Source organism: Photobacterium jeanii, from assembly GCF_001650345.1.
Taxonomy (GTDB): domain Bacteria; phylum Pseudomonadota; class Gammaproteobacteria; order Enterobacterales; family Vibrionaceae; genus Photobacterium; species Photobacterium jeanii.
Window position 1 is genome coordinate 57672 of record NZ_LVHF01000011.1, and the last position, 82883, is coordinate 140554.

General features: G+C 46.8%; 69 protein-coding genes and 2 tRNA genes (1 of these 71 only partly in view). 41 read left to right on the forward strand and 30 right to left on the reverse strand.

Annotation, left to right across the window (positions count from 1 at the left end; all coding sequences use genetic code 11):
* The 5 genes from A3K86_RS01175 to ilvN form a co-directional block, all read left to right on the forward strand.
* A protein-coding gene (locus A3K86_RS01175) for an efflux RND transporter permease subunit (RefSeq protein WP_068326454.1) crosses the window boundary here: on the forward strand, positions 1-947 show its 3' end. 2167 nt of this gene lie to the left of the window's left edge; only the last 947 of its 3114 coding nucleotides appear in the window; its start codon lies beyond the left edge, outside the window; its stop codon occupies positions 945-947.
* A 946-nt stretch (positions 948-1893) separates the two neighbouring features.
* The gene (leuO, locus tag A3K86_RS01180) at positions 1894-2847 is read left to right on the forward strand and encodes a transcriptional regulator LeuO (protein WP_068326457.1); all 954 of its coding nucleotides are present in this window, start codon (positions 1894-1896) and stop codon (positions 2845-2847) included.
* A gap of 289 nt (positions 2848-3136) precedes the next feature.
* Positions 3137-4948 (forward strand): AMP-dependent synthetase/ligase, encoded by a 1812-nt coding sequence (locus A3K86_RS01185; RefSeq protein WP_068326461.1) that lies wholly within the window; start codon positions 3137-3139, stop codon positions 4946-4948.
* Positions 4949-5517: 569 nt separating this feature from the next.
* Positions 5518-7236, forward strand: coding sequence for an acetolactate synthase 3 large subunit (locus A3K86_RS01190; RefSeq protein ID WP_068326464.1), 1719 nt, complete (start codon positions 5518-5520; stop codon positions 7234-7236).
* Positions 7236-7733: an acetolactate synthase small subunit gene (gene ilvN / locus A3K86_RS01195; RefSeq protein WP_068326467.1), complete on the forward strand. Its 498-nt coding sequence runs from the start codon at positions 7236-7238 to the stop codon at positions 7731-7733. Before A3K86_RS01190 ends, ilvN begins: the two co-directional genes overlap by 1 nt.
* A 579-nt stretch (positions 7734-8312) precedes the next feature.
* On the opposite strand, the gene A3K86_RS01200 is transcribed toward ilvN, so the two are convergent.
* Both A3K86_RS01200 and pykF read right to left on the reverse strand, forming a co-directional pair.
* Positions 8313-8978: an FCD domain-containing protein gene (locus A3K86_RS01200; RefSeq protein ID WP_198160394.1), complete on the reverse strand. Its 666-nt coding sequence runs from the start codon at positions 8976-8978 to the stop codon at positions 8313-8315.
* Between the two features lie 277 nt (positions 8979-9255).
* The gene (pykF, locus tag A3K86_RS01205) at positions 9256-10668 is read right to left on the reverse strand and encodes a pyruvate kinase PykF (RefSeq protein WP_068326470.1); all 1413 of its coding nucleotides are present in this window, start codon (positions 10666-10668) and stop codon (positions 9256-9258) included.
* A 631-nt stretch (positions 10669-11299) separates the two neighbouring features.
* On the opposite strand from pykF, the gene A3K86_RS01210 reads away from it, so the two are divergent.
* Complete coding sequence (locus A3K86_RS01210; protein WP_068326473.1) at positions 11300-12325, forward strand: hypothetical protein; 1026 nt, start codon at positions 11300-11302, stop codon at positions 12323-12325.
* Between the two features lie 64 nt (positions 12326-12389).
* On the opposite strand, the gene A3K86_RS01215 is transcribed toward A3K86_RS01210, so the two are convergent.
* The 5 genes from A3K86_RS01215 to rpsU form a co-directional block, all read right to left on the reverse strand.
* Positions 12390-12465 (reverse strand) — tRNA-Ile (locus A3K86_RS01215).
* A gap of 172 nt (positions 12466-12637) precedes the next feature.
* Positions 12638-14479 (reverse strand): RNA polymerase sigma factor RpoD, encoded by a 1842-nt coding sequence (gene rpoD / locus A3K86_RS01220; protein WP_068326476.1) that lies wholly within the window; start codon positions 14477-14479, stop codon positions 12638-12640.
* Positions 14480-14571: 92 nt separating this feature from the next.
* Positions 14572-16320 (reverse strand): DNA primase, encoded by a 1749-nt coding sequence (gene dnaG, locus A3K86_RS01225; RefSeq protein WP_068326479.1) that lies wholly within the window; start codon positions 16318-16320, stop codon positions 14572-14574.
* Between the two features lie 154 nt (positions 16321-16474).
* On the reverse strand, positions 16475-16918 hold the full coding sequence (locus tag A3K86_RS01230; RefSeq protein WP_068326482.1) for a GatB/YqeY domain-containing protein: 444 nt from the start codon (positions 16916-16918) through the stop codon (positions 16475-16477).
* 27 nt (positions 16919-16945) lie between these two features.
* On the reverse strand, positions 16946-17161 hold the full coding sequence (gene rpsU / locus A3K86_RS01235; RefSeq protein ID WP_005301411.1) for a 30S ribosomal protein S21: 216 nt from the start codon (positions 17159-17161) through the stop codon (positions 16946-16948).
* A gap of 194 nt (positions 17162-17355) precedes the next feature.
* On the opposite strand from rpsU, the gene tsaD reads away from it, so the two are divergent.
* Positions 17356-18384, forward strand: a complete 1029-nt coding sequence (gene tsaD / locus A3K86_RS01240; RefSeq protein WP_068326485.1) for a tRNA (adenosine(37)-N6)-threonylcarbamoyltransferase complex transferase subunit TsaD — start codon at positions 17356-17358, stop codon at positions 18382-18384.
* 130 nt (positions 18385-18514) lie between these two features.
* Here tsaD and plsY read toward each other — a convergent pair whose 3' ends face one another.
* Positions 18515-19195, reverse strand: a complete 681-nt coding sequence (gene plsY, locus A3K86_RS01245; protein ID WP_084406460.1) for a glycerol-3-phosphate 1-O-acyltransferase PlsY — start codon at positions 19193-19195, stop codon at positions 18515-18517.
* A gap of 252 nt (positions 19196-19447) precedes the next feature.
* Between plsY and folB the strand changes: the two genes are divergently transcribed.
* From folB to A3K86_RS01260, 3 genes are read left to right on the forward strand one after another with little or no spacing between them, the layout of a single operon-like run.
* A complete protein-coding gene (gene folB, locus A3K86_RS01250) occupies positions 19448-19801 on the forward strand; it encodes a dihydroneopterin aldolase (protein ID WP_068326488.1) in 354 nt (117 codons plus the stop codon).
* Positions 19798-20301 (forward strand): 2-amino-4-hydroxy-6-hydroxymethyldihydropteridine diphosphokinase, encoded by a 504-nt coding sequence (folK, locus tag A3K86_RS01255; protein WP_068326491.1) that lies wholly within the window; start codon positions 19798-19800, stop codon positions 20299-20301. The genes folB and folK overlap by 4 nt, the downstream gene beginning before the upstream one ends.
* Positions 20288-21091, forward strand: coding sequence for an undecaprenyl-diphosphate phosphatase (locus A3K86_RS01260; protein ID WP_068326494.1), 804 nt, complete (start codon positions 20288-20290; stop codon positions 21089-21091). The genes folK and A3K86_RS01260 overlap by 14 nt, the downstream gene beginning before the upstream one ends.
* Before the next feature lie 54 nt (positions 21092-21145).
* Here A3K86_RS01260 and A3K86_RS01265 read toward each other — a convergent pair whose 3' ends face one another.
* Positions 21146-22384 (reverse strand): multifunctional CCA addition/repair protein, encoded by a 1239-nt coding sequence (locus tag A3K86_RS01265; RefSeq protein WP_068326497.1) that lies wholly within the window; start codon positions 22382-22384, stop codon positions 21146-21148.
* Between the two features lie 74 nt (positions 22385-22458).
* On the opposite strand from A3K86_RS01265, the gene A3K86_RS01270 reads away from it, so the two are divergent.
* Positions 22459-24120, forward strand: coding sequence for an ExeA family protein (locus A3K86_RS01270; protein WP_068326499.1), 1662 nt, complete (start codon positions 22459-22461; stop codon positions 24118-24120).
* Entirely contained in the window at positions 24120-25064 is a 945-nt protein-coding gene (locus A3K86_RS01275; RefSeq protein WP_068326502.1) for a general secretion pathway protein GspB, read from the forward strand. Before A3K86_RS01270 ends, A3K86_RS01275 begins: the two co-directional genes overlap by 1 nt.
* An 89-nt stretch (positions 25065-25153) precedes the next feature.
* Here A3K86_RS01275 and A3K86_RS01280 read toward each other — a convergent pair whose 3' ends face one another.
* From A3K86_RS01280 to A3K86_RS01290, 3 genes are all read right to left on the reverse strand, one after another.
* Complete coding sequence (locus A3K86_RS01280) at positions 25154-25771, reverse strand: TIGR04211 family SH3 domain-containing protein (RefSeq protein WP_068326505.1); 618 nt, start codon at positions 25769-25771, stop codon at positions 25154-25156.
* Between the two features lie 115 nt (positions 25772-25886).
* Positions 25887-27155 (reverse strand): inorganic phosphate transporter, encoded by a 1269-nt coding sequence (locus tag A3K86_RS01285; RefSeq protein WP_068326509.1) that lies wholly within the window; start codon positions 27153-27155, stop codon positions 25887-25889.
* A 32-nt stretch (positions 27156-27187) separates the two neighbouring features.
* Positions 27188-27868 (reverse strand): TIGR00153 family protein, encoded by a 681-nt coding sequence (locus A3K86_RS01290; RefSeq protein ID WP_068326512.1) that lies wholly within the window; start codon positions 27866-27868, stop codon positions 27188-27190.
* A gap of 188 nt (positions 27869-28056) precedes the next feature.
* Here A3K86_RS01290 and A3K86_RS01295 point away from each other — a divergent pair, with 188 nt between their 5' ends.
* Positions 28057-29571 carry a CYTH and CHAD domain-containing protein gene (locus A3K86_RS01295; RefSeq protein WP_068326515.1) on the forward strand — a complete coding sequence of 505 codons (1515 nt, stop codon included), beginning with the start codon at positions 28057-28059 and terminating at the stop codon, positions 29569-29571.
* Between the two features lie 61 nt (positions 29572-29632).
* Here A3K86_RS01295 and A3K86_RS01300 read toward each other — a convergent pair whose 3' ends face one another.
* Positions 29633-30481, reverse strand: coding sequence for an ion transporter (locus tag A3K86_RS01300; protein WP_068326518.1), 849 nt, complete (start codon positions 30479-30481; stop codon positions 29633-29635).
* Between the two features lie 271 nt (positions 30482-30752).
* Between A3K86_RS01300 and A3K86_RS01305 the strand changes: the two genes are divergently transcribed.
* The 3 genes from A3K86_RS01305 (at position 30753) to hldE (ending at position 37111) form a co-directional block, all read left to right on the forward strand.
* Positions 30753-32354, forward strand: coding sequence for a methyl-accepting chemotaxis protein (locus A3K86_RS01305; RefSeq protein WP_068326521.1), 1602 nt, complete (start codon positions 30753-30755; stop codon positions 32352-32354).
* 262 nt (positions 32355-32616) lie between these two features.
* Entirely contained in the window at positions 32617-35484 is a 2868-nt protein-coding gene (gene glnE, locus A3K86_RS01310) for a bifunctional [glutamate--ammonia ligase]-adenylyl-L-tyrosine phosphorylase/[glutamate--ammonia-ligase] adenylyltransferase (RefSeq protein ID WP_068326523.1), read from the forward strand.
* Positions 35485-35680: 196 nt separating this feature from the next.
* On the forward strand, positions 35681-37111 hold the full coding sequence (hldE, locus tag A3K86_RS01315) for a bifunctional D-glycero-beta-D-manno-heptose-7-phosphate kinase/D-glycero-beta-D-manno-heptose 1-phosphate adenylyltransferase HldE (protein WP_068326525.1): 1431 nt from the start codon (positions 35681-35683) through the stop codon (positions 37109-37111).
* Positions 37112-37218: 107 nt separating this feature from the next.
* Here hldE and tolC read toward each other — a convergent pair whose 3' ends face one another.
* On the reverse strand, positions 37219-38520 hold the full coding sequence (gene tolC, locus A3K86_RS01320) for an outer membrane channel protein TolC (protein ID WP_068326528.1): 1302 nt from the start codon (positions 38518-38520) through the stop codon (positions 37219-37221).
* 296 nt (positions 38521-38816) lie between these two features.
* Here tolC and nudF point away from each other — a divergent pair, with 296 nt between their 5' ends.
* From nudF to idi, 8 genes are all read left to right on the forward strand, one after another.
* On the forward strand, positions 38817-39461 hold the full coding sequence (gene nudF, locus A3K86_RS01325) for an ADP-ribose diphosphatase (RefSeq protein WP_068326530.1): 645 nt from the start codon (positions 38817-38819) through the stop codon (positions 39459-39461).
* Positions 39446-39892, forward strand: coding sequence for a DUF1249 family protein (locus tag A3K86_RS01330; RefSeq protein ID WP_084406461.1), 447 nt, complete (start codon positions 39446-39448; stop codon positions 39890-39892). The genes nudF and A3K86_RS01330 overlap by 16 nt, the downstream gene beginning before the upstream one ends.
* 133 nt (positions 39893-40025) lie before the next feature.
* Positions 40026-40850 carry a 3',5'-cyclic-AMP phosphodiesterase gene (cpdA, locus tag A3K86_RS01335; RefSeq protein WP_068326533.1) on the forward strand — a complete coding sequence of 275 codons (825 nt, stop codon included), beginning with the start codon at positions 40026-40028 and terminating at the stop codon, positions 40848-40850.
* Between the two features lie 2 nt (positions 40851-40852).
* Positions 40853-41446, forward strand: a complete 594-nt coding sequence (gene yqiA / locus A3K86_RS01340; RefSeq protein WP_068326536.1) for an esterase YqiA — start codon at positions 40853-40855, stop codon at positions 41444-41446.
* Between the two features lie 83 nt (positions 41447-41529).
* Entirely contained in the window at positions 41530-43413 is a 1884-nt protein-coding gene (parE, locus tag A3K86_RS01345) for a DNA topoisomerase IV subunit B (protein WP_068326540.1), read from the forward strand.
* Positions 43414-43497: 84 nt separating this feature from the next.
* Positions 43498-45765 (forward strand): DNA topoisomerase IV subunit A, encoded by a 2268-nt coding sequence (parC, locus tag A3K86_RS01350; RefSeq protein ID WP_068326544.1) that lies wholly within the window; start codon positions 43498-43500, stop codon positions 45763-45765.
* Between the two features lie 136 nt (positions 45766-45901).
* Positions 45902-46624, forward strand: coding sequence for a 1-acylglycerol-3-phosphate O-acyltransferase (locus tag A3K86_RS01355; RefSeq protein ID WP_068326547.1), 723 nt, complete (start codon positions 45902-45904; stop codon positions 46622-46624).
* A 184-nt stretch (positions 46625-46808) separates the two neighbouring features.
* Positions 46809-47348, forward strand: a complete 540-nt coding sequence (idi, locus tag A3K86_RS01360) for an isopentenyl-diphosphate Delta-isomerase (protein WP_068326550.1) — start codon at positions 46809-46811, stop codon at positions 47346-47348.
* Between the two features lie 66 nt (positions 47349-47414).
* Here idi and A3K86_RS01365 read toward each other — a convergent pair whose 3' ends face one another.
* The 10 genes from A3K86_RS01365 to A3K86_RS22580 all read right to left on the reverse strand — a co-directional run bounded on the left by A3K86_RS01365 (position 47415) and on the right by A3K86_RS22580 (position 58174).
* Positions 47415-47801: a Rid family detoxifying hydrolase gene (locus A3K86_RS01365; RefSeq protein WP_068326553.1), complete on the reverse strand. Its 387-nt coding sequence runs from the start codon at positions 47799-47801 to the stop codon at positions 47415-47417.
* 189 nt (positions 47802-47990) lie between these two features.
* On the reverse strand, positions 47991-48452 hold the full coding sequence (locus A3K86_RS01370; RefSeq protein ID WP_068326642.1) for an arginine repressor: 462 nt from the start codon (positions 48450-48452) through the stop codon (positions 47991-47993).
* A gap of 267 nt (positions 48453-48719) precedes the next feature.
* Positions 48720-49742, reverse strand: a complete 1023-nt coding sequence (locus A3K86_RS22910) for a serine protease (protein ID WP_232321887.1) — start codon at positions 49740-49742, stop codon at positions 48720-48722.
* Between the two features lie 196 nt (positions 49743-49938).
* Positions 49939-50403 carry an aspartate carbamoyltransferase regulatory subunit gene (gene pyrI / locus A3K86_RS01380; protein ID WP_068326556.1) on the reverse strand — a complete coding sequence of 155 codons (465 nt, stop codon included), beginning with the start codon at positions 50401-50403 and terminating at the stop codon, positions 49939-49941.
* Between the two features lie 16 nt (positions 50404-50419).
* Complete coding sequence (pyrB, locus tag A3K86_RS01385; protein ID WP_068326559.1) at positions 50420-51349, reverse strand: aspartate carbamoyltransferase; 930 nt, start codon at positions 51347-51349, stop codon at positions 50420-50422.
* A 464-nt stretch (positions 51350-51813) separates the two neighbouring features.
* Entirely contained in the window at positions 51814-52824 is a 1011-nt protein-coding gene (locus A3K86_RS01390; RefSeq protein ID WP_068326561.1) for an ornithine carbamoyltransferase, read from the reverse strand.
* A gap of 128 nt (positions 52825-52952) precedes the next feature.
* Complete coding sequence (gene arcC / locus A3K86_RS01395) at positions 52953-53864, reverse strand: carbamate kinase (RefSeq protein ID WP_068326563.1); 912 nt, start codon at positions 53862-53864, stop codon at positions 52953-52955.
* A gap of 85 nt (positions 53865-53949) precedes the next feature.
* Positions 53950-55170, reverse strand: coding sequence for an arginine deiminase (gene arcA / locus A3K86_RS01400; RefSeq protein ID WP_068326564.1), 1221 nt, complete (start codon positions 55168-55170; stop codon positions 53950-53952).
* Between the two features lie 1168 nt (positions 55171-56338).
* Positions 56339-57784, reverse strand: coding sequence for a YfcC family protein (locus tag A3K86_RS01405; RefSeq protein ID WP_068326566.1), 1446 nt, complete (start codon positions 57782-57784; stop codon positions 56339-56341).
* Between the two features lie 162 nt (positions 57785-57946).
* Positions 57947-58174: a hypothetical protein gene (locus tag A3K86_RS22580; RefSeq protein WP_146145612.1), complete on the reverse strand. Its 228-nt coding sequence runs from the start codon at positions 58172-58174 to the stop codon at positions 57947-57949.
* A 541-nt stretch (positions 58175-58715) separates the two neighbouring features.
* On the opposite strand from A3K86_RS22580, the gene rraB reads away from it, so the two are divergent.
* Positions 58716-59117 (forward strand): ribonuclease E inhibitor RraB, encoded by a 402-nt coding sequence (gene rraB / locus A3K86_RS01410; protein ID WP_068326568.1) that lies wholly within the window; start codon positions 58716-58718, stop codon positions 59115-59117.
* A 104-nt stretch (positions 59118-59221) separates the two neighbouring features.
* On the opposite strand, the gene A3K86_RS01415 is transcribed toward rraB, so the two are convergent.
* On the reverse strand, positions 59222-60127 hold the full coding sequence (locus A3K86_RS01415; RefSeq protein WP_068326570.1) for a bifunctional helix-turn-helix transcriptional regulator/GNAT family N-acetyltransferase: 906 nt from the start codon (positions 60125-60127) through the stop codon (positions 59222-59224).
* Positions 60128-60410: 283 nt separating this feature from the next.
* Between A3K86_RS01415 and A3K86_RS01420 the strand changes: the two genes are divergently transcribed.
* Together A3K86_RS01420 and A3K86_RS01425 are read left to right on the forward strand one after the other, a co-directional pair.
* The gene (locus A3K86_RS01420; RefSeq protein WP_068326573.1) at positions 60411-61565 is read left to right on the forward strand and encodes a YjgN family protein; all 1155 of its coding nucleotides are present in this window, start codon (positions 60411-60413) and stop codon (positions 61563-61565) included.
* A complete protein-coding gene (locus tag A3K86_RS01425; protein ID WP_232321888.1) occupies positions 61562-62671 on the forward strand; it encodes a M48 family metallopeptidase in 1110 nt (369 codons plus the stop codon). Before A3K86_RS01420 ends, A3K86_RS01425 begins: the two co-directional genes overlap by 4 nt.
* A 72-nt stretch (positions 62672-62743) precedes the next feature.
* On the opposite strand, the gene A3K86_RS01430 is transcribed toward A3K86_RS01425, so the two are convergent.
* The 4 genes from A3K86_RS01430 to pepA form a co-directional block, all read right to left on the reverse strand.
* Positions 62744-63145 (reverse strand): DUF2061 domain-containing protein, encoded by a 402-nt coding sequence (locus tag A3K86_RS01430; protein ID WP_068326576.1) that lies wholly within the window; start codon positions 63143-63145, stop codon positions 62744-62746.
* Between the two features lie 172 nt (positions 63146-63317).
* Positions 63318-66176: a valine--tRNA ligase gene (locus tag A3K86_RS01435; RefSeq protein WP_068326579.1), complete on the reverse strand. Its 2859-nt coding sequence runs from the start codon at positions 66174-66176 to the stop codon at positions 63318-63320.
* A 29-nt stretch (positions 66177-66205) separates the two neighbouring features.
* A complete protein-coding gene (locus A3K86_RS01440) occupies positions 66206-66658 on the reverse strand; it encodes a DNA polymerase III subunit chi (protein ID WP_068326582.1) in 453 nt (150 codons plus the stop codon).
* 68 nt (positions 66659-66726) lie between these two features.
* Entirely contained in the window at positions 66727-68235 is a 1509-nt protein-coding gene (gene pepA / locus A3K86_RS01445) for a leucyl aminopeptidase (RefSeq protein WP_068326585.1), read from the reverse strand.
* A gap of 196 nt (positions 68236-68431) precedes the next feature.
* Between pepA and lptF the strand changes: the two genes are divergently transcribed.
* Entirely contained in the window at positions 68432-69538 is a 1107-nt protein-coding gene (gene lptF, locus A3K86_RS01450; protein WP_068326589.1) for an LPS export ABC transporter permease LptF, read from the forward strand.
* On the forward strand, positions 69531-70601 hold the full coding sequence (gene lptG, locus A3K86_RS01455; RefSeq protein WP_068326592.1) for an LPS export ABC transporter permease LptG: 1071 nt from the start codon (positions 69531-69533) through the stop codon (positions 70599-70601). Before lptF ends, lptG begins: the two co-directional genes overlap by 8 nt.
* Positions 70602-70693: 92 nt before the next feature.
* Here lptG and A3K86_RS01460 read toward each other — a convergent pair whose 3' ends face one another.
* Positions 70694-71185, reverse strand: coding sequence for an RDD family protein (locus tag A3K86_RS01460; protein ID WP_068326594.1), 492 nt, complete (start codon positions 71183-71185; stop codon positions 70694-70696).
* Positions 71186-71577: 392 nt separating this feature from the next.
* Here A3K86_RS01460 and A3K86_RS01465 point away from each other — a divergent pair, with 392 nt between their 5' ends.
* The 12 genes from A3K86_RS01465 to A3K86_RS01520 all read left to right on the forward strand — a co-directional run bounded on the left by A3K86_RS01465 (position 71578) and on the right by A3K86_RS01520 (position 82591).
* The gene (locus A3K86_RS01465) at positions 71578-71892 is read left to right on the forward strand and encodes a PTS sugar transporter subunit IIB (protein WP_068326597.1); all 315 of its coding nucleotides are present in this window, start codon (positions 71578-71580) and stop codon (positions 71890-71892) included.
* Between the two features lie 111 nt (positions 71893-72003).
* Positions 72004-73341, forward strand: coding sequence for a PTS sugar transporter subunit IIC (locus A3K86_RS01470; RefSeq protein ID WP_068326600.1), 1338 nt, complete (start codon positions 72004-72006; stop codon positions 73339-73341).
* A gap of 77 nt (positions 73342-73418) precedes the next feature.
* Positions 73419-73748 carry a PTS lactose/cellobiose transporter subunit IIA gene (locus A3K86_RS01475; protein WP_068326603.1) on the forward strand — a complete coding sequence of 110 codons (330 nt, stop codon included), beginning with the start codon at positions 73419-73421 and terminating at the stop codon, positions 73746-73748.
* 2 nt (positions 73749-73750) lie between these two features.
* Positions 73751-75061: a 6-phospho-beta-glucosidase gene (locus A3K86_RS01480; RefSeq protein WP_068326606.1), complete on the forward strand. Its 1311-nt coding sequence runs from the start codon at positions 73751-73753 to the stop codon at positions 75059-75061.
* A 69-nt stretch (positions 75062-75130) separates the two neighbouring features.
* Positions 75131-75862 (forward strand): chitin disaccharide deacetylase, encoded by a 732-nt coding sequence (gene chbG / locus A3K86_RS01485; protein WP_068326609.1) that lies wholly within the window; start codon positions 75131-75133, stop codon positions 75860-75862.
* Between the two features lie 71 nt (positions 75863-75933).
* Positions 75934-76938 (forward strand): LacI family DNA-binding transcriptional regulator, encoded by a 1005-nt coding sequence (locus A3K86_RS01490; protein WP_068326612.1) that lies wholly within the window; start codon positions 75934-75936, stop codon positions 76936-76938.
* A 127-nt stretch (positions 76939-77065) separates the two neighbouring features.
* Positions 77066-77150, forward strand: a tRNA-Leu gene (locus A3K86_RS01495).
* Positions 77151-77434: 284 nt separating this feature from the next.
* The gene (locus A3K86_RS01500) at positions 77435-77680 is read left to right on the forward strand and encodes an acyl carrier protein (protein WP_068326615.1); all 246 of its coding nucleotides are present in this window, start codon (positions 77435-77437) and stop codon (positions 77678-77680) included.
* Positions 77661-79016, forward strand: coding sequence for an AMP-binding protein (locus A3K86_RS01505; protein WP_068326618.1), 1356 nt, complete (start codon positions 77661-77663; stop codon positions 79014-79016). Before A3K86_RS01500 ends, A3K86_RS01505 begins: the two co-directional genes overlap by 20 nt.
* A complete protein-coding gene (locus tag A3K86_RS01510; RefSeq protein WP_068326621.1) occupies positions 79016-79738 on the forward strand; it encodes an SDR family NAD(P)-dependent oxidoreductase in 723 nt (240 codons plus the stop codon). The genes A3K86_RS01505 and A3K86_RS01510 overlap by 1 nt, the downstream gene beginning before the upstream one ends.
* A complete protein-coding gene (locus A3K86_RS01515; protein ID WP_068326625.1) occupies positions 79739-80725 on the forward strand; it encodes a hypothetical protein in 987 nt (328 codons plus the stop codon).
* A gap of 225 nt (positions 80726-80950) precedes the next feature.
* Entirely contained in the window at positions 80951-82591 is a 1641-nt protein-coding gene (locus A3K86_RS01520; protein WP_068326628.1) for a methyl-accepting chemotaxis protein, read from the forward strand.
* Positions 82592-82883: the final 292 nt, after the last annotated feature.

The following is an 82883-nucleotide window of genomic DNA, read 5'->3' on the forward strand; positions in this document are numbered from 1 at the left end:
GTCCGGGGGCTGAAAGCTTTGGTGTGGACGGGCAAATGATCGCCTCGCAACTACGAGCGGCGTATTTTGGTCAGAAAGCCGATGATATCCAACTTGGCCCTGAAAATATCGAAGTGGAAGTGCGATTTGATAAAGCCGAAGCGGGTAGCCTGCAAACTTTGGCGAGTTTTCCTATTATCTTAAACGATGGCAGTCAGGTGCCACTGGCTTCGATCACCGAGCTGAGTTATCAACGTAACTATGTGCGGATCCAACGTATTAACGGTTTGCGTACTTTGAGTGTGTATGCCGATCTTGAGCACAGCAAAATCAGCTCTACAGAAATCTTAAACTTGTTCCGTCAGCAAGAAATCCCGAAATTGAAAGCGCAATTTCCGGGACTGAGATTTAACTTTGAAGGGGAAGCCAAAGACACCGCTGAAACTGGACAATCGATGGCGATTGGCTTTGCGCTCGGGATCTTCGGGGTCTTTGTGATTTTGAGCTTCCAGTTCCGCAGTTACCTTGAACCTTTTGTAGTGCTGCTGGCGATCCCACTGGCTTTGATTGGGGTCTTCTGGGGGCACTGGTTATTGGGACACGCCTTGAGCATGCCAAGTATCATGGGTTTTGTGTCGCTCGCTGGGGTGGTGGTGAACGATTCCATTTTGTTGGTGCAATACATTCGTCATCATGTCGATGATGGTGACAGTGTGCACGATGCGGTAGTAAAAGCCAGTCGTGAACGCTTTAGGGCGGTGTTCTTAACTTCGTTAACTACCGCCGCAGGGTTATTGCCCTTGTTGTTGGAAACTAGCTTGCAAGCGCAGGTTATCCAGCCATTGGTGATTTCCATCGTGTTCGGGATTTTCACCTCGACCTTGTTGGTGCTGTTTATGATCCCAGCGGCGTACGCGATTTTGGCAGACTTTGGGTTAGTGAAAAAACACGAACCGCTTCATGCTTAATCACTAGCGCGTGTATGTAACATCAATGACAAAGCAAGAGAGTCTTGCTTTGTCATTCTTTCTTTTGTTGTTCTGTCTTCTTTCTTCTTTCTTCTTTCTTCTTTCCTTCCTATTCCCCTTCCTCGTGCTTGTCATAGTTTCGCTTCAATACATCTTCTTTGCTCTTTTACTTTCCTATGGGTTTGCGTTTTGTCGTTAACGATCAGCAAGCACTGTTTGTTTTCATGTCGAGGTGATTGATGACTGGTTAGCACGATTGGAATATTTGGTTTATTGTTAAATTATATGTTTTTGTTGGCTGCTTTTTTTTACGGTTGCTTGGGAAGTTAACGTGCTTTTTATATCGCTTAAACCGCTTGTATTGAAATGTGGTTTTGCCGAAATGTTGAGTGGTAAATATAGCGCTTAGTGGTATGTTTTGCGTGTTGTTAGATAGGGATTAATGTTGGTGAAAGTCGGGGGTTAGCATCAGTTTGATGAATCATCACACTGGGCGGATGTAACGCTAAAACGCTTTGATGTGAGTCAGATTAGATGCTGGGAGTTCAGGCAAGAAAATGAGGTGTCATTCAATCTAGTTTGATAAATTCGAGCTATTTTATGTCGATGAAATTTTACAAGTACGGTGTTTTATTGGTGGAGGTATAGCCCAAAAATGGGCTTTAAAACGCTTATAATTCAGGCTTTATTTTAATTATCGATATTTTTGGTTTTTTTAGAATTGATTTAACTTTTTGATTTGGTTGTATTTATGTTCTGAATTTATTTTTTATGTGATTGCTTGCGTTTAATTGCGTTGGTGGGGTATTGGTTTCGTCAATCTATTTGGATGATACTTGCTGCATCCCAAACTGCTGGGCTCAAATATTTTTGAAGCGTGGTTATTTTTTAATACCTAAAACGACGCTGGTGTAGTGCCCATACTCATTTAAATTAGAGGCTAAAAATGACGCGTAGAAGTTCTGCTATTCACTCAATCGATGGTTATAAAGTTGAATCAAACTTACGAAGTGTAGACCTAAATTTGCTGACTGTGTTTGATGCTGTAATGCAAGAGCAGAACATCACTCGAGCAGCACACAATCTTGGTATGTCACAGCCGGCGGTAAGTAACGCAGTAGCACGTTTGAAAGTGATGTTTAATGACGAGCTATTTATCCGTCATGGACGTGGTATTCAACCAACACAGCGTGCTAAGCAACTGTTTGGTCCTATGCGTCAAGCGCTGCAATTGGTGAAAAATGAACTACCGTCTTCAATTTTCTCACCTGAGACTTCAACTCGTACTTTTAAGTTGGCGCTATGCAGCCCATCGGACATGCGCTTTGCACCGCACATTCTACGTTCAGTTAGCGAGCAAGCGCCTAACCTGCGTATGCAGCTTGAAGCTGAGTTTGATGCAGAGCTAACGCAAAAGATGCGCTACCAAGAAATCGATTTTGTGGTTGATTACGTGCGTTTCGATGAGCCGGGCTTCTGTAGCACTGAGCTATTTAAAGATGAGTTAGTGGTGATTGCAGCTGAAAACCATCCTCGTCTTGGTACAAACATTTCTGAGTCTCAGTTCGCATCAGAAAAACACGCGCTACTAAAAGCGGTGCAAGGTGTGAAAATGTTCTCTGATCATATCTACCACAAACACACCTCTTACCAAGAAGCGTACCAAGGCGCGAGCTTGAGCAACATCATGTACGTTGTTGGTCAGTCTGATTTGATTGCGGTTGCCCCACGTTGGTTGGCTGAATCTGTGGCTGATAATCTAAAATTAAAAGTGCTGGATTTGCCGTTTGAATCAGCTTCTATCAGTGGCTACCTAAGCTGGCACGAGTCTTCACAAAAAGACAAAGGTCATATCTGGATGCGTGATCAGCTGATGAGCATCTGTGGTAACAACGCCTAATCGCGTACGTTAACCTAAAACAGACAAAAGCCAGCTTTGCTGGCTTTTGTTTTATATAAAACAACCAACCTGAGCAGAGTGTGGGTCTCGGCTTTCAGTCTTACTTTCTTACATTTGTATCAAATGTATTAATTTCTCGTGTCAGCCCTGCATTGGTAAGACCTTGCAGTGAGATAAGACCAGCAAATCCGATAATTTTATAAAGGCGGCGGTTGCCTTTTTTGCGATCAAAGGTAAACTTCGCACCTTAGTTAAGCTTACAGGTGTAAGCTAAATAATCAGGGTTGTTATGGCTAATCGTGACTTTCATTTAGTAAATCGTATCCGTTCGCAGGTTGCTCGCTTGGGTGACCGCGTGGCTTTACGTCATCAGGTTGCCGATGAATGGCAAGATATTACTTGGGCTGAGTTTGGTGCTCAGATCCAGCAACTTGCAATTGCAATGCTTTCCAAGGGCCTGAATGTTCAAGATAAAGTTGGTATCTTTTCTAATAACATGCCGAGTTGGACGGTTGCTGATATGGCATCGCTGTACAACCGTGCTGTGACTGTACCTATTTACCCAACTAGCACCCCAGATCAAGCGGCTTACATCATCAACAATGCCGATATGCGTATTTTGTTCGTGGGTGAACAAGCGCAACACGATGCGGCAATACAAGTGGCTGAGCAATGCCCTCTACTTGAGCACATTGTGGTAATGAGTGATGACGTAGAATTAGCAGAGCATCCTCTGGTTACTCGTTTGAGTGACTTCATCACTCACCATTCGCCTGAAGCGGAAACTGAGCTTGAACAGCGCCTTGCAGATCTTGCAATGGACGATCTACTGACGCTGATCTACACCTCGGGTACGACAGGTACGCCGAAAGGGGTGATGTTAGATTACGGTAACATTGCGTCTCAAATTGAAAGCCACGACCAGCGCTTGGCGTTGGATGAGGGCGATAGCTCATTGTGTTTCCTTCCTTTGTCTCACGTGTTTGAGCGTGCATGGACTTTCTACGTATTGCATCGTGGCGGTGTGAACTGTTACCTAAGCGATACTAACAAAGTGCGTGAAGCGCTATCGGAAGTGAAACCTAACGTGATGGCCGCAGTGCCACGCGTATATGAAAAGATTTACTCTTCGGTTTACGAGAAAGTGGCGAAAGCGCCATTCCACCGTAAATTGATCTTCACTTGGGCGGTGAACATGGGTGCTCGTATGGCGGCTTGTCACCAAGAGTGTCGTGAACCATCTGCGATGCTTAAACGTGCCCATAAGCTAGCGGACAAAATGGTATTGTCGAAGCTACGCGACGTACTTGGCGGTCAAATTAAACTGATGCCATGTGGTGGTGCCAAGTTAGATCCAACCATTGGTCGCTTCTTCCACGCGATTGGTATCAATGTGAAGCTGGGTTACGGCATGACGGAAACGACAGCGACGGTATCGTGCTGGGATGATCGTTGTTTCAATCCTGATTCTATCGGCATGACCATGCCGGGCGCAGAAGTGAAGATCGGTGACAACAACGAGATCTTAGTTCGTGGTCCTATGGTGATGCGCGGCTACTACAAGATGCCAGAAGAAACCGCGAAGAACTTCACCGAAGATGGTTTCTTGAAAACCGGTGATGCGGGTGAGTTTGATGAACAAGGTAACCTGTTTATTACTGATCGTATCAAAGAGCTAATGAAAACTTCGGGTGGTAAATACATTGCTCCTCAAGTGATTGAAGGAAAAATCGGTAAAGACCATTTTATCGAGCAAATCGCGGTTATCGCCGATACGCGTAAGTTCGTTTCAGCTTTGATCGTGCCTTGCTTTGAAAGCTTGGAAGAACATGCGCGCGAACTAAATATTAAGTACAAAGACCGTATCGATTTGTTGAAAAACAATGAGATAACCGAGATGTTAGACAAGCGTATTGCTGAGCTACAAAAAGACTTAGCGCGTTTTGAGCAGGTGAAGAAGTTTACCTTACTGCCAAAAGCATTCTCGATGGATAAAGGCGAGCTGACGCCAACGCAGAAACTGCGTCGTAAAGTGATCCAAGATCGCTACCATCAAGAAATCGAGCGCATGTACGAAGAGAGCCATAAGAAAGCTAAGTAATCGCGATACTGATGGTTATCAATTCTGGTGCGCAAGCCTAGATGAATGAGAAAGGAGCCGAAAGGCTCCTTTTTTATTGGCTGCAGAATAGTGGCAAAGCAGGAATGGATAATCGCCGCATACTATGCACTGTAATTAATGGCTTATTTAGTTACTCCTGCTAAATCGCTGGCTATTAGCCGGAGGAATAAAAAGGATTTTAATTAATGCTAGAGCAATCCGGTATTGTGCCTTTTGCGCATAGACTTAAATGCTAATAAAACGTTAAAGTTGTTTTGGTTGTCCGCCATTCTGTTACCAAGATGGAGCGGGAACATAGCGAGATAGATTTCATTTAGGCTAAAAATAAGCCCTAACTATGTTGTAACAGCCCATATAGCTAATTGTTTATTTGGCACAGTGACGTTTTGTTCTGCAAGGATTGAGATTGAAACGTGATTGATAATGCACAGCCCAAGTGCGCCCCTGACTTTACCCTGTTGTAACGGTTTAAAGTACCAGAGAGGGACGCGACGAGGTTGGAAGAATTAGCTATATCGGCTGGTTACACTGACCTGGAGGCAAGAAATATGGAAATGTTGTCCGGTGCTGACATGATTGTTCGTTCGATGATCGATCAAGGCGTGAAGCACATATTTGGTTACCCTGGCGGCTCGGTGCTCGACATCTATGATGCCCTGCACGAGAAAAGCGATATTGAGCACGTCCTTGTGCGCCATGAGCAAGCGGCGGTGCACATGGCTGATGGCTATGCGCGTGCGACAGGGGAAGTCGGTGTCGTACTGGTGACATCTGGTCCGGGGGCGACCAATGCCATCACTGGTATTGCGACAGCTTATATGGACTCGATTCCAATGGTGGTGTTTTCAGGTCAGGTGATGAGTAACTTGATCGGTAATGATGCTTTTCAAGAGTGTGACATGGTAGGGATCTCTCGCCCTGTTGTTAAACACAGCTTCCTGGTCAAGAATCCTGAAGATATCCCTTCGATTATCAAAAAGGCCTTCTATATTGCAGCAAGCGGTCGTCCTGGCCCTGTTGTGATTGATATTCCCAAAGACATGCTCAATCCAGCAGAAACTTATCCGTACCACTACCCGAAGGACATTTCGCTGCGCTCATACAATCCAACCACGCAAGGCCACAAAGGACAAATCAAACGTGGCTTGAAAGCCTTACTAACAGCGAAAAAGCCGGTGCTGTACGTGGGTGGTGGCGCCATTATGTCATCTTGCAGTGAGCAGTTACTCACGCTAGCTGAAACGCTAAATCTGCCAGTGGTGAACACCTTGATGGGGCTAGGGGCGTTTCCGGGTAGCCACAAAAATTGCTTAGGCATGTTAGGCATGCACGGCACTTATGAAGCCAACATGGCGATGCATAATGCTGATTTGATTTTTGGGGTTGGGGTGCGATTTGATGATCGTACAACCAACAACGTTGAGAAGTACTGCCCTAACGCGACCATTATGCATATTGATATCGACCCATCGTCGATCTCGAAAACAATCGCTGTTGATATCCCCATTGTTGGCTCGGCAGATACCGTGCTTAATAGCATGCTGAAGTTACTTGGCGATCAACCTGCGGGGAATGACAGTGATGCGATTGCCAGTTGGTGGGCAGATATCGATGTTTGGCGGGGACGTCAGTGTTTGAACTACGACACCTCCGGCGAGCGTATTAAGCCGCAGCAAGTGATTGAAGTGTTGCACCGCTTAACCGATGGTGATGCGTATGTGACTTCGGATGTGGGGCAGCATCAGATGTTTGCCGCGCTGTATTACCAGTTTGATAAGCCGCGCCGTTGGATTAACTCTGGTGGCTTGGGCACCATGGGCTTTGGCCTGCCCGCAGCTATGGGGGTGAAGTTCGCGCTACCGGAGGCGGAAGTGGTCTGTGTGACTGGCGATGGTAGTATTCAGATGAATATTCAAGAGCTATCTACCGCGCTGCAGTACGATATTCCGGTGAAAATTATCAACCTTAATAACCGTTTCCTTGGAATGGTGAAGCAGTGGCAAGACATGATTTATCAAGGCCGTCACTCGCATTCTTACATGGACTCGGTACCTGATTTTGCTGCCATTGCTGAAGCGTATGGGCATGTTGGGGTGAGAATCTCTGACCCGAACGAGCTAGAAGGTGAACTGGAAAAAGCATTGGCGCTGAAAGACCGACTGGTGTTTATCGATATTACGGTTGATGAAACCGAGCACGTGTACCCAATGTTGATCCGCGGTGGTTCAATGAGCGAAATGTGGTTAAGTAAAACGGAGAGAACTTAATGCGTAGGATAGTATCAGTATTACTCGAAAATGAATCCGGTTCGCTATCGCGTGTGGTTGGCTTGTTTTCTCAGCGAGGCTATAACATTGAGTCGCTTACCGTTGCGCCTACTGATGATCATACTTTGTCGCGCTTGAATATCACCACCAATGTGGAAGACGATGCCGCGCTTGAGCAAATTGAAAAGCAGCTCCATAAACTGATCGATATTTTGAAGGTCAGCAATGTCACTGAAACCGAGCATGTCGAGCGTGAGTTGATGTTGGTGAAAGTTAAAGCCAGTGGCTTTGCGCGAGCTGAAGTTAAACGCACCGCGGACATTTTCCGAGGGCAGATCGTCGATGTCACATCGCAGATCTATACCATTCAATTGGCTGGCACTAGCGATAAACTCGATGCATTTATTTCAGCGGTAAGTGAAGCCACTGAAATTATTGAAGTCGCGCGCAGCGGTGTCGTTGGAGTTGCCCGTGGTGAGCGAGCATTGAAAGCTTAGCTTCGTCGCTATTGGTTACCTCTTTATCAAACCGCTCTCATTGTTGATGAGAGCGGTTTTGTTTATGCGGCACAGGGAAGACTCAAAGGAAGCAATGATAGGCTGAGCATGAGCTATGGTCTTAGACTAAAGTTGTAGAGTGGCCGTATTGGTATTCTTCTTAGAGAAGGTATAATCCCTCACTACTTGAATGGTACTTGTTATGCCAGCCTTCGACCAAAGTTGTATCGATGAGCGGGAAAGGCCAATTTTAGATGATGATGAATTGCAGGATACGTTGAAAAGTAAGGATGCTACCCACTGGAGTAGTAACTATGTTCAACCGGTTTGTGGTGCGCTTGACCGCACTGAGTGCGTTGTTATTGGGCTTTAATGTCAGCGCGTTATATTTCCTATTGGTCGTTTTGTTGTTAAACACCCATCACCGAGAGATCTTTGGTTGGTGAGTGTATCCCCGTTATTTTGATTCCTTGAGTTAAAACGTATGCTTGAACTGGCTTGTCTCTGATAAAAATAAAAAGCCCGAGCCAGGCTCGAGCTTTTGGTTTGAACTAATCTATACGGGATTCCCCTTCCCAGTTACAGATAAGTCTTGATCATATCGGTGGCACGCTCAAAGTGGTTGTTTAAGATGCTTACGGCTTTCTCTGTATTACGATCCAGTACCGCTTTCATAAGAGCTTCGTGTTCACCGTTATCGTGGTAGCGTTCTTGATATTGGCGAGATTGGCATACCCAAATATGGCGGTATCGCTCAATTTGTTCGTAAACTTCACGGTATAGCTCTAGCATGATTGGTGAGTTACTTCCCTCAAGTAACGCTAAGTGAAATTGACTATGGCGCTGTTCCCACTCAACAAAATCCACTTCAGACTCTGCTGGGTTTACACGGCTTAGTTTGTGGTAGCTCGTTAAAATATTGAGCTCCCATGCTTCATCACCGTTTTGAATGGCGCGTTCGATTAAGACTTTTGACAATACTAAATTGGTTTCGAATAAATCTTCCAATTCAGGTAAAGAGACCGGAGAAACCCAACAACCTTTTTGTGGAGCAAATTTTACATATTTTCTCCACGATAGTTGTACGAGCGCTTCGCGTATAGGAGATGCACCAACGTCGTAGCGTTGTTTTAAATCGGCAACAACAAGCTTTTGGCCAGGCGCAAGCTCGCCCAGTAAGATGTCTTGTCGAATCACCTCCATGACTTGATTGGTCAAGGTTGGGCTAGACACAGAATTCCTCATTGATTTTATTGTATTTCCACGACTGCAGACCAAAATCAAACAGTGGGAGAGTTAGTGTTTTTATACAGCAAGCAATGGTTGTAATAAGTAGATATACGCTACGGGTATTACTATTACAATCGAAAGTATATGTTTTATATGAAATCAGGGCGATAAGCAAATATTTGAAATGTGAGGCTTAGCAAGGCTTTGCGTAGATGGTGTGCGTTGTACCTTTATAAAAAAACGGGAATCCAAAGGATTCCCGTTTTTTATTCTGCTGTACAGAAAGCTAGGCTTATAGTACGTGAACAGATGCTGTGTTAGTTGTGCCTGATGGTACTAGAGCACCAGATACCATAACAACGATATCGCCTTTCGCGCCTAGGCTAGTTTCTAGCGCTAGTTCTTTACCGCGTGCGTAGAACGCATCAGTGTTGTCGATTGACTCAACAACAACAGGTGTAACACCTTTAGTCAGTGCTAGTTGAGCAGCTGTCTTAGCGTTAGTTGTTACAGCAAGGATGTTTGCTGTTGGGAAGTATTTACGTACAGAGCGTGCAGACTTACCAGCTTCAGTTGCAACAACGATTAGCGGTGCGCTTAGTTTTTCAGATGTATCTACTGCACCTTTACATACTGCTTCAGTGATGCGTAGGCGAGGGCTGTCTAGACGAGAACCTAGCTCAGCTTTTAGTGCTGAATCAGTACGCTCACAGATTTGCGCCATGATAGTTACAGCTTCGATAGGGTATTTACCCTTCGCAGACTCACCAGATAGCATTACTGCATCAGTACCGTCCATGATTGCGTTCGCAACGTCACCCGCTTCTGCGCGAGTTGGACGTGGGTTCTTGATCATTGAATCAAGCATTTGAGTTGCAGTGATAACCACTTTACGTGCGCGGTTACACTTCTCGATCATCATCTTCTGCGCGAAGATTACTTCTTCAACTGGGATTTCAACACCTAGGTCACCACGAGCAACCATGATGCCGTCAGACGCTTCTAGGATCTCGTCGAAGTTATCAACACCTTCTTGGTTCTCGATCTTAGAGATGATTTGGATCTTCTCGCCGCCGTTAGCGTTTAGAAGTTCACGGATTTCGTTTACGTCAGATGCTTTACGAATGAAAGAAGCAGCTACGAAATCAACGCCTTGCTCACAACCAAACTTAAGGTCAGCTTTATCTTTTTCAGATAGCGCAGGTAGGTTTACAGAAACGCCAGGAAGGTTAACACCTTTGTTTTCACCTAGGTCACCGTTGTTCAGTACTTTACACTTAACTTCAGTTTCAGTTGTTTCTAGTACTTCCATCTCGATTAGACCGTCGTCTACCAAGATAGTGTTGCCTTTCTGTAGGTCTTTCGCAAAACCAGGGTAAGTTACTGCTACGCGGTCTTGGTTACCAACAACTGAAGTATCAGTAGTGAAAGTGAATTCTTGACCAGCCACTAGAGAGAAGTCGTTGCCGTTCTCTAGTTTGATAGTACGAATCTCAGGACCTTTAGTATCAAGCAGAATTGCTAGTTGCTTACCAGTTGCAGCCATAACGTCACGAACGTTTTGGATACGCTGACCGTGTTCAGCGAAATCACCGTGTGAGAAGTTAAGACGCATTACGTTCATACCAGCGTTAGCTAGTTTAGTAAGCATTTCAACAGATTCAGTTTTTGGTCCAATCGTACATACGATTTTGGTCTTTTTCATTGAGGATACTCTCCGGAAGAACTTAAAAACCCAAGGAATTTTAAAAAAACTACAGTGTTATACATGAAAGTCAGTGATCAAAAATGTTGAAAAATGACTACAAAACGAGAGGGAGTTCAAAAAATTGCAACTTACTCACGTTTAAACCTGTAGTAATGCAAAACGATTACAAAAATATTGCGTTACCCAAGCATGTATTTTGCTTGGGTAACGTCACACTTTTATGAATCTAGCTGTGTAAATGATGGTGAAGATTGCAGCAGGTCAATCATAAAACCCTCACTCAAACAAGTGCTGAATTATAGCAGGGTTTCAATCTATTAACACCTTGTGACGTTAATCAAACATTTCACAACAAGGTGGCTGATTATGCCTAATCCTTACAAAAAAGTTTTGTTATTTATCAATTGTGGAGCTTTTTTTCACAGTTCGTTGTTATTGTTCCTGTTGTTTTATATCAATCAGTCAAGAGGGATGTGATTAACTGTCTGTTTGGAAAGGTAATTATCACACAAAACAACAGTGTTTTTTATTTCTCGATTCCTGTAGTAATATTTTGCTCGCACTACTCGAGGCACTGCCCCGTAGTGTTCAGAAGCAAGCAAAATAATAACGACAGAGAGATTACTTCATGGATTTTAGTCAAAAGACATTAGCACTACTGATTACGGCGACGTTAGCGGGATGCGGAGGTTCAGACAGTTCTGACAACAATAGCTCAACACCAGCCACGAAACCTTCTCCAGCTGGTACCCAAGTGAAAGTGTATAAAACGGTAGATAACTGCGCGGTAAAAGCAGATGTACCGAATTGTCACTTTGAAAAAGGGATTTACGTATTAAAAGTCGGTAAAAACACCACAGATGCGCAACAACAACGCGTGATCACTCAAGTAAATAATTTGATGGCATGGGCACATGAGGATGTGCGTAAACAATTTGCGAATAAGCGTATTGTCTTAGGTTTGATGGGCGTCGATGAGCTTGAAACGTCAAAAGGAGAGTTTGTGCTGGCGTTGAATGAACAAAAGCAAAAAGGACTGACGGTTGATGGTATTGAATTAGTTTATACCCCAAATGAAGATAAGAAAGACGAAACTACGCGCCTAACGACTTATCAAAAACTACTACAAGTTTACGATTACTATGTAGACGGCAATAACAACTCAGCACCGGGAGCTGAGTTAACAGCAGCTTATAGCCAATTTAAAACCGCACTGAAAGCTGTAAAAGTATCAGCGGATGCCAATAAATTGGAGTACCTGACATTTGATGAGTGCAATTATGGAAATCAGCAGCTGGGGGCCGATCGTGCTTTGGGGACGCCTAACCCGTGTACTGTGATTGATGAAGATACGAAAAAGCCAACTTCGACAGTGGATGGAAAAGACATTTCAAATGGTAAGCCGGATATGACGCATACCGTGAAGCTTAACTTAAATCCTGGAGCCTTGTTGGGTAGTGTCTACGAATACAAAATCGACCCAAGTAAAAACGAAGTACCGTTTTCGAAAGGGTTTGTTGATGAAGGAAAACTGGCATCGGGCAAGCCTGATGGCTTAACGGATCCGAAAAAGGTAATGAATAGTTGGGCTACGCCTGCATTAAAACCATTGGATGATTACTTAAACAAGTGGTTCTTTGTGAATAAGAAGTAGATCTGAAGCCGATTGAGCCTAAGAAACGAAAAAAGCAGCCATTAGGCTGCTTTTTTTGAATTCGTGGTGGCCCCTCCCAGACTTGAACTGGGGACCAAGCGATTATGAGTCGCCTGCTCTAACCACTGAGCTAAGGGGCCAGTGTGCGTGGAATTATATGGGAAGCGATGCTACTTGTCTATAGCTATGCCGGTCTAAATTGTCTGCTTTTTCAACAATTAAGAGGCAGTCGAGTTGGATTCGTTGCAAGACCGGATAATAAAAAAGCGAGCTAAAAAGCTCGCTTTTATCATTGAGTTAGCAGCTAGTCGATTACTCGTCTAGGAAGCTACGTAGCACGTCTGAACGGCTTGGGTGACGTAGCTTACGCAGTGCTTTCGCTTCGATCTGACGGATACGCTCACGAGTAACGTCGAACTGCTTACCTACCTCTTCAAGAGTGTGGTCAGTGTTCATGTCGATACCGAAACGCATACGAAGAACTTTTGCTTCACGTGGCGTTAGGCCAGCCAGCACTTCGTTGGTTGCACCACGAAGGTTGGTTGCTGTCGCAGCATCCATTGGAAGTTGAAGCGTAGTATCTTCGATAAAGTCACCTAGATGCGAATCTTCGTCATCACCGATAGGGGTTTCCATCGAGATTGGCTCTTTCGCGATCTTCAGTACTTTACGGATCTTGTCTTCCGGCATTTGCATGCGTTCAGCTAGCTCTTCCGGTAACGGCTCACGACCCATTTCCTGTAGCATCTGACGAGAGATACGGTTCAACTTGTTGATCGTTTCGATCATGTGAACTGGGATACGGATAGTACGCGCTTGGTCGGCGATTGAACGAGTGATTGCCTGACGGATCCACCATGTTGCGTAAGTCGAGAACTTGTAACCACGACGGTATTCAAACTTATCAACCGCTTTCATCAGACCGATGTTACCTTCCTGGATTAGATCCAAGAACTGTAGACCACGGTTGGTGTATTTCTTCGCGATTGAGATTACCAAACGTAAGTTCGCTTCAACCATCTCTTTCTTCGCACGGCGTGCTTTCGCTTCACCGATAGACATACGACGGCTGATGTCTTTGATACGCTCGATAGTTAGACCTGTTTCTTGCTCTAGTGCGCTAAGTTTAGCTACAGAGCGACGTAGGTCTTCTTCGTAAGTTTTTAGGCGCTCAGAGTAAGGCTTACCTGAGTTTAGTGCTTCATCGATCCAGTCTGCAGAAGACTCGTTGCCAGCAAATAGGCTAACGAAAGTTTTCTTCGGCATCTTCGAGTTATCAACACACATACGCATGATAAGACGCTCGTTAGTGCGTACTTTATCCATTGATTCGCGAAGTGAGCTAACTAGCTTGTCGAACTGTTTCGGGATCAGACGGAATTGCTTGAAGATCTCAGACAGTTCTTCAACCGCAACTTCGGTGTCTTTATGGTGACGACCGTTCGTCGTGATAGCCGTAGCCATTTTCTCGTAAGACGTACGAAGTTCCATGAACTTTTCACGAGCAAGTTCAGGGTCGATACCTGTATCTTCTTCCTCGTCGTCGCTGTCTTCGTCGTCTTCTAGATCTTTGTCTTCGTCTTCAAGATCACTTTCGCTCAGCTCTGAGCCAATGTGTGTTGCTGTCGGTGCCGTTGTTTCTTCTTCATTAGGATCAACGAAACCGGAAATGATGTCAGTGAGGCGAAGCTCGTCCGCTTCCACTTTGTCGAATTGCTCTAGCAGGTGAGCAATTGCTGAAGGGTATTCGGCAACAGAACATTGAACTTGGTTAATACCATCTTCAATGCGTTTAGCGATATCGATTTCACCTTCACGAGTCAGTAGCTCTACCGTACCCATTTCACGCATGTACATACGTACTGGGTCAGTAGTTCGGCCGATCTCGCTTTCTACGCTAGATAATGCTTGCGCAGCCGCTTCGATAGCGTCTTCATCGGCATTATCTTCAGTCATCATTAATTCATCGGCATCAGGGGCAGTTTCTACTACCTTAATACCCATGTCATTAATCATCTGAATAATGTCTTCAACCTGATCGGAATCGACGATGTCTTCCGGTAGGTGGTCATTTACTTCGGCGTAGGTCAGATAGCCTTGTTCTTTGCCTTTCGCGACAAGTAACTTTAGCTGAGACTGCGGATTTTGCTCCATAGACGATATCCAACTTCGGGTCTGGTTGAGAAATAGAATGCAGAAAATGCAAACCAATAATTATAACAAACTTCTAAACTGTTGACCAAATATTAGCCAGGACGATTGAGCAACAACAACTGCAATTCCTGCTTTTCTTCGACTGATAAGCCGATAGTATTCGATTTAGCCTGCAACTTTTCTATTTGTTGACGGACACACTGGTCAAACACTTTGTCCAATGCATCTAAAAATACATCATGCGTGCTGTCTTCGTTGTCAGACAGCGGTAACTCCCATGCAGCAAGGCGCGCCATCATGGCTTCATTTTTTGTGCCTCGCCAACTTTCAAGGAGTTGCCCCGTAGTTATATTGGGGCGTACTCGACATTTATCAACTATTGATAACAATAAATTTAGTCCCGCTACTTCGATCCCTTCAAATGTCTGGGCATCAAATGCGAGGCTGTTAACAAAATGCGGGTTTTGGATCAGCAAGGCAATGGCTTCACGCATCGGCGTGCGCTTGATGTCTTGCTGGGGTGCCTTCGGTTGTTCAACGGCACTTTGTTTTAACTCAATACGGATCTGATCGGGTGGTAAACCTAAGTTATAGCCTAGTGTATTGATCAGATATTCACGTAATGTTTCACCCGCCACTTTTTCAATCAGTGGGGCTGCGAGTGTCTTGAGCTTGGCTTTACCTTCACGGGTGCTGGTATCAACTTGCTGGATCAGCGAGTTAAACATGAAGTCAGACAAGGTCATCGCATCCGTCACGTTTTGCTCAAACGCTTCTTTACCAAATTGGCGGATGTAGGAGTCTGGGTCTTCACCGTCAGGCAAGAACATAAATTTTAATTGGCGACCATCAGTTAAGTATGGCAGAGCTTGCTCCATGGCACGCCATGCGGCGTCGCGTCCGGCGCGGTCACCATCGTAACAACATACTACAGTACCGGTTTGGCGGAACAAGGTTTGAACGTGATCACCGGTAGTTGAGGTGCCAAGCGATGCGACCGCGTAATCGACCCCAAACTGAGCCAATGCCACCACATCCATATAGCCTTCAACAACCAGTAGGCGCTCAGGTTCACGATAGGTCTGCATGACTTCGTATAAGCCATACAGCTCGCGCCCTTTATGGAAAATGGGGGTTTCTGGTGAGTTGAGGTACTTAGGTGTACCGTCACCCAGTACACGGCCACCGAAGCCAATAACGCGACCACGGCGATCGTGGATAGGGAACATTACGCGACCACGGAAGCGGTCATAGCGACGACCGTTGTCGTTTTCGATCAGCATCCCGGTGGTAACAAGCGCTTGTTGCGCCTCGTTATCACGGCCAAAGCGGCTACGCACTAAATCCCATTGGTCGGGAATGAAGCCGATACCGTACTTTTTAACGATTTCGCCTGATAAGCCACGGTCTTTGAGGTAATCAATCGCGACTTTGCCATCATTGGTGCGAAGCTGTGATTGATAGAACTGCGAGATCTGCCCCATCATGTCGTACAGGTTGCGTTTTTCAGCAGTCCGCGGGCCCGATGGAGCGCCACCATTTTCTCGAGGTACTTCAAGACCCAGTTGCGAGGCTAATTCTTCGATAGCATCAACAAAATCAAGACGGTCGAACTCCATAACAAAGTCGAGCACATTACCGTGCACACCACAGCCAAAACAGTGATAGAACTGTTTTTCTTGGCTTACAGAGAAAGACGGGGTTTTTTCGTTGTGGAAAGGGCAGCAGGCACCGAAGTTTTTGCCTTTTTTCTTGAGCTTCACTCGTGCGTCAATCACGTCGACGATGTCGTGACGTGCGATGAGATCATCAATGAACGAACGAGGGATTTTTCCTGCCATACAACGGGTAACACCTTGATATCGAGGGTTAAATACCACCAGAAAATGGTGATGGAATAGTTGGATTTGAGTAAAAAATGTCTGGAGTTAGAATACAAACAAGCCGCGCATTCCCCAAAAGGATAGCACGGCTTGTTGCAGAACTGGGGTAGTATTAGCCTAGTTTAGCTTTCACTAACTGACTAACTGTTCCCATATCGGCACGACCCTGAATTTGTGGTTTCAGTACGCCCATCACTTTACCCATGTCTTGCATGCCGGCAGCACCAGTCGCAGCAATTGCTTCATCTAGCAGAGCGGCAACTTCGTCGTCGCTAAGCGGTTGAGGCAAGAACTCGTCTAGAACTGCAATTTCAGCAAGCTCTACATCAGCAAGGTCTTGACGGCCAGCAGCTTCGTATTGAGTTACTGAGTCACGGCGTTGCTTTACCATCTTGGTTAGTACTGCAATCACGTCGTCATCAGAAAGCGTAATGCCTTCGTCAACTTCACGCTGTTTGATTGCAGCCATTACCAAGCGAATTGCGCCAAGACGAGGTTTATCCTTCGCCTTCATCGCAGCTTTTTGTTCGTCCTTTAGACGATCAATCAGAGTCATAACACGTTCCTTCTGTTAATCGCTAGATTAGTACAGACGAACGCGACGCGCGTTTTCGCGAGCCAATTTCTTCAGGTGACGCTTAACTGCCGCTGCTTTAGCGCGCTTACGTACTGTAGTTGGCTTCTCGAAGTGCTCACGACGACGTACTTCAGAAAGGATGCCTGCTTTTTCGCAAGAGCGCTTGAAACGACGTAGTGCTACGTCAAACGGTTCGTTTTCACGTACTTTGATTACTGGCATGTAATACTCACCTCAGAGTGATTCGGTTTAACACTGACAACTAGAAAGAGTCAGCTGATTAAAAATGGTGCGAAATTCTAATCTGATCTAGGGGCATTTGTAAAGCATTCTGCAACCATGAACTGGTTAATTTTTGTCAACAGCGGTAACATGCCCTCAATTCTCACCAGTTACTAACTAGTATAGAGGTTATTATGCGTATACTGGGCATCGAAACCTCCTGTGATGAAACAGGGATTGCGATTTTCGATGATGAAAAAGGTCTGTTGGCTCATGAGCTATACAGCCAAGTAAAATTGCACGCAGATTACGGCGGTGTTGTCCCTGAACTTGCATCGCGTGACCACGTGAAAAAGACCATCCCATTGATCAAAGAAGCCCTTGCTACTGCTGGTTTAACCCCGGCAGATCTTGACGGTGTTGCTTACACCGCAGGCCCTGGCTTGGTTGGTGCGCTGCTGGTTGGTGCCACTATTGGTCGTAGTTTGGCGTATGCATGGAATCTACCTGCGGTTGCGGTACACCACATGGAAGGTCACTTGCTGGCGCCTATGCTGGAAGAGCAGCCACCAGAGTTTCCTTTTGTTGCTCTGCTTGTTTCTGGCGGTCACACCATGATGGTGGACGTGAAGGGCATTGGCGAATACGAAATCCTAGGTGAATCAGTGGACGATGCCGCTGGTGAAGCGTTTGATAAAACGGCCAAGCTGATGGGCTTGGATTACCCTGGTGGTCCGCTGCTGTCTAAGCTAGCTGAAAAAGGCAATGCGGGTCGCTTTAAGTTCCCGCGTCCGATGACAGATCGTCCGGGGCTAGACTTTAGCTTCTCGGGTCTGAAAACCTTTACTGCGAATACCATTCGCGATAACGGTGATGACGAGCAAACGCGTGCCGATATCGCCTATGCGTTCCAAGAAGCGGTGGTTGATACGCTTGCGATTAAATGTAAGCGTGCGCTGAAGCAAACTGGTTACAAGCGTCTAGTGATTGCTGGCGGTGTGAGTGCGAATAAACACTTGCGTGCTCAGCTTGAAACCATGATGACTAACCTTAAAGGCGAAGTCTTCTATCCTCGTACTGAGTTTTGTACAGACAACGGTGCCATGATTGCTTATGCGGGCATGCAGCGTTTGAAAAATAACGAGACCATGGACTTGGGTGTAAAAGCACACCCTCGCTGGCCGATCGACCAGCTAAAGCCGATTGCTGACAAAGAAGCTTAATTACTCGGTGTTGTGCTCTATTTCGCGCAATGACGGATAAATGGTTGATTAAGTGATTGATAATAAAAAACGGGCGTAAAGCCCGTTTTTTGTATCTGTGATTTTGCTAACTGTGTTTGTTAGCGTCCGCTTATTTGCTTTCTTGCTCTGAATCGAGCTTTGCACTGTGGTTGGGTTCGCTATTGGCTTGATTCGCGGCGTTCGCATTGGCATTGCCTTGACGGAATTTTTGCCAGATCTTGGTTTCTTTGCCTTCAAGTAAACGACGAACATTGTCGTGATGGCGAAGGACAATTAAACACGACAGCATGGCTACCGGCATGGTGTATTCCGGTTTTACCCACCATGTGAACAGCGGCGCGGCTAGCGCAGTGAACAATGAACCAAGTGAAGAGTAACCAGTGACAAACACGGTCAGCAGCCAGCAGCTGATCAGCATCCCACTTAAATCCCAGCCAATTGGTGCCAAGCCACCCAACGCAGTTGCTACGCCTTTACCGCCACGGAAGTGGAAGAACACAGGATAGATGTGACCTAAACAAGCTGCGATACCAATCACGCCCAGTAAGAATGGGTTTACATCAAGGAAGTAGCTAAGCCAGACCGGGATCATGCCTTTAAGAATGTCGCACACCAGCACAAGGGCGGCGGCTTTACGACCGCCAAGGCGATAGACATTAGTCGCCCCAGGGTTACCTGAGCCTGATTCACGTGGATCCGGTAGACCAAATAGCCGACAAATTAAGACCGCACTGGAAATTGATCCCAGTAAATAGGCTCCGATAATGATCAAAAGTATTAGCGGCGTCATGGTGAAATCTCGTTAGCCTGCAAACAGGGTTAATGTCTTCGGAAATGACCGAGAATGATCACTGGGTTTCATCCTAGTGACGCATTCCTGTGATATAGTTCCTCACCTCTCGCATCAATGCAAGTGTTTGCAATTCACGCAACCGTGCGCGATGTAGAGAGTGGATGTCAGTAAAATTGACGATTACGACCTGATAATACGCGCTTTTGCTCAAATTGGGTATCCGACCTCTAACAAAATTAGCGATTGAACATGGACTCAGTATTTATCGAACATCTTGAAGTTATCGCCACTATTGGAGTGTATGACTGGGAACAAGAAATTAAACAAAAATTGGTGCTGGATTTGGAGATGGCTCACGATAACCGTCCCGCCGCCAATAGTGATGACGTAGCCTATGCATTAGACTATGCCGCGGTAAGTGAAGCGGTTACTGCCCATATTCAAAATGGCCGTTTTTTGTTAGTTGAGCGTGTCGCTGAAGAAATCGCGACCTTGCTGATGACGCAATTCGGTGTGCCGTGGTTGCGTGTCCGTGTTACTAAACCAGGAGCGGTGCCAAACGCTCGTGGCGTTGGGGTGCAAATCGAACGAGGCGAGAAGTGATCCAAACTTTTATCAGTATCGGCTCCAATATTGAGCGCGAGTTTCACCTTCGTGCTGCGATTGCTGAGCTGAAAAAGCTAGGAAGTGATTTTCGCCTGTCGCAGGTTTTTGAAGCTGAGCCTGTGGGTTTTCAAGGGCCTAACTTTTATAACTGTGTCGCCGCTTTTGATACCCACTTACCGTTAGACCAATTGCAGCGCCAGCTTAAACAGCTGGAGCTGGATTACGGTCGTGCGCCTGATGCGAAAAAAAATCAAAGTCGAACTCTCGACTTAGATATTTTGCTGTACGGTGATGTGCAGCAAAGCGTATCGCCTGTCTTGCCGCGCACTGATTTATATAAATTTGCGTTTGCCTTGTGGCCGATGGTGGAACTTGCGCCTGAATTAGCAATTCCTGGTGATACCCGTACTATCCGTCAGTTGGAGCAAGCGTTGCAGTTTGAGCAGGCCCTATGGCCTGTTGAATTTGTTGTTGAGGAATCACATGAGTCACTTTGAAGCTTTTGTGTTGGCCCTGATCCAAGGTCTGACCGAGTTTTTGCCGATCTCTAGTTCGGCGCACCTAATTTTGCCATCGCAAGTGTTTGGCTGGGCTGACCAAGGTTTAGCATTTGATGTTGCGGTACACGTTGGTACTTTAGCGGCGGTTATTTTGTACTTCCGAAAAGAAGTGGTGGCGTTGCTGACCGCTTGGGTTGCCTCGATTTTTAAAGGTCATCGTAGTGCCGAATCGAAATTGGCGTGGATGATTGTTCTCGCGACGATCCCTGCCTGTATCTTCGGTCTGTTGATGAAAGATTTCATCGAGTTATACCTGCGCTCGGCGTGGGTGATTGCCTGTACGACGATCATTTTTGGTCTGTTACTGTGGTGGGTTGATAAGCGTGCGACTCAGCAGAGTAACGAATACCAAGCGGATTGGAAACAATCGCTATTCATTGGCTTGGCGCAAGCGGCAGCGATGATCCCTGGGACTTCTCGCTCAGGTGCGACGATGACAGCAGCGCTTCACCTTGGCTTTACTCGTGAAGCGGCAGCACGTTTCTCGTTTCTGATGTCGATCCCAATCATTCTACTCGCTGGTAGCTACCTGTCACTGAAGCTAGTGACAAGCGGTCAAGCGATTGATTTTGGTGGTTTAGGTATTGGTCTTGCGGTGTCTTTTGTGAGTGCCTACGCTTGTATTCACGTGTTCCTAAAACTGGTTACGCGTTTAGGTATGTTGCCGTTTGTGATTTACCGTCTGCTGCTAGGTGCTGGTTTGTTTGCCTTCTTGATGATGCAATAAGACAGCGTCTACCGCACTAAAAGGAAAGGCTCATCATTGATGAGCCTTTTTTGTTTATGGGTGCTGCTGACGATAAGTCGTTAGTATTTGCTCAACCGCTTGAGCGCGTTGAATCGCCAATTGCTCTTTGATTTCCTTGCCTTTAAAGCCAGCTTCTACAATCGGCTTAACTGCCACTTGCTCGGCAGCGTTAAAGCAATCCACTAATAAATCGGCTTGTGGGTAGGCTTCTTCTTCATGCCCCGTACGACCACGGGCATCGGCGCGACAGCACAAGCTTAAATAGCCAATGCGCTCCGGTTTTCGCCATGCATCCATTTGATCGAAGATCTTGATAAAGGTGGTTGGGCGCATTTCTGGTGCGTTGTGGATCTTGGTATGTTGTGCACACACCATCAGCGCGGTATCGCGAAACTCATTCGGGACGCGTAAGCGCTCGCATAGCCCCTTAATTGTGCTTAATCCCGTTTGGCAATGAAGCTTATGGCTCGGCCATTCGCTCTCTGGAGTAAGGGCTTTGCCAAGGTCATGTACTTGGGCGGCAAAGCGCACCACTGGGTTGGTACTTAACTGAGCGGCCTGCTGCGTGACTAGTAAGGTATGAATGCCACAGTCGATCTCTGGGTGCCACTTCTCCGGTTGCGGGACGCCAAATAAGGCATCGATTTCCGGCATGATCACCCCAAGAGCACCACATTGACGTAGTACCGTTAGAAAGACTTCAGGGTTTTGATAATCGAGTGACTTTTCCCACTCTTTCCAAACGCGCTCTGGGGTTAAGGCATTAAGCTCGTCGTTGATCACCATCTCTTGCATTAATGCCATGGTTTCAGGCGCAACATGAAAGCCAAGGTGGGCAAAACGGGCGGCAAAACGTGCCACGCGCAGTACGCGCAATGGATCTTCGATAAACGCAGGTGACACATGACGTAGCCATTTGTCTTGCAGATCTTGCTGGCCGCCGTATGGGTCATGCAAGGTGCCGTCATCGTCTTGGGCGATGGCGTTGATGGTTAAATCGCGACGCATTAAGTCTTGCTCGAGCGTCACATCTGGTGCAGCGTGGCAGACAAACCCCGTATAGCCTTTACCAGATTTGCGTTCAGTACGGGCAAGAGCGTATTCTTGCTTGCTTTTCGGGTGAAGAAATACGGGAAAGTCACTACCGACTTGAGTGTAACCTTGGGCGAGCATTTGGTCTGGCGTTGCGCCAACTACAACCCAGTCTTTATCTTTCACGGTTAAGCCCAGAAGTGCGTCACGTACCGCACCTCCTACAAGATATGTCTGCAAATCCAGTTCCCCTTATGTAACTATGCGATTTGTCGTTATAGAATTATTTTATTATCGGTATCAGAGTATAAGGCATGTATAAGGATTTTTTCGGTATTACTGAAGTCCCTTTTTCAATTGTCCCTAGTGCAAGATTTTTGTATCTCAGTGATCGTCACCGCGAAGCTTTAACCCATTTACTCAATGGGTTAGGGGATGGCGGTGGTTTTGGTTTACTGACGGGTGAAGTTGGAACAGGTAAAACCACGGTGTTACGTGCCTTAATTGCGCGTTTGACGCAGGAAACTCAAGTCGCGGTGATCCTGAACCCGACCTTGTCAGCGCAAGAGCTATTGGCCAGTGTGTGTGATGAGTTGGGATTGAGTTATGCCGACAATGCCAGCTACAAAGTGTTGATGGATACGATTTATCAGCATTTACTGCTCAATCACAGTGAAGGTCGCCAAACGCTTTTGTTGATTGATGAAGCGCAGCACCTGATGCCCGATGTGCTAGAACAATTGCGCTTACTGACCAACTTGGAAACCGAGAGCCGTAAGCTGCTTAAAGTCGTTTTGATTGGTCAGCCTGAGCTTCAACAACTACTACAACAAGAGCGCCTGCGCCAGTTAGCGCAACGCATCACCTCGCGTTATCACTTACTTGCCTTAACGCCGAAAGAAGTGGCCGAATACATCCAGTACCGCTTACGGGCAGTGGATTGTCTTTTCCCGGTCTTTGATGAGCCCGTTGCACTCCAAATCGCGCAGCGTACTCAAGGGATCCCTCGTTTGATTAACCTGGTGTGCGATAAGGCAATGCAGCTTGCGTATCAACACAGCCAGCATCAAGTCACCAAAACTATTGCTCATCAAGCTTGTGATGATGTCCTGAGCTGGCATCAACCTGTCGCAGACGCTGCGGTGAGTCACTCGTCAGCAACAGGGCGTGGTCGCAGTTTAGTCGCGCTGGGGTTAGGTCTTGCGATGGCGGCAGGGACGTTTTGGGCTCAGCAACAGCCTTGGTTCAGTATCCCAGGTTTGCCTTTGGTTACCCACGATGGTGCAGCACCTGCCACTGAGTTGGCAACAGCAGATGAAAGTTCAGCACAGCCCGTGCATCAAGCGTTGCAAAAGCGCTCTGAAAAAAATTTATTGAGCAATGCGATTGCGGTAAGTCGCAGTGAGCAAGTTGCGATGCAGACCCTTTATCAACTGTGGGGGTATGACACATCACTCAACCAAGCCAATTGCACCACCAGTCAGCGATTGTATTTGTCGTGCTATCAGGGCAAAGGGAAAGACTTGTCTGGCTTGACGCTCATCAATCGTCCGGCGTTAGTTGGCATGCATAGCGAGCAAGACGGTGATTACTTTGCGGTGCTGTATCACTATTCGCGTGAGCAAGTCGAGCTACTATTAGGAGGACAACGCATTGCGGTTAGTCATGCGTGGTTCGAGCAACACTGGGAAGGCAATTATACTCTGTTATGGCGACCGCCATTAGGCAGTAAAGCCAGTATTCGTTTTGGTCAGCGCGGTGAACGCGTTGATTGGCTAAATCAGCAATTAAGCCAAATTTTAGGTGAACCTGTGGCGCGTCACGATAAATTCGATCAGAAATTGTTAGATAAATTACGCCGTTTCCAACGGGCACAAAACTTAGCAGCCGATGGGATTGCCGGCCCGATGACCTTGATGGTGATCGATGCGGCATTGAACTTACCGGGGCCTACGTTACTGGCTAAGGTGAGCTAATGTCGAAGTTATTTAAAGCGATTGCTCAATCAGAGCAGGGCTATCAACGTCAGTCGGCGGTAGCCACCCCGCGATTTACGCCGTCACAGCCGATGGAGGCCTCACAGCGCTGGTGGTTACCTGCAACCTTATTTGTGCTGCCGAGTGTCATGGTGGTGGGCTACAGTGCGTTAGCAAGCATGTGGGCTGGTCACACGGTCAATCCACAAGTCAATGCGGCCACTATGAATCGTGAAATCGTGAACAGTGAAATCGTTGTAACGACTTCGGAGCATGAGGCGAGCGAAGGTGAGGTGCATCAGGTGCAAAGTTTACTCGACGGTGAACTGCGTGATGTTACTTTTCTACCTTACCCGGAGTTAGTGACTGAGACCTTACCAGAGGCGAATTGGGTACAAGCGTTTGATAACGCAGACCCATACCCTGAAGAACGCTCCCCTCGTTATGAGGCAAGCTCGTCAACTCAAACTGTGCAGCCAGCAACACCAAAGTCCGTAGCGCCTAAGCCGAGAGTGGTGAGCAGCCAGCCGCAAAATTCTGGTTGGGATTTGGATAAGCTCGATCTCTCCGAGTTATCACCAGAGTTGGCTGTTCAATTGCGTTCAGCGATTGAAGCGACAGAAGATGAGTCTACGGCAGAAATGACTGAGAGTGAGCCAACACCAAGCCAAGTCGCGCAAGCCTTAGCACAGCGTCCGGTGCCGCAAGTGATTGCGATTGGTGATCTGCCTGCAGCGGTGCAGTCGCGTTTACCGACTTTAAACCTGCAGACGCATATTTACTCGTCGAGCCCGAAAAGTCGTTGGATCAAAGTGAATGGTCGTGAAGTATTTGAAGGCGACAAGATCGCCCAAGGCATCACGCTTCGTCGCATTGAACCGCGCCAAATCGTGTTTGATTTTGAAGAGTATTTGGTCGCCATGCCAGCGTTGTCGCAGTGGTAGGCGTTAAGAGAGAGCGAATAAAAAGGGTAGCCATTTGGCTACCCTTTTTTGATGTTTGTTTTGTTAGTGCGCATTTCGCGCCACCAAGCTTATGCCCAGCCGTTGTTGTTCTTACGGCGACGTGGGATCAAGTGCGGCAAGATCAGACCCAATAGAAGGCCTACGCCTGCAACCATACCACCGTAGGTGAACCAACGCATAAGCAGGTCATCTTTTTGAGTATCAAGCTTAGCGCGTAGTTCGCGAATTTCAGCTTGTGATGACATCAGCTGATCGTTCAGCTTGGTGTTTTGCTGCTCAAGCTCACCGATTTGGTCGTTACGAAGCTTCAACGAGTTCTTTAGACCCGCGTTTTGCTCATCGCTTGATTTTACAGCTTCTGCTAGCTTCGCTTTTACCGTTGTTAGCTCTTTTTCAAGCGCTGGCACACGGTCTTTCAGGCCAACTTGGCGCGAAATGAACTTACTGCTTACCCAGCCAGTGCGTCCGCGAGCATCAACGATACGGCTGTAGCCAGTATCTTTATTGGTTTCGAGTAGCGTCACTTTGGTACCTGCATTCACACTTCCGATGATGCGGAACTGAGTGCTTGGCCCTTTGTGCATGTAAGTGAACAAATCGTCAGAGATATAACGCACTTGTTCGGCTTGCGCTGGTGCTGTCACAACAGCAAAAGCCAGTAAAATTAAGCTGATTAGTTGCTTCACAATGTGATCCTTGAGGAGCCAGAATTCTTTAAGGGTTCTGATACTAAAAATTTTGTGAGCAAGGTGCAAGAAAAGAGGGAGGCAAAGCCTCCCTCTTTTGAACCTGTGCCACTAATTAACCGAATACGGCTTGCATTGCGTAGAAGAATACGACTGCAAGTAGCGCACCAGCTGGCAGGGTTACAACCCAAGACGCAACGATGTTACGTACAACGCCAAGGTTTAGTGCCGCGATACCACGGGCGAAACCTACACCTAGCACTGCACCCACTAGCGTTTGAGTTGTTGAAATTGGTAGACCTGTACCTGAAGCCAGTACAACAGTTGATGCTGTTGCAAGCTGCGCCGCAAAACCACGGCTTGGCGTTAGCTCAGTGATGCCTGTACCAACAGTAGCCATTACTTTGTGGCCCATGGTTGCAAGACCAACAACGATACCAATACCGCCTAGTGGAAGGATCCACCATGCAATTTGGCTTTTCGCTGTGATTTCGCCCATGTGCTCCACGGTGGAAACAACGGCAGACAGAGGACCAATCGCATTCGCTACGTCGTTAGAACCGTGTGCAAACGCCATCGCACAAGCGGTTACAACCATTAGCAGGCTGAATACACGTTCTACACCCGCGTAACCATTGCTGTCCACTGAAGTACCATCGTCGGTATATTTACGGCTGATGTAAACATAGCCCAAAAACATAACGACAGCTGAAACGGCAATAGAGGCTACCCATGCTTCACCGCTTGATAGGTGAAGGCCAACGTGTTTTAGACCTTTCTTAATGGTTACCAGTGCGATAACTAGCGCAGTGATAAACATGTAAACAGGTACAAAACGTTTGGCGTTTACAAGTGGATTATCGGTATCGAAGATCAGGCGTTGTGCACTGACAAAGATAAGGTACGCGAAGAAACCAGAGATAAGTGGTGTGATTAACCAACTACCTACGATGCCTTGAACCGAGCTCCAGTCAACGGCATCAGTACCCACAGATACACACGCAAAACCGATGATTGCACCGATGATTGAGTGAGTTGTAGATACAGGCCAGCCCATGTAAGACGCAACAAGTAACCAAGTACCTGCAGCAAGTAGTGCTGACATCATGCCGTAAACCAGTACTTCTGGTTGGTGAGCGTAGAGTGATGTTTCGATAACCCCTTTACGAATCGTATCGGTTACTTCACCGCCAGCCAGGTAAGCACCCGCAAACTCGAAGATCATTGCAATAATGATCGCTTGTTTAACGGTTAGCGCTTTAGAGCCAACAGAGGTACCCATTGCATTGGCAACGTCGTTCGCACCAATACCGATAGCCATCATAAAACCAAAGATAGCCGCCACCAAGATAAGCATGGTGCCGTAATTAGCCAGGATTTCCATTGTAAAACCTTGTTTTTGTTAATTCTCTTCGCTTATGAACGCGATAGCATGATTTCTAGTCGCGAGCCGACACGTTGTGCCTGATCAGCGATGCCGCCAACCCACTCGAGAATTTTGTACAGGAACATGACATCGACCGGACTGTGTTGGTCTTCGATGGCCATAAGTTGTTGACGAAGTTTAATCTGCATGCTGTCGGTATCGTCTTCGATAACGTCAAGCTGATTAATCATTTCAGCAACTAATGTCACTTCTCTGCCTTTGAAGCCTGTTTCCAGAAGTTCATCCAATTCGTTGATCACGCGACGTGCTTGTTCAGCAGCGTCAAGACAACGTTGAACGTACGCAAGGAAGTCAGGGTACATTGCGGAAGGAACTCGTAGCTCACGTCCTAGAACTCGACCAGCGATATCTTTGGACAGGTTAGCAAGTTTATCCTGTTGGGTAAGAAGACCTAACATGTCAGTACGATCTACTGGCATGAACAGGCCACGAGGAAGCTTAAGGCGGATTTCACGCTTTAGCACATCCGCATCTTTTTCAAGTTGCGAGATTTGCTCACGTATCATCGAAGCCTTTTCCCAATCTCCGGCATTACATGCTTCAAAGAAAGGAACAAGCAGTTCACAACATTCATTTACACGAGTAACGTGACGTTGCAATGGTTTGATTGGGGATTTAGCAAAGAGCCCCATAATTGTATTTACTGGCATAGCCGATCAACCTAAAGAGTGCCTACTATATATGGCTAAATCTTGAGCGATGGTCACAGAGGCGCGCATGGTAACGTATAAGTTTCGGCAGGGGAACCCATTTTGATCAAGGTTTTGTCGATATTTCTCTCTTGCCCCCGAGCGCATAAGGAAATATCCTTGGATTGCCACTGTTTATAGGTACCCATATGGAAACCGAGATAGAACTGAAGTTTTTCGTCTCACCAGAATTTTCGAGTCAATTGTTGAGCAAAATATCACAAGCGAAAATTCTGCAACAAAGTAGTCGAATGTTAGGGAATACTTACTTCGACACCCCAGACCAAATTCTTCGCCAGCACGATATTGGCCTTCGGGTCCGTCGTTATGATGATGTATTTGTCCAGACATTGAAAACAGCGGGACGCGTGGTTGCCGGTTTGCACCAACGTCCAGAATACAACGCTGAAACCAATGGCACTGATCCCGATCTCAGCTTGCATCCTGCTGATGCTTGGCCTGAGTCTTTGGTGGTTGCTGACGTTCAACAGCAACTCATTCCGCTATTCTCGACTGATTTCGAGCGCCAACAATGGTTGGTGGCGATGCCTGATGGCAGCCAAATTGAGTTGGCATTTGACCAAGGCGAAGTGAGTGCTAACGGTCAAACTGATCCTATCTGCGAGGTGGAGCTGGAGCTGAAATCCGGTCAGACCGATGCCTTATTTACTCTTGCTCGTGAGCTTTGTGCTGACGGTGGCATGCGTTTAGGCAGCTTGAGCAAGGCGGCCCGTGGCTACCGCTTGGCAACAGGCTCCCAAGGTGACGCAATCACTGTGATGGACTTTGTTCCGCTGACGGCAAGTGAATCGGTCGAAACTGTATTTGTACGCACGCTTGAGCACGCCCTTGACCATTGGCACCGCCACGAGCAAATTTACAACGAACAACAAGACCCAGCAGCATTAGTGCAAATCAAACAAGCCTTGAGCCTCATTCGCCAAGTGTTTGTGATGTTTGGTGGCATGATCCCGCGTCGCGCTAGCGCTCAGTTACGCCAAGAACTGCAATGGCTTGAAGGTGAGCTGGAGTGGCTTGATGAAGCGGCAAGTATTGAACAGTTGCTTGACGACAAAGGTTATGTGCTGCGTAAACTGAACGCGCAAAAAGTGTTGGTGAAACAGCTGCAAGCTCAGCAAGAGGCGTTGCCTGATGCTGAGTCGATGCTGACGCTAATGCAATCGGCGCGTTACTGTAACTTGCTATTGAACTTAAGCAGTTGGATCTTAAGCCGAGGCTGGCAGCCGTTCCTTGATGATAAAGGTCGTACTAAGCTGGCTAGCAATGTTAAGCAGTTTGCCGATGGTACGTTGGCACGTTCATGGCAAGAGCTGTTGGATGTGTTTCCTGTTGAGCGTCAATTGGACCGTGTGGAGTACCGCGATCAGCAACCGCGCTTGATGCGTAACCTGATGAGTGGTTTGTGCTTTGCCAATCTGTACGATGAAGAGCGCCGTGCCGGTTTTAGAATGCCGTGGCTAGATCTCTTGCGCGGGATTGAAGATTTACGCCAATTAGAGCCTGTACGCGCCCTACTACCAGAGCACGAAGGGGACGATTTAGTGCAAATCGAAAAATGGCTGGCACGCCGTGAAGAATCACTGTTGCACGCCATGGATCAAACGCGCCACATTGGTATCGAGCTTGCGCCTTACTGGCCGTAATTAATAATCGCTTATCGACTAGGCTTGTAAAGCGCGAAGATAACGCCTCATATGCTCATGGCTATGGGGCGTTTTTGTTGGGTTGCTCATCATACTTTTCTGTTGTCTTCTGCAGTTGAGTGGCTTGCGTTTGGCGCTCTTTGGCTTCTTGGCTCGCCGCCACTCGGCTTTCGAGTTGTTCTAATCGATCCAATAATCGTTGCTGGGTTTCCAGCATTTGTCGCCACTCTCGACGATGGCGCTCTTCCTCTGCTTGTTTAAATTTACCTGGGTCAGAAATCATTGAACTGACCAAACCTGCCACCATACCGAACAAGCCCACGCCGCAGACAATGATCACTGCTGCCAGCATTTTTCCCAAGGTCGTCACAGGGTAGTGATCGCCATACCCCACGGTTGAGATGGTGACAAATACCCACCACAAGGCATCGCTAGCATCGTGAATGTTGGACTCTGGGATATCGCCTTCGATCACCAGCATCAGCGCAGAGCCAATGGTAACCAGTAAGGTCAGCAATAGAAAAATGGAGGCGACCGTTGCTTCGCGGCGATTGCTGCGGATGTAGTGAAGTATCTGGTGACTGGAGCGGATAAGGCGGATCACCCGAAACACTTGAATGATACGCGCAAAGCGAACTTGCTCTATGACGGGAATACTAGCGACGAAATCAATCCAGTGGGTTTTGAGATAGCCCCACTTGTTAGGGTTTCTGAATAAATCGGTGAGTAATTGAAACCAAAAAAAGCAGCAAATTAAGGTATCGATGCCGAACAAAAGTGAGTAAACACTATCGTATTTTGGAATGAAGATAAGGCTGGTCACTATAGCCAGTGAGACAATGGATAAAACCAATGACATCAAGCTCATAGGATTTAGTTCATGTTTGATGACATCGATCTTTTTAGACATTCAATTTTCCCTATCAGCTGCCGACATATAGTATGATCGCAAAGAAAGTTAACTTGTGAAAAAACAAGCACAGCGCGTGAGTGAATACCCAGCAAAAATGTACATGGGCTAATAACGCACATCTGACGGCGACTGTTGAGCAGTTTGTTGTTAAGTAGATCACAGGCATGCACTGGGGGGTGAGTGCCTAAATCGTTGTTAGCGCTTTGTATTATAACCTATTTGCTTTTTCTGTTGGGTTGAGCGCGCTGATTAAATATGGAGATTAAGGATGGCAACGTTGGTTTTTAAGCCGTGGGAAAAAGGGTTAACCAATATTCGACTCGTACCAAAACTGGTGCTGTTGATGGTGTTTAGTACCTTGTTATTAATTGGAAAGCAGTTGTGGGATGCCAACACCTTTTATCAGAGTGTGCTGGATATTCAGCAAGACCGTGCTAAGGAAGTGGCTACCGCCAATGTGTCGTTATTAACGACCTTGTTGGCGGAGGGTCAACAAGGGCGAGAGTTGGCGGAAAAAGCCATTTTGTCGCAAGAAAACCGTTGGGGTGAAGGGGCTTACCTTTACTTGGTTGAGCGTGATAACGGCAGTGTGTTTGGTCATCCAAGCGCTCGTCGTATCGATCAATTAACGGATCAAATCGAGCAAGGTGGCAGCTTGGCACGCTTGCTAAGCCAAGTGTCGCAAGGCCAAGGGCTAACCTTAAACAACGGCGCACGTTTTGAGTATGTGATGCCAGTGCCTAACCAAGATTGGCTCTTGGTTGCTTCGCAATCATCGTCAGCGGCAGATCAATACCACCAAGATTACATGGTTCAGGTGGCCTGGCAGACAGGTTTGATGATCATTGCGTTTATGGTGATCCTATTAGGCGGCTCTAGCATCATGCTACGCCAAATTAACTACCTGACAGAGAGCATCAAACGTTTAGCGCAGCGTGATATGTCACAGCCTATCGTGATGGAGTGTAACGATGAGTTTGGTGACTTAGCGCGTGAGCTTGAGCAAACTCGTGTGCAACTGCGCGACGTGATTTGTAACCAACGTGAAGCCTCTGCCGAGCTGTCGGGTTTGGCGGAAGTGATGTCGATCAGCATGATCGAAACCAAAGAGTCGTCCCAAGAAGAATTTGCTGAAATCGACCAACTGGCATCAGCCATGAGTGAGATGACCTCAACAGTACAAACTGTGGCTGATAATGCTCGCCAAGCGTCGAACGCGACTGAAGGTACTTCAGAGCAGGCTGAACAAGGTCAGCAGTTTGTGTCGCAAACTATCGGCACCATCAACCAATTGTCGCAAGATATCGCCCAATCGGCAGACGCGGTTAACCAAGTAGAAAGCCGTGTTGATCAGATCAGCAGTGTGATTGTGACTATCCAAGGTATTTCTGAACAAACGAACCTGCTGGCACTGAACGCTGCGATTGAAGCGGCGCGTGCTGGTGATGCGGGACGTGGCTTTGCCGTGGTTGCCGATGAAGTTCGTAATCTTGCTCAGCGCACCCAAACCGCGACCGTAGAAATCCAAGAAATGATCACTCAGCTTCAAAATAGCGCTCAACAGGCGGTAACTCTAATGGAGCAATCGGTCGTGGAAGCGGCTGAAGGGGTTGAGTTAGTCACCAATGCTGGTGGTGAGCTGGATAAAATCGTAGCGCAAGTTACTCACATTAACGACATGAACTTCCATATTGCATCAGCAGCAGAGCAGCAAAGCTCGGTAGCCGATGAAATGAGCCAAAACCTCAGCAACGTGCGTGAGCTGGTGGAAGCTTCGGTAATGGTCGTGACCGAGCTGTCGGAAACCTCTGACGTGATGCAAGAACAAGCGATGGATTTAGAGAAGAAAATTCAAGCTTTTAATGTTTAGGCATTAGCTTACTGACTAACGATGATTAACGCCCGCTTTTGCGGGCGTTTTATTATCATGATTCAACGCCTTGTTTGCTCCCTGTGCACTGTTGTTACCAGTGAACAGGCTCAAGGATTTATTACCATTGGTCGCATCAGGCTGTGCTATGTTAAGCACCGTATTATGCCAATCAGCCATACCTAAGAATCAGGCGAAAGAGCGATGCTATCCCGCAAGCTCTATTGGCACTACCATCTAAGGATCAGATTGAGGACATGCTATGAGTCACCACGCATTGTTATCCCAAGCTTCTTTGCAAGGGCTGGAAAAGTTACAAGCCGCTCACCCAGACGCCTTGGCGCAGTGGCCTGAAGCACATCAAGCCGAACTAGAGAAAGTACTTGGTTTGAGTGACTTTATTGCGAGTGCCTTGGTGCGTGATAGTCGCCTGTTGCCTTGGCTAGCGACTGAAATCACCGTTGATGACCACGGTGAGCAATATCGTCAGCAATTGTCTGAGATGCTAGAAAGCGTGACAGACGAAGCAGGCTTGATGCGCACCTTGCGGGCATTTCGTCGTCAAGAAATGGTCTGGATTGGGTGGCGGGACTTCACTGGGCGAGCGACTTTAGCGCAAAGCCTATCGCACCTCTCTTTGTTGGCTGAAGCCTTGATCATGCAAGCCTACCAATGGCTATACGCCCAATGTTGTCGTGAGTGGGGCACGCCAACCAATGCCGATGGTCAAGCGCAGCCGATGTTGATCTTGGGAATGGGCAAACTCGGTGGTGGTGAGCTAAATTTCTCGTCGGATATCGATCTGATTTTCACCTACCCAGAAAATGGCGAAACCCAAGGGGGTCGTCGCAGTATTGCCAATGCCCAGTTTTTTACCCGCTTAGGGCAGCGTCTGATCAAAGCACTCGATCAGCAAACTTATGATGGTTTTTGTTACCGAGTCGATATGCGGCTACGTCCGTTTGGCGATAGTGGTCCTTTAGTGATGAGTTACGCTGCGCTGGAAGATTACTACCAAGAGCAAGGACGTGATTGGGAACGCTACGCGATGATCAAAGCGCGTGTCATGGGGCGTGAGAGTTTCAGTCAGTATCAAGAGTTACGCCAGATGCTGCGCCCGTTTGTGTTCCGTCGCTACATTGACTTTAGTGCTATTCAAGCGCTGCGTCGGATGAAGTCGATGATCAGCAGTGAAGTGCGACGTCGAGGGCTTAGTAACAATATCAAGCTAGGGGCGGGCGGGATCCGCGAAGTGGAATTTATCGCTCAATCATTCCAGTTGATCCGTGGGGGGCGTGAGCCAAGCCTACGCGGTCGTGGATTATTAGAAACCTTAGCGGCGATGAAGCAACTGCATTTGTTACCGACAGAGCAAGTTGAAGCGTTGGAACAAGGCTATGCCTTTTTACGTAAGCTGGAGAATTTGCTGCAAGCGATTGATGATAAACAAACCCAAACTCTGCCGGATAAACCTTTGGATCAAGCTCGCCTTGCCGAGGCGATGGGCTATGCCGACTGGGCGGAATTAGAAGTGGCGACTGCCGCGCATATGGCAGCGGTGCACCACGTGTTTGATACCATCATTGGCAGCGATGATGAAGACGAGAAAACCGCATGTGCTGCTGATGCTCAGTTCCACGAATTGTGGGCAATGAGTAAGAATGAAGAGGTTGTACTGTCGATCCTCGATGAACTGAATGCTGCTGATGGCGCTACGCAGGCTAGCACTTTGCTCGGGATGAAGGCGGAGCTTTCGAAGCGCACTTTAGGGCCTCGCGGGCGTGAAGTGCTCGCGAAATTAATGCCTGAAGTGCTGAGCCGAATTGTCACGCGTAAAGATGCCGCGCAAGTGCTGGCACGAGTGACTAAGCTGATTGTCCGTATCGCTACTCGAACGACTTACCTTGAACTTTTGAGCGAACACCCAGCTGCACTCGATCAGCTGGTGCGCTTGTGTGCGGCCAGTCCAATGGTGGCAGAGCAGTTGGCGCAATACCCGATTTTGCTCGATGAACTTTTGGATCCGCAGCACCTCTATAATCCAACGCCGCTGCATCAATATCGCGAAGAGTTACGTGAGTACCTAGCTCGTATCCCTGAAGAGGATATGGAGCAACAAATGGAGGCGATCCGCCAATTTAAGCAAGCGCAATTGCTGCGTATTGCCGCCGCTGATATTGCGGGCGCTCTGCCATTGATGAAGGTGAGTGATCACTTAACCTACCTTGCTGAAGCGATAGTGGAAGCTGTGGTGAACCAAGCGTGGCTACAAATGGTCGAGAAGTACGGTACACCGAGTTACCTTGAAGGACGCGATGGAAAAGGCTTTGGGGTGATTGGTTACGGTAAAGTCGGTGGCTGGGAGCTCGGCTACGGCTCCGATCTCGATTTGGTGTTCCTTCATGATTGCCCTGCGGATAGCTATACCACTGGTAAAAAAGAGATCGACGGCCGTCAGTTTTATTTACGCCTTGCTCAACGTATTGTGCATCTGTTCTCGACTCGCACCGCATCAGGGGTGTTGTACGAGGTGGATGTGCGTTTGCGTCCATCGGGCGCATCAGGTTTGCTGGTCAGTACGCTTGAGGCATTCGCGGATTACCAACAGCAAGAAGCGTGGACATGGGAGCATCAAGCCTTAGTGCGTGCTCGCTTAATTTATGGTGACGCGCCATTGCAACAAGGCTTTGCTCAAGTGCGCGAGCAGACTTTAATGCAAGTACGCGACAGCGATACCTTGCGTCAGCAAGTGGTTGAGATGCGCGAGAAAATGCGCAGCCATTTAGGCAGTAAAAAAGCCGATTGTTTCGATTTAAAGCAAGATTTAGGTGGCATTGCCGATATAGAATTTATTGCCCAATTTTTGGTGCTGAACCATGCTCATAGCAATGCAGCATTAACGCGTTGGTCGGATAACGTGCGTATTTTCGATACTATGGCTGAGCACGCTAAGATGAGCCCTGAGCAGGTCACGGCGTTGAAGCATGCTTATTGCGAGATGCGTGATGCGACCCATAGGTTAAGTTTGTTAGGGTTATCAGCTTACGTCGAAGAGCCGCAATTTGCGGATGAGCGTGCGGTGGTCGAGCAGGCATGGCTACAGTATTTGGTTGAGCCCCAATCGAACTGAGCGAGTCCCTTGGAATCATGTTCTTAAAGGCATGCTCAGAGGTGACCCGTTATTGTGTTCGTGCTAGGTCTAAAACATACATGCGCATGAACTCAATAACCCAGTTATAAATTTGTTGAATGCAGGCACTCAGTCAGTGTCTGCTTATTTTGCTTTGTGTTACTATTTCCCCGTTTTCACTTTCCCGGAGATAAAAATGAAATTGACGCTTCCTGATTATGATCAAGCTGATGTACTGGTAGTCGGTGATGTCATGCTAGATCGCTACTGGTATGGCCCAACTGGACGCATTTCCCCAGAAGCGCCAGTGCCAGTGGTTAAAGTTGATCAGATTGAAGAACGTCCAGGTGGCGCAGCGAACGTTGCGATGAACATCGCTGCTTTGGGTGGTCATGCACGCTTGGTTGGTTTAACCGGGATTGACGAGCCAGCAAAAGCCCTGACAGAAAAACTGACTTCGCTTAAAGTGCGTTGTGATTTTGTTTCTCTGCCTGACTACCCAACCATCACCAAACTACGTGTGATGAGCCGTGGTCAGCAACTGATTCGTTTGGACTTTGAAGAAGGTTTCCACAACGTAGACCCTGAGCTGATCATGCCACGCCTTGAGCAATCACTGTCGCAAGTGAAAGCAGTGATCTTGTCTGATTACGCGAAAGGTGCGCTAGAGCACGTTCAAACCATGATCCAACTTGCGCGTAAAGCGGGTGTACCTGTGCTTATCGATCCGAAAGGTACGGATTTTGAACGCTACCGTGGTGCAACGCTACTAACGCCAAACTTATCTGAGTTTGAAGCTGTGGTAGGTAAAGTACAGGGCGATGCGGACATCGTTGAAAAAGGCATGGGCTTGATGGACCAATTCGAGCTAGAAGCCTTACTTGTGACGCGTAGCGAACACGGCATGACATTGCTGCAACGTGGTCAAGAGCCGCTGCACATGCCAACGCAAGCACAAGAAGTCTACGATGTAACTGGTGCGGGTGATACTGTGATTTCGGTACTCGCTTCTTCTCTCGCGGCAGGTAAATCACTGTCGGATGCTTGTAAGTTAGCGAATGCAGCTGCGGGTGTGGTGGTTGCTAAACTGGGTACTTCGACGCTATCGACGATTGAGCTAACCGATGCTATCCACGGTAGCCAAGACAGTGGTTTTGGTGTGATTGCCGAAGAGCAACTAAAACAAGCGGTGAAAGCGGCGCGTGAGCGTGGTGAGAAAGTCGTGATGACCAACGGCTGTTTCGATATTCTTCACGCCGGTCACGTTGCTTACTTGAACGAAGCGGCAAAACTGGGTGATCGCCTGATTGTTGCGGTGAACTCAGATTCATCAGTACAAGCGCTGAAAGGTCCTGGTCGTCCAGTAAACCCAGAAGATCGTCGTATGGCGGTACTGGCAGGTTTAGGTGCGGTGGATTGGGTTGTGCCGTTCACTGAAGAAACCCCACAGCGTTTGATCAGCGAAATTCTTCCAACCTTGTTGGTGAAAGGTGGCGATTACAAACCTGAAGAAATTGCAGGTGGTAAAGAAGTGATTGCTGCAGGCGGTGAAGTTCGTGTGCTGAACTTTGAAGACGGTTGTTCAACCACTGAAATTATCGAAGCGATCCGTGGTGGCCGCGGTTAATTACCGATAGGCGACTAACTGCTAAGGTTAGTTAACGCATCGCTAAATAGCAGATAATAAAAAAGCGCCCAAGAGGCGCTTTTTTTACATTGATTATCAGAGCGTTATTATTTCTTCGCTGTGATAAGACCCGCGCTGATATCGACGATATCTTGCTCGTTTAGCGTACCTACAGCTTGTTTAAGCTGAAGTTGGCTTAGGATGTAATCGTAGCGTGCATTCGCTAGCTGACGGTTCGCATCGTATAGACGACGCGTTGAATCTAGTACGTCAACGATAGTACGAGTACCGACTTCAAAGCCTGCTTCTGTTGCTTCTAGGGCAGATTGCGCTGAAACCACAGATTGTTGGTAAGCACGAAGTGCACCGATAGATGCGTTGATGTTGTTGTAGAACGCACGAACATCTTTCACGACGCTACGGTATGAGCCTTCAAGTTGTTCACTTGCTGAAACGTAAGAGAACTGTGCTTGTTTTACTTGAGAGCTTGTTTTACCACCGCTGTAAACAGGCAGATCTAAACGGATACCAGCTGTTAGTTTACCGTTGTCTGATGCTGTTGGGTCTAGCTTGTTGTAGTTGTAGCCAGCATTAAAGCCGAGTGTCGGTAGGTGACCAGATTCCGCCAGTGAAATGTTATCACGCGCGATGTCTTGGCTAATACGTGCTGTTAGTAAGTTTAGGTTTTCTTTTTCTGCGTTTTGGATCAGCTCAAGCACTTTCGCTTGTGGGCGGCTTGCAGAGAAACGTGCAGTATCAAGAATGCTGAGATCAGTGTGTTCTTGACCTGTGATCTCACGTAGACCTTCATAGCTATTGGTTAGCGCATTTTCTTTTAAGATTTCATCCGCTAGCACGCTATCGTACTGTGCTTGTGCATCATGTACGTCCGTGATTGCTGATAGACCCACTTCAAAGCGTTGCTTAGTTTGCTCTAGTTGACGACCAACCGCCGCTTTTTCTGCACGAACGAATTCAAGATCGTCCATTGCTTTAAGAACATCGAAGTACGCCTGACTGACACGCAGAATTAATGCCTGCTGAGTCGCAGCGTAAGATGCATCTTTTTGACGTGCATTTTTTTCTGCGATATCAAGGTTTACCCAGCTTGCGCGGTTGTAGATGGATTGGCTAAGAGTCACACCCGCATTGAAGCCGTGGTCATTAGATGCATTGTTATCAGCAAGCTCAGTTGCATTGTAACCTGCGTTTAAGTCGATTTGTGGCAACAAAGCACTGCGCGATGAATTGATTGCTTCAAATGATGCGTCTTTATCCGCTGCCGCGCGTAATAGTAGCGGATCGTTTTGTTTTGCTTGTTGATAGATTTCAGCAAGATCATCAGCCAACACAGAGTGGCTAAAGCCGCCTAGGGCTACGCTCATAAAGAGTGGGAGCAATTTTTTCATGGATGCCTTTTCCTGGTCCTGACAGTCAAAATAGTGCAAGAGATCAGTGTAACGAAAGAATGCTGACAGTAAACTGATCTCTTCGGTATTTTTTACGTTGTCTTAATAAATTAGTAGTACTTATAGGTATGTTTGTTGTGCTTTCACTACATCATTGCCATTACTGTATAAGATTGTACGCCATATAAAAAATTATATGTTTTAAATAAAATCATAATAATTATTAAAAATGTTGAATAAAGTCATTGCTGCCAGCCGTCGGGAATGGAAAAATAGTGCCAAAGGAGAACAGTAGTATGAGTCAAAAATCCCCTCAGACCCCTGCTCAAGTCAGGTATGGCAAGGATGACGTCGAAATAGTGTCAACCAAGCCATTGTATCAGGGCTTCTTCAAAATGGTGTCTTACACCTTCAAACATAAGCTCTTTTCTGGTGGTTGGAGTGAAACACTCAATCGCGAAATGTTTGAGCGCGGTCATGCTGCTGTATTACTTCCTTACGATCCTTGCACCGATCAGGTGGTGCTGGTGGAGCAATTTCGTATCGGTGCCCTAGCGGCAGACTGTGAACCTTGGCAGCTAGAAATGGTGGCAGGGATGATCGAAGATGGCGAAAGCGCCGAAGAGGTTGCTCGTCGTGAAGCACAAGAAGAAGCAGGGATTGACGTTCATCAAGTCGAAAAGATCACGCGTTACCTTTCAAGTTCAGGCGGTTGCTCGGAAAGCTTAGATGTCTTTGCTGGCTGTGTTGATAGCACCTTGGCATCTGGGGTCCATGGCCTTGAAGAAGAAGGTGAAGATATTCGCGTTCATGTTGTTTCTCGCGAGCAAGCCTATGCTTGGGTTGAATCTGGTAAAATAGAAAATGCGGCCTCAATCATTGCACTACAATGGTTGCAGCTAAATTATTTACGCCTTCAACGCCAATGGGGCGAGGACTGAGTTTGAAAAAGCGTTACACCGTTGACTTAGCGGAGATCATGCGACTGTATGAGACCAACTATGCGAAGTTGCTTCCATTGCTGCCAAAATCTGATGAGGTAGGAGATAGCTGCGCCTATCAGGTTTTTGACCATGCATATCGAATCACTATTATCGAGTCGACGCGTTACACCACATTGATCGAGCTGCAACAGTCAGACGACAATGCGTTGCCAGATTATATGCATCCTCACTTGAAGATCCGCTTGTATCACGATGCGCGAGTGGCAGAAGTGTGTTCAGCTCAGCAGATTTCACGCTTGAAGCCAAGGTATGATTACCCCAATATGCGAATGCATCAACAAGATGAAAAACATCAAGTTAATCGCTTTTTAGGGGATTGGTTGGTCTATTGCCTGAAGAACGGGATAAGCAAACAATCGGTTTGTTGATGTACATCCTATTGCCATAAATAGGGATAATAATACCAACCAGCTACGGCTATCCATTGAGTAAGACTGGTTGGGCAAGCAATGCACCTTAAGGTGCCAATACATTTTGAGACAGTACAGGATTTAAACGATTTTGCAGACGTATACGTTGCCTCAGCAAGGTCCAGAGAAAATTGTCTTGCTTCAGATTACCGATACCCATCTTTTTGATGATGAATCAGGTAGCTTACTCGGCGTAGAGACAAAGAAGAGTTTTCATGCAGTGTTGAATGCTGTAGATGACGCTGCGCGTCCTTTTGATGCCATTATTGCCACCGGTGATATTTCGCAGGATCACAGCGAACACTCCTATCAGCGCTTTGCCGACGGCATTGCACGCTGGACACAACCTTGCTTTTGGTTGCCGGGCAACCACGATTTTCAACCGAGTATGCGCTCGGTATTGCCATCTCCTCAGATCAAAGCTTGCGAGCAAGTGCTGGCAGGTGAACATTGGCAGGTTATTCTACTCGACAGTCAGGTGCCGGGTGTGCCTCATGGTGCCTTGAGTTCCAATCAGTTAGAGATGTTAGATCAGGCGTTGAGTGCGCATCCTGATCGCCATGCCTTGGTATTATTGCACCACCATCCGCTAGAAGCGGGGAGCACTTGGCTCGATCAACACCAGCTGCACAATAACGAAGCGCTGTGGTACGTGCTGGATCAGCATCCACAAGTAAAAGCTGTGCTATGCGGTCATATTCACCAAGAGCTTGATCGGGTCTTTCGTGATGTGCGAGTGCTTGCAACGCCTTCGACGTGCATTCAGTTTTTGCCAGACTCGCACGACTTTGCCCTCGATCAGGCAAACCCAGGTTGGCGTTACCTTGAGCTGTATGCCAATGGCGATATTCAAACCCAAGTGTACCGCTTAGATGGTCAGCAATTTGCGCCTCAATTTGATGCAGCAGGGTATTGATGATGACAGTCTCGACTAAGCCGTTATTACTTTATATTCATGGTTTTAACAGCTCACCTAAATCACTTAAAGCGCAGCAAATGCTGGCGTATTGTCGCGAACACCGTCCTGATATTCGGGTCGAAGTACCGCAAATGCCTTGTTACCCTGCGCAAGCTGCAGAGTTTATTGATAACCAAGTCAAAGCGTTAGTCGATGAGGGGTATCAAATTGGTTTGGTCGGTAGTTCGCTAGGTGGCTATATTTCTACTTGGCTTAACGATCGTTACCAATTGCCTGCGGTACTGGTAAACCCAGCCGTAACGCCTTACGAACTGCTGGTGGATTACTTGGGTGATCAAGTTAACCCTTATACCCATGAACATTATGTGCTGGCGCCTCATCATATGGACGAACTACGTGCCATGGATGTCACCACACTGCGTAACCCTGAGCAGCTTTGGGTGCTGCAACAAGAAGGGGATGAAGTGTTGGATTATCGCCAAGCCGTTACAAAATATGCCGCCTGTAAGCAAACGGTTGAAGCTGATGGAGATCATAGCTTCGTCCAGTTTGAACGCTTTCCTGCCGACATTATTCAATTTCTCGGTCTTTAAGCCCATTATCACCACCTCAGCTTGACAAGAGAGCTGGGGTTACTGACTATTGTTGCCAAAATTTTCTCGTAAACTTCCGTAATATGACAGATCAAAGCTATAACGCTGGAGCCATTGAGGTTCTAAATGGCCTTGAGCCAGTACGCCGTCGTCCCGGCATGTACACTGATACGGTTCGCCCAAACCACCTAGGTCAAGAGGTGATCGATAACAGTGTCGATGAGGCTTTAGCCGGCCACGCCCGCAAAGTTGAAGTCATCTTGCATGCGGACCAATCGCTAGAGGTCATCGATGATGGCCGTGGTATGCCCGTTGATATTCACCCTGAAGAAGGGGTATCAGGGGTTGAGTTGATCCTGTGTAAGCTTCACGCGGGTGGTAAGTTCTCTGGTAAGAACTATCAGTTCTCAGGTGGTCTACACGGGGTAGGTATCTCGGTAGTAAACGCCCTGTCGACGCGCGTTGAAGTAACGGTTAAACGTGATGGTCAGGTATACCAAATCGCGTTTGAAAACGGCGAGAAAGTCTCTGAGCTCGAAGTGATTGGTACTTGTGGCCGTCGTGCTAAAGGTACCCGTGTTCACTTCTGGCCGGATGGTAGCTATTTCGATAGCCCGAAATTCTCAGTATCGCGCCTTAAGAGCAACTTAAAAGCGAAAGCGGTACTGTGCCCAGGGTTAGAGATTGTCTTTACCGATAAAGCGACTGACGAAACTTTACGTTGGTGCTACGAAGACGGTCTGAAAGATTACTTAGCAGAAGGTGTGAAAGGTTACACCTTATTGCCAGAAGAGCCGTTTACCGGTGTCTTCAGTGGTCAAACAGAAGCGGCTGACTGGGCGCTGCTATGGCTGCCAGAAGGCGGTGAATTGATCGCTGAAAGTTACGTTAACCTGATCCCAACCGCTCAAGGTGGTACTCATGTTAATGGTCTGCGCCAAGGTCTGTTGGATGCGATGCGTGAGTTTTGTGAATTCCGCAACTTGTTGCCACGTGGCGTGAAGCTAACGGCTGACGATATCTGGGACCGCTGTGCCTACGTACTGTCGGTGAAGATGCAAGATCCACAGTTTGCTGGTCAGACTAAAGAGCGTCTGTCATCGCGTCAGTGTGCCGCGTTTGTGTCGGGTGTGGTGAAAGATGCGTTTAGCCTGTGGTTGAACGAGCGTCCACAAATCGCTGAGCAATTGGCGGAAGTGTGTATTGCCAACGCTCACCGTCGTATGCGCGCCAGCAAAAAAGTGGTGCGTAAGAAAGTCGCATCAGGTCCAGCCCTTCCGGGTAAGCTAGCCGACTGTTCGCAGCAAGATCTTAACCGCACCGAATTGTTCTTGGTGGAGGGTGACTCGGCGGGCGGTTCTGCGAAACAAGCGCGCGATCGTATGTTCCAAGCCATCATGCCACTGCGCGGTAAAATCCTAAATACTTGGGAAGTGTCTGCCGATCAGGTATTGGCATCGCAAGAAGTGCACGACATTTCGGTGGCCTTGGGTATCGACCCAGACAGCGATGATTTGAGCGGTCTGCGTTACGGTAAAATCTGTGTCCTTGCCGATGCGGACTCGGACGGTCTTCACATTGCGACCCTTCTGTGTGCACTATTCATGAAGCACTTCGAAGCATTGGTTCGCGCTGGTCACGTATTTATCGCTATGCCGCCACTGTACCGTATCGACTTGGGTAAAGAGGTTTTTTATGCTCTTGATGAAGATGAGAAAAACGGTATTTTGGAGCGCTTGAGCAGTAAACGCGGCAAGGTTAACGTTCAGCGATTCAAAGGTCTGGGTGAGATGAACCCACTGCAATTGCGCGAGACCACCATGGATCCGAACACTCGCCGTTTGGTTCAGCTCACTATCGATGATGATAGCCAAACCAATGAGATGATGGACATGCTACTTGGTAAGAAGCGTGCCGAAGATCGTCGTCACTGGCTGCAAGATAAAGGTGACATGGCTGAAGTGTAAGCCAGTTGGTGAGCTTAGCTCGAAAGAAATGATTTCTGTCAGCCGCGTTATTAGCGGCTGACTTGTAAAGACGGAATACCCACGATGACAGATGTCACTATGGATGGCGTTGAACAGCTCCCGCTACGGAAGTTTACCGAAGACGCTTACCTTAACTACTCCATGTACGTGATCATGGACCGTGCCTTGCCTTTCATTGGCGATGGCCTGAAACCAGTACAGCGCCGCATTATTTATGCGATGTCTGAGCTGGGTTTGTCTGCAACTGCAAAATACAAAAAGTCAGCGCGTACTGTTGGTGACGTGTTGGGTAAATACCACCCGCACGGTGACTCAGCATGTTACGAAGCCATGGTACTGATGGCACAGCCGTTCTCTTACCGTTACCCATTGGTTGATGGTCAAGGTAACTGGGGTGCGCCGGATGATCCGAAATCTTTCGCCGCGATGCGTTATACCGAATCACGTTTGTCTCGTTTTTCGGAAGTGCTGCTGTCTGAACTAGGTCAGGGGACAAGTGACTGGATCCCGAACTTCGACGGCACCATGAAAGAGCCGAAGATGCTGCCAGCACGTCTGCCGCACATCTTACTGAATGGCGTTACTGGTATTGCCGTGGGTATGGCAACCGACATTCCACCGCATAACGCTCAGGAAGTGGCGAAAGCGGTGGTACATTTGATTGAGAACCCGAAAGCGGATCTCGATAACCTGATGGAGTTCGTACAAGGGCCGGATTACCCGACCGAAGCGGAAATCATCACGCCGAAAGCGGATCTCAAAAAGGTTTACCGTACCGGTAAAGGCAGCATCAAGATGCGCGCGAAATGGCACAAAGAAAATGGCGAAGTGGTGATCATTGCGCTGCCGCACCAAGTCTCTGGCGCCAAGCTTTTAGAGCAAATTGCCTCGCAAATGCGTGCCAAGAAACTGCCAATGGTGGAAGATCTGCGTGACGAATCGGATCACGAGAACCCAACCCGTATCGTGATTGTGCCGCGTTCTAACCGTATCGACTGCGATCAGTTGATGAACCACTTGTTTGCGTCAACGGATCTGGAAAAGAGCTTCCGTGTGAACCTCAATATGCTGGGTCTAGACGGTCGTCCGCAAGTGAAGGGGTTGGCGACTATCTTAGGTGAATGGTTGGAGTTCCGCCGTTCAACCGTACGTCGTCGTTTGCAATACCGCCTAGATAAAGTGTTAGCACGCCTACACATTCTGGAAGGTTTGTTGGCTGCGTACCTTAACATCGACGAAGTGATCGAAATCATTCGTAATGAAGACGATCCCAAAGCCGAGTTGATGTCGCGCTTTGAGCTTTCAGCGACTCAAGCTGATGCGATTCTTGAAATCAAACTGCGTCAGCTAGCCAAGCTAGAAGAAATCAAAATTCGTGGCGAGCAAGACGAGCTATCGAAAGAGCGTGACTACCTTGAGAAGTTACTGGGCTCTGAGCGTCGTTTGAATACGCTATTGAAGAAAGAAATTTTGGCTGATGCTGAGAAGTACGGTGATGACCGTCGTTCGCCATTGGTTGAACGCGAAGAAGCGAAAGCGTTAACCGAGCGTGATTTGATCCCATCAGAAGCCATTACAGTGGTGCTATCTGATAAAGGTTGGATCCGTCATGCGAAAGGGCATGAGGTTGACCCATCAACCTTGAGCTACAAATCTGGTGACAGCTACCTTGCTCATGCGCGTGGTAAGAGTAATCAACCTGCGGTGTTCCTTGGCTCGGATGGTCGTAGCTATGCGCTTGAATCGCATACCTTGCCATCGGCGCGTAGCCAAGGTGAGCCAATCACTGGTCGCTTGAATCTTACGGCGGGTAGCCATGTGCGTCAGGTGATCATGTCTGAAGACGATCAACTGTGGTTGATGAGCTCGGATGCGGGTTACGGCTTTATCTGTAAAGGTAGCGACATGGTGTCGAAGAACCGTAACGGTAAAGCTTTGCTAACGGTACCTGAGAGTGCATTGGTTATGACACCTCAAGAGGTCACTGATTTAGATAGCGATGATGTGTTGGTGATCACCAACGAAGGTCGCATGTTGATCTTCCCAATTAGTGAGCTACCTCATCTAAGCAAAGGTAAGGGTAACAAGATCATCAATATTCCAGCGGCGCGCTCGAAAGCCCGTGAGGAAATGGTGTCGCACCTTGTGATCATGCCTACGGGTAGTCATGTAACCTTGCATGCGGGTAAGCGTAAGCTAGGGCTGAAACCAAGTGATTTGGATAATTTCCGTGGCGAGCGTGGTCGTCGTGGCGCTATGTTGCCGCGTGGTTTGCAGCGTGTGACGGACATGGAAATCAGTTCGCCGAATAGCGAAGTTAGCGACGAGTAAGTTTCTCGACCGCTATAATGCATTATCAAAGCCCTCAGTGATGAGGGCTTTGTTTTTGGGAGCGAATAACGAAAATGGGTGTAATTTCCTGTTGCCTAAGTATACTAGCGAACGCTTGTACGCTGAGGAGAGATACATGATCTTGTTGTTCCGTTTAATTGCTGTGGCGATCTTTGCTGTAGTGATGTTTGTGTTTGGTTGTGGCTACTGCCTATTAAGCCCTCGTAATCCGACACACGTATATACCTGTGGTCGCCAATTTAGCAAAATGGCACGTATCTTAGGGATCAAACTCGAGGTTCGCTACGCTGATGGTGCTGAAGGTGTAGGCTCTAGTGTATATATTGCTAACCATCAGAATAACTATGATCTGTTTACCGTGTCTGGTGCCATCATGCCGCGCACCGTGACTGTTGGCAAAAAGAGCCTAGTATGGATGCCTTTATTTGGTCAGCTGTATTGGATCACGGGTAATATTTTGATCGACCGCGCAAACCGTAGCAAAGCGGTGGGCACCATTGGTCAGATCGTCGAGAAAATCAAACAGCGCAATGTGTCGGTATGGATGTTCCCAGAAGGAACGCGCTCACGTGGTCGTGGTCTATTGCCGTTTAAGACAGGTGCATTCCATGCGGCAATCGGTGCCAATGTGCCCGTTGTGCCTATTGTTTGTAGCTCAACCGATGATATTAAATTGAACCGTTGGAATAACGGGGTGGTGATTGTTGAAGTGATGCCACCAGTATCAACTGACGGTTTGACCAAAGAAGATGTGCGTACGCTGTCGGATACCTGCCGCGAGCAAATGAAAGCCAAGCTAGAAGAATTGAATGCAGAAGCGAAACAGCGCTCAGCATAAGTTATAATGTCGTATTGACATAAAGTGGAAAGGATAAGTCTTGTGGCTTGTCCTTTTTCTTTAGCTGCGCCATAGCCAAGTTCATCACTTTCAATAATTTGTGTCATAACCTTCTTAAGGTGATGGCTAGTTACTACAAGGTAAGGCTGTGGTCGCGGTCACTATGATTTCGTAAGGCTGTCGAATGAATAAAGAGTTGGTGGTGCTCGTCACCCCACAAGGCGAAGCAATCGGACTGCAGGAAAAAATGCAGGCACACTACCAGGGGCAATTGCACTTGGCGTTCTCAGTGTTGCTGTATCGTGATGGTGAACAGGAGCGGGAATACCTGTTACATCAACGTGCGATGGGGAAATATCACAGTGGCGGGTTGTGGACAAACACCTGTTGCTCGCACCCACGCCAAGACGAATCTTTCATTGAAGCTGGCATTCGTCGTTTAGGTGAAGAAATGGGGATCGTCCAACCTCTGCCTTTACAAGACGTTGCGACTTTTCTGTATCGCGCTGAGCTTGATAATGACTTGGTTGAACACGAATTAGATCATGTGTTGATTGCTAACTGTGGTCCCCTTGAGTTCACCCCGAACCCTGATGAGGTGATGGCGGTTCGCTGGTGGCCTGAGTCTGAAATTAAGGCGCAGCTAGCGACTGAGCCTCATGGTTTTACCGCGTGGTTCCCTCAAGTTTGGCAACACACCCAAGCTAGCTTTCAGCACGACTGAGCTTCAGTTTGTACAGATATAAAAAAAGCTGCCACTGGCAGCTTTTTTTGATCGCGCTTGATGCGATTACTTACGTACAGCAATCGCTTCGATTTCGATTTTCACATCTTTTGGTAGACGCGCTACCTCAACGCATGAACGCGCTGGGTAAGGTGCGTTGTGCTCATCAAAGAAAGCACCGTACACTTCGTTCACTGTGGCAAAGTCGTTAAGGTCTTTGACAAATACCGTCATTTTCACGATATCAGCGACTTTTAGGCCTGATGATTCCACCACGGCTTTAACATTATCAAGCGATTGACGCGCTTGCGCTGCGATATCTTCCGGTACTTCACCCGTTGCTGGGTTTACAGGGATCTGACCTGAAGTCAGTACCATATTGCCAAGGTCAACGCCTTGAACGTAAGGGCCGATAGCGGCAGGGGCTTGCTCGGTGTGTAGAACTTGCGTCATTGTTAATCCTTAATAGTAGCCAAGTCGATGCGATAGTTAACCGTCTAGCTCAAGCTATGAATGCATTTATTCATCTAGCTTAGCTGGTATAACACAAGGCGGTTAACAGCGCGTTGTTATCGTGAAAGTGGGTATGAGGCTAGCAACTCTTATTGGGGAAGGTCAAAGAGTTTTATCACCGACCCGTATTTAAGCGGGTAAGCCTAAACGGGTGCGAACCACTTTTTCACATTCGTCGATACGGTTGATGTCTTTTGGTGCCACCATCACGGTATCGTTACCACCGACAGTACCGAGGATCTCGGCATGAGGCTGGATATCGATAAGACGTGCCACCAATTGCGCGCCACCTGGGTGGGTTTTTACCACCACTACCAATTGGTTGTGAGTGATAAACTCGATTTGCGAAGCAATGGATGAGCCCACCTGAACAGGTTCATTTTCAACGGTAAGGCAATACACTTTTTTGCCGTAGGCGTTTGGCACTTTTGCCACGCCCATGCGAGAAAGTAGGCGAGAAACCGTTGATTGACTGACGTCGGTGTAGCCTAAGTCAATTAAGCTTTGGCGAATATCATCTTGGGTCGAAAAGCTTTGCTGCTGTAAAAGACGCTTACATGCAGTCATGATGTCTTCATCACTAGCAGTCATCTCTAGCGCGCCGTGTAATTCGTATCCATTCACGGGCAACTCCTTATTATTTTATTAGGTACAAAGATCGTATCTTGTAGCTATTCAGCGCAGAGTGTTCATCTGTTGGGTGTAGCAAGGTCAACAGCCTCAGTAAGCTGAATCGTTACTTTTTTTGAAGTTATTGATGCGAGTTATGCGAGCGCTGCATAATCTTGCATGAGAATCATACCAGCAAGATAAAATCGTTTGTTTGACCCTAGTCACCAAAATAATGAACTGTTTTCGTTACCAGTAAGATGGACGATAACCTATCTCATTTATGAGATAGGTGTTTGTTTTTGATGGTGATTTTTGTTTGTCTTTTTGCGTGTTATCTCCTTGTTTTTGTGTGGTATTAATGGTGGGTGTTGCGATGTTTCCAGACCACATAATTCCGAGCTGAGCCGTGGCTTGTCCGGCGGATGATGATGAATAAGATTGTGCATGTTCTACGATGGCGTAGTGGTTAAATACAGAGATAGATGCATCTTGTTCTGTATTTGCTTGTTGGCTATGTGTTTGGTGTGCCAAATAGCTTTTTGAGCGATTGCCTGATTGGAAAGGTGTTTGATTGATTTTCCGTACGTAAGGGGCGACTTCAATGCTGGCAAGATCTGGCGTGGCAAACGAAGTATCGACTCCGAGCTGATTGAGCCAGTCGAAAATGAGAGTAGCAGGAACAAATTGAGTATATCGCTCGGCATGACGCAGGTTAGAGATGTCTTCAGGGTTGTGCATGATGGCAACGGTGATCCCGACAATTTCGCCTTTGTCGTTAAAGACCGGCCCGCCACTCATGCCTGACATTGCTGGAGCATCGCTTAATGAATACAGGCACTTACTGTTGGTATCTAACACATCTTGAATGTATTTACCGTCGCCTTTGATGCTAGTACCCAGCAAGGAATGCCCTTGGTGGGTCACCGCTTGATCGGTATAGATCAAGCCCCAATTGGGCACCTCGTTGACATGAGAGCTGGTACGCACCAAAGACAAATCACAATAAGGGTGGTGGATCACATCCAGATCCCACGATAAACGGGCGACGTGTTTGGCGGTGACATGATACTGAGTATTGACCGGCACCGAGGAGCCAAAGCCGCCAAATAACATCGGCACCCCAATCACCACCATGTTATTGGCCTCGTGGTTGGCGGTATGGCTTACTTCGCCATTGGTGGCGATGCAGCTGGTTAAACTGGTGGCGATCATGATCCCGAGCGTGAGTCGCCGCCCCATGGTGTGGAGTCTGATTGAAAATAGAGCCATTGCGGTGTGCCTGTCGTTATTATTGTGTAATTGTCGATACGTCTTAGCGCGTAAAACTTGAAGGTAGACAGGCGAGGCGAGGGTGATAGCTGTAGAAATGAGAATAAAAAAGCCTACTCACAGATGAGTAGGCTTTCTTGATTTTAAAGCGGGATTACCCAGTTTTAATACTGCGCTCCCGTTTTGTGAAAGTGTCTTAGCGAAGCTCTGTTACGATTTCGCGTGAGAATACTTTCTCACAGTATTTACACTTCAGTTGGATATCTTCTTTCTTGGTGATCACATTGAAGCTGCTGTCTACTGGCTCACCGTGAGTAATACAGTTGCTGTTCGGGCACTCAAAAATACCGTGAATGTGCTGAGGCAGCGTTAGGTTTAGCTTCTTCGCGACTTCGTAGTTTTCGATTTGGTTCACAGTTGCATTTGGTGCGTACAGTGCCAGTTGGTTAGCTTGCTCTTCGCTGATGTACACGTTTTCAATCTTGATCAGATCTTTGGCACCCAGCGCAGATGACGGTAGGTTTAAACCAATAGTCACACGCTCGTTGGTTTTGTGCATCTTGAACAGCTTTAGCACTTTGATGCCGATGTTCGCAGGAATGTGGTCGATAACCGAACCGTTTTTAATCGCTTCAACCTGTAGTTGGGTCTCTTTAGTCATGACTGCTCTCCTGCTATTAAAGTTGTTCGTTCAGTACAAGTGCGAGTAGGGCTTCACGGGCGTAAACGCCGTTTTCTGCCTGCTGGAAGTAGTACGCGTGCTTAGTTTTATCAACATCGACGGTGATTTCATCTACACGTGGTAGTGGGTGCAGTACTTTTAGGTTGTCGCGAGCTTCAGCTAGCATTGCTGCTGTTAGGATGTAAGCCGCTTTCATGTGAGCGTATTCAGACTCGTCAAAACGCTCTTTTTGAACGCGAGTCATGTAAAGCACGTCTAGCTCGTTTACCACTTCTTCGATAGTGGCGTGTAGGCTGTAGTTGATGCCAGCTTCGTCTAGCTCTTCGCAGATGTAGTCCGGCATTGCCAATACTTCAGGGGCGATGAAGTAGAAGTTCACGTTGTTGAACTTGGCTAGTGCTTGGGTCAACGAGTGTACGGTACGGCCGTATTTTAGGTCACCCACAAATGCCACGTTGAGGTTGTCGAGACGACCTTGCGTTTCGAAAATTGAGAATAGGTCAAGTAGGGTTTGGGTTGGGTGTTGGTTAGCACCGTCACCACCGTTGACGATAGGTACGCCGTTGGAGAATTCAGATGCAAGACGCGCAGCCCCTTCTTGTGGGTGACGCATAACAAAAGCATCAACGTAAGAAGAAATCACTTGTACTGAGTCAGCCAAGGTTTCCCCTTTCTTCGCCAGTGATGTGTTACCACCGTTATCGAAACCAATCACGGTACCGCCTAGGCGTTGAACCGCCGTTTCAAAAGATAGGCGCGTACGGGTTGATGGTTCAAAGAAACAGCTTGCCACAACTTTATTTTTCAGCAGCTCCGGGTTTGGCTCTGCTTTTAGTTTGCCTGCCGTCTCAACAATCAGTTCTAGTTCACTACGGTTTAGTTCCGGTATGGAAATGATGTGCTTTTGGAACAGCGAATTCGCCATGGCTCTCTTCCCTTCTGTTAATCAATAGTACGAACGAAACACTGTCTGCTCTCTTTTCGGTAAAAAACAGACAAAAAAAAGCCCCCTTAAAAAAGGAGGCTCTTTTTAAAAAAACTACAAAAAATGAAAAACGCAACCAGCGCCATTTTTGAGCGCGTTTCAAGCAAGTTGTGCTGAAGTAGATTGGTCATTTTTCATCTCTGTTTAGACAAATTGCGAAGGATTATACGCCCATTTTTTGAGAGCGCAAGCGTTTGCGTAAACTATTCATTTTATGGGAATTTATTCATGATTTACTGCATATTTTAACAGGTGAGATTTGGGCTTAACCTGATGAAATTTGTGGTTTTTTGATAAAGATATCGGCAGGGATTTTATGCAGCAAATAAAAATGCCAACCCGAAGGTTGGCATTAGTTAAAAGAGCTTTGCTATTCGTTCAGAATAAAAACTCAAGAGAGTCGATTAGTCGCCTAGAGTTGCAACCATTACAGCTTTGATGGTGTGCATACGGTTTTCAGCTTCGTCGAATACGATAGAGTGCTTAGACTCAACCACTTCGTCAGTTACTTCAACACCGTCTTTCAGCATTGGGTATTCTTGAGCTAGTTCTTTACCAACAGTTGTGTCTTCACCGTGGAAAGCTGGTAGGCAGTGCATGAATTTAACATGTGGGTTGCCAGTTGCTTTGATCATGTCCATGTTTACTTGGTAAGGCAGCATTAGGTTGATACGCTCAGCCCAAGCTTCTTTCGCTTCACCCATAGATACCCATACGTCAGTGTATAGGAAGTCACAACCTTGAACGCCTTCTTGTACGTCTTCAGTTAGTGTGATTTTCGCACCAGTTTCTTCTGCGATTTCACGACATTGAGCAACAAGCGCTTCTTCAGGCCAGTATGCTTTTGGCGCTACTAGGCGGATGTCCATACCCATTTTCGCTGCACCAACCATTAGAGAGTTACCCATGTTGTTGCGAGCATCGCCTAGGTAAGCGAATGTCATTTCGTGTAGTTGTTTACCGCGGCCGTGTTCCATCATAGTTAGGAAGTCAGCTAGGATTTGAGTTGGGTGGAATTCGTCAGTTAGACCGTTCCATACTGGAACACCAGCGTATGCGCCTAGTTCTTCAACGATTTCTTGACCAAAACCACGGTACTCGATGCCGTCGTACATGCGGCCTAGAACGCGCGCAGTATCTTTCATAGATTCTTTGTGACCGATTTGAGAACCTGTTGGGCCTAAGTAAGAAACTTGAGCGCCTTGGTCAAATGCAGCAACTTCGAATGCACAACGTGTACGAGTTGATGTTTTTTCGAAAATAAGAGCAATGTTTTTGCCTGTTAGGCGAGGCTGCTCGTAACCGTTGTATTTCGCTTTTTTCAACTCAGCAGATAGGTCTAGCATGTGTTGAATTTCACGTGGAGTGAAGTCTAGTAGCTTAAGGAAGTTACGGTTGCGAAGATTAAAAGCCATGATGTTTTCCTCTTAAGAATCGGTATCTCTCTGCCGTCAGTGGTGGCTTGGTAGTCAGTGCCACCAACTGGCGGTAAGCAATATCTAATGTTTATCGTATATTTTGGGTTTTGTGAATAACTATTTTGTTATTCTGAAATAATATTCGTGCCAGCTTCACCTTTCAGGATGCGTAGGCCGTCTTCTAGAGCACCGATACCTACTAATTTGCCACCCTGTTTGATGAATTCGCATGATGCATCGATTTTCGGCCCCATTGAGCCTGCGTCAAATTCATAGTTCGCTAATTCTGAAGGCGTGGTGCTGCTCAATGCTTTTTGCGTTGGCTTGCCCCAGTCTAGGAATACCGCTTGTGCATCCGTCAGAATCAGTAGCGCATCTGCGTTAAGTTGTTTTGCCAAGAAGGCTGCTGACATGTCTTTGTCGATAACTGCTTCAACACCAACAAGTTTGCCGTTTTCCTTCTTCACTGGAATACCGCCACCGCCAGTACAGATAACAAGGTGACCTTGTTTGATCAGTGCTGCGATTGCGTCGTCTTCCACGATACCTGTTGGTAGCGGGCTTGGTACAACGCGGCGGAAGTATTGGCCGTCAGGCTTCACTGTCCAGTGGTATTTCTCTGCCATTTCACGCGCTTCGGCTTCTTCGTATACAGGGCCGATAGGTTTTGTTGGGTCTGCGAATGCTGGATCTTCTGGATCAACAGTCATTTGCGTCAACATGCATGAAACGTGTTGTTCTGGAAGTAGGTTTTTCAGCTCTTGCATTAGCATGTAGCCGATCATGCCTTGGGTTTCAGAACCTAGTACATCTAGTGGGTATGGATTTACTTTTTTGTATTCCAAACCTTGTAGTGCTAGTAGACCAACTTGTGGGCCATTACCGTGTACTAGCACAACATTGTATTCTTCAGCGATTGCAGAAATAGTTTGTGCTGCTTTCGCGATATTGATTCGTTGGGTTTCTGCCTCTAGTGGCTCACCGCGACGAAGTAGTGCGTTACCACCCAATGCAACAACAACTGTTTGTTTAGTCATGGGATTATATCTCTCTTGGTTTTTCTTATTGGTTAGCCGGTGTTAGACCGGCTAACCTTCTGAGCGTGTCTTTTCAGACTATTGCTTAGATGCCGTCACGTTCGATTGGGCAGCTCATGCAGCGTGCACCGCCACGACCACGACCTAGCTCGTCACCTGGGATAGGTAGTACTGTGATACCAGCTTTGTCGTATTTCTCGTTGGTGTAAGTGTTACGCTCGTAACCAATTACCACACCTGGTTTCACTGTTAGTACGTTGTTCGCATCGTTCCATTGCTCACGCTCTGCTTCGAAGCTGTCACCGCCAGTAGTGATTAGGTTTAGTTTGTCTACGCCTAGTGCTTTCTCGATTGCAGTTACGAAGTAACCTTCTTCTTTCACGTTAACTGCGCCAGACTCGTCGCCAGTTAGGCTCCAGCATTGAACGTCTTTACGTACAACTTCTGGGTATACAGAGAAAGTATCTTCACGCATGTGAGTCATAACTGTATCTAGGTGCATGCAAGAACGGTGTTTAGGTAGTTGCATTGCGATAACTTGTTTCGCTTCACCGTGCTTGAATAGGCTAGAAGCTAGTTGCTCAACACCTTGTGGAGTTGTGCGCTCAGACATACCGATAAGAACAGCGCCTTTACCGATAACTAATACGTCACCGCCTTCGATAGTTGAGTTGTCGTATAGTTTCTCTTCGTCGCCGAAGTACTTGATGAAGTCTTGGCCAGCGAAGGTTGGGTGCCAACGGTAGATTGCACGAACGTGGTTTGTTTCACGTTGACGAGCAGGTTTCGCCATTGGGTTGATAGATACACCGCCGTATACCCAGCAAGAAGTATCGCGAGTAAATAGGTGGTTTGGTAGTGGTTCAATGATGAAGTCAGTTGGCTCGTGCATGCCTTGCATCATTGAAGAAGATTTAACTGGTAGCTCAGCGTAGCTTAGGCCGCCTAGAAGAATAGAAGATAGTTCTTTGCTAGGTAGGTCAGCTAGGAAGCAACGTACGTCGTTAGCAAATGCTTTGCCTAGACGGTAGTCAGAGACTTGCGTGTTAAGTAGCCATTCTTTTGCTTCAGGCACTTCTAGAGTGTCTGCAAGAAGATCACCAAGAAGCATTACTTCAACACCTTGCTCACGTAGAGTGTTCGCAAATACGTCGTGTTCTTGGCCAGCGCGCTCAACTGCTAATACATCATCAAATAGTAAATCGTGACAGTTTGATGGAGTTAGGTGAGTTAGCGCACGCTCTGGACGGTGAATCATAACGCGGCGTAATTGACCTATTTCAGAACCTACGTAGAACTTACTCATGATCGTATCTCTCTATTTGTTTGCCAACTAAATTCCGGTTGGCTTTATTTATTTATGGCAGGGAAAGTAAATTTAATTTATTTCCTTGCTCTCCTTTGTTGTGAATCATTCTACTCTTAATGGGGTAGGAGTCTTAGACTTTTGTCACACTTTACTTATTAAATAAATAACTTAACTCTTAATTTTTTTAACATTTTTAATGCATTTGTAGCTTGTTTTCATGCTTGGAAATTTAGGCGCTGAGAATGCGTTTATGCACAAATTTAAAATTATAAATGATTGTTTTTAATGTGTTTTGTTTTGAGGTTGGAGACTTTATGCATTTTTTATGTAGCGATAAAACAGTCAGAAAGACAATCTTATGCACTAAAAATGGCTGACTATTTAAAAAAGAAGCCTTTGTTAATCTGTTAGTAACGAAACTTTTTCTTTTAAATTTTAGGTTGGTTGTTTTTGTAATTTTTAGACAGGATTTTTATCAGCGTTTTTTGTGATCTCTGTTGTGTCTTATATTTCATTTTTATTACTGGTTAATAACCGCTGGGTGGCAATTTAATGATATAAAGTTTGTGATTTTAATATAACGATGAGATTAAGTAGTGATTGGTTTTTATATTTATTAACTCTCCGTTATTTGTAAGGTGATTTATTGGTGGTTTTAATTTTTTATTGAGTTTAGCCATTATTCCTTATTTCAAGGATAAAGCTGTTTTTAGCAGTGAAATAATAGATTTGTTTTTCCTATTCTTATTTTCTTGCTTTTATTCTCGAGTCTTATTCATGGGGGATTGCTCTTGCTTGATCTTTGATGGCTGGCGGAACGCATCAGTATGTCGATGCAGCTCTCTGATCTTGCGAAGTTGCTCTGTCGAGGTGAGATGAGGCGAGGTGATGAAGCAAAGAGCGGGTGAATGATGTCGCGGTGACATCGCGGCATAGATAGCTCATTGCGATGGATACACCAGGCTGACCCTTTTGTGTTGGTGAGGATAAGAGCAGGTTGCTTTCATCGTGTTCTTAAACCAAAGGCACGATGACAAACATAGCGCTTTCAATGGTATGAGAAAGTCAGAGAAAAGAAGTGTTCGAAGCGGAAAGACAAGAAAAAACCGCCCGAAGGCGGTTTTTAAGGGGTGCCACAAGTGGCTTGAAGATAAAGCAAGTGTGATTACATTACTGCGCCAACACTTAGCATCACCATGATAAGTACGGTCAAAATACCTAGTAGTGGTGCTACCCATTTCACCCAGCGAACGTATGGTACACGTGCGATTGCAAGACCACCCATTACTACTGCTGATGTTGGCGTCATCAGGTTCACAATACCTGAAGCTGATTGGTAAGCTGTTACCACTAGGTCACGGCTAACACCTGCGAAGTCAGCAAGTGGTGCCATGATTGGCATAGTTAGTACAGCAAGACCAGAAGATGAAGGTACTAGGAAAGATAGTAAGATTTCTAACCAGTACATTACGTTGATGAACACGATTGAAGACAGACCTGTAACCGCATGCTCAGCTGCGTTTAGGATGGTGTCTGTGATCATACCGCGGTCCATGATTACCACGATACCACGTGCGATACCGATGATTAGTGCAACACCAAGTAGGTCACGCGCACCGTCGATGAAGCTAGAAGTAAATTCTTCTTCGCTCATGCGAGCAATCAGACCGATGATGATTGTTGACGCTAGGAACATGCCTGAAATTTCAGCCATCCACCAACCTGCAACAGATACACCGTAAATCATGATACCGAATGAAGCAGCGAAGATAGCTAGGATCACTTTACGTGTTGTAGTGAACTCAAGCATTTCACCAGATTGGTTACCTAGGAAGTGTGCTTTGTTCTCTTCGTATTTGTCGTAAACGATAGATTTGGTTTTGTCAGCGCGAACCATTTTCGCATAACGCATTACGTAGCCAACACAGATAACCCAACCTACAGCTAGCATAGCTACGCGAAGCATGATGCCGTCAGTGAAAGGAATGCCTGCTGCGTTTGCTGCGATTACAGTTGCGAATGGGTTAATAGTTGAGCCTAGAGTACCGATACCAGCACCAAGTAGAACTGTTGCAGCTGCGACTACTGGGTCAAAGCGTGCAGCCATCATTACCGGAACTAGTAGGGTGTAGAATGGTAGTGACTCTTCCGCCATACCGTAGATAGTACCGCCCGCAGCAAACAATGCCATCAGGATCGGTATCATCATCTCTTCTCGCCCTTGCAAGCGTGCGGTTACACGTTCGATACCCGCATCGATAGCACCGGTTTTAGTCACAAGACCAAGGAAACCACCGATCACCAAGATGAATAGTGAAACGTCGATTGCCGCCGCTTCGTAGGTATTGTGGTCGTAGAAACCATCGATTGGAGCAAGTAGAACATCAACCACGCCTTGTGGGTTATTTTCTACCGCTTTGTATGTACCAGTTACTGGTACTTCTTTACCTAGTTCTTCATTCATTACACGGTCGTATTGACCTGCTGGTACTACCCAAGTAAGTAGTGCAACAAAAGCAATCAAGCCGAATAGAATGGTGTAAGCAGAAGGGAATTTGAAGTTGGCAAAGAAGCCGCCTTTCTCTTCCTGTTGTACCGTTTGAGTCGTCATTTTTATCTCCTTGCACCCATCAAGTGGTGGTTAACGGGTGTGATCCATCACGCCGTGCCGTGAGGCTGACGTATAAAGGGTCCCTGAACATGCTTGTTCAGTAAAACGTGTTATTGGAAATTTCTGGGTGTGTGAAAGTTCACACTCGCCATGACACAGTGATTACTTGGGCAGTAAAGTCGCTGCGAGATGGTGATTCTGGTTGGCGACTGACGAAATAATATCAGGTGTAAAACACGCCGAGATTTCCGCATCACTCGCCAATACCTCGAAAGGCAACGGTACACTATGGGTAGAGTGGGTGGATGGAGTGAGTGCTTTTCGTGTTCGGCGAAGGGCACTACGCCGACGTAGGTGGCCGCCTCCGGTATCGATAGTGAACTTACTCATGATCGTATCTCTCTTTATTTTATATAGTGCCCGGTTGGTCGTTGCCACCGAGTCGTATCTCTTTGGACGCACTGATTGTAATCTGCTACTAACGAGGTAACTTTGCAGCTCTTCACATTTTTTCTGCCCGCTAAATTGGGCGAAAAGCCCATAAATTGTGTGGATAAGGGTATTTTCCGTTAATTAATGGGTGAATATGTTTTTTCGGCTTATTTGAGGGGGACGTAATTATGCAGCAGGATGTTAATTTTTAGTCTGAAACGCGCATAATGCCGAGAATTTATGCCGATTGCTGATAACATCCTCGCTTGCTTATGCGTTTTTTTAGTGGAATTACGCATTCATAACTCATGGGTATTTTGCATAAACTGAAACTTTATTCACTCAATAAAGTGGGAAGTAAACGACTTCATTGATAGATAAATCGACATAAAGTTTGATTAAAGTCAATTTTACCTTCTCGTAACATTATCAGGATGGTAATTCGCGTGAAACCGTGCGATATTTGCCAGCAAATTTATTCCATAGTTGGAGTTATCCCATGTCTTATGCAGAACTGATCGAAGAGCAGAAGGAAGAAACTCGCGAAATTATTACCGCGATTTTAGAAGACGGTAGCGATCCAGATGCGCTTTACACCATTGAACACCACTTCTCAGCTGATACTTTTGAAGAACTTGAAGCTGCAGCGGTTGAAGCGTTCAAAATGGGCTATGAAGTGATGGAAGCAGAAGAGCTGGAACTTGCACCGGAAGACGGTGGCGGTAAGGTTGTATGCTTCGATGCAGTGATGGAGTCTGCGCTGAAAGTTGAGTTAATCGACGAGCAAGCGGAGAAAATGATCCAACTAGCTGAAAAACATAACATCGATTACGACGGCTGGGGTACATACTTCGAGTCGGGTGAAGATGAAGACGAAGAAGATTTCGACGGCGAAGAATAATTGCCTCGTTATGTTCTGAAAAAACGGCCTCGCAATGCGAGGCCGTTTTTGTATCTAAAGGACTAGAATTTCACTTCGATACTACTCCGTGTAATCAGTCTGCATTAGAAGGTTTTCAGCATTCGCACTTCACAAGCATCGTGACCTGTATTTCCTAGCGCTTGGTTAATACGCACGAACCCCAAGGATTCATACAAGGCAATAGCTTCGCCCAGCTCTGCCGTCGTTTCGAGGTAGCAGGCACGGTACCCTTGCTCGCGTGCAAACTTGAGCGCTTTCACTGCCAGCGCACGGGCAAGCCCCTTACCACGCAACTGCGGCAAGAAGTACATCTTTTGCAGCTCACATACCTTCTCTTCGCCAGCTAACGGCGCCACCCCGCCACCACCTAAGATGCGCTGATCTTTTTCAATCACCCAATAAGCACTATCCGCCGCTGCGTACACTTGGCTCATGTCATCTAATGTTGGATCGGCTACCCCATACCCTTTATCGGCGGTGAGGCCGTATTCGGCTGACACTTTGCGAATGATGGTCGCGATAGCGGTATTATCAAGCGCAGTGAGTGAGCGTAAGGTGTATCCGTGCTGTTTTTCTGCGGCGTGAATAGACTTGCTATAACGGCTTAGGCTGCGTTCGAGTTGATTTATCTCATCCTCATCCATTTGCGCGAGAAACTGGCTGACATCGTGATTGAGCTGGCTATTAAGCGCATCTAGCGTCTCTTTACCATGTGCCGTTAATGCTGATAGTTGGCTGCGTTTATCGTCAGGGTTTACACGGCTTTCCACCATCCCTTTATTGAACAACACAGCCAGAGCACGGCTGGCATTGGATTTATCCACCCGTAACTTGGCAGCCATTTGATTAACGGTACAAGGCGCTTGCCACAGCTCAATTAAGGCATGGGCTTGTACTGGGGTAATGGCAAGCTGGCCACAGTGGTTGTCTAGCATGCCTAACTGACGAACCAATTGACGTGAAAGCTGGCGGAGTTGATTTGCATCCATAGTGACCTCAATGAATGGTTGATTGTTGCGTATTGCAACTAAATTTAATTGCGACTCGCAACCAAGTCAAGCTTGTTGATAGATTACTCACCGAGATCTGCCTCTCATTTGTTGGTTAGAGCATTAATTTACTTCGCCATATTGCCGCTTATATGCTTTTTGTTTTATTGCGCTGTGTGAATATGGTTAAGATGAAATAACAGCAAAATAATACAGTGATGATACAAATTTCAGGCAGTGTAGGACTGCCTGTGTTGGCTAGGGTTCAAACATGGAAATAACAATGGAAAATCAAATTAAGTTTCATGGTCGCGGTGGCGAGTTTTTCGGTATCTGGATCGTGAATCTATTGCTTAGTGTCGTGACACTTGGCATTTATTCAGCTTGGGCGAAGGTGCGTACTAAAAAATACTTTTATGGTAATACCGAATTGGCTGGTGATCGTTTCGATTACCACGGTCAGCCAATCCAAATTTTGAAAGGTCGCATTGTTGCAATGATTTGTTTGGTGGTATGGGGTGTGAGTAACAACCTATTCCCAATTCTCTCTGTGATCTTACTATTCGGCTTTATTGCCATTATGCCGTGGCTTGTACGCTCTAATGCGTGCTTTGATGCTCGGATGACCAGCTTTCGTAATGTGCACTTCGATTTCGTTGGCACCCTAAAAGGGGCATATTCAGTTTTCTTAATGTGGCCTTTGTTGTGCTACATCTTGTTTTTTTGTTGTTTCATCTTGGTTTCGTTTTTGAGTGCTTTCTCAATGATAGTTGGTGTCGTGGGGGGATTCTTAACGATTGGGCTTGGCTTCGTGTTGTTCTCTTGGGTTTCGGTGAAGTCAGCCTCGTATTTTGTGAATGGCTACCGTTTTGGTAACCATGCCTTTAGCGCGCAATTAGAAACGAAAAAATACATTGTGACTTACTTGCTTGGTGGCTTGATTGGTGCAGGTATGATGGCGGTGATGATGGCGATTGCCATGGTCTTTGGTGGTGTGGCCGTGATTCAAATGATCGCAGAATCAAACTCAGCTGGCATCTCACCACAAATGGGAGCAAGCCTTGGCTTTATGATGGTGTTTACTTACCTAGGGGTGTTCTTAACGGTGATGACCGTTAATGGCTTTATTCAAGCCCGTATCCGTAACTACTTGTTCAGCCAAATTAAAATTAATGGTGATACTGAATATGGTATGAGCTCAACTATGACAGCAACAGGCTTGCTAGCGTTGATCTTAACTAACTTTTTACTACTGATTGTTACTTTGGGTTTTGCGCATCCTTGGGTCAAGGTGCGAAGCTCGCGTTATGTGGCCTCAGTCACTGCGGTGAAAGGGGATTTGACTGCACTCACAGTTCAAGGTGATGACGTTGACCCTGCATCAGCTGTCGCAGATGAAGTTGCACAAGCCTTTGACCTGAATTTAGGTATCGGATGATCATCTCGGGCTACTTTCATCCCCCACACAGTAGCGAGAAATACCGCGCGGAAATTTTGCGGCTGTCTGAGCAGCGTATTCAGCTTGAATATGACCTAGGGCACCAAGCGTATAGCGATAGTGATATGTGTTCAAGCCGATGCCGCGCCAATGAGCATTGTCGGACGGTGTGGCGGGTGGATGATTTAACACTAAGTCCCCCGCTTGGCCGCTTACCTGCTAAGTTGGATTTTCCTGATGGTTCGCAGTTTATCGCCGATGAAAGCGCACAATTGCAACAAGCGTTTCGCAATCCTCGTGGGGCATGGCTTCACAAATTGGAGCGCCATTTTCCGCTGATAGGTGTAAGTTTTGTCGCCTTATTTCTTTGTGGTGTACTTTTTTTCCGTTATGGGATGCCGTGGTTAACGGCGGGAGTGGTACAGGTATTACCCCCACAGGTAGCGGAAATCGTTGGCGAGCAGGTGCTAGATACTTTAGACCATCATTTGCTTGAATCCAGTCAGCTGCCCTTAGCACAACAAGCTGAGATCAAGCTGCGTTTTGTGAAGATGGTAGCTCAATTGCCACCATTACCGGTTGAGCCTCAACTACACTTTCGTCGTTGGCAAGCAGGACCGAATGCGCTTGCATTAAGCGATGGCTCGGTGATTGTGTTCGATAGTTTGGTGGTGCTTGCGCAAACCCCCGCTCAACTCGATAGCATTTTGCTGCATGAACTTGGTCATATTGAACATCAGCATGTGATGAAGTCGGTTGTGCACTCTGCTTTGCTATCGGCATCGATTGCTGTGGTTACTGGTGAAAGTACAGGCTTGATTGATACTTTTACTGGCGTGGGAGTGTTCTTGGCATCTCAAGGTTATTCGCGTGACGCCGAGCGGGAAGCCGATGATTATGCTGCAGAGTACATGCTGACCTTGTATGGAAGTACGCGCCCTATGATCGAGATGTTCGCTTTACTGGCTGAAAATATCGCCGCAAGTCATCATGCGACGAAGCAAGATGGCGAATTGAGTGATGACGGAGCTCCAACATGGCTCAGCACTCATCCTGCGTTGAGTGAGCGAATAGAGCGTTTACAGCAGCGCAATGAGCTGTTTTGAGGTTCTCATTATTAACTTGAAAGGGAAATGCGTAAGCATTTCCCTTTTTTATTGTTATTTCATTTACCTGGCTTAATGCGGGCACATCATGTGATCAAATAACTGACTTTTTTGGCGTTCTTTTTGTTGCCACACGCGCTCATGGAAGTAGTAGGCAAGGGTATTACACGCGGGCTCAATCATCGCCATGATGCTGCCAATCAAGATATCACCAGTAAGTAGGTACACCACAGTGAAGGCAACACTAAAGTGCACGACCGCAAAGCTGGCGGTTTTGTTGCCCGGGGCTGCAAAGCGCGATTGCTTCAACGCGTTGGTTTGCCAAACTTTCTCGTGGAAGTAAAACGCCACTGTGTTAACCATTGGCTCGATCATCGCAATCAAGCTACCAATAATGATGTCGCCTGTAAGTAGGAAGGCAACACTGAATGCAATGGTAAAGTGGATAGCAGCGAAGCTGATGGTCTTTTTCATGGTGATGTCCTCTGTCGTTATGGCGCTATTATTCCTCACTAGAGTTAATTACTAAATTCGATTGTTTTTATTGTTTTGATAGCTATTAGCTATTGGTTTTGTACGGGCATAAAAAAAGAGCTGCCTAGAGGGCAGCTCTTAATAGCGTTTTTAGAACGGGTAACGAGTACGCTTATAGCGCAGCAATCGTTACTTTTTGTGCTTCTAGCTTAGCCAATGTGTCTTGGTAGCCAGTTAGCTTTTCACGTTCTTTAGCGATCACCGCTTCAGGTGCTTTTGCAACGAAACCTTCGTTACCTAGCTTACCTTCGATGCGTTTGATTTCACCTTGGATCTTAGCAACTTCTTTGTCTAGACGAGCAAGCTCTGCGTCTTTGTCGATTAGACCAGCCATTGGGATCATTAGCTCAGATTTGCCCACAAGTGCAGTTGCACATGCAGGTGTTTCTTCGCCGTCAGCCAATACTTTAATGCTGTCTAGTTTTGCTAGAGAAGAAAGCACAATCGTGTTTGCTTCTAGGCGAGCAGCGTCTTTTTCATCCGCTACTTTCAGCATTACATCTAGACCTTTGCTTGGCGCGATATCGTATTCAGCACGTAGGTTACGGATGCTGGTGATGAAGGCTTTCACCCACTCGATATCAGCAACAGCGTCAGCATTGAAGTTTGCTTCTTCAAACTGAGGCAGTGCTTGTAGCATGATAGTATCACCTTCAACACCGTTAACTAGCGGCTTCACGCTCTGCCAGATAGTTTCAGTAATGTAAGGCAGTACTGGGTGTGCTAGACGTAGCGTTTTCTCTAGTACAGTGATTAGTGTGTGGCGAGTTGCACGTTGTTGTGCTTCGCTACCTTTCCACAGTACAGGCTTAGTTAGCTCTAGGTACCAGTCACAGAATTGGTTCCAGATGAACTCGTAAATTGTGCCTGCTGCCATATCAAGACGGTAGTTCTCGATATGAGCGTTGAACTCTTTCGCTGCAAGTTCAAACTGAGACTCGATCCACTTGTCTGCTAGTGAGAATTCCATCTCACCGCCGTTCATGCCGCAATCTTGCTCTTCTGTGTTCATCAGTACGTAACGGCTTGCGTTCCATAGCTTATTACAGAAGTTACGGTAACCTTCTAGGCGCTTCATGTCCCAGTTGATATCACGACCAGTCGACGCCATTGCCGCTAGAGTAAAGCGCAGTGCGTCAGTACCGTAGGCTTCAATACCGTTCTCAAACGTTTTACGCGTTTGTTTTTCGATCTTCGCCGCTAGTTTTGGTTGCATCATGTTGCCACAACGCTTCTCAACTAGCTCTTCTAGGCCAATACCGTCGATCATGTCGATTGGGTCGATAACGTTACCTTTCGACTTCGACATCTTGTCGCCGTTTTCGTCACGGATCAGACCCGTTACGTAAACGGTTTTGAATGGTACTTGTGGTTTGCCGTTTTCATCTTTACAGAAGTACATGGTCATCATGATCATGCGAGCAACCCAGAAGAAGATGATGTCAAAACCTGTTACCAACACATCTGATGGGTGGAAGGTTTTCAGATCTGGTGTTTGCTCAGGCCAGCCTTGCGTACCGAAGGTCCACAATGCAGATGAGAACCAAGTATCCAGTACATCGTCGTCTTGGCGTAGGACAACGACAGGTGCAAGGTTGTTGTTTGCACGAACTTCTTCTTCAGTGCGGCCAACGTATACTTTACCTTCGTTATCGTACCAAGCTGGGATACGGTGACCCCACCAAAGTTGACGAGAGATACACCAGTCTTGAATGTCACGCATCCAAGAGAAGTACATGTTTTCGTATTGCTTAGGTACGAATTGGATCTCACCGTCTTCAACTGCTTTGGTTGCCGTTTCTGCTAGAGGCGCAGCACGTACGTACCATTGGTCAGTCAGCATTGGCTCGATAACAACACCACCACGGTCACCGTAAGGTACGGTTAAGTCGTGATCTTTAATTTCTTCAAGTAGACCTAGCTCTTCAAACTCTGCCACGATTGCTTTACGTGCCGCAAAGCGTTCCATACCGTGGTATTTCGCAGGTAGATCGGTCGCGTATGCTGTGCTTGGTTCACCGTTAGTAGTGAAAACTTCAGCGGCATCACGGATGTCTGCGTTGAAAGTCAGGATATTGATCATAGGTAGGCTGTGACGCTTACCTACTTCGTAGTCATTGAAGTCGTGCGCAGGAGTGATCTTCACACAACCTGTGCCTTTTTCCATATCAGCGTGCTCATCGCCCACGATTGGGATACGACGGTCTACGATAGGAAGTAGAATTTCTTTACCGATCAGATCTTTGTAACGTGGATCTTCAGGGTTCACTGCAACACCCGTATCACCCAGCATGGTTTCTGGACGTGTGGTTGCTACAACGATGTAGTCTTTGCCTTCTGCGGTTTTCACACCGTCCGCTAGTGGGTAGCGGAAGTGCCACATGTGGCCTTTCTTATCTTTGTTTTCAACTTCTAGATCAGAGATCGCAGTGTGTAGTTTTGGATCCCAGTTAACTAGACGTTTACCACGGTAGATAAGGTCGTCTTCGTATAGGCGAACGAATACTTCTTGTACGGCATTAGATAGACCGTCATCCATCGTGAAACGTTCACGATCCCAGTCTACCGATGCGCCAAGGCGACGAAGCTGTTGGGTAATGTTACCGCCAGACTCCGCTTTCCATTCCCAGATCTTGTCGATGAAAGCGTCGCGACCGTAGTCGTGCTTGGTTTTACCTTCTTCGGCTGCGATCTTACGCTCCACAACCATTTGGGTTGCGATACCTGCGTGGTCGGTACCGACTTGCCAAAGGGTGTTTTTGCCTTTCATACGCTCACAACGGATCAGGGTATCCATGATGGTATCCTGGAACGCGTGGCCCATGTGTAGGCTACCCGTGACGTTTGGCGGTGGGATCATGATGCTGTAAGCATCTTTAGATGTGTCACCATGAGGCTTGAAGTAACCAGCCTCTTCCCAGCGCTGATATAGCGCCTGCTCAATTGATTGTGGGTTGTATGTCTTTTCCATAGCGCTCTTAGAAGGATCTATATGGGAATTTAGGGCGTCTCAGGGGCAGCGGTAGTCTGCAATTGAATGCCATTTAGCCGATAAGCTTTATAACGTTCGCGGGCTAGCTGCTTGAGTTTTTCGTCGCAAGGCACGAAGTCTATCACTTGTGAGAAGGTTACGGCAAAATTTGGTGCATCTGGGCTTAAATTAATCAGTGCACTGCGGCGTCCGGTATGGCGCAATGTTTGCCAGCCAATTTCTACTGGGGAGCCACTGCGACCGCCTTCGCCGATCAAATTATGCGGAACAAAGTTATCTGGCGTTTGCTGCCAGAGGTATTCATCGATTTGTTCTGCTTGCGCTTTACTTTCTGCCAAGATGTAAACTTTATGACCTTGCTGATAACACCACGCTGCTTGGTGACAGGCAAAGTGCAGCTGATACTCAGGATCGGCGGCAAGGTGACTGTCTTCAAGTATATAAAAGGTAGCATGGGTCATCGGTTTTACTCTGTTTTGAGAATGCTCAAAATGAAAAGGGAGCCGTTTGGCCCCCTTTATTGTGTGTCTTATTCGACGTTCTCTAGGCCAGCTCGGTTGAGTAAGAATTGGACTAGTAGTGGGACCGGACGACCCGTTGCGCCTTTCGCTTTACCACCTGTCCAAGCTGTACCTGCGATATCCAGGTGCGCCCAGTTGTATTTCTTGGTGAAACGAGAAAGGAAACAACCCGCGGTAATCGTACCTGCACCTGGCGAGCCAAGGTTTGCCATGTCTGCAAACGGGCTTGCGAGTTGCTCTTGGTACTCGTCGGTCATCGGTAGACGCCATGCACGGTCACCCGCTTGCTCAGACGCATTGATGAGCTCGTGCGCCAGTGGGTTGTGGTTCGCAATCAGACCGCTGATGTGGTTACCTAGGGCAACAACACAAGCACCGGTTAGCGTTGCCACGTCAACCACACACTCAGGTTCGAAACGCTCAACATACGTTAGCGCATCACACAATACCAAACGACCTTCTGCATCGGTGTTAAGCACTTCAACCGTTTGACCAGACATCGTGGTTAGGATGTCACCCGGACGGTAAGCGTTACCACCTGGCATGTTTTCACAGCCAGCAAGAATACCCACCACATTGATTGGCAGATTCAGTTTCGCCAGTGACTTCATGGCACCGAATACGGTTGCTGCACCACACATGTCGTACTTCATCTCGTCCATCTGTGCGGATGGCTTGATAGAGATACCGCCTGAATCGAACGTCAGACCTTTACCAACAAGTACAATCGGCTTCGCGTCTGGATCTGGGTTACCTTTGTATTCGATAACCGACATCATGGCTTCGTTTTTCGAGCCTTGACCAACCGCTAGGTACGAGGTCATGCCGAGCTCTTTCATTTCTTGCTCGCCAATGATCTTGGTATTTACGGTTTCAAAATCATCTGCAAGGCGGCGCGCTTGTGATGCAAGGTATGCAGGGTTTGCCACGTTTGGTGGCATGTTGCCAAGATCTTTACCTGCCTTAACGCCTGAAGCGACAGCAAGACCGTGGGCAATCGCACGTTCGCCAAGTGAAAGCTCACGACGGGTTGGTACATTGAATACCAATTTTCGTAGTGGACGGCGCGTTTCAGGCTTGCTGCTCTTGAATTGATCGAAGGTGTAAAGGCTGTCTTTGGTTGTTTCTACTGCTTGGCGAACCTTCCAGTAAGTATCACGGCCTTTTACATGCAGTTCTGTTAAGAAACATACCGCTTCCATTGAACCCGTTTCGTTCAGGGTGCTAATGGTTTTCTTGATGATTTGCTTGTATTGGCGTTCATCAAGCTCGCGTTCTTTACCACAACCGACAAGTAATACACGCTCAGACAGTACGTTAGGTACATGGTGAAGCAGTAGCATTTGGCCTGGTTTACCTTCTAGGTCACCACGACGTAGTAGGGAACTAATGTAGCCATCGCTAATCTTATCTAGTTGTTCGGCGATTGGAGAAAGGCGACGTGGTTCAAATACGCCCACGACAATACAGGCACTGCGCTGTTTCTCGGGGCTGCCACTTTTAACACTGAACTCCATGCGTACTCCTACATCCTATATAAAGACAATTAGGGCTAAATGTTAGATAATGCCGCACTGACTTGCTGGATCACTGTAACAGTATAGGCTCTATAGTGCAGGCTAACATTTAGCTGAAAGATAAAAAAATAACAGGTTTACCGAGAAACTATAGTGATTCCAGTAAAAAAACAAGTTTTCTATGGGTATATAAAGCGTGATTATTGTTCGGTATTTGACGCGTGAAACAATAAAAAGCCAATTTTCTATTCTTTTTGTGCTTTTTCTAATATTTCTCAGTCAAAAATTTATTCGTATTTTGGCCTCCGCTACGGATGGCTCGCTACCAAGTGATCTGATCTTGACCATAATGGGACTCTATTTCCCATACATGACCATGATGATGTTGCCTCTGAGTCTGTTTGTCGGGATCTTGCTGACTTTCGGCCGTTTATACGGTGAAAGTGAAATCACGGTGATGAATGCGACCGGGATGGGGAACAAGATGCTGTTACAAGCAGCACTGTTGTTGGCACTCCTGTCGGGATCGTTTGCTGCTTTTAACTCGCTATGGCTAACACCGTGGGCGTCTGAGCAAGAAACCCAAGTGATGGAGCAAGCTGAGGCAGACTCAGGTTTGGATTTGTTGGTGAAAGGTCAGTTCCAGCAACCGCCAGATGGTCGTGGCGTGGTGTTTATCGATGACATTACCGAAAGCGGTAAGAAACTACATCGTGTATTCCTAGCCCAACCTTTCGCGACCGATACCTTACGCCCAAGCGTGACTTTCTCTAACCGTGGTTACATCAGTGAGCTACCGGATGGACGCCAGATCTTGGATCTGAAAGATGGCACGCGCTACGAAGGGATCCCAACACGTCTCGATTATTCGATCACCGATTTTGAAGACTACCAAGCTTTGATTGGTCAGCGTGAAGTGCGCGAAAAAGATCGTGATTGGGAAGCAACGCCAACTTTGGCTCTGTTGCAATCACCAAGTTTAGGGGCGGCGGCCGAGTTTCAATGGCGCGTCTCTATGTTCTTGTGTATTCCAATCTTAACCATGTTGGTGGTGCCATTATCGGCGGTGAACCCACGCCAAGGGCGTTTTGCTAAATTGTTCCCGGCGATCATGATTTATTTGGCGTATTTCCTTGGCTTGAGTGCGGCGAAATCAGCGCTTGAAGACGGAACGTTGCCAACTTATATCGGTTTATGGAGTGTGAACGTATTAGCCTTCGTGATAGCGATTGTATTGAATGTATGGGACACCTTACCTGTGCGTAAGTTAAAAGATAAATTCCGGAGACGCGGTAATGTTTAAGATCCTTGACTGGTATATCGGTCGTACCATTATCGCAACGTCAGCGCTGACTTTATCGACCTTGGTTGGGTTATCAGCCATCATCAAATACGTTGAGCAGCTCCGTAAAGTGGGTGAAGGCACTTACGATTTGTGGAAAGCACTGGCATTTGTATTGCTCAGTGTTCCGCGTGATATCGAGCTCTTTTTCCCAATGGCAGTATTGCTGGGTGCCTTGATTGGTTTGGGGATGTTGGCATCGAGCTCTGAGCTGGTGGTTATGCAAGCGGCTGGTTTCTCTAAGCTGGATATCGGCTTATCGGTATTGAAAACCGCTGTGCCTTTGATGCTGTTGATCATGGCACTGGGTGAGTGGGGCGCACCACATACTCAGAAAATGGCGCGTGAACTGCGTACCATTTGGACCTCTGGCGGTAGCATGCTTTCCGTGCAAAGCGGAGTGTGGGCCAAAGATGATAACGACTTCATTTATATTTCCCGAGTGCAGGAGAAAAAAGGTCTGCAAGGGGTGAATATTTGGGAGTTTGATCAAAACGATAAGCTGACCAAGTCGGTATTTGCGAAGTCGGGCGAGTATGTGCCAGAGCAAGGCTGGAATTTAACTGGCGTGACCGAAACGACCTTTAGTAACGAGCAACAAACCAATACCACGTTTGCTGAGAAAATGTGGAAGACGGTACTGACTCCCGACAAATTAGCGGTGGTGACGTTAAAACCCGAAGAGCTAGCGCTGTCTGGGGTGAATGAATACGTTAATTACCTCAAAGAGTCGAAACAGGATGCCTCGCGTTATCAGTTGGCATTTTGGCGTAAAGCCCTGCAACCTGTGACCATTGCGGTCATGATGTTGTTAGCACTGTCGTTCGTGTTTGGTCCGCTGCGCTCGGTAACCATGGGGGCACGTGTGCTTTCTGGGGTTATTTTTGGTTTTGCTTTTTACATTTCAAACGAAGTGTTCGGGCCGATGAGCTTGGTGTATAACTTACCACCAGTGTTGGGGGCGATAGGGCCAAGTATGGTGTTCTTGCTGATCACCCTCTATTTACTACGGCGTAAGCTTTAGCACTCATTGTGTAGCAAAAAGAACAATTAATAAAAAAGGAGCAGTGATGCTCCTTTTTTGTGGCTGTAAGTGCCATGAAAGTGGACGTAAGGTTAATTGACCTTAGGTAGAACAATCACTTCACACTCTGCCATCAAATCTTGAAAGGCTTTTTTGTCTTTGCCAAACAAAGCAATGAAGTTACCGAGGCCAAATGCCGATGTGGCCATTCGGATCAAGGCTTGAGTAAAGCCAATGTTAGAGCCATCCGCATTTTGTACTCGTAGTTTCCATGCGCGCATTCCCAACGTTTGTCCACTCTGACACCAAAAGTAGGCATAGAAAGCGACAATCACCACAGTTAAGTAACCAGGGTAGAGTATGCCTGCGATAGGGTGTTTACCGAGGTACTCACCGACATCTTGATAGCCACTGGTATCGACTACGCCAAGGTATTGCAAGCTGGCAACCACAGCCATCGCAATTCCGCCTGCCAGCATTAAAATCGCGACCACTATCAGTAAATCATACAGCCAAGCCCCAAGGCGACGTAAAACGCCTGCGTAAACTTTGGTTGGTTGTACAGCCTTTGGCTTTTTTTTCATGGTGACTCCATTACATCCATTTTCGACTTAGCCTAAATCGAGCGAGGCTAAGTTCCTCAACTGCGCAGCAGTCTAGCAAGTATTGAATAGTCATTGCATTAACTATCGCTGTTTTGCGGTACGGAATGTGAGCCATTAATGATAGTGAAAAAGCAGTTTGGACTCAAAAAACACAGTAAGAATGCCTGACTTATATTTTTCTCAGTTGCGGATTTAATTAATTTGAAAAAATAATTAATTGCAAAGTATTACATAATTAAATAATTGAAACTCGATCTTACTCACCCTTTATTACCGTTAACGCAACCGGTTGCGCTTTCAAGTTAATTCTTGCTTGTATACAATCTAAACACAATTGAAGCGAAGTGATTAATGTATACAAGGAGTGCCTCATGAAAAAGATTCTATTGTGTTGTAGCGCCGGAATGTCGACCAGTATGTTGGTAAAGAAAATGGAACAAGCAGCGGCAGAACAAGGGATTGAGTGTGTGATTGAAGCCCATGGAGTGACCGTTTTTAATGAGCTTATTCAAGACTTTGATGTCTGCTTGCTTGGCCCTCAGGTGCGATTCCAACAATCAGAATTGCAGAAAATAGCAGATGACTACAACAAACAAGTTGCTCCTATACCTCCACAGATGTACGGCATGATGAAAGGGGATGAAGTGCTTGCTATCGCCTTATCATTAATACCTGAAACTGCCTAATTCTCTTTTTATATTGGCTAAATAACCTTTAGCCAATATTCCCGTTATTTAACTCACTCTGCATTAATAATGTGGAGGGTAGTTGTTCGTCTTAAATAAAAGGATGTAGTGATGAAGCTTTACGATTCAATAATAAATTCGGTCGAAAGGTATATAGCGCCTTTAGCCGTCAAAGTGGGAAACCAAAAACATATTCGTGCAATGCGTGATGGTTTTATTGTCGCGATGCCGTTCATTATTGTCGGTAGTTTTATGCTGGTATTTGCGTTCCCACCGTTTGCCGAAGATACCGAGAATGCTTTTGGTCGCGCATGGATCAATTTTGCCGCGGCTAACTTCGATAACATCATGTTGCCCTACAACATGACGATGGGGTTAATGGCGATGTTCGTCTCGATGGGGATCGGCTACAGCCTCGCACGGGCTTACAGCATGGATGGGATCACCAGTGCTTCGTTGGCTTTGATGACTTTCTTGGTCGCTTCGGCGCCAGTGGCTGATGGTGGCTTACCAACTAACCATTTATCTGGTACTGGTATTTTCACCTCGGTGCTGAGTGCGTTCTTCTCGGTCGAGCTGATCCGCTTGCTCAACAAATACAACGTGACCATCCGCTTACCCGAGCAAGTACCACCTGCCATTGCCCGCTCGTTTGAAATATTGATCCCAGTGCTGGTGGTATTCCTCACTGTGTACCCATTGAGTTTGTTCTGCCAAGCGCAATTTAATATGTTGATCCCTGAACTTGTTCTTGAAGCATTCCGTCCATTGGTGAGTGCATCGAACAGCTTACCTGCCATCATTGGTGCCTTGTTATTGTGCCAATTGTTGTGGTTTGCGGGGATCCACGGGGCGGCGATTGTCGTGGGTCTACTTTCACCTATCTTCCTTACGAATATTGGCGTTAACCAAGAAGCCTTCCTTGCCGGCGAAGCGCCAACCAATATCTTCACTCAACCTTTCTGGGATGGATTTATCTTCATTGGTGGCTCTGGCGCCACTCTCGCCTTGGTGATTTTGATGGTGTTTAGTAAGTCGATCCACCTACGCAGCCTTGGTCGCATGAGCTTGGTACCTGGGATGTTCCAAATTAATGAGCCTGTGATCTTTGGTAGCCCATTAGTGTTGAACCCAACCATGTTTATTCCTTTTGTGTTTGCGCCAATCGTGAATGCGGTGATTGCTTACTTTGCGGTACACATGGGCTTTGTCGGGATGGGGATATCCCAAACTGCGTGGACAGCACCGGCGGTGATTGGTGCCTCATGGGGTACTGGCTGGACGCTAACACCTGCCATTTTGGTTATCGGGTTGATGATTATTGATCTCGTCATCTACTTCCCGTTCTTCAAGATGTTTGAAAAGCAGCTTCTGGCTGAAGAAAGCAAAACCCAGAGTGCATCGAAAGACTCTGCATCACAACCTGCGGGTGAAGAAGTTACTGCTTAATACCGTTCATCAAAGACATTGAGAGCCAGTGAAAGCTGGCTCACATCAAGCCTTATCAAGGAATAGAAGGAAATCTCATGGATCAAGAAGCTGTTGTAATGGACATCATAGTCAACGCGGGTGAAGCGCGCAGTTTGTGCTTTGAAGCTTTGGCCTGCGCTCGAAAACAGCAGATTGCGGAAGCCAAAAACGCATTAGAGCAAGCCAAAGCGTGTTTGAACCGTGCTCATCTAACGCAAACTCAATTAATCGAGGCTGATGAAGGAGAGGGGAAAGTCAAAATGACCTTGGTTATGGTACACGCTCAGGATCATTTGATGACCACCATTCTTGCCCATGAACTGGCGCAAGAGATGGTGACATTACATGCGCTACGACTTGAAGATCAGCAATCAGTTAAGGAGTAACTATGGCAAAGGGTGCATTAAAGCTCGCGATTATTGGTGGTGGCAGTAGTTATACCCCTGAACTGGTTGAAGGAGTGCTGAAGCGACTGGATCGCCTGCCAGTCAAAGAGATCCATTTTGTCGATGTTGAAGCAGGCAAAGAAAAACTCGATATCATTGCTCATTTAGCACAGCGGATGATCGATAAAGTGGGGGCTGATATTAAGCTAACGGCATCGATGGATCGCAAAGCCGCTATCGCGGGGGCTGACTTCGTGATGACTCAGTTTCGGGTCGGGGGGCTACAGGCTCGCGCGAATGATGAGCGTATTCCGCTGAAATACGATGTGATAGGACAAGAAACCACAGGCCCAGGTGGGTTTGCTAAAGCCTTGCGCACCATCCCTGTTATTTTGGGTATTTGTAAAGATATCGAAGCGTTAGCCCCCAACGCTTGGATGCTTAACTTTACCAATCCAGCTGGTTTAGTCACCGAAGCCGTTCAAAAGTACAGTAAGGTCAAAACCATTGGTTTGTGTAATGTGCCAGTGTCAATGACAATGATGATAGCCGAGATGATGGCATGCCAATCTGACGAACTGACGTTGGAATATGCGGGTTTGAATCACTTGTTATGGGCGCATCGCGCATGGCTCAATGGTGAAGATATAACGGCTCAAGTGCTGGAAAAAGTCGGGGATGGTGCCAACTTCAGTATGAAAAACATATTTGAAGAGCCGTGGGAGCCGGAATTTTTGCAAGCGCTAGGCGCGATCCCGTGTCCTTATCATCGTTATTTTTATCAAACCGAAGCGATGTTAGCGGAAGAAAAGGCGTCCGCTGAACAAGGCGGTACACGGGCAGAGCAAGTGATGGTGACGGAACAAGAGCTGTTCGAACTGTATCAAAACCCAGAGTTAGATGAGAAACCCGAGCAACTCGAGCAACGTGGCGGCGCCTATTACTCTGATGCATCGTTAAACTTAGTGGATGCTATTTATAACAATCGCAACACAATCAATGTGGTGAACACGCGCAATAACGGCACCATGCACTTTTTACCCGATGACGCCGTGATTGAGTGTAGTGCGGTGGTTGGTAGCGCGGGTGCAAGGCCGATCGGGGTCGGTAAGTTAGGCCCAGCAGTCACAGGGTTGATCCACCAAGTGAAGGCTTACGAACAGTTAACTGTAGAGGCGGCGGTTCATGGCGATTACGACAGTGCATTGATGGCATTGGTAAATAATCCATTGGTGCCGGATATCACCAAAGCGAAAGCGATCTTGGACGATATTCTGCGTACCAATTACGACTACTTACCACAGTTTCGTTAAGTTGCATCGCTCACTGTACAGCGTTGTTCTGAATCGACTGTGCAGTGAGCCTTATTCAAAGGGAAAGGAATGAAACTGATATTCAATGCAGACGATTTTGGCCTAACCCCCGGGGTTAACTCGGGCACGGTGGAAGCGAGTCTGCACGGCGTGGTGCGCTCGGCAACCATGCTGATTGGGATGCCCGCAGAGCAAGATGCGTTAACGCATCTCCAACAAGCACCACCGTTGCGAGTTGGGTTGCATTTACGCTTTACCACAGGGCGTCCATTCACTAGCGGTGCGAGCTTAATGACACCACAAGGGTGTTGTTGGCCAAAAGAGCAAATATACCAGTATCAAGGGTTTAAAGAGTCGGAGGTGGCTGATGAGATCGAAACGCAGATCGCAGCCTTTCATCGATTGGGGATCACGCTCAGTCATCTTGATAGCCATCACCATGCCCATTGTCATCCGCAGATTTTACCCGTGGTGCGCGAGATCGCGGCTTCACATCGTTTGATGTTACGTGCCGACAGCGATAACCCGAAAGCGCAGGATTGCCGTTATCACTTTAGCCATCAGTTTTATGATCAGGATGCGAGTATCGATACTTTACTGAAGCTGGTGGATGAGCATAGTTCGCAATGCGATGTGTTGGAGGTTATGTGTCACCCGGCTTATGTTGATAAGGCTTTGCAAGAAAGTAGTGGCTACGCCATTGAACGCGACCGAGAGCGACAGATTTTGACCGACTCGCGTTTGTTAGCTGAATTGGATCAGCGCGGGGTAGAGCTGTGTGATTTCTCTGTGTTCGATTAATCGGTAGAATAGCGCTATGCAGTTGATGGATTAACAGAGCCTATGCTTTGTGACAAAAGGAGCCTGCCGCAATGGCAAGAATAAAAGATGTGGCCGCGTTAGCTGGTGTGAACCGCTCTACCGTTTCACGCATTATCAATGGTGAAGGTAAGTTTCGTGCCGATACCAAGCGTAAAGTTGAACAAGCAATGGCGGAGCTTAACTATCGCCCCAGCGCTATTGCCCGCTCACTCGCGACCGCCTCATCGAACATGGTGGGCTTACTCGTCACTTACTACACCGGTGGCTTCTTTGGCGAAATGATGGATCAGGTCCAATCTGAGCTTGATTGCCATCATAAGTTTTTGATCACCGCTCAAGGGCACCATAGTGCCGAAGGTGAGCGCGAAGCGATCCAACGTTTTCATGATTTACGCTGTGATGGTTACATTCTTCATAGTCGTCATTTGAGTGATGATGATTTACGGGCGCTAGCGAAAGAGCCAATCCCTTTTGTGTTATTGGATCGTTGGGTTGAAGGGCTCGAAGAGCGCTGTATTACTTTTGATCATACTTTAGCGGCGAAACTGGCGGTGAATCATCTTATTGAGCAAGGGCATCGTACTATTGCGTGTATTTCGGGGCCACTCACTCGCCAAACGAGTGTTCAGCGTTATCAAGGCTACCTTGAGGCTTTGGAAGATGCGGGTATTGAGTTTGATCCTAGCTTAGTATGTGAAGGAAATTATGGGCGTGAAAGTGGTGTGGCTGCTGCTCAGCAATTATTGGCGCAGCGTTCCGATATCACCGCACTGTTTTCCTGTAGCGAAGAGATGATGGGGGGCGCATTACAGTTTTTCCATCAACAACAGTTACAAGTACCTAAGCAGCTTTCACTGACCAGTTTTGATAGCGTAGACCTTTGTGCCAGCTTCTATCCAACGGTGACGGCGGTGCATTTCCCTATTAGTGATATGGCAAGAACCGCGGTCGCTGTCCTTCATGGCTTGCTCTCTCACCAAGCAGTTGAAACAGAGCGCCATTTTTTGCCTAAATTGATCACCCGTAATAGCGTTCAGCCACTTACGTCCTATTAATAAATCACTTAAATAGCTGGAATTACTGGCGTAATGCTGAATAATTCAGCGGTCGATGGGTTTTGGAAAGATTTTTTAAAATAAAGGCTTGCGTCCGAAAAGGGCATACGTATAATGAGCCACATCAGCCCGAGTGGTGAAATTGGTATACACGACGGATTCAAAATCCGTTTCCTTCGGGAGTGACGGTTCAAGTCCGTCCTCGGGCACCAAATTCAGAGAAAAGCCTCAACGAAAGTTGAGGCTTTTTTCGTTCTATCGCCTCAAAAATATCTCTATCTTTAAGTCATTTTCTACTCACTTATTGTGAGGCTGACTCAGTTGTCTCTTTCGTTGTTTTTCTTGCGCAACAACCTAACTCTCCGCGTGCATTAAAGAAAGTTTATCGCTTGAGTTTTGCCGCGTATCAGCCCGAAGATGAGCAGTATAGATAACTATGTAACCTATCAGGCATCATGTATCATGGGCTCGCATTCAAGCTAGTAAGGAGATATGCATGAGAAAGGTCATTATAGAGAAATTTAATGAAGCATTAGAGCAAACTGATGTCGCGCAACGCTACTCAGAGATTGATGATGACCAAGTGCTATTAGAGAGTGGATTAGACTCTTTAGGTTTTGCCATTTTGGTGACCTTGCTTGAAGAAGAACTAGATTTTGACCCTTTCCAAGAAATGGAAGATGCCGTGTATCCAATTACCTTTGGAGAGTTTGTCGCTATCTATGAAAAATCCCGCGCATAACAGAAGCCGATTAGCCGACTACTTGGCACTGATCCCTCAAGATCGCACTTTTCTGGTCACCGCTAAATCACAGTACACCTTTGGTGATGTGACTGCGCTGTGTCAGCGCTTTGCGGCGGAGCATGCCTATTTAGCAAACAGTAATTGTGCTGTTACGTCAGATGATCGTGAGTCGCTAGCCTTATTTTTTCCGGCGATCGACAGTGTTTGCCAAACTGTGTTCCTTCAGCCGAATGATATCGAGGGCGCAGAAAGTGATTTCTATACCTCGGCTGGTATTGATTATGTGATCAAACTGGCGGACTGTAACTTCGTTTCTATCACTGCTGTTGCGGTGAATGACAAGGTTTCTTACGCCCAGCAACAAGCCTACTTATTGGCGACCTCGGGAACGACAGGGACACCAAAGTTAGCCAATTATACGTTGGATACTCTGCTTGCGACGGCGAAACTCGATGTTAATCGAGGCAAGGACTTTAATTGGGGGCTAGCCTACGATCTTAATCGTTTTGCAGGGCTGCAAGTTTACCTACAATCTGCCGTTTCAGGAGCAACGTTAGTTGTACCTTCTGATGCGATGACGATTGCTGAACTTGTTCAGTTATTCACGAAGTCAGCGGTGAATGCGTTATCGGCGACGCCGTCATTTTGGCGAAAGCTGTTAATGGATCCTTTCCACACTGATATCCCTTTGCAGCGCATAACACTGGGTGGCGAAATCAGTAATCAAAGTGTACTTACTGCGCTAAGCCGCAGTTTCCCGCAAAGTGCGATAATACATATCTATGCCTCTACAGAAGCGGGAGTGGGTTTCGTTGTAAAAGATCAACGGGAAGGATTTCCTCTAACCTACCTTGATGATGACCAACATATAAAATGTCAGTTAAAAGTCTGCCAAGGTGTCTTATGGATTAAGAGCACAAATGGCTGCACCCAGCTTTTAAAGGGGAAGTTGGAGGTTGATGAACAAGGGTTCGTTAATACCGGTGACATGGTCAATATTGATGGGGATAGAGTGTTCTTCTTGGGCAGAGAAAGCGGCTCGATCAATGTGGGTGGTAACAAGGTGATGCCTGAAAAGGTGGAGGCTATTTTGGAAATGCATCCATCAGTATTGATGGCGACAGTTTTCGCAAAAAGTAACTCCGTACTGGGGGCATTAGTGGCCTGTGAAATCATCTTGGCACCAGACGCGAAACATATTCCAGTCAAGGAACTGAAGCGAGAGTTATTGTCTTTTTGTCGGGAAAAGCTGGAGACATTTGAGGTGCCGGCATTAGTTAAAGTGGTTGATGCAATCAAGGTCAACTCGACAGGTAAAAAGGTCAGAAGTTAATGAAGAACATCATTGTTACCGGCTGTGCGAAAGGGTTAGGGTTAGAAACGTCAAAAATGTTGGCCCAAGCTGGCTATAAGGTTATTGGTATCAGCCGTACCCCAACTGACGAATTTGAAGACTTAAAGCTAGAGTATGCTGACAGCGTTTTTTTCTACCCGTTTGATTTTTCAAATACGACAGAAATTTCATCTTTGGTGAAAACAATCACCAAAGCGCACGGTCGTATTTATGGGCTCATTAACAATGCGGCGGTAGGGCATGATGGTGTGCTGGCAACAATGCATGAGTCTGATATTTCTTCTCTGATCAAGGTGAATGTTGAAGCGCCGATCGTGCTAACCAAGTACGTATCCAGATCGATGTTGATTAACAAAAGCGGTCGGATCGTTAATGTCGGTTCTATTATTGGTGCGACGGGGTTTAACGGGCTAAGCGTTTACGGTGCGACTAAATCTGCCCTCGGTGGTTTTACCAAGTCACTGGCTCGAGAATTAGGTCGAGCACAAATTACGGTAAATACCCTAGCGCCAGGTTATATGGAAACCAATATGACGAGTGGGCTGGTGGGCGACAAACTCGATAAAATCAAAAGACGCAGTTGTCTTGGGCGATTGGCGAACGTGAACGATGCGGCAAGTATGATTTTATTTTTGGTGTCTGATGATGCTGCAGGGATCACGGGTTCAACGTTTACGGTCGATGCTGGGAGCACTGCTTAAATGGCTTTGAAGATTGAGTTATGTAAGCATTCTGATATTGAAAGCTTGGTCACGTTTATCGATGAGCACTGGAAGAAAGACCATATCTTTGTTCATGATAGAAAGCTCTTAGATTGGCAGCACCGAAGTAGTGACGGTTATAATTTTGTCGTGGCTTCTGATGATAACGATATCGTCGGTATCTTGGGCTTTATTCCTACGGCTCAATATTCAGCAGAACTCGCCGCCAATAACGAACTGTGGCTGGCGATCTGGAAAGTAAAAGAAGGTATTGGCAAACCCGGACTTGGGTTAATGATGCTTAATTACCTTAAGAAGCAATATAATAATCCGACTATTTGCTCTCTGGGCTTAAGCGCACAAGTGCTCCCTATCTATAAAGCGCTTAAATACACTGTTGGTGTTTTAAGTCATAGAGCTTTCTTTAATCAAAATATCAGTGACTTTTTGATTAGCGATCCCCAAGGAAAGCATCTCGTTGATTGCCAGCAAAATAGCGTCACTCATGGCGTTTATTTTGACTTGGAAGAAGTTAGTCTTCCTGAGTCGCTTTTTTCGACATACCCTCAAAAAGATCTCGCTTATATTAATCAGCGTTATTTTAACCATCCATCGTATACCTACAAGTTGCTGGTCTTAACTGACGGCGAGTGCACATTAGCAGCGGTCGTTTATCGAGAGATCGTCATTAAAAACGCCAAAATAGCCAGAGCCGTTGATGTGGTTGGCGAGAATATTACTAACCCTAAATTCAATGACGCGATATCTGCGTTTATAGCGGGTAATGGGTTTGAGTATATGGACTTGGTATCGAATATAGACTGTCTTGCTGGCAGCGGGTTTATTGAAAATAGTGATGAACTGATCATCCCTAATTACTTCGCTCCGTTTGTCTATCAGAATATAAAGATCGATTACGCTTATAAATCTCGCAATGCGTTAACCATTTTTATCGGCGATTCAGATCAAGATAGACCAAGTTGTTGAAAGCATTGATTATTGCAAAGCGGAAATAAGCCATCCTCCATTAATACTGGGTGGGTGAGCATTGCAATAACAGTTAATTTATTCTTTTAGATAATATTTTGTATTGCTATTTTCTTATGTTTTAAGGGCTAACATGCCTCAAAAGAATAAGGTTCTATATTGAATTAATAATCGTTGAACCTCGCTGTGATATTAGCTAGTGTGCATACTTTTTACGCGGGGCGCATGATGCAACAAGCTATGACTTTACAGCGCAAAGCAATCATTCTGGTGGTGAGTTTGGTTGTTTTGTTATTAGGTAGTATTTACCTCGGCGCGACAAGCCAAAAACAAGCACTGGAAGCGGCTAACTATAAGCGTGTTGAGCAATTGTTGGTGAGTGCCAGTAAAATCGTCAACACTTTTGAAGCTTTGGCTCAGCGTGGTGAGATGCCAGAGGAAGAAGCCAAACGGATGGCGCTTCAGGTGCTTCGTACTAATGTCTACACTCCAACCGAATACGTCTGGGTAACAGACGAAAATCGTGTTTTCCTCTCTGCCCCGCTCGATCCTGAGATCCAAGGTGAAAACTTCAATATTCTGCGTGATGCGGATAACCGTGATGTTGGTGAAATCCTTGCTCGCGCCATTGGTAATAAAACCAACACAGTCGTTGATTATGTGTGGTCTTCGCGTAATGGTGAGCGTGAAGCCATGATCCACTCCGTGGCGATTAAAACCGGAGTATGGGGTTGGTATGTCGGTAACGGTATTGCCAATGATCACATCTTCAATGAATTCTTAGAGCAAATCGCTACCCGTATTGCTATGGGGCTTGTTATTGCACTAGTAATTGGTGGGGTGATTTGGGTTTCTATTCGTAAAGTGTTGGTTCAGTTGGGTGCCGAGCCTGAAGTGTTAGCGCGATTGGCTAACCGGGTAAAAGATGGCGATTTAACACCGGATAATAACTTAACTGCTCATCAAGCCTCGGCGGAAAGTATCTACGCGGCTTTCATCACCATGCGTAATGATCTCCACCAAGCTGTGACGGATACAGTAGCGATGACGGCGCAGCTAGAAACTAACTCTAATAAAGCGAAAGCATTGTTTGGCAATTTAACTCATCAGGCTAAACAGCAAACCACTGAAACAGAAATGCTAGCGATTGCCATCGATAATTTGGCGCAAGGCTCATGTGATTTTACGCAAAGTGCTGAACAGGTGGTGAGCGAAACCCAACGTTGCTTTGGTCAAGGGCAAGAAACGCAAGTAATGACAAACAATGTTGTTGCCATGATGACATCGTTATCGAGTAGCATTGATCAGCTGACCTCTGCGATGCAGGCGTTGAAAGTTGATGTAAGTGAAATTGAAAATGTAGTAACTGAAATTGATGGTATTGCTGAGCAAACTAATTTATTGGCACTGAATGCTGCAATTGAAGCTGCTCGTGCAGGTGATCAAGGGCGTGGTTTTGCTGTGGTGGCAGATGAAGTTCGTCAGCTAGCAACGCGCACTCAACAAAGTACCGCCAGCGTTAACGGTATTATCGAACGGTTAGGTAAAAGTTCGAGCGAAGCATTAGAGATAGTGCAGCACACTACATCGGCCACAGAAGTGAATATCGAAGGGGTACAAAACAGCAGCTCTGCGATTGATGTCCTTCAGGCGTCATTATCTGTAATTCAACAGCAAGCGGAGAGTATCTCCGGCTCAGCGAATGAACAGAGCAATACTTGCTTAACCATTAAAGAGAGTGTGGAAAATGTTTCGAGCATTGCGATCAATAACGAACAGGTGATCCAGCAATGTCGTCATGAACAAGATGCTTTATTAAGCCAAGTTAACCATCTAAAAGCATCTTTGGTGAAGTTTAAGCTTTAATACGTGGTAACCGACCCTTTTAGTTAAGCCTTAATCGTGAGATTAAGGCTTTTTCATTATTTATACCTTGGTAAATCTCAGTGATAGATACTGATGTAGAGGTACTCGTGGGTGGGAATTATACGGATTTCGCTTTTGGTGGTTAATTGTTGTTCGGTTGTGCGTTTTTGTTGGTTTTTTTTCAAAAACACCCTTGCCAACGTGATCGGAATCTCTATAATGCGTCCTCACTGACACGGAGCAAGGCGCTAAGCCAGCAACGATAAGTCAGTTTGTTCTTTAACAATTTGAC

Coding starts and splice junctions, on each gene's coding strand:
- leuO (WP_068326457.1), top strand. CDS start 1,894: ATGACGCGTAGAAGTTCTGCTATTCACTCAATCGATGGTTATAAAGTT.
- A3K86_RS01185 (WP_068326461.1), top strand. CDS start 3,137: ATGGCTAATCGTGACTTTCATTTAGTAAATCGTATCCGTTCGCAGGTT.
- A3K86_RS01190 (WP_068326464.1), top strand. CDS start 5,518: ATGGAAATGTTGTCCGGTGCTGACATGATTGTTCGTTCGATGATCGAT.
- ilvN (WP_068326467.1), top strand. CDS start 7,236: ATGCGTAGGATAGTATCAGTATTACTCGAAAATGAATCCGGTTCGCTA.
- A3K86_RS01200 (WP_198160394.1), bottom strand. CDS start 8,978: ATGAGGAATTCTGTGTCTAGCCCAACCTTGACCAATCAAGTCATGGAG.
- pykF (WP_068326470.1), bottom strand. CDS start 10,668: ATGAAAAAGACCAAAATCGTATGTACGATTGGACCAAAAACTGAATCT.
- A3K86_RS01210 (WP_068326473.1), top strand. CDS start 11,300: ATGGATTTTAGTCAAAAGACATTAGCACTACTGATTACGGCGACGTTA.
- rpoD (WP_068326476.1), bottom strand. CDS start 14,479: ATGGAGCAAAATCCGCAGTCTCAGCTAAAGTTACTTGTCGCGAAAGGC.
- dnaG (WP_068326479.1), bottom strand. CDS start 16,320: ATGGCAGGAAAAATCCCTCGTTCGTTCATTGATGATCTCATCGCACGT.
- A3K86_RS01230 (WP_068326482.1), bottom strand. CDS start 16,918: ATGACTCTGATTGATCGTCTAAAGGACGAACAAAAAGCTGCGATGAAG.
- rpsU (WP_005301411.1), bottom strand. CDS start 17,161: ATGCCAGTAATCAAAGTACGTGAAAACGAACCGTTTGACGTAGCACTA.
- tsaD (WP_068326485.1), top strand. CDS start 17,356: ATGCGTATACTGGGCATCGAAACCTCCTGTGATGAAACAGGGATTGCG.
- plsY (WP_084406460.1), bottom strand. CDS start 19,195: ATGACGCCGCTAATACTTTTGATCATTATCGGAGCCTATTTACTGGGA.
- folB (WP_068326488.1), top strand. CDS start 19,448: ATGGACTCAGTATTTATCGAACATCTTGAAGTTATCGCCACTATTGGA.
- A3K86_RS01260 (WP_068326494.1), top strand. CDS start 20,288: ATGAGTCACTTTGAAGCTTTTGTGTTGGCCCTGATCCAAGGTCTGACC.
- A3K86_RS01270 (WP_068326499.1), top strand. CDS start 22,459: ATGTATAAGGATTTTTTCGGTATTACTGAAGTCCCTTTTTCAATTGTC.
- A3K86_RS01275 (WP_068326502.1), top strand. CDS start 24,120: ATGTCGAAGTTATTTAAAGCGATTGCTCAATCAGAGCAGGGCTATCAA.
- A3K86_RS01285 (WP_068326509.1), bottom strand. CDS start 27,155: ATGGAAATCCTGGCTAATTACGGCACCATGCTTATCTTGGTGGCGGCT.
- A3K86_RS01290 (WP_068326512.1), bottom strand. CDS start 27,868: ATGCCAGTAAATACAATTATGGGGCTCTTTGCTAAATCCCCAATCAAA.
- A3K86_RS01295 (WP_068326515.1), top strand. CDS start 28,057: ATGGAAACCGAGATAGAACTGAAGTTTTTCGTCTCACCAGAATTTTCG.
- A3K86_RS01300 (WP_068326518.1), bottom strand. CDS start 30,481: ATGTCTAAAAAGATCGATGTCATCAAACATGAACTAAATCCTATGAGC.
- A3K86_RS01305 (WP_068326521.1), top strand. CDS start 30,753: ATGGCAACGTTGGTTTTTAAGCCGTGGGAAAAAGGGTTAACCAATATT.
- glnE (WP_068326523.1), top strand. CDS start 32,617: ATGAGTCACCACGCATTGTTATCCCAAGCTTCTTTGCAAGGGCTGGAA.
- hldE (WP_068326525.1), top strand. CDS start 35,681: ATGAAATTGACGCTTCCTGATTATGATCAAGCTGATGTACTGGTAGTC.
- tolC (WP_068326528.1), bottom strand. CDS start 38,520: ATGAAAAAATTGCTCCCACTCTTTATGAGCGTAGCCCTAGGCGGCTTT.
- nudF (WP_068326530.1), top strand. CDS start 38,817: ATGAGTCAAAAATCCCCTCAGACCCCTGCTCAAGTCAGGTATGGCAAG.
- A3K86_RS01330 (WP_084406461.1), top strand. CDS start 39,446: ATGGGGCGAGGACTGAGTTTGAAAAAGCGTTACACCGTTGACTTAGCG.
- yqiA (WP_068326536.1), top strand. CDS start 40,853: ATGACAGTCTCGACTAAGCCGTTATTACTTTATATTCATGGTTTTAAC.
- parE (WP_068326540.1), top strand. CDS start 41,530: ATGACAGATCAAAGCTATAACGCTGGAGCCATTGAGGTTCTAAATGGC.
- parC (WP_068326544.1), top strand. CDS start 43,498: ATGACAGATGTCACTATGGATGGCGTTGAACAGCTCCCGCTACGGAAG.
- A3K86_RS01355 (WP_068326547.1), top strand. CDS start 45,902: ATGATCTTGTTGTTCCGTTTAATTGCTGTGGCGATCTTTGCTGTAGTG.
- idi (WP_068326550.1), top strand. CDS start 46,809: ATGAATAAAGAGTTGGTGGTGCTCGTCACCCCACAAGGCGAAGCAATC.
- A3K86_RS01365 (WP_068326553.1), bottom strand. CDS start 47,801: ATGACGCAAGTTCTACACACCGAGCAAGCCCCTGCCGCTATCGGCCCT.
- A3K86_RS01370 (WP_068326642.1), bottom strand. CDS start 48,452: ATGACTGCTAGTGATGAAGACATCATGACTGCATGTAAGCGTCTTTTA.
- A3K86_RS22910 (WP_232321887.1), bottom strand. CDS start 49,742: ATGGCTCTATTTTCAATCAGACTCCACACCATGGGGCGGCGACTCACG.
- pyrI (WP_068326556.1), bottom strand. CDS start 50,403: ATGACTAAAGAGACCCAACTACAGGTTGAAGCGATTAAAAACGGTTCG.
- pyrB (WP_068326559.1), bottom strand. CDS start 51,349: ATGGCGAATTCGCTGTTCCAAAAGCACATCATTTCCATACCGGAACTA.
- A3K86_RS01390 (WP_068326561.1), bottom strand. CDS start 52,824: ATGGCTTTTAATCTTCGCAACCGTAACTTCCTTAAGCTACTAGACTTC.
- arcC (WP_068326563.1), bottom strand. CDS start 53,864: ATGACTAAACAAACAGTTGTTGTTGCATTGGGTGGTAACGCACTACTT.
- arcA (WP_068326564.1), bottom strand. CDS start 55,170: ATGAGTAAGTTCTACGTAGGTTCTGAAATAGGTCAATTACGCCGCGTT.
- A3K86_RS01405 (WP_068326566.1), bottom strand. CDS start 57,784: ATGACGACTCAAACGGTACAACAGGAAGAGAAAGGCGGCTTCTTTGCC.
- A3K86_RS22580 (WP_146145612.1), bottom strand. CDS start 58,174: ATGAGTAAGTTCACTATCGATACCGGAGGCGGCCACCTACGTCGGCGT.
- rraB (WP_068326568.1), top strand. CDS start 58,716: ATGTCTTATGCAGAACTGATCGAAGAGCAGAAGGAAGAAACTCGCGAA.
- A3K86_RS01415 (WP_068326570.1), bottom strand. CDS start 60,127: ATGGATGCAAATCAACTCCGCCAGCTTTCACGTCAATTGGTTCGTCAG.
- A3K86_RS01420 (WP_068326573.1), top strand. CDS start 60,411: ATGGAAAATCAAATTAAGTTTCATGGTCGCGGTGGCGAGTTTTTCGGT.
- A3K86_RS01425 (WP_232321888.1), top strand. CDS start 61,562: ATGATCATCTCGGGCTACTTTCATCCCCCACACAGTAGCGAGAAATAC.
- A3K86_RS01430 (WP_068326576.1), bottom strand. CDS start 63,145: ATGAAAAAGACCATCAGCTTCGCTGCTATCCACTTTACCATTGCATTC.
- A3K86_RS01435 (WP_068326579.1), bottom strand. CDS start 66,176: ATGGAAAAGACATACAACCCACAATCAATTGAGCAGGCGCTATATCAG.
- A3K86_RS01440 (WP_068326582.1), bottom strand. CDS start 66,658: ATGACCCATGCTACCTTTTATATACTTGAAGACAGTCACCTTGCCGCC.
- pepA (WP_068326585.1), bottom strand. CDS start 68,235: ATGGAGTTCAGTGTTAAAAGTGGCAGCCCCGAGAAACAGCGCAGTGCC.
- lptG (WP_068326592.1), top strand. CDS start 69,531: ATGTTTAAGATCCTTGACTGGTATATCGGTCGTACCATTATCGCAACG.
- A3K86_RS01460 (WP_068326594.1), bottom strand. CDS start 71,185: ATGAAAAAAAAGCCAAAGGCTGTACAACCAACCAAAGTTTACGCAGGC.
- A3K86_RS01465 (WP_068326597.1), top strand. CDS start 71,578: ATGAAAAAGATTCTATTGTGTTGTAGCGCCGGAATGTCGACCAGTATG.
- A3K86_RS01470 (WP_068326600.1), top strand. CDS start 72,004: ATGAAGCTTTACGATTCAATAATAAATTCGGTCGAAAGGTATATAGCG.
- A3K86_RS01475 (WP_068326603.1), top strand. CDS start 73,419: ATGGATCAAGAAGCTGTTGTAATGGACATCATAGTCAACGCGGGTGAA.
- A3K86_RS01480 (WP_068326606.1), top strand. CDS start 73,751: ATGGCAAAGGGTGCATTAAAGCTCGCGATTATTGGTGGTGGCAGTAGT.
- chbG (WP_068326609.1), top strand. CDS start 75,131: ATGAAACTGATATTCAATGCAGACGATTTTGGCCTAACCCCCGGGGTT.
- A3K86_RS01490 (WP_068326612.1), top strand. CDS start 75,934: ATGGCAAGAATAAAAGATGTGGCCGCGTTAGCTGGTGTGAACCGCTCT.
- A3K86_RS01500 (WP_068326615.1), top strand. CDS start 77,435: ATGAGAAAGGTCATTATAGAGAAATTTAATGAAGCATTAGAGCAAACT.
- A3K86_RS01505 (WP_068326618.1), top strand. CDS start 77,661: ATGAAAAATCCCGCGCATAACAGAAGCCGATTAGCCGACTACTTGGCA.
- A3K86_RS01510 (WP_068326621.1), top strand. CDS start 79,016: ATGAAGAACATCATTGTTACCGGCTGTGCGAAAGGGTTAGGGTTAGAA.
- A3K86_RS01515 (WP_068326625.1), top strand. CDS start 79,739: ATGGCTTTGAAGATTGAGTTATGTAAGCATTCTGATATTGAAAGCTTG.
- A3K86_RS01520 (WP_068326628.1), top strand. CDS start 80,951: ATGATGCAACAAGCTATGACTTTACAGCGCAAAGCAATCATTCTGGTG.